Source organism: Streptomyces sp. NPDC046335, from assembly GCF_055587985.1.
In genome coordinates this window covers 59,028-174,370 of record NZ_JBVJFF010000013.1, presented here as the reverse complement: position 1 = coordinate 174,370, position 115,343 = coordinate 59,028, and the positions used below count along the sequence as shown (strand labels likewise).

The following is a 115,343-nucleotide window of genomic DNA, read 5'->3' as shown; positions in this document are numbered from 1 at the left end:
GGCGCACGCGGCTTCTCGCCGATGGAGGCGGGCCTGGCCGGTCTCCCGACCGCGCTGGGTGCCGTCCTGGGGGCGCCGCTCGGCGCGCGTCTGGTCCGCCGCTGGTCGCTGTTCGCCGTCGCCACACCGGCGCTCACGGTGGCGGCGCTGACCATGGGCGCTTACGGACTGTTCGGCCTGCACACCCCGCTCGCCCCGATCGAGATCCTGCTGTTGGTCCAGGGGCTCTCCATCGGCATGGTGCTCGGTCCGGTGACGGCGGCCCTGATCAGCTCCCTGCCGCTGGAACGGGCCGGTGCCGGGTCGGCCGTCACCAACACCGTGCGCCAGACCGGCAGCGTGATCGGGATCGCGGTGGGCGGCACGCTCATGTCGCTCGCGTACCGGCGCGCGATCGAACCCTCACTGGACACTGTCCCCCAGCCGGTGCGGGAGCAGGCGCGGGTCTCCGCCGAACAGGCCCGCCATGCCGCCGCCACGATCCACCGGCCCTCCCTCGCGCACGCCGCCGATGACGCGTTCATCCACGCCATGCGGGTCGGCGCGGTCTGGGTCATGCTCATCGCCCTCGTCGGAGCGGCTGTACTTGCGGTCGCCCTGCGCCCGGCCCGCCCGGTCGGCACACCCGAGCGGCCGGCGCCGGTACGGCAACCGCAAACCTAGGCAACGCCTACGCCGCCCCGGTCCGGCCGTCGCGCCAGTCGCTCGGGGACATGCCGTACGCCGCGCGGAAGCTGCGGCTGAAGTGCGGGGCGACGGTGCCACTCGCGGAAGGGCCCCGTCCGCTCAGGGCGCCGACCTGGTGGTCGATGAGTGCGCGGCGCGGTATCCGCACCAGGTGCAGTAGCACCCGCTCGCCCGATGAGGGTGGCGCGGCCGAGGGTGTGGAGGCCGAGCAGGACGTGCGGGGCGGTGCTCGCTCGCTCCGCGGGCTCGTACCGCAGGGACCCCGCCGCTCCCCGTTCCGTGCGCACGCGCAGAAACACGGCGCCTGCTGCGGGCAGGGGCAAGGGCCGTGCACGGTGGGGCATGGAGTCATGCGGACGGACACACTGCCGGGGCCGTGGTCGGGCGGCCCCGTCCCGCCCCGCTCGGCTCAGCGCTTCAGCACACCGTCCAGCCACGCGATGGCCTCGGGAGTCACCGGGTCGACCAGATCCGCGTACTCCTCGTGCTTCTTCAGGAACTTCGCCACGTAGGGGCAGATCGGCACGATGCGCCTGCCCGTACCGCGTACGTCGTCCAGGGCCTCCCGTACGAGGATGGAGGCGAGGCCCTGCCCCGCGTAGGCGTCGTCGATCTCGGTGTGGAAGAAGACGCGCCGGTCGTCGCGGTCACGGAACGCGGTGAAACCCGCGCTCTCACCCTCGACCAGGATCTCGTACCGGTGCCTGGCCTCCACGAGCCGGACGGTGGGGGTGACTGCGGGCTGGGTCATCGTCGTACTGCCTTTCTGCTGCCTGGCCATACCAGGCGTTCCGCTGCTTCGCGCAGGTCGGAGGGTGCGGGGTGGGCCGTGCAACGCCGAGGCGAGCAGGGCTCAGGCGGCGGACGGCTCGATCTCCCCCGCGAAGACGATGACCTGGTCGATGAGGCCGCGCCGCAGATGGACGACGTCCGTCCCCGCCAGCCGGGGGCCTCCGTTCGGGGTGGTGAAGGCCCACCGGTACCGGGCCCACTCGTCCGGCATGTCCACCGCCGAGCAGCGCACCATCGTGCCGGTCCCCGCCGGGTGGCGCCGGATGTCCAGTACGAACCGCTCGACCGCCGCGATCCCCTCACTGCGGCCCAACGGCCCCCAGAACACCACGTCCGAGGTCAGGGCCTGGGAGAGCAGCGCGGGCACATAGCTGTCGTCCGAGGCGTTGAACGCGGAGAGGAACGTGTCGATCGCGGACCGTACGGCTTCTTCATGCATGCACCAGTAATACCAGCCGCCTCGCGGAACGCGCCATCTCCCCCTCCCTTTCCGCGATTTGGGAGTCTCGCGCCGATATCCGCGTTACCGTCGTGAAGGGGATTCTCCATTCAGTGAGCGGCAAAAGAGAAGGGCGTTGCCTTCATGGCTGATCAGATCGAGTCCACCGACATTCTGCTTTCCTACGTCAGGGACGTGTCGCTCCGGGACGACGAGATCCTGAGAGGGCTGCGGGAGGAAACGGCGCAGCTCCCCGGAGGTACGACCATGCAGGTCATGGCGGAGGAGGGCCAGTTACTCGCCCTCCTCGTCCGGCTCACCGGAGCCCGGTCGGTGCTGGAGCTCGGTACCTTCACCGGTTACAGCACCCTGTGCATGGCCCGCGCCCTGCCGGCCGACGGCACGGTCGTGACGTGCGACGTCACCGGCCGGTGGCCCGACATCGGCGCCGCGTACTGGAAGCGGGACGGCGTCGACGACCGGATCGAGCTGCGCGTCGGGGCCGCGGCGGACACCCTGGACGAGCTGCTCACGGAGCGGGGCGCCGGAGCGTTCGACCTCGTATTCATCGACGCCGACAAAACCAACTACCGCACGTATTATGAAAAGTCGCTCGCCCTCACCAGGAACGGCGGCCTTCTCGTCATCGACAATACGCTCTTCTTCGGACGCGTCGCGGACCCGGAATTCGACGACGCGGACACCGTGGCCATTCGCGAGCTCAATTCGGCGCTCACCACGGACGAGCGCGTGGACATCTCCCTTCTTCCGATGGCGGACGGCATCACCCTGGCCCGCAAGCGCTGAGCGACGACGTCGCTCAGGCCAGGTCCACCGAGCTCACCCTGATCGTCGTCGACGCCGGGCGGGGCGCGGGCCGCAGATGCAGGCGCTGGAGGTCCTCCGGCGCCTGCGGGAGGGACGCGACGCAGGAACACGGGTCGCCGTCCACGAACCCCGCGAAGCGGTAGGCGATCTCCATCATGCGGTTGCGTTCGGTGGGCCTGAAGTCGGCCACCAGGTGGGTTCCCGCGCGGGCCGCCTCGTCGATGAGCCAGTTGAGGATGGTGGCGCCCGCGCCGAACGACACCACGCGGCAGGACGTGGCGAGGAGTTTGACGTGCCACGCCTCCCTGCCGCGCTCCAGGAGCAGTACGCCGACCGCGCCGTGTGGGCCGAAGCGGTCCGTGAGCGTGACCACCAGGACCTCGTGGGCGGGATCGGTGAGCAGTCGGCGCAGGTCGGCGTCGGAGTAGTGCACGCCGGTGGCGTTCATCTGGCTGGTGCGCAGGGTGAGTTCCTCGACGCGTGACAGTTCCTCGTCGGTGGCGCGGCCGATGCGCATGTCCAGCTCCAGCGAGCGCAGGAAGTCCTCGTCCGGCCCGGTCGCCTCGGCCCGGGCGGCCTCGCGCCGGAAGCCCGCCTGGTACATCTGGCGCCGCCGCCCGGAGTCCACCGTCCGCATGGGCGGTGTGAACTCGGGGCGGCCGGGCAGGAGCTGGGCGGCCTCGGCCTCGTAGCAGCGGACCTCGGGCAGGTGGTAGGTGACCTCTGCGCGTTCGGCGGGCTGGTCGTCGATGAAGCCGACGGCGCTCAGGGCGAAGCCCAGGGTGTCGGCGATCCGGCGTACGGACTCCGACTTGGGGCCCCAGCCGATCCGCGGCAGCACGAAGTACTCGGCGACGCCGAGCTTCTCCAGGCGGGCCCACGCCGTCTCGTGGTCGTTCTTGCTGGCGACGGACTGGAGGATGCCGCGGGAGTCCAGCTCCACGACGACATCGCGGATCGCGTCCGGCAGCGTCACCTCACCGTCCTCCAGGAGGGTCCCCTGCCACAGGGTGTTGTCGAGGTCCCAGACCAGGCATTTCAGTACGGGGGCGGGGTGCGCGGCCGGCGCGTCGTGCGTCCCCGTGGCCGCTGCGGGCGTGTTCGCTCCGGTTGTCGTCACTCCGATTCCCTTCACACACTGCTGTCGAGGACGTGCCGGGCCAGCATCAACTGGCACATCTCATTGCTGCCTTCGATGATTTCCATCAGCTTGGCGTCGCGGTGGGCGCGGGCCACCACGTGCCCGTCCCGGGCTCCGGCGGACGCCAGGACCTGGACGGCGGTGGCCGCGCCACGGGCCGCGTTGCCCGCGCTGACGTGCTTGGCCAGGACGGTGGCCACGACCTGCTCCGGTGAGCCCTCGTCCCAGCAGCGCGAGGCGTGCTCGCAGGCCCGGGTCGCGGTCTGCTCGGCGACGAAGAGCTCGGCGAGATGGCGGGCCACGAGCTGGTGCTCCCCCAGGACCACGCCGAACTGCTCGCGCGTGGCGGCGTGCCGGGCGGCGGCCGTCAGACAGCCGCGCAGGATGCCGACGCACCCCCAGGCCACGGACATGCGGCCGTGGGCGAGGGCGGTGGTGACCAGCAGCGGCAGAGGCAGCGCCGAGCCGCCGAGCACGTGCTTGGCCGGGACCCGCACCGCGTCGAGGGCGATGTCGGCGTGGCCGGCGGCGCGGCAGCCGAGTGGGTCGGCGATGCGCGTGACGCGTACGCCGGGCGCGTCCGCGGGGACGACGACGGCCACCGCCTCGCCACCGCCCTCCGCGCCCGCGCCGCCGCCTCCGTCGCCGCTTCCCGCACCGTCCTCGTACTTGCCGAACACGACGAGCAGGTCGGCGTAGTGCGCGGCGGTCACCCAGACCTTGTGTCCGTCGAGGACGACCTCGTCACCGTCGCGGCGCACCCTGGTCGTCATGGCGGACAGGTCGCTTCCGGCGCCGCGTTCGCTGAACCCGGCCGCCGCGAGCTCGCCGCCGGTGAGCCGGGGCAGGAACGCCGTACGCTGCTCGGCGGTGCCGAGGCGCTCGATCGTCCAGGCGGCCATGCCCTGCGAGGTCAGCACGGACCGCACCGAACTGCACAGGCTGCCGACGTGCGCGGTGAACTCGCCGCCGGCCGCGCTGGACAGGCCCCACCCGCCGTACGCGGCCGGCACCTGGGGGCACAGCCGCCCGGCGGCGCCGAGCTTCCGCAGCAGGGCTACGGGCAGCAGTCCCTCGCGGTCCCAGGCGTCGGCCTCGCCGGCCACCAGGGCGGTGACGGCGGCGGTCGCCTCGTCCAGGGACTTCGCCTCGTCCAGGGACTTCGCCTCGTCCAGGGCGGGTGAGTCGGTCAGTGGCCGGTCACTCACCGGGGCCTCCGGCCGCCGCCTTCTGGAGCCGCTCCACGAGCCCCGTCATCGACGTGACCGTACGGAAGTTGTCCAGCCGCAGATCGGCGCCGCGGACGGAGACGCCGAAGGACTTCTCCAGGTGCACGACGAGTTCCATCGCGAACAGCGAGGAGAGCCCGCCGGAGGCGAACAGGTCCGCGTCGGTCTCCCAGGAACGCTTGGTGCGCGCCTCCAGGAAGCGCAGGATCTCCTTCTCGGTGGCCGCGGTGGCCGCGGCGCCATCGCCGTCCTGGGTGTCCCGGGTGCCCTGGGTGCCCTGGGTGTCTCCGGTATTGAAGCCGCTCATCAGTTCTCCTCCTGGTACGCGTAGAATCCGCGGCCGGTCTTGCGGCCGAGGTCGCCCTGCCTGACCTTGTCGAGCAGCAGGTCGCAGGGGCGGCAGCCCTCGTCCCCGGTGCGCTGGTGCAGAACGCGCAGCGAGTCGACCAAGTTGTCGATGCCGATCAGGTCTGCGGTGCGCAACGGGCCTGTGGGGTGACCGAGGCAGCCCTCCATGAGGGCGTCGACGGCCTCGACCGTCGCTGTGCCCTCCTGTACGACCCGGGCCGCGTCGTTGATCATCGGGTGCAGGACGCGGCTGGTGACGAAGCCGGGGGCGTCCCGCACGACGACTTGGTCGCGGGCCAGGGCGGTCAGCAGAGCGCTGACGGCGGTCATGGTCCCCGTGCCGGTACGGGCGCCTCGGATCACCTCGACGGTCGGGATCAGGTAGGGCGGGTTCATGAAGTGCGTGCCGACGACGTCCTCGGCGCGTTCCGCGTGTCCGGCGAGCTCGTCGATGGGGATGGACGAGGTGTTCGAGATCAGCGGCGTGCCGGGGCGCACACGGGCCGAGACGTCCGCGAGCGCCTTGGCCTTCAGCTCGGCGACCTCGGTGATGGCCTCGACGACGGCGGTGACGTCGCCGACGCCGCCGGTGGTGGTGGCCAGTTCCAGGGCTCCGGCGTCGGCGGCGGCCGGGAGGCGGCCCATCAGCTGCGCCATGCGCAGCTCTCGGTCGATGTCGTCCCGGGCGTGGTCGAGCCGCTCCTCGTCGACGTCGACGAGCAGGACCGGCACGCCGTGCCCGAGGGCGAGCGCGGTGATGCCCACCCCCATGACCCCGGCGCCGAGGACGGCTATCCGGTGGGGACCGGCGGCGGACAAAGGATCGGGGGCTTCGTTCGGATCAGGGGCGGTATGCGGCGCTCGTGTCATGCGCCTCTCCTAGGGCTGGTGGGACGGCATGGGGTGGTGGTCGAGGGGGTGAGGACGGTGTCGAGCCAGTCGGTGACGGCCTGGGCCGTGGTGCCGACGTGCTCCTCCATGAGGGAGAAGTGGTCGCCGGGTACGTCGACGACGCTCTGGGCCGTCGGCCAGGTGGCGCGCCAGTCGCCCGCGCCGGGGTCCGGTGCGCCGAGCGGTTCCCGGGCGCGGACGAGGAGGGTGGGTGCCCGCACCGCGGGCGGCGTCCAGGTGTCGAGGAGGCGGAAGTAGCGGCCCATGGCGGTGAGCCGGGTGCCGTCCATGGGGGCGGCGCGTTCCTCCCGGGCGAACATTCCGCCGATCAGTACGTCGTTGAACTGGGTCATCCCTTCGTTGTCCGAGAGGTAGGTGTCGAGCAGCACGACCGCGGCCGGGCCCGCGCCCAGTTCCTCCAGGCGGGCCGCGACGCCGTGCGCGAGGGTGCCGCCGGAAGACGATCCCGTCAGGACGAGGGGCCGCTCGCCGAGTTCCTCGCGCAGGGTCCGCGCCTGGAAGTCGAGGAGTGCGGACATCGCGGCCGGGACCGGTTCGCCCGGCAGGAACCCGGGAGCCGCGAGGGCGCTGACGCCGTAGCGGTCCCGGAAGCGGGCGGCGAAGCGCGCGTACTGGTGTGCGCCGCCCAGCGCGACGACGGAGCCGAAGCAGACGAGCTGCGGGGCGCTGTCGTCGCGGCACAGGCGCAGCAGCTCTGGTCTGGCCTCGGCGGTCAGGAGTTCGCCGCCGGTGCGGAAGTCGGGGCGCAGGGCGGCGGCGTGCTTCAGGAGCGCGATGCCGTCGTCGACCCGGCCCAGTTCGCAGGCCTGCCGGAACAGGGTGCCGACGGGATCGGCGGTGGCCGTGGCCCGCTCGTCCGCGGGCTCGTCCTCGTCCACGGCCGCCGTCGCCAGTTCGGTGCGCAGCAGCTCGGCGAGGCGGGCCGGGGTGCCGCTGTCGAGGACCGTGGTGGGGCGCAGACGCAGGCCGGTGCGGGCGGCGAGCCGGTTGCGCAGCTCGACGGCGGTCAGCGAGTCGAAGCCTACGGAGAGGAACGCGTCGTCCGCGCCCAGGGCTTCGGGCGTGGCGTGTCCGAGCACGTCGGCGGCCTGGCCCAGGACGAGGTCGAGGAGGATCCGCCCGCGCTCGGCCTCGCCGGCGGTCGCGAGGCGTCGGCGCAGTGGCTCGCTGTCGGTGACGGTACGGGGTCCGGCCGACGCCTTGACGAGGGAACGCAGGAGCGGCGGCACGGCCTGGCCCCGGTAGGCGGCGAGGTCGAGGTGGACGGGGACGAGAACGGGCCCGTCCCGCTCGTCCCGGGCGAGCGCGCCGTCGAACAGCGCCATGCCCTCCGCCGCCGAGAGGCCGCGCACGCCGCCGCGCCGCATGCGCCGCAGGTCGGTGTCGGACAGCTCGGCGGTCAGGCCGCTGCGCCGCTCCCACAGCCCCCAGGCCAGTGAGGTGGCGGGCAGGCCGATGCGGTGGCGCTCGGTCATGAGGGCGTCGAGCGCGGTGTTGGCGGCGGCGTACGTGGACTGGCCGGGGCTGCCGAAGACTCCGGCGGCCGACGAGTAGACGACGAACGCCGTCAGGTCCGCGTCCCGGGTGAGGGTGTGCAGATGGTGCGCCCCGTCCACCTTGGGCCGCAGCACGGCGCGCAGCCGTTCGGCGGTCTGCGCCTCCAGCAGGCCGTCGTCGAGGACGCCCGCGGTGTGGACGACGGCGCGCAGCGGGTGCTTCGCCGGAATCCCTTCCAGGGCGCGGGCGACGGCTTCGCGGTCGGCGACGTCGCAGGCCGCGACCGTCACTTCGGCGCCGGACTCCCGTAGCTCTTCGGTCAGTTCGGCCGTGCCGGGGCTCTCGGCTCCCCTGCGGGCGAGCAGCAGCAGGTGGCGTACGCCGTGCCGGGTGACGAGGTGGCGGGCGAGGATGCCCGCGAGGACGCCGCCTCCGCCGGTGAGCAGGACGGTGCCGTCCGGGTCGAACGTCCCGTCGCCGCTTCCGGCGGGCTGCGCGGCACGTACGAGCCTGGGCGCGTACAACGCGCCGCCTCGCAGGGCGAGTTGGGGTTCTCCGGTGGCGAGTGCGGCGGGCAGGGCCTCGGCCGTCGCGACCGGGTCGTCGGTGTCCAGCAGGACGAACCGGCCGGGGTGTTCGAGCTGGGCCGAGCGCAGCAGCCCCCAGACGGCGGCGGACGCGGCGTCCACGGGCTCCACGCCGGGCCCGGCCGCGCCCCGGGTGAGGACGACCAGGGGGACGTCGGCGGACACGGCATCCGCGAGCCAGACACGCAGACGCTCCAGAACGGCCGCGGTGACGGCGTACACCGCCTCGGGAATGCCGGGCGCCGCCTCGGACGTGTCCGGCACCGCATCGGACGTGCCGGGCACCACCCCCGATGCGTCGGGCACCGCCCCAGACGCGTCAGACACCGCCCCAGACGTCCCGGGCCCCGTCTGCGGCGGGCAGGACACCGCCCCGAACGTGCCGCGCACCGCCCCCGATGCGTCGGGCACCACCCCGGACGCGTCGGACACCACCCCGGATATGTCGGGCCCGGTCTGCGGAGGGCAGGGCAGCACGGCCGCGGCCGCGCCGTCGATCGCGGTGGCCGTGGCGGTCGTGGTCGCGAATCCGGGCGGCAGCAGCCGGGCGTCGCACTCTCCGAGCACCGCCCAGCGGCCGCGGGCGGGTGGCTCGGGCGGCTGCTCCGCGCGGACCCAGTCCACGCGGTACAGCGAGCGGTCGGGGGTGCGCAGGCCGTCGTACGAGGCCATGCGCAGCGTCAGCGACCCGATGTCCGCCACGAGTCGGCCGTCCTCGCCGGTGATGCGTACGCTCACCGCGTCGGTGCCGTCGGTGCCGTCGGTGCGCAGGGACACCCGCAGCGTCCGCCCCGCTCCCTGGCCGAGGACCACGCGGCTCCACGAGAACGGCAGGGGGACGCCCGACGCCGGCGCGTCCCCACCGTCTCCTTCGCTGCCGGCGACGCCGGTGCGCAGTCCGGCCGTCTGGAGGGCCGCGTCGAGCAGCGCGGGGTGCACGGCGAAGGCGTCCGTCACGCCGTCGGGCAGGGTCACTTCGGCGAAGACCTCGTCGCCGCGGCCCCAGGCGGCACGCAGCCCCTGGAAGGCGGGGCCGTACTCGACGCCCTGGGCCTCCATGGCGTCGTACAGGTCCTCGACGCTCAGCTTCCGGGCGCCCTCCGGCGGCCAGACCGTGGGCCCGGCGGACGCCGGGTGCTCCGCCGCACCGGGTGCGAGGTGGCCGCTCGCGTGCTGGGTCCAGTCCTGGCCCGGCGCGTCCTCGCGCCGCGAGTGGAACGCCACCGGGCGCCGCCCGTGCTCGTCCACGGGGCCCACGGTGAGCCGGAGCTGGACGCCCGTGGCGTCGTCGGCGGCGGGCAGGGTCAGCGGGGCGGCGAGGGTCAGCTCGTCGACCTGTGGGCGGTCGAGAAGGCTACCGGCGTGGGCGGCCATCTCCAGGAAGGCCACGCCGGGCAGCAGGGCGGTACCGGAGACGGCGTGGTCGGCGAGCCACGGGTGGGCGGCCGTCGAGAGCCGCCCGGTGAACAGGGTGCCGCCGCCCGGCAGGTCGACCGCGGCGCCGAGCAGGGGGTGGCCGGGGTCGCTCTGGCCGGCCGTGGCCGGGTCGCCGCCGCGGGCGGGCGCGTCGAGCCAGTAGCGCCGCCGCTGGAAGGCGTACGTGGGCAGGTCGACGCGGCGGGCGCCGGTTCCCTCGTACGCGGGCCGCCAGTCGACCGGGAGGCCGGCCGCGTACGCCTCGCCCAGGGCGAGCAGCAGCCGTCGGGGGCCGCCCTCGTCGCGGCGCAGGGTACCGATCACCTCCACGTCGTGGTGGTCGGCGTCGGCCGCCGTGTCCGCGATGCCGTAGGTGAGCGTGGGGTGCGGGCTGACCTCGACGAAGGTGCGATGGCCCGCGTCGAGCAGCCGGCGCACGGCCGCGTGGAAGCGGACGGGCTCGCGCAGGTTGCGGTACCAGTACCCGGCGGTGATGCCGTCGGCGGTCAGCCAGTCGGCGTCGACGGCGGAGAGCAGCGGCACGTCGGGCGTGCGCGGGACGATGCCGTCGAGCGCGGTGTGCAGTCCGTCCCGTACGGCGTCGACGGCGCCGGAGTGCGAGGCGTAGTCGACGGGGATGTTCCAGGCCATGACGCCCTGCTCCGAGAGGTCCGCGACGAGGTCGCGGACGTCCGCGGAGGGTCCCGCGACGACCACGACGCGGGGGCCGTTGACGGCCGCGACCGCCACCTCTCCGCCGCGCTCAGCCAGGAGCCGCTCGGCCTCCTGCCCGGACATCATCAGGGTGGCCATGCCGCCCCCACCGGTGACTCCGGCCAGTGCGCGGCTGCGCAGGGCCGCGACACGGGCGGCGTCCTGAAGGGTGAGGGCTCCGGCGACGCACGCCGCGGCGACTTCGCCCTGGCTGTGGCCCACGACCGCCGCGGGCTCGACGCCATGGGCGCGCCACAGGGCCGCGAGGGACACCATCACGGCGAACAGCGCGGGCTGGAGGACCTCCACACGGTCCAGGGGCGGCGCGCCGGGGTCGCCGCGCAGCGCCGCGGTCAGCGACCAGTCGAGGTACGGGGCGAAGGCGCGCTCGCAGTCGGCCATGCGGGCGGCGAACACCGGTGACGTGTCGAGGAGCCCGGTCGCCATGCCGGGCCACTGCGCGCCGAGCCCGGGAAAGACGAACACCGCCTTGCGGCCGCCGCGCGGGGCTGAGCCGGTGGCGCCGTCGGTGAGCGGCTCGCCGCGCGCCAGTGCGCCGAGGCCGTCGAGGAGTTCGGCGCGGTCGTTGCCCACGACGACGGCGCGGTCGGTGAACCGGGAGCGGCCGGTGGCCAGGGAGAGGCCGATGTCGGCGGGGCGCAGCGCCGGGTCGGCCAGGACGTGGGCGTGCAGGGCGGCGGCCTGTCCGCGCAGCGCCGCCACCCCCTTGGCGGACAGCGGCCAGGCGACGGGCCCTTCGTGCACCCGCCGCGCGTCCCGCTCCGGCTGTTGTTCCTCGATGGGTTCCTCGGCGGGTTCCTCAGGTGCCTGCTCCAGGATGACGTGGGCGTTGGTGCCGCTCGCCCCGAAGGAGGAGACTGCCGCGCGGCGCGGGCGGCCCGTGGCGGGCCACGGCGTCGCGGCGGTGAGCAGGGAGACCGCGCCCTCCGTCCAGTCGACCTGCGGGGTGGGCCGGTCGATGTGCAGGGTGCGCGGCAGCAGGCCGTGGCGGATCGCGAGAACCGTCTTGATGACGCCGCCGACTCCGGCGGCCGCCTGGGTGTGGGTGAGGTTCGACTTCAGGGAACCGACCCACAACGGCCTTCCCTCGGGCCGTCGCTGCCCGTACGTGGCGAGCAGCGCCTGTGCCTCGATGGGGTCGCCGAGGACGGTTCCTGTGCCGTGCGCCTCGACGGTGTCGACCTCGGCCGGGGTGAGTCCGGCGCTGTCCAGGGCCTGCCGGATGACGCGTTCCTGGGCGGGGCCGTTGGGTGCGGTCAGGCCGTTGCTCGCGCCGTCCTGGTTGACGGCGGAGCCGCGGATGACGGCGAGGACCGGGTGGCCGTTGCGACGGGCGTCCGACAGGCGCTCCAGGAGGACCATGCCCGCGCCTTCGCCGAAGCCCGCGCCGTCGGCCGCGGCGGAGAACGACTTGCAGCGGCCGTCCGGTGCGAGGCCGCGCTGTCTGCTGAACCCCACGTAGAAGCCGGGCGTCGCCATCACGGTCACGCCGCCCGCGAGGGCAAGGGTGGCGTCGCCCGCCCGCAAGGCCTGGCAGGCCAGGTGGAGGGCGACGAGCGAGGAGGAGCAGGCGGTGTCCAGGGTGACCGCGGGCCCCTGTAGGCCCAGGGTGTAGGCGACGCGGCCGGACGCGACGCTGGCGATGGAACCGGTGCCGAGGAAGCCCTCCAGTTCCTCGGGCACCTGGGCGAGGCGGGAGCCGTACTCGCTGTAGATGACGCCCGCGTAGACGCCGGTGCGGCTGCCCTTGAGAGTGAGGGGGTCGATGCCCGCGCGCTCGACCGCCTCCCAGGAGGTCTCCAGGAGGAGGCGCTGCTGCGGGTCCATCGCGAGCGCCTCGCGGGGCGAGATCCCGAAGAAGCCGGGGTCGAAGGCGCAGGCGTCGTGGAGGAACCCGCCTGCGCGTGTGTACGAGGTTCCCGGCGCGTCCGGGTCGTCGTCGAAGACGCCTTCGAGGTCCCAGCCCCGGTCGGCGGGGAAGCCGGTGACGGCGTCCCGCTCCTTGACGAGCAGTTCCCACAGATCCTCTGGGGAGTCGACGCCGCCGGGGAAGCGGCAGCTCATCGCCACCACGGCGACCGGCTCGCGGGCGCCGTCGGCCTCTTCGGCGAGCCTGCTGTTCTGCCGGCGCAGGCGCTGGTTGTCGAGGAGCGAGGCCCTCAGGGCCTCGACCACTTGGTCCGTGGACATGTTCTTCCCTTCTTCCCGCGCCGGATCAGGCACGCTCGCCGCCGCCCAGTGCCATCCGCACGAGTGCGTCCACTTCCATGTCGTTGATCGCGCCGGGGTCGTCCGCGAGGTCCGTCCCTCCGCCGTCCGCTCCCCCGGTGTCCGCTCCCCCGCCGTCCGTTCCCCCGGCTTCGGTCTCGGTGAGGCGGAGCACCGCGTCCAGGAGTCCGGCCTCGCGCAGCCGCGCCACCGGGACAGCGGCGAGCCGCCGTCGCAGCTCCCGGTCGTCGTCCGGGTCGGCGGGGGCCGCGGGTTCGGTGGCCGGTGCGAGGCGCGCGCTCATGTACGCGGCCGCGGCGGCCGGGGTCGGGTGGTCGAAGACGAGGGTGGCGGGAAGGCGCAGGCCGGTGGCCGCGTTGAGGCGGTTGCGGAGGTCGACGGCGGTCAGGGAGTCGAATCCGAGGTCCTTGAACGCCTGCTCCGGGTCGATCGCTTCGGGACCCCCGTGTCCGAGGACGTCGGCGACGCGGGCCCGTACGAGATCCTCGATCCTGTCCCTGCGCTCCTCAGGACCCAGGAGCGCCAACCGCTCGTGCAGCGACGCCGCTTGAGCGGCGTCGGACCTGGCAGCGGTGGGCCGGACGCCGCGCACGAGGCCACGCAGCAGCGGCGGTACCGAGCCGCGCGCGGCGCCTGCCCGGAGCCGGGCCGTGTCGAGACGTACGGGCACGAGCAGCGCGTCGTCGAGGCGCAGCGCGGCGTCGAACAGCGCGAGGCCCTGGGTGTCGGAGAGCGCGGCGACGCCGCCGCGTGCCATGCGCCGCAGTCCCGCTCCCTCCAGCGTGCCGGTCATGTCGCTGCGCTGTTCCCACAGGCCCCAGGCGAGGGACTGAGCGGGCAGCCCCTCGGCACTGCGGTGCTCGGCCAGGGCGTCCAGGTAGGCGTTGGCGGCCGCGTAGTTGGCCTGGCCCGCGTTGCCGATGACACCCGCCGCCGAGGAGAAGAGGACGAACGCGGACAGCGGCAGATGGCGTGTCGCCTCATGGAGGGTGAGGGCCGCGTCAGCCTTGGGCCGCAGGACGCGGTCGAGACGTTCGGGGGTGAGCGAGGTGAGGACGCCGTCGTCGAGGACGCCGGCGGCGTGCACGACACCCGTCAGGGGGTGCTCGTCCTGCACCCTCGCGAGCAGCTCCGCTACGGCGGCGGGGTCGGCGACGTCGCACGCCGCGAACTCCACCTCGCAGCCGAGGCCCTGGAGGTCCGCGAGCAGCGCGGCGGCCCCCGGCGCGTCCGCTCCGCGCCGCCCGGCCAGGAGCAGGTGTTTCACCCCGTGCGCGGCCGCGAGATGCCGGGCCACGAGCCCGCCGAGCACGCCGCCGGCGCCGGTGACGAGGACGGTGCCGTCGGGGTCCAGCGGTGCGGGGAGCTCGTCGGCTTCCTCCGGCGCCGGTACCCGGACGAGGCGGGCGGCCAGCAGTCGCGCGCCTCGCAGGGCGAGTTGGGGTTCGTCCAGGTTCAGGGCGTCCGGCAGCAGGGCGGGGAGGTCGTCGCCGTCCGGCGCGTCGACGAGGACGAGACGGCCGGGGTGCTCGGACTGGGCCGAGCGCACCAGGCCGCGTGCCGCCGCGGCCGCGAGGTCACTCAGGCCCTCGTCCGGTCCCGTGCGTACGGCGCCGCGCGTGAGGAACACCAGGCGCGTGTCGGCGAGCCGGTCGTCGGCGAGCCATGCCTGGAGCAGTTCGAGGGTGGCGCGGACGACGCCCGCCACGGCGTGCGCGTCGTCCCCTTCGGCCTCCGGGCAGGGCGCGAGGATGACGTCGGGGACGGCTGCCCCTTGACCGACGGATTCGGCGAGGGCCTTGAGGTCCGGGTAGGCCGGGCAGATGTCGGGCGGCAGTACGGCGCGGCCGACGGCGGCCCAGCGGGCAGGCCGGGCGCGGGCCCCGGCCGGGGCGGACACGGGTGTCCACTCCAGGCGGTACAGGGAGTCGTCCGCCGCCGGAGCGGTGGCGGCGCGCAGGGTGTCGACGTCGACGGGCCGGACGCCGAGTCCGTCCACCGTGACCACCGGGCGGCCGGAGAGGTCGTGCGCGGTGAGGGTCACGGTCCCTTCGGTGTTCGGGGAGATGCGGACGCGCAGTGCGGTGGCGCCGGAGGCGTGCAGGGTCACGCCGGTCCACGCGAACGGCAGCCGTGCGGTGCCCGGCGCGAGGTCCGCGCCCCCGGCGCCACCGGGGGCCAGCCACAGCCCCTGGAGCGCCGCGTCGAGCAGCGCGGGGTGGATGCCGAAGCGGGCGGCCGCCGCCTGCTGCCCCTCGTCCAGGCTCACCTCGGTGTACAGGTCGTCCCCTTGGCGCCAGGCGGCACGCAGCCCCTGGAAGGCGGGGCCGTATCCGTACCCGGCCGCGGCGAAGCGCTCGTAGAGGCCGTCGACGTCGACAGGATCGGCACCGGCCGGAGGCCGGCCCGCCCCGTCCACCGGCGGCCCTTCTGCGGCCGCTTCGGCCAGGAATCCGGCGGCGTGCGGCGTCCACGGCGCGTCGGCCGCGGCGTCCGGCCTGCCGTGTACGTCCACGGTGCGGCGGCCGGAGCCGTCCGGGGCACCGACGCGTACCTGGAGCTGCACGCCGCCGGTCGCGGGCAGCACCAGGGGCGCCTGGAGGGTGAGTTCCTCCAGGACGGGGCAGCCGGCCTCGTCCCCGGCGCGGACGGCGTGGTCCACGAACGCGGCGCCGGGCAGCAGCACGACGTCCGATACGGCGTGGTCCGCGAGCCAGGAGTGGGTACGCACCGAGATCCGCCCGCTGAGCAGCGTCTCGCCGGTGTCGGCGAGTTCGACGGCCGCGCCGAGGAGCGGGTGCCCGGTCGCGCCGAGACCCGCCGCCGTGACGTCGCCGCCGGTGTCCGGGCCCGGCACGGCCCAGTAGGGCTGGTGCTGGAAGGCGTACGTGGGCAGGTCGACCCGGCGGGCGTCGGTGCCCGCGAAGAGCGGCGTCCAGTCGACGGGGACGCCGTGCGCCCACGCTGCGCCGAGGGACAGCAGCATGCGCTCCATGCCGCCCTCCTCGCGCCGCAGCGTGCCGAGCACGGCCGCAGCGGCGCCCGCCGACTCCAGGGTCTCCTCCACGGCCGGGGTGAGGACGGGGTGCGGGCTCACCTCGATGTACGTGCGGTGGCCCGCCGCGGCGAGGGCGCGGACGGCGGACTCGAAGCCCACGGTGCGGCGGAGGTTGGCGTACCAGTAGCGGGCGTCCATGGTCGCCGTGTCCAGCCAGCGGTCCGTCACCGTGGAGTACAGCGGGATGTCGGACGCGGTGGGCTCGATGTCCTTGAGCGCGGTGGCCAGTTCGGCTTCGAGGGCTTCCATGTGGGCCGAGTGGGAGGCGTAGTCGACGTCGAGGCGCCGGGCGCGCACCCCGTCCGCCGCGCATGCCGCCGCGAGCTCGTCCAGAGCGTCCACGTCACCGGAGACCACCACCGCCGACGGCCCGTTGACCGCCGCCAGGGACAGCCGTCCGTCCCAGGCCGTGATCCGCTCGGCGGCCTGTCGCGAGGGCAGCGCGAGCGCCACCATGCCGCCGCGCCCCGCGAGCCGGGCGATCGCGCGGCTGCGCAGGGCGACGACCTTCGCCCCGTCGTCCAGGGACAGCGCGCCGGCCACCACGGCAGCGGCGATCTCGCCCTGGGAGTGCCCGACGACGGCGTCGGGGACGACGCCGTACGCCCGCCACAGGCGCGCGAGGGACACCATCACGGCGAAGAGGACGGGCTGCACCACGTCGACGTGCTCCAGGCCGCTGCCGTCGCGCACGACGTCGAGCAGCGACCAGTCGACGTGCGGGGCGAGCGCGTCCGCGCAGGCCCGCATGCCGGTGGCGAACTCCGGTGACTCGTCGAGCAGTTGACGGGCCATGCCGGTCCACTGCGAGCCCTGCCCCGGGAACATCAGGACGGTGCGGGCCTCGGGGTCGGCGGTACCGCTCGCCGCGGGGTCACCGCCGGCCGCCCACTCCTTCAGGGCGGGCAGCAGGCTGTCCTGGCCGCCGACGAGGACGGCGCGGTGGGCGAAGGCGGTCCGTCCGGCGAGGGACAGGGCCACGTCCGCCACGGGGGGCGCGTCCGGCCGTGTCAGGTGCCGGAGGAGCCGGTCGCCCTGGGCGCGCAGGGCGTCGGCGGAACGGGCCGACAGGAGCCAGGGCACGACCGGAGCGGCCGGGGGCGGCTCGGGCGTCGGGGCGGTCGGCTCGGCGGCCTGCCCGGTCTCCGCGGGTTCGGGAAGCTCCGGGGCCTGCTCCAGGACGACGTGGGCGTTGGTGCCGCTGAGACCGAAGGAGGAGACGCCCGCGCGGCGCGGCCTGCCCGTCTCGGGCCACCGGACAGCCTCGGTCGCCAGCGTGACATCGCCCTCGGTCCAGTCGACGTGGGTGGTGGGCCGGTCGGCGTGGAGCGTGGCCGGGACGGTGGCGTGGCGCAGGGCAAGGACCGTCTTCATGACGCCCGCGACGCCCGAAAGCGCCTGCGTGTGGCCGATGTTGGACTTGAGGGAGCCGATGAGGAGGGGCCGCTCGGCGGGCCGGTCCTGGCCGTACGTGGCGAGCAGCGCCTGCGCCTCGATGGGGTCGCCCAGGGTGGTTCCGGTGCCGTGGGCCTCCACCACGTCGACGTCCGCGCCGGACAGGCCCGCGTCGGCGAGGGCGGCGCGGATGACGCGCTGCTGGCTGGGCCCGTTGGGGGCCGAGAGGCCGTTGCTCGCGCCGTCCTGGTTGACGGCGGAGCCCCGCAGCACCGCGAGGACGGGGTGGCCGTGTCGGCGGGCCTCGCTCAGCCGCTCGACGAGCAGCACGCCGGCTCCTTCGCCCATGCCCATGCCGTCGGCGTCGTCCGCGAACGCCTTGCACCTGCCGTCGGCCGCGAGGCCGCGCTGCCGCGAGAAGCTGATGAGCGCGCCGGGTGTCGCCATCACCGCGACGCCGCCGACCAGGGCCAGCGAGCAGTCCCCCGCGCGCAGTGCGCGGGCGGCCAGGTGCAGGGCGACCAGGGACGACGAGCAGGCGGTGTCGACGGTGACCGCCGGGCCCTCAAGGCCGAGGGTGTACGCGACGCGTCCGGAGACGACGCTGGGGGCACTGCCGGTCAGCAGATGGCCCTCGCCTTCGGCTGAGCGGGCGACCGCGGCACCGTAGTCGCTGTAGTTGACGCCGGTGAAGACACCGGTACGGCTGCCGCGCAGCGTCTCCGGGTCCAGGTTCGCGCGTTCCAGTGCCTCCCAGGAGGTCTCCAGGAGGAGCCGCTGCTGCGGGTCCATGGCGAGGGCCTCGCGGGGCGATATGCCGAAGAAGGCGGCGTCGAAGTCGGCGGCGTCGTGCAGGAATCCGCCGTGCCGGGTGGTCGAGGTGCCCGGGTTCTCCGGGTCGGGGTCGTAGAGCGTGTCGAGGTCCCAGCCGCGCCCGGCGGGGAATCCGGTGACGGCGTCGCCCCGGTCGGCGAGCAGCCGCCAGAGTTCCTCGGGTGACGTGACGCCGCCGGGCAGGCGGCAGCCCATGGAGACGATGGCGATCGGCTCGTCGGCCGCTTCGGGGCGGGTGTCCGCCACCGCTGCCGCCGCTGTCTCGTCCGCGCCGAGCAGGCAGGACTTCAGGTGGGCGGCGAGTGCGGCGGCCGACGGGTGGTCGAAGACGAGGGTCGACGGCAGCCGCAGGCCGGTGGCCTTGTTGAGGCGGTTGCGGAGTTCGACGGCGGTGAGGGACGCGAAGCCCAGCTCCTGGAATGCCTTGCCGGGCGGTACGGCGTCGGCGCGGTCGTGGCCGAGGACGGCTGCGGCGTGGCCGCGGACGAGGTCGAGCAGCAGCCGGTCCCGCTCCACGGGCTGTCGCAGCGCGGTGAGGCGCCGCCGCAGGCCGGAGGCGGCGGGGGCGTCGCCTTCGCCGTGCCCCTCCAGGGCGCGGCGGGCTTCGGGGACGGTGCTCAGAAGCGGGCTGGGGCGGCTGGAGGTGAACACCGGGGCGAACTGCTCCCAGTTGACGTCGGCGACGGTCACGAGCGTCTCGTCGTCGTCGAGGACCTGCTGGAGCGCGCCGAGCGCCCGCTCGGCGTCGATCCGCGGCAGGCCGTGCTCCTCCAGGTTGAAGAGGCCGGCGTCCTCGGTGGCCGGCGTGCCGTCCTCGGCCACGGGCGCCGCCCGCCAGATGCCCCAGTCGACGGTGGTCGCGCTCAGGCCGCGGCCGCGCCGGTACTGGGCGAGGGCGTCGAGGTGGGCGTTGGCCGCGGAGTACGCGCCGTGGTCGCCGCTTCCCCAGACGCCGGCGATCGAGGAGAACAGCACGAACGCGTCGAGTTCGCGGTCGAGCAGGGCGTCGAGGTGCGCCGCGCCCGCCGCCTTGGCGGCGACGACACGCTCGTACGCCGATACGGGGATGGTGTCGAGCGGGGCGAGTGCGATGTACGCGGCGGCGTGCACGACGGCGGTGACGGGTGTGCCGTCCGCTTCGAGCCCGGCGATGAGCCGTTCGACCTGGCTGCGGTCGGCCAGGTCGCAGGCGGGCATCGCGAGTGTCGTGCCGGACGCGGCCAGCTCCGCGCGCAGCTCGTCCGCTCCGGGGACGTCATGACCGCGCCGCCCGGGCAGCACCAGGTGCGCGGCGCCGCCGCGGGCCAGCCAGCGCGCCAGGTGCGGGCCGAGGGCGCCGGTGCCGCCGGTGAGCAGGACGGTGCCCCGTGGCTTCCAGGCGCGCGTGGGGCGGCCGGGGCGGGGAGCGCGCACGAGTCGGCGGACGTAGAGGCCGGTGGGGCGCACCGCGAGCTGGTCCTCGCCGTCCGCGCCGCCGAGCGCGGCGCACAGCCGTTCTCCGGCCCGGGCGTCGACCGTGTCGGGCAGGTCGATCAGTCCGCCCCAGCGCTCCGGGTGTTCGAGGGCGGCGACCATGCCGGTGCCCCAGACCTGCGCCTGCGCGGGCGCGGTCAGCGGATCGCCCGCACTCGTGGAGACGGCACCGCGGGTGGCGCACCACAGGGGCGCGGTGACACCGAGGTCCCCGAGCGCCTGAACGAGCGCGAGCGTCAGGCCCGTGCCGACGGGCAGACCCGGATGGTCGGGCGCCGGACGATCGGCCAGACCGAGAAGAGAGAGAACCCCAGCGAGCGGACGGTCACCGACAGCGGCGGTGACGGTGGCAGCGAGGCGGACGCGACCGGCGGTAGGGCGGGCGTCGCGGTCGGGGTGGGAGTCGCCGTCAGGGCAGACACCGCCGTCCCCGCAGGCGTCACCGTCCCGGCGGGCATCGCCATCCCGGGGCCGGTCGTCCCCGGCGGTCACGTCGGTTGTCACGTCCGCCGTGAGCACCGCTGCCCCGTGTGCCCGAAGAGCCCGTACGGTGTCCCGTACCGTTTCGCTCTTCTCGTGGCCCTCGGGTACCAGGACCAGCCACGTTCCGCCGAGCGCGGGGGCCGCCGGGTCGGGGGCGGGGTGCCAGGCCACGCGGTAGCGCCAGGCGTCGGAGGCGGCCGGGGCGTTCCTGCGGCGCCAGTGGTCCAGGGCGGGCAGAACCTCGCGGAGCGGCTCGGTGTCGACGGCGAGGGCGGTGGCCGCTTCCGTGACGTCGCCGCGTTCCACCAGGTCCCAGAAGCCCGTGTCGCCATCGACGGGCGGCGGCGGCGATGCGGGCGTCAGCCAGTGGCGGCGCTGCTGGAACGGGTACGTGGGCAGGTCGACGCGGAGCGCGTCCCAGCCCCCGTACACCTTCCGCCAGTCCACCGGCACGCCGCGCGTCCACAGTTCGGTCAGGGAGGTGAGGGCGCGGCGGAGGTCGCCCTCGTCGCGGCGCAGGGTGCCGGTGACGACGGCGTCGGGGACGCCCGCGGACTCGGCGGTGTCCTGGACCGGCACCGTCAGGACGGGGTGCGGGGACACTTCGAGGAAGACGCCGTGGCCCAGCTCGGCGAGCGCGCGGACGGCGGTGTCGAAGCGGACGGTGCGGCGCAGGTTCCGGTACCAGTACCCGGCGTCCATGGCCGTGGTGTCCAGCCGGCCCCCGGTGACGGTGGAGAAGAGCGGGATGCGGGAGGCGGCCGGGGTAATGCCGGAGAGGGCCGCGAGGACCTCCTGCTCGATGCCCTCGACGTGCGCGGAGTGCGAGGCGTAGTCGACGGGGACCGTACGGGCCCGGACGCCGCTCGCCTCACATGCCCCGGTCAGTTCGGCGAGGGCCGCCGCGTCGCCGGATACCACCACGGACGCGGGGCCGTTGACGGCGGCGACCGAGAGCCGCTCGGCCCAGGGGGCGATCACCTCCTCGGCCCGCTCGTACGGCACCGCGAGCGAGACCATGCCGCCGTCGCCCGTGAGCCCGGCGATGGCCCGGCTGCGCAGGGCGACGACCTTCGCCCCGTCCTCCAGGGACAGCGCCCCGGCGACCACGGCCGCGGCGATCTCCCCCTGGGAGTGCCCCACCACCGCGTCCGGTTCGACACCCCAGGACCGCCACAGGGCGGCCAGCGACACCATCGTCGCGAAGAGCGCGGGCTGCACCACGTCCACCCGGTCCAGCGGGGCCGCGCCGGGCCCGCCTCGTACGACGTGGTGCAGCGACCAGTCCACGTAGGGGGTCAGCGCGTCATCGCAGGCGGCCATGGAGCGGGCGAACTCCGGTGCCGTGTCGAGGAGTTCGCGGCCCATGCCGGGCCACTGTGCGCCCTGCCCCGGGAAGACCATGGCGACCCGGCCGGGCCCTGGCTCCGCGAGGCCGGTGACGGCGGCCGTGGCGCTCTCCGGGGCGCGGGCCACCTCGTCGAGCGCCGCGAGGAGTTCACCGCGCCCGGCGGCCGTCACGGCGGCGCGGTGCGCGAACGCGGTCCGCGTGGTGGCGAGCGAGTAGCCGATGTCGGCGAGGCGCGCCTCCGGGTCGGCGGCGAGGCGCGCCCTGAGGCGTACGGCCTGGTCACGCAGGGCGGCAGCGGTGCGCCCGGAGAGCACGCACGGCACGACGTCCGGGGCGGTGCCCGTGGGCCCGGGCGGCTGCTCGGGCTCCGGGGCCTGTTCGAGGATGACGTGGGCGTTGGTGCCGCTCATGCCGAAGGAGGAGACGCCCGCGCGGCGCGGCCCGCCGGCCTCGGGCCACTCCCTGGCCTCGGTCAGGAGCGCGACGCCGCCCACGCTCCAGTCCACGTGCGGTGTCGGCTCGGTGATGTGCAGGGTCCGGGGCAGCAGCCCGTGGCGCAACGCGAGGACCGTCCTGATGACGCCCGCGACCCCGGCGGCGGCTTGGGTGTGACCGATGTTGGACTTCAGCGAGCCGAGCCACAGGGGCTGTTCGGCGCGCCGGTCCCTGCCGTACGTGGCCAGCAGCGCGTCGGCCTCGATGGGGTCGCCGAGGGTGGTGCCGGTGCCGTGGGCCTCGACGGCGTCGACGTCGGCGGCGGACAGTCCCGCGTCGGCGAGGGCGTCCTGGATGACGCGCTGCTGGCTGGGCCCGTTCGGCGCGGTGAGACCGTTGCTGGCGCCGTCCTGGTTAACGGCGGAGCCGCGCAGCACGGCGAGGACGGGGTGGCCGTTCCTGCGGGCGTCCGACAGGCGCTCCAGGAGGAGCATGCCGACGCCCTCGCCCCAGCCTGTGCCGTCGGCGGCGGCCGAGAACGGCTTGCAGCGGCCGTCGGCGGCCATCGCCCCCTGCCGGCTGAACTCGGTGAACACCGACGGCCGCGACATCACGGTCACGCCGCCCGCCAGGGCGAGCGAGCACTCCTCCGCGCGCAACGCCCGCGCCGCCTGGTGCAGGGCGACGAGCGACGCAGAGCAGGCGGTGTCGACGGTGACCGCAGGGCCCTCCAGACCGAGCGCGTAGGCGATGCGGCCGGACATGACGCTCATCGAGTTGCCGGTCATCAGGAAGCCCTGGACGATCTCGGCGGCTCCGGTGCCGAGCTGGGCGTAGCCCTGGTCGATGGCGGCGGCGAACACGCCGGTGCGGGTGGCGCGCAGTGCCGCCGGGTCGATGCCCGCGCGTTCGACGGCTTCCCACGCGGCCTGGAGCAGCAGCCGCTGCTGCGGGTCCATCGCGAGGGCCTCGTGCGGCGACACGGCGAAGAACTCGGCGTCGAAGTCGGCGGCGCCGTCGATGAACGCGCCCCGGCAGGGCACGCCGCCCGCGGTGAGCCGGGCGGTGTCCCAGCCGCGGTCGCCGGGCACACCGGTGACGGTGTCGCGGCCCGCGGCCAGGATGTCCCACAGCTCCTCGGGGGTACGGACGCCGCCGGGGAAGCGGCAGCTCATCGAGACCACGGCGATCGGCTCACGGCCGCGGGCCTCGGCCTCGCGCAGCCTTCGGCGGGTGTCCCGCAGGTCGATGGTGACGCGGTTGAGGTAGTCGCGCAGCTTCTGCTCGTTCTGTTCGCTCACCGGGACCCTCCGTGGGCGCGTCGGGACGGCGTGGTCGGGACGGGACTCACGAGATGCCCAGCTCCTTGTCGATCAGGTCGAAGATCTCTTCGTTGGTGGCGGACTCGACGGCTTCGGCGGAGTCCGCGCCGCCGTCGGCCCCTGCGGCGGCCGTCGCCGGTTCGAGGCGGGCGAGGGCGCCGCGCAGCCGCCGGGCCAGGTCGGCGCGGAGCCGCGTCCCTTCGGTGCCCGCGTCGGCGAGTTCGGCCGCGAGCGCGTCGAGCCGGTCGAGTTCGGCGGTGCCCGGCGGAGCTGCCGGTGCGGAACCGGTGAGGAGCCGGGCCGCGAGGTGGCGGGCGAGCGCTTCGGGGGTGGGGTGGTCGAAGACCAGCGCGGCCGGCAGCCGTGTCCCGGTCACCGCCATGAGCCGGTTGCGCAGCTCAACGCCGGTGAGGGAGTCGAAGCCGAGCTCCTTGAACGGCCGTTCCGCGCCGATCAGGTCGGTGGATGCGTGGCCGAGGACGGCTGCCGCGTTGCCGCGCACCAGGTCGACCAGGACCCGGTGCGCCTCGGCGGGCGACAGGCCCGCCAACTGTTCGGCGAGCGAGGACGCGGCGGGCCCGGCCGTCGCCGCGGGTGCGGCGTCCCTGCGCGCACCACGCACGAGACCGCTGAGCAGTGGCGGCAGCGGGGTGCCCGTGGCGACCGTCGCGCGCAGCCTGGCCGTGTCGACGGCGGCGGCCAGTACGTGCGGCTGCGCCGCGGTCAGGGCCACGTCGAGGAGCGCGAGGGCCGCTTCGGTGGACAGGGCGCCGATGCCGCCGCGCGCCATCTTCCGTACGTCGGCGTCGGTGAGGTGCCCGGTCAGGGCGCTGCGCTCCTCCCACATGCCCCACGCGACGGACACGGCGGGCAGCCCTTCCACGCGGCGGTGTGCGGCCAGGGCGTCGAGCGCGGCGTTGGCGGCGGCGTAGTTGGCCTGCCCCGCGCCGCCGAGGAGGGCGGCACCCGACGAGAACAGGACGAAGGCTGCCAGGTCGTGCTCCCGGGTCAGCTCGTGCAGGGCGAGCGCGGCGTCCGCCTTGGGCCGCAGGACACGTGCGAGCCGGTCGGGCGTGAGCGCGGTGACGGTGGCGTCGTCGAGGACTCCGGCGGCGTGCACGACGCCGGTGAGCGGGTGCGCCTTCGGTACGCCCGCGAGGAGTCCGGCGAGCGCGGCGCGGTCGGTCACGTCGCACGCCGCGACGGTCACGTCGGCGCCCGCATCGCCGAGTTCCCGCACGAGCCGTTCGGCCCCCGGGGCGCCCATGCCGAGGCGCCCCGTCAGCAGCAGTCGGCGAACGCCGTGGGCGGTGACCAGGTGGCGGGCGACGAGTCCGCCGAGGGTGCCGGTGCCGCCGGTGATCAGGACGGTGCCCTCCGGGTCGAGGGGCGCGGGCAGGGTGAGGACGTTCTTGCCGATGTGCCGGGACTGGCTCAGGTGGCGGAAGGCCTGCGGGGCCTGCCGCAGGTCCCAGCAGGTGAGGGGCAGCGGCGTCAGGACTCCCCGCTCGAACAGGGACAGGACCTCGGCGAGCATGGCGCCGATCCGCTCCGCTCCGGCCTCCATCAGGTCGAACGCCCGGTAGTGGACGCCGGGGTGGTCGCGTGCCACCTCGTCGGCGTCGCGTACGTCGGTCTTGCCCATCTCCACGAACCGGCCGCCGCGCGGCAGCAGCGCCAGCGACGCGTCGACGAACTCCCGGGCCAGGCAGTCGAGTACGACGTCCACGCCCCGGCCGTCACTGGCTTCAAGGAAGCGGTCGGCGAAGTCGAGGGTGCGCGTGGAGGCGATGTGGCCGTCGGCCAGGCCGCAGGCCCGCAGCACGTCCTGCTTGGCGGGGCTCGCCGTCCCGTACACCTCGGCTCCGGCGTGCCGGGCGAGCTGGACGGCGGCCATGCCGACGCCGCCCGCCGCCGCGTGCACCAGGACCGACTGGTCGCGCCGCAGCCCGCCGAGGTCGAACAGCCCGTAGTACGCGGTGAGGAAGACGATCGGCACCGACGCGGCCTGCGCGAAGGACCAGCCGGCCGGAATCGGGGCGAGGGTGCGCCGGTCGGCGACTGCGGTCGGACCGAAGGCGCCGCCGAAGACACCCATCACCCGGTCCCCTGGCGTGAGGTCACCGACGCCCTCGCCGACCTCCAGGACGACCCCGGCGCCCTCACTGCCGAGCGCCGCCTGGTCGGGGTCGAGCCCGAGGGAGACCACCACGTCGTGGAAGTTGAGACCCGCGGCCCGTACGGCGACACGCACTTGGCCCGCGCCGAGCGGGGCGAGCGCCTCGGGCGCGGGCACGGTCGTGAGCCCGTCGACCGTGCCGTCCCCGGTCAGGGCGATCTGCCAGCCGTCCGCACTGTCCGGGGGTGGCACCAGGGTGTCCCGGCCGGGCCCTGCGGTCAGGCGCGGCACGAGCACCTCGCCGGCGCGCACGGCTGCCTGGGGTTCGCCCGAGGCGAGCGCGGCGGGCAGGGCGGCACGCGATTCCGGCCGCCCGTCCAGGTCCACGAGCCGGAACCGGCCGGGGTGTTCGCTCTGCGCCGTCCGCACCAGCCCCCACACGCCGGACCGCGTCCAGTCCGCCGCCGTCCGGTCGCCGGGCCCGGTGGACACCGCGCCCTGTGTGACGACGGCGAGGACGGAGCCGTCGAACCTCTCGTCGGACAGCCACTCCTGCACCAGGGCGAGGCACTCGGCACTGACGGCGTGGAACGCGGCGCACTCGTCCTGGCCGCCGTGCGCGGTCTCCGGCCGTGGGCAGTCCGCTACGACCAGGGCGGGTACGGGGCTGTCCGGCTCGGCACGCAGGATGGCCAGGTCGCCCCAACTGACCTCTTCGGTAGTGCTCTTGGCTTCCGGCGCGGGCACCCAGTCCACCCGGTGCAACCCGTCCCGGCCGCCTCCCGCGCGCCGCGCCGCTCCCGCCGCAGCGGGGCGCAGGGCGAGCGAACCGGCCGACAGGACCTCCTGCCCCGCGATGTCGTACACGGTCAGGGCGACGACTTCGGGTCCCTCGGCGGTGAGCCGGACCCGTACGGCGGTGGCCCCCGGAGTATGCGAGGTCACGTCGTTCCAGCTGAACGGCAGACGCGCGGTGTCGTCGCGGCCGGGCAGCAGGGCGGCAGTCTGTAGCGCGGCGTCGAGGAGCGCCGGGTGCAGACGGTACGCGGGGGCGTCGGCGTGCTGCCGCTCGTCCAGGACGAGTTCGGCGCAGATCTCGCCGTCCCGTGCCCAGGCGGCGCGGATGCCCCGGAACGTGGGCCCGTACGAGTATCCGGCGGCCGCGAACCGTTCGTAGAGGTCCTCGATGTCCACGGCCTCGGCCCCGGGCGGCGGCCAGGCGACGAAGGCGGGCCCGGCGGGCCGGGCCGCGGGTGCGACGGTTCCGGTGGCGTGGGCGGTCCACGCGGGCACGGCCCCGGACTCCGGCTCGCTCTCGCGCCCGGTCTCACGCTGGGTGTCAGGCTCAGCCTCGCGGTCGGTCTCACGGTCGGCCTCGCGGTCGGCCCGCGAGAAGAGGCCGAGCGGCCGTCGCCCATCCTCGTCCGGCGCCCCGAGCCGCACCTGAACGCGGACGGCACCTTCGTCGGGCAGCACGAGCGGTGCGGCCAGGGTGAGTTCCTCCACCGTGGCGCAGCCGGCTTCGGCGGCGGCGCGCAGCGCGAGCTCCAGGAAGGCGGTGCCGGGGAACAGGACGGTGCCCTGGACCGCGTGCTCGGCCAGCCACGGGTGGGTACGGCGTGAGAGGCGGCCGGTGCACAGGAGTTCACCGGTGTCGGCGATCTCCACGGCGGCGCCCAGGAGCGGGTGCCCTGTGGTCCCGAGCCCCGCGGAGGCGACATCCCAACTGGTGGTCGGGACGTCCAGCCAGAGACGGCGTTCCTGGAAGGGGTAGGTGGGCAGTTCGGTGGGGGTGGCCCCGGTGCCTTCGAAAGCAGCCGACCAGTCGACCGGAATACCGTACGCGTGGGCCTGCCCCGCGGCCAGCAGCATGCGCCGCAGACCACCCTCGTCCCGCCGCAGCGTGCCCACCACCACAGCATTTGCCCCGGCCGCCTCCAACGTCTCCTCGACCGCCATGGCCAGCACCGGATGCGGACTCACCTCAACGAACGCACCAAACCCCGCACCCGCCAAACCCCGCACAGCACCCTCAAAACCCACCGTCCCCCGCAGATTCGCATACCAATACCCCGCATCCATCACCGAGGTATCCAGCCACTCCCCCCTCACCGTCGACCACAACGGCACCCCGCCCTCGACGGGCGTAATCCCGCTCAGGGCGTCAGCCAACTCCTGCTCAATAGCCTCAACGTGCGCCGAGTGCGAGGCGTAGTCCACATCGATCCGGCGTGCCCGCACTTCCTGCCGCTCGCAGGACTCCAGCAACTCCTCCAACGCACCGCTGTCCCCGGAAACCACCACCGACGAGGGACCATTGACCGCCGCCACCCACAAACACCCCGGCCACCCCCCAACCAACTCGCCAGCCCGCTCCGCGGACACCGCCAACGACACCATCCCGCCCCGCCCGGCCAACCCCACAATCGCCCGGCTGCGCAACGCCACCACCCGCGCACCATCCGCCAGCGACAAACCCCCCGCCACCACCGCCGCCGCAATCTCACCCTGCGAATGCCCCACCACCGCAGCAGGCACCACCCCGAACGAACGCCACACCTCCGCCAACGACACCATCACCGCGAACAACACCGGCTGCACCACATCCACCCGCTCAAGCCCCACACCCGAGCGCACCACCTCCCACAACGACCACTCCACAAACGGACCAAGAGCCTCCGCACACTCCTGCATGCTTGCCGCAAAGACGGGAGACTCATCCAGCAGCTCCCGCGCCATACCCGCCCACTGCGCACCCTGCCCCGGGAACACGAACACCGTCCCCCCGGACACCGACGCCCGCCCCTCCACCACAAACGCAGACGGCTCACCCAACGCCAACGCCCGCAGCCCATCGCTTAGTTGCTGCCGGTCACCCACCACCACGGCCCGGCAGTCATGCACCGCCCGCGTCACCGCAAGCGACAACCCCACATCACCGACCCGCACACCCTCACCACACACCTCAAACAACCGCCCCGCCTGCTCCCGCAACGCCCCAGGCGACTTCCCCGACACCACCCACGGCACCGGCCCACACACATCAGCAACCTCAGCAGAAACCACCTCCGGCACCTGCTCCAGAATCACGTGCGCGTTCGTCCCGCTCACGCCGAACGACGACACCCCGGCGCGACGCGGAGCCCCGTCGGCCTTCCACTCGCGGGCCTCGGTGAGCAGCCGTACCTCACCTGCCGACCAGTCGACCTGAGGGGTCGGTTCATCGACGTGGAGGGTCTGGGGCAGCAGCCCGTGCCGCATCGCGAGGACCATCTTCATGACGCCGCCGATCCCGGCCGCCGCGGAGGTATGCCCGATGTTGGACTTCAGGGAGCCCAGCCACAGCGGCCGCCCCTCCGGGCGTTCCTGGCCATACGTCGCAAGCAGCGCCTGCGCCTCGATCGGATCCCCCAGCGTGGTCCCCGTGCCATGCGCCTCCACCGCATCCACATCCCCCGCCGACAACCCGGCATCAGCCAGCGCCGCACGAATCACCCGCTGCTGACTCGGCCCATTGGGCGCCGTCAGCCCATTGCTCGCACCGTCCTGATTCACCGCACTCCCCGCCACCACCGCCAACACCCGACGGCCATGACGACGGGCATCCGACAGACGCTCCAGGAGCAGGATTCCGGCTCCTTCGCCGAAGCTGGTGCCGTCCGCGCCCGCGGCGAAGGACTTGCAGCGGGCGTCGGCCGCCAGGCCGCCCTGGCGGCTGAACTCCACGAAGAGTTCGGGGCTGGACATCACGGTGACCCCGCCCGCGAGGGCGAGCGCGCACTCGCCGCGGCGCAGCGACTGCACCGCTGTGTGCAGGGCCACGAGCGAGGAGGAGCACGCCGTGTCGATGGTGAGGGCGGGGCCTTCGAGGCCGAAGGCGTAGGCGATGCGGCCCGACACGACGCTGCCGGAGTTGCCGGTGCCGAGGAAGCCCTCGACGTCCTCGGGGATGTGCGGAAGGAGCCGTACCGCGTAGTCCTGCTGCATCAGGCCGACGAAGACACCGGCAGGGGTGCCGCGCACCGCGGCAGGGTCGATGCCGGCGCGCTCGAACGCCTCCCAGGTGAGGGTGAGCAGGAGGCGCTGCTGCGGGTCCATGGCGATCGCCTCGCGGGGCGAGATGCCGAAGAAGTCGGGGTCGAAGTCGGCGGCACCGGTGAGGAAGCCGCCTTCGCGTACGTACGAGGTGCCGGTGTGCCCGGGGTCGGGATCGTAGAGCGCGTCGAGGTCCCAGCCCCGGTCGGCGGGGAAGGCGGAGATGCCGTCGCCGCCGGACGCGACGAGCCGCCACAGGTCGTCCGGGGTGCGGACCGCTCCGGGGAAGCGGCAGCCCATCGCGACGATCGCGATCGGTTCGTCCACGGCGGACGCGGCTGACGCGAGTGCGGGCACGGTGGACCTGGTGCCCGTCCCGGTGAGTTCGTCCCGCAGGTGCGCGGCGAGCGCCTCCGGTGACGGGTGGTCGAAGACCAGCGTGGCGGGCAGCCGCAGGCCGGTGGCGGTGTTCAGGCGGTTGCGCAACTCGACGGAGGCGAGGGAGTCGAAGCCGAGGTCACGGAAGGCGCGCGCCGGTACGACCGCGCCGTCGGAGGTGTGGCCGAGTACCGCGGCGGCCTGCGCACACACCAACTGGACGAGTGTGCGCAGGGCTTCGGCCTCGGACAGCGCGGCGAGACGCTCGGGCAGTGCGGTGCCGCTGCCTCCGTGGGGCGCGTCGGCGGCCGCGGCCCTGCGTACGGGCACGGGTACGCGTACCAGGGAGCGCAGGAGCGGTGGCATCGGCTCCCCCTCTGCGGCCCTGGCCCGCATAGCGCGCGGGTCGAGCCGGAGCGGCAGCAGCGCCGGGGCGGCGACGGTGAGGGCCGCGTCGAGGAGCGCGAGGCCCTCTTCGGTGGTGAGCGGCGGCATGCCCGAGCGGGCGAGGCGGCGCAGGTCGGCGGCGTCGAGGTGGCCGGTCAGGGCGGAGCGCTGCTCCCAGAGGGTCCAGGCGAGGGACTGCGCGGGCAGGCCGAGGGCGTGGCGCCGCTGGGCGAGGGCGTCCACGTAGGCGTTGGCGGCGGCGTAGTTGCCCTGTCCGGGGCCGCCGAAGGTGCCCGCGGCGGATGAGAAGAGGACGAAGGCCCGCAGCCCCTTGTCCCTGGTGAGTTCGTGCAGGTGCAGAGCGGCGTCGGCCTTGGGGCGCAGCACGGTGTCGACGCGGTCGGGCGTGAGGGAGGTGATGACACCGTCGTCGAGGGCGCCCGCGGCGTGCACGACGGCTGTCAGGGGGTGCCCGGCGGGGACCGTGTCGAGCAGTGCCGACAGCGCGTCCCGGTCGGCGGCGTCGCAGGCGGCGACGGTGACGTGGGCGCCGAGTGCGGTGAGTTCCGCGGTGATTTCCGTGGCGCCCGGTGCGTCCGGTCCGCGTCGCCCGGCGAGGAGGAGGTGGCGAACGCCGTGCCTGGTCACGAAGTGGCGGGCCACGCGGGAGCCGAGCAGTCCGGTGCCGCCGGTGACGAGGACGGTGCCGTCGGGGTCGAGGCCGACCGGGACCGGGTCGGTGGCGGGGACCTTGGCGAGGCGGGGGACGAGAACCGTGCCGCCGCGTACGGCGAGTTGCTGTTCCGCGGAGTGGAGCGCCGAGGTGAGCGTCGAGTCGGGGGCCGCGGTGACGGTCTCCTCTGCCGTGTCCTTGTCCGGGTCCGGGTCCGGGTCCAGGTCCAGGTCCACGAGGACGAAGCGGCCGGGGTGTTCGGACTGGGCCGAGCGCACCAGGCCCCACACGGCCGCGCGGGCCAGGTCGGCAGCGGGCGCGTCGCCGACGCCGCCCCCGGTGAAGACGGCCCCCCGGGTGACCAGGGCGAGCCGCGTGTCGGCGAGACGCTCGTCGGCGAGCCAGGTCTGGAGGGTTTCCAGAGCCCGGTGGACGGCGGCGTGCACTTCCTCCACGTCACCCGCATCACCCGCATCAGCCACGGGGGCGTCACCGCACGGGAGTTGGGGCAACACCACCAGCCCGGGCGCTGCCGTACCCGCGTCGAGGGCGGCGAGGAGGGCTGCGGTGTCGGCATAGGCGGTCGTCGTCGGCAGGCCGGTGTCGTCGGGGCCGATGACCGCCCAGTCGGCGCCCGCGGGGGCGGGCGGGCAGCTGACGGGAACCCACTCCACCTGGAACAGCGAGTCGTGGTGGGTGCGGGCCGCGGCGGCATCCGGTGCGGCCGGGCGCAGGGTCAGGGACTCCACGGAGGCGACGGGGCTTCCGGTGGCGTCGGCGACGTCGAGGGCGAGGGTGTCCGGCGCGGTCCGGGTCAGGCGGACGCGTAGCGCGGCGGCGCCCGACGCGTGCAGGGTCGCCCCCGACCAGACGAAGGGCATGCGGCCGCCGTCGCCCCCCGTCTCGTCGGCGGTGAGCCCGGTGGCGTGCAGAGCGGCGTCGAGCAGCGCCGGGTGCAAGGTGAACCGGCGGGCTTCCTGGTGGAGTTCGGGCGGCAGCGCTGTCTCGGCGTACAGGTCGTCGCCGAGCCGCCACGCGGCCGTGAGTCCCTGGAAGGCGGGCCCGTAGGCGAAGCCGCCCTCGGCGTAGCGCGCGTACATGCCGTCGAGGTCGACAGGGTCGGCGCCCGGCGGGGGCCAGGGTGCCGGGTCGGCGGCGGACGGGGCGGGGGCCGCCGGGGCGAGGATGCCGGTGGCGTGGCGGGTCCACTCCTCGTCGGTGTCCGGGTCGTCGGGCCGCGCGTGCAGGGCCAGGGTGCGGGTGCCGTCGGCGGCCGGCGCGCCGACGGACAGGCGCAGCACGACGCCTCCCTCCGGCGGCAGCGTCAGGGGTGCTTCGAGGGTGAGGTCGTCGACGCGGGGGCAGCCGGCGCGGTCGCCCGCGAGGACGGCGAGTTCCAGGAAGGCGGTGCCGGGCAGCAGGGCGTTCCCCTGGACGGCGTGGTCGGCGAGCCAGGGGTGGGCGCGCAGCGAGAGCCTGCCGGTGAAGAGCAGGCTCTCGCTGTCGGCGAGCGCGACGACGGCGCCGAGGAGCGGGTGCCCCGAGGGGTCGAGGCCGAGCGAGGAGGCGTCACCCTCGGGCGTACCGGTGTCCTCGAGCCAGTACCGTTCTCGCTGGAAGGCGTACGTGGGCAGGTCGACGCGGCGGGGGCGGTGCCGGGTGAGGGCGGCGTCCCAGTCGACGCGGACGCCGCGCACGTGCACTTCCGCGAGCGCGGTGAGCAGGCGGCACGGGCCGCCGTCGTCGCGGCGCAGCGTGCCGAGGGCGAGGGCGTCGGTGCCGACGGCGGCTGCGGTGTCCTGGAGCCCCGCGGTCAGCACGGGGTGCGGGCTGACTTCGACGAGCACGCGGTGGCCGTCGGCCAGCAGGGCGTGGGTGGCCTGCTCGAACTGCACGGTGTGGCGGAGGTTCTCGTACCAGTAGGCGGCGTCGAGACGCTCGGTGTCCAGGAGGCCGCCGGTGACGGTCGAGTAGATGGGCACGGCGGCCGGGCGGGGCGCGATGTCCGCGAGGGCCTCGGACAGCTCCGCGCGGATCGTCTCGACGTGCGGGCCGTGCGAGGCGTAGTCGACGGGGATGGCGCGGGCCCGTACGCCGTCGGCTTCCAGGGCGGCGAGGAGTTCGGCAAGGGCATCGGGGTCGCCGGAGACGGCGACCGACTCGGGGCCGTTCACGGCGGCGAGGGCGATCCGCCCGCTCCAGGGCGCGACGCGTTCGCGTACGCGGTCGGCGGGGAGCTGGACCGACGCCATGCCGCCGTGCCCGGCGAGGGACCGCAGCGCCCTCGCGCGCAGGGCGACGACCTTCGCGGCGTCGTCGAGGGTGAGGGCCCCGGCGACGCAGGCCGCGGCGATCTCCCCCTGGCTGTGGCCGACCACGGCCGCGGGCTCGACGCCGTGGGCGCGCCACACCTCCGCGAGGGAGACCATCATCGCGAACAGGGCGGGCTGCACGACGTCCACGCGGTCGAGGCCTGGGGCGCCGGGGGCGCCGCTGACCACGTCCAGGAGTGAGAAGTCGGTGTACGGGTCGAGGGCGTCGGCGCACTGCGCGATACGGGCGGCGAACGCCGGGGAGGCGTCGAGGAGTTCCCGTGCCATGCCGGGCCACTGGGAGCCCTGGCCGGGGAAGACGAAGGCGACGGCCTCGCCGGTGCGGGCCGTGCCGCGCACGATGCCCGGCGGCAGCGGGTCGGCGTCGCGGGCGAGCGCGTCCAACCCGGCGAGCAGTGTCTGCCGGTCCTCGGCGATGAGGGCGGCCCGGTACTCGTGCGCGGCCCGGCCGACCGCCAGGCTGTGGGCGATGTCCGGCAGGCGCAGGTCGGGGTGCTCGTCCAGGCGGGCGTGGAGTGCGGCCGCCTGGGCACGCAGGGCGTCGCCGTCGCGCGCGGAGACGACACAGGGCACGGGACCGGTGTGCTCATCGGCGAGGGGTGGTGTGTCGGCGGGCTCGGCCTGTTCGAGGACGACGTGGCCGTTGGTGCCGCTGACGCCGAAGGAGGACACGGCGGCGCGGCGCGGACGGCCTGTCTCGGGCCAGGGTGTGGTGTCCGTGACGAGCTTCAGCGCGCCCGTGGACCAGTCGACCTGCGGGGTGAGGTCAGTGCCGTGCAGGGACGGCGGGACCACGCCGTGCCGCATGGCGAGGACCATCTTGATGACGCCGCCCACGCCGGCGGCGGCCTGGGTGTGGCCGATGTTGGACTTCAGGGAGCCGATGAGCAGGGGCTGTTCTGTGGTGTGCTCGCGGCCGTACGTGGCGAGGAGTGCCTGGGCCTCGATGGGGTCGCCGAGCGGGGTGCCGGTGCCGTGGGCCTCGACGACGTCGACGTCCGCCGCCGCGAGGCGGGCGTGGGCGAGGGCCTGGCGGATGACGCGCTGCTGGGAGGGCCCGTTCGGCGCGGTGAGGCGGCTGCTGGCGCCGTCCTGGTTGACGGCGGAGCCGCGTACGAGCGCGAGTACGGGGTGGCCGTTCCTGCGGGCGTCGGACAGGCGCTCCAGGAGGAGCATGCCGACGCCCTCGCCCCATCCTGTGCCGTCGGCGGCGGCCGAGAAGGACTTGCAGCGCCCGTCGGCGGCGAGGCCGTTCTGCCGGCTCATCTCCACGAACGGCACCGGCGTGGACATCACCATGGCGCCGCCCGCGAGCGCGAGCGTGCAGTCGCCGTGCCGCAGCGCCTGGCAGGCCAGGTGGAGGGCGACCAGTGACGATGAGCAGGCGGTGTCGACGGAGACGGCGGGGCCTTCGAGGCCGAAGGTGTAGGCGATGCGGCCGGAGGCGACGCTGTCGGAGCTGCCGTTGCCGAGGTAGCCCTGGACGTCGTCGGGGACCTGGCGCAGGCGGACCGCGTAGTCCTGGTACATGACTCCGGCGAAGACGCCGGTGCGGCTGCCGCGCAGGGTGTGCGGGTCGATCCCGGCGCGTTCGAAGGTCTCCCAGGTGGTCTCCAGGAAGAGCCGCTGCTGCGGGTCCATGGCGAGGGCCTCGCGCGGGGAGATCCCGAAGAAGCCGGGGTCGAAGCCGGCGACGTCGTCGAGGAAGCCTCCCTCGGCGCTGTAGGTGGTGCCGGGGCGCTCCCCCGCCGGGTCGTGCAGGTCGGCCAGGTCCCAGCCGCGGTCGGCGGGGAAGGGCGTGATCGCGTCGGTGCCTGTCGACACGAGGTGCCACAGGGCCTCGGGGGTCCGCACACCGCCGGGGTAGCGGCAGCCCATCGCGACGACGGCGACCGGCTCCCGGTCCCTGGCCTCGGCCTCGCCGAGGCGCTGCTTGGTCCGGTGCAGGTCGGCGGCCACCCGCTTGAGATAGTCGCGCAGCTTGTCGTCATTCACCGTGCATCGTCACCTTTGGTACGCGGGGCGGACGGGGGGCGTGCGGGCAGCGGGAGGGGTTATGTCATGGCCTGCCGAGTTCGCTGTCGATGAAGTCGAAGAGCTCGTCGTCGGTGGAGCCCATGCGGTCCTCGACGGCGATGCGGTCCTCGGCGGCGGCCTGTGCGGGGCCGGTGCCCGGGCGCAGCGTGTCCAGGAGGTCCTGGAGCCGGGCCGTGAGCGCGGTGCGTGCCCCGTCGTCGTGCGCGGCGTCGCGCACCGCGCTCTCCAGGCGGTCGAGTTCGGCGAGGACCGCGGGGGCGGGCCCGCCGGTGGCGTCCTCTGGGGCGAACTCCTCGGCGAGCCTGCGGGCGACCGCGGCGGCCGTCGGATGGTCGAAGAGCAGCGTCGCGGGCAGGTTCAGGCCGGTGGCGGCCCGCAGCCGGTTGCGCAGCTCCACCGCGGTCAGTGAGTCGAAGCCGAGGTCGAGCAGGGGCAGTTCGGGGCCCAGGGCCACCGGGTCGGGGAAGCCCAGTACCAGCGCGGCGTGGGTACGGACCACGTCGACGAGGACCCGTTCGCGCTGTGCCGGGGGCAGTCCGGCCAGGCGCTGCCGCAGCGCGTCCGCGGCGTCGGGGCCGGGTCCCTCACCCGCCGCGGCGCGGCGTACGGAGGTGCGGACCAGTCCGCGCAGGAAGGCGGGGACCCCGCCCGCGGCGGCCTGCCCGGCGAGGGCGCCGGTGTCCAGGCGCAGCGGCATGAGAGCGGGCGCGTCCAGGCCGGTGGCCGTGTCGAAGAGGGCGATCCCGTCGGACGGCGTGAAGGCGACGATGCCGCCGCGGGCGATGCGGGCGAGGTCGCTCTCGCCGAGGTGCCCGGTCATGCCACCGCCGGTGGCCCACAGGCCCCAGGCCAGCGAGGTGCCGGGCAGGCCACGGGCGCGCCGCCGGTGGGCGAGGGCGTCCAGGAAGGCGTTGGCGGCCGCGTAGTTGGCCTGGCCCATGCCGCCGAAGACGCCGGCGATGGAGGAGAACACGACGAACGCGGAGAGGTCCTGGCCCGCGGTCAGTTCATGCAGGTTGACGGCGGCGTCGACTTTCGGGCGCAGCACGCCGTGGAGCCGCTCGGGCGTCATGTCGGCGATGACGCCGTCGTCGATGACGCCCGCGGCGTGCACGACGCCGCGCAGCGGATGCTCCAGACCGTCCAGGACCTTCGCCAGGGCTTCCCGGTCGGCGGCGTCGCAGGCGACGATCTCGACGTCGGCGCCCAGGGCGGCCAGGTCGTCGAGGAGTTCGCCCGCGCCTTCGGCGGTGGGGCCGCTGCGGCTGGTGAGCAGCAGGTGCCGTACGCCGTGCTCGCCCGCGAGGTGGCGGGCGACCAGGGCGCCGATGGAGCCTGTGCCGCCGGTGATCAGGACGGTGCCGTCGGGGTCCCAGTGGGCGTCTCCCGCGGGCAGGGAGCCGGGGACGCGGGCCAGGCGTGCGGCGTGGGGCCGGCCGGCGCGCAGGGCGAGTTGGGGTTCTCCCGTGGCGAGCGCCGCGGGCAGGGCCTCGGACGAGGCCGGGTCGCCGTCGGTGTCGACGAGCACGAACCGGTCGGGGTTCTCGGTCTGTGCTGAGCGGACCAGGCCCCATGCGGCGGCGTGCGCCGGGTCGGGCACGTCGTCGCCGGGGTCCACGGGGACGCCGCCCCGGGTGACGAGGGCGAGCCTCGCCCCTTCGAAGCGTTCGTCGGCGAGCCATGTCCGGACCAGCTCCAGGACCTGTCCGGTGAGTTCGTGCACGGCCCGGGCCGTACCGCCACTGTCCGTATCCGTGTCCGTGCCCGTGCCCGGCAGGGCCTTCAGTGCGAGGTCGGGCACCTCGGCGCCCGCGTCGATCGCCGCTCCCAGAGCGGTGAGGTCGGCGAAGTCGTCCCCGAGCACGGCCATGGACCCGGTCCCGCGCGCGGAGGACGCGGCGGCGACGGGCCATTCCAGGCGGAACATGTCTTCGTACGCGCCCGTGCGGGACTCCTGGAGCCGCTCGGCCGTCACCGGCCTGAGCACCAGGGAACGGGCGGAGGCGACCGGGGCTCCCGTGGGGTCGGCGATCGTCAGGGCGACGGCGTCGCCCTCCGTGGGCGTCATGCGCAGCCGCAGGGCCGCCGCGCCCGACGCGTGCAGCCGCACGCCGCTCCAGGCGAACGGCAGCCAGCCCTGGTCGCTGCCTTCGAGTACGCCGAAGGCCAGCGAGTGCAGCACGCTGTCGAGGAGGGCCGGGTGCAGGCCGTAGCTGCCCGCTTCCCTCTGCTGCTCCTCGGGCAGGCGCGCCTCCGCGTAGATGTCGGTGCCCAGGCGCCAGGCGGCGCGCAGGCCCTGGAAGGCGGGCCCGTAGGCGAAGCCGCCTTCGGCGAGGCGCTCGTACAGGTCGTCGACGTCGAGGGGTTCGGCTCCGGTGGGCGGCCATGCCGTGAGGTCGTCGGCCCGCGTCGGCGTGCCGTCGCCGAGGCGGCCGCTCGCGTGCCGGGTCCAGGGTTCGTCGGGGGCGGCGGGCTCGGGCCGCGCGTGCACGGCGAAGGCCCGCCCGCCGGTCGCGTCGGGTGCCTGGACGGTGAGCTGGAGGGTGACGGCGCCTCGCTCGGGCAGGGTCAGGGGCGCCTCCAGAGTGAGTTCGTCGACCTCCGCGCAGCCGGTCCGGTCGCCCGCGTGGACGGCGAGTTCGAGGAAGGCCGTGGCGGGGAACAGCGCGCCGCCGTGGACGGCGTGGTCGGCGAGCCAGGGGTGGGCGGCCACGGACAGCCGGCCGGTGAACAGGAAGCCGCCGGTGTCGGCGAGCGGGGAGCCCGCGCCGAGCAGCGGGTGCGCGGAGGGCAGGAGACCCGCCGCGGGCATGTCGCCCGCCGCCGGGGTGGGCGGGAGCCAGTAGCGGGAGCGCTGGAAGGCGTACGTGGGCAGCTCGACGTGCTGGTCCGGCACGTCGGCGAACAGCGGTGCCCAGTCGACGCGCACCCCGTGGACGTGCAGGCGGGCCAGGGCGGCGGTGACCGCGGCGGGCTCCGGCGTGTCCTTGCGCAGCAGCGGCACGGGGGAGACGCCGTCGGCGGCCTCGGTCAGGCAGTCCTGGGCGAGCGCGGCCAGGGCGCCGTCGGGTCCGAGGTCCACCAGGGCGGTGGCTCCCTCGGTCTCCAGGGTGCGTACGACGTCGTGGAAGCGGACGGTGCCGCGGACGTGGCGGACCCAGTGGTCCGGGTCGCACAGTTCGCCGGCGGTGGCGAGGCGGCCGGTCAGGTCGGAGACGACGGGGATCCGCGGCTCGTGGTAGGTGACCCGTTCGGCGACGGCCAGGAAGTCGGCCAGCATGCCGTCCATGTGCGGGGAGTGGAAGGCGTGGCTGACCGTGAGCCGCCGGGCCTTGGCACCCTTCGCCCGCCAGTGCGCGGCGATCTCCTCGACGGCCGCGGCGTCACCGGACAGGACGGTGGCGGCGGGCCCGTTGACGACGGCGACCGCCATCTCGTCTTCCCTGCCCTCCAGTTGGGGCAGCAGCTCCGCCTCCGGCACGGTGAGCGCGACCATCGCGCCGCCGTCGGGCATGGCCTGCATCAGCCGGCCCCGGGCGGCCACCAGGGTGGCGGCGTCGGGGAGCGAGAGCACTCCGGCGACGTGGGCGGCGGCCAGTTGACCCACGGAGTGCCCTGTGACCAGGTCGGGCCGCACCCCGTACGACTCGACGAGCCGGTGGAGGGCGACACCGATCGCGAACAGGGCGGGCTGGGTGTAGGCGGTGGTGTCGAGCAGCGCCGCGTCGTCGCTGCCCGCCTCGGCGTGGACGACGTCGCGCAGCGGCCGGTCCAGGAGCGGGTCGAGCTCCGCGCACACCGCGTCGAAGGCGTCGGCGAACACCGGGGAGTACGCGAGGAGTGCGGCGCCCATGCCGAGGCGTTGGCTGCCCTGTCCCGGGAACATGAAGGCGGTCCTGCCGCCCCGTCCCGCGATGCCCGCGACGACGTCGGCCGAGGCGGTGCCTTCGGCGAGCGCGGTCAGGGCGGCCTCAAGCCCGTCCCGGTCGGCGCCGATGAGGACGGCCCGGTGTTCGAAGACGCTGCGGCCGGTGGCCAGGGCCCTTGCGACGCTGTCGGGGTCGGGCGCCGGCTCTGCGGTGGCGTGGCCGAGGAGCCGGCGGGCCTGGGCGCGCAGGGCGTCCTCGCCGCGGGCGGACAGCAGCCAGGGCAGGCGGGGCCCGGACGGTGGCGCCGCGGCGGGCGCCGAGGGGGCGGGGACGTGCTCCAGGATGGTGTGGGCGTTGGTGCCGCTGACGCCGAAGGACGACACGGCGGCGCGCCGCGGGCGGTCGCCGTCGGGCCAGGCGGTGTTCTCGGTGGGCACCCGCAGGTGGCCCGCGGACCAGTCCACGTACGGTGTCGGCTCGTCGATGTGGAGGGTCGCGGGGAGCGTGCCGTGCCGCATGGCGAGGACCATCTTGATGATGCCCGCAATGCCCGCGGCGGCCTGGCTGTGCCCGATGTTGGACTTCAGCGACCCGACGAGCAGCGGCCGTTCGGCGGGGCGCTGCTGCCCGTACGTGGCGAGCAGTGCCTGCGCCTCGATGGGGTCGCCGAGTTTCGTGCCGGTGCCGTGCGCCTCCACGGCGTCGACGTCTCCGGGCGCCAGGCCCGCGCCGGCCAGGGCCTGGCGGATGACGCGCTGCTGGGAGGGCCCGTTCGGGGCGGTGAGGCCGTTGCTGGCGCCGTCCTGGTTGACGGCGGAGCCGCGTACGAGGGCGAGCACCGGGTGGCCGTTCCTGCGGGCGTCCGACAGGCGCTCCAGGAGCACCATGCCCGCGCCCTCGGCCCACGCGGTGCCGTCGGCGGCGGCCGCGAACGGCTTGCACCGGCCGTCGGCCGCGAGCCCGCGCTGGCGGCTGAACTCGACGAACGCGCCCGGCGTCGCCATCACGGTGACACCGCCCGCGAGTGCCAGGGAGCACTCGCCGCCGCGCAGCGCCTGCGCCGCCATGTGGACGGCGACCAGCGAGGACGAGCAGGCCGTGTCCACGGTCACCGCCGGGCCCTCAAGGCCGAAGGTGTAGGCGATGCGGCCGGAGGCGACGCTGCCGGCGCTGCCGATGCCGAGGTAGCCCTCGAACTCCTCGGACGGCTCGGTGACGCGTGAGCCGTAGTCGCGGTAGCTGGACCCGACGAAGACGCCGCCGTCGCTGCCCTTGACCGTCCGCGGGTCGATGCCCGCCCGCTCGAACGCCTCCCAGGCGGTCTCCAGCAGGAGGCGTTGCTGCGGGTCGACGGCGAGGGCCTCGCGGGGTGACATGCCGAAGAAGGCGGGGTCGAAGTGGTCGGCGTCGTAGAGGAATCCGCCCTCGCGGGCGTAGGTGCGGCCGACCTTCTCCGGGTCGGGGTCGTAGAGGCCCTCCAGGTCCCAGCCGCGGTCGGTGGGGAACCCGGAGACGGCGTCGGTGCCCTCGGCCAAGAGCTGCCAGAACTCCTCGGGGCTGGTGACGCCGCCGGGGAAGCGGCAGCTCATCGCGACGATCGCGACGGGATCGTCGTCAAGGACGGCGCGGGTCGCGGTGGCGGGCACGGGAGCGGGCTCGGCGGTGGGTCCCGACGCGCCGGGCAGCTCCGCGCTCAGGTGGTCGACGAGCGCGGTGGTGGTCGGGTGGTCGAAGACGAGTGTGACGGGCAGCCGCAGGCCGGTGGCCTCGGCCAGGCGGTTGCGGAGCTCGACGGCGGTCAGCGAGTCGAAGCCGAGGTCCTTGAACGCGCGCTCCGGTTCGATCGCGGCGGAGTCGTCGTGGCCGAGGACGTCGGCGGCCCGCGCCCGCACCACTGCGGCCAGTTCCTCGGTGCGTTCGGCGTCGGACAGTCCGGCGAGCCGGGCGGCGAGTCCGTCCTCTCCCCCGCCGGGTGCGGCGGCGTCGTCGGCGAGGGCGCGGCGCACCTCGGGGAGGTCGCCGAGCAGCGCGCTCGGCCGCAGCGCGGTGTAGGCACGGACGAAGCGGTCCCAGGCGAAGTCGGAGACGATCAGGCGGGTCTCGTCGTCGTCCAGGGCCTGCCACAGGGCGTCGACGGCGAGCTCCGGATCCATGGCGGGCAGGCCGTCCCTGACGAGGCGTTCGCTGGTGGCGCCCGCGGCCAGACTGTCGCCGCCCCACAGGCCCCAGGCCACGGAGGTGGCGGGCAGGCCGCGGTCGCGGCGGGCCTGTGCGAGGGCGTCGAGGAAGGCGTTGGCGGCGGCGTAGCTGCCCTGCCCGGTACCGCCGATGGTCCCGGCGAGGGAGGAGAACAGCACGAAGGCCGTCAGGTCCGTGTCCCGGGTGAGCTCATCGAGGTGGAGTGCGGCGTCCGTCTTGGGGCGCAGCACTCCGGCGGCGCGCTCGGGGGTGAGGGTGTCGATGACCCCGTCGTCCAGGACGCCCGCGGCGTGGAACACGGCGCGCAGCGGGCGGTCGGCCGGGATGCCGTCGAGGAGCCGTGCGAGGCCGTCGCGGTCGGCGGCGTCGCAGGCCGCGATGGTGAACTCCGCGCCGCATTCGGTGAGTTCGGCGGCGAGCGCTTCGGCGCCCGGAGCGTTCTGGCCGCCGCGGCTGGTGAGCAGCAGATGTGCGGTGCCGCTGTGGGCGAGCCTGCGGGCGATGCGGGCGCCGAGCCCGCCGGTGGCGCCGGTGACGAGGACGGTGCCGTCGGGCGTCCAGCCGGTGCCGTCCGGCTCGCGTCGCGGTTCGGCGTGGACGAGGCGCCGTCCGAAGACCCCGGAGGCGCGCACCGCGAGCTGGTCCTCGCCTTCCGGGTGTGCGAGGGCGGCGGCGAGCCTGCCGCGGGCCCGCTCGTCGAGGCGTTCGGGCAGGTCGACGAGGCCGCCCCAGCGCTCGGGGTACTCGACGGCCGCGACCCCGCCGAGGCCCCAGAGCAGCGCTTGGAGGGGTGCGCCGAGGCGGTCGGAGCGGCCCACGGCGACGGCGCCCCGGGTCGCGCACCACAGCGGCGCGCGCACGTCGGCGTCACCGAGCGTCCGGAGCAGCGCGGTGGTGAGGGCCAGGCCCGTGGGCAGGGTCGTCCCCTCGGTGTACGGGGTCTCGTCGAGGGCCAGCAGCGAGAGCACGCCGTCGGCCGGGGATTTCTCGGCGAGGGCGCGCAGTCGGCCGGCGAGCGGTCGCCGCCCGCTCTCTTCGGCGTCTTGGGCGCCGAGTTCCACCAGGACGGGGTGTGCGCCGTGCTCGCGCAGGGCCTGGGCGCAGGCGGCGACGGCCGGGGCCTCGGCGGCGGCTTCGGGGACCGCGAGCCACCAGGTTCCCGCGAGGCCCGGATTCTCCTTACGGGCGAGGGCCTTGAAGGTGACGCGGTGGCGCCAGGAGTTCAGCGTGGACCGGCCCCGGCTGTCGCGCAGCCAGTCGGAGAGGGCGGGCGCCACGGTGCTCATGGCCGCTCGTACGTCGTCGTCCTCGATGCGCAGATGGGCGGCGAGGGCGTCCGGGTCCTGTCCGGCCACGGCGTCCCAGAAGCCCTGGTCGACGGGGTCGGCGCCACTCTTCGCCTCTCCCCGGGGCGAGGGCTCCATCCAGTAGTGGCGGCGCTGGAAGGCGTACGTGGGCAGCTCGCAGCGGCGGGCCCCGGTGCCGTCGAAGACCGTGTCCCAGTCCACCGGATGGCCCAGGACGTGGAGTTCGGCGAGCGAGGTCAGCACGCGGGCACGGCCGCCCTCGCCCCGGTGCAGGGTGCCCACGACACCACCGGTGCCGCCGGCCGCCTCCAGGGCTTCCTGGATCCATACGGTGAGTGCCGGGTGGGTGCTGATCTCGACGAACAGGCGGTGCCCGTCGGCGATGAGGGTGTCCACGGCCCGGTGGAAGACGACGGGCTCGCGCAGATTGCGGTACCAGTACGCGGCGTCGAGGCAGGAGGTGTCGAGCACGGTGCCGGTCACGGTCGAGCAGAACGGCACGCGGGAGGGGCGCGGGGTGATCCCGGCGAGGAGGGTGCGCAGTTCGTCGTGGATCTCGTCGACCTGCGGCGAGTGCCCGGCGAAGTCGACGCCGGGGATGGGCCAGCACAGGACGCCGTCGTCGGCAAGGGCGCTGTGCAGCTCGCTCAGGGCGGCGGGGTCGCCCGAGACGGTCACCGTGGTGGGGCCGTTGACGGCGGCGACGCTCAACCGGCCCGACCAGGGCGCGAGCCGGGCCTCGACGTCCTCCACGGGCAGCGGGATGTACAGCATGCCGCCCCGGCCGGTCAGCGCCACCAGGGCCTTGCTGCGCAGGGCGACGACGCGGGCGGCGTCATCGAGGGACAGTGCCCCGGCGACACAGGCAGCGGCGATCTCCCCCTGGGAGTGACCCACCACCGCGGCGGGTTCAACTCCGTACGACCGCCACACCTCCGCCAACGACACCATCACCGCGAACAGCACCGGCTGCACCACATCCACCCGCTCAAGCCCCTCACCCGAGCGCACCACCTCCGACAACGACCACTCCACATACGGACCAAGAGCCTCCGCACACTCACCCAACCGAGCCGCGAACACCGGCGAAGACTCCAGCAACTCACGCGCCATCCCCGGCCACTGCGACCCCTGACCCGGAAAGACGAACACGGCGCGGTGATCCTGGGCGGCGGTGCCGCGCACGGCGCCGGGGCCGGTGCGTCGGTCGATGAGGGTGTCCAGCGCGGCGAGCAGGCCCTCCCGGTCGCGGCCGACGGCGGCGGCGCGGTGCTCGAAGGCGGTGCGTGTGGTGGCGAGGGAGTGCCCGACGTCGGCGGGGCACAGGCCTGGCCGCTCGGCGACGTGGTCGCGCAGCCGCACGGCCTGCTCGTGGAGCGCCTCGGGGGTGCGCGCGGAAAGCACCCACGGCACGTCCACGTCCGGCGTCTTCGGGTCCGCGAGACCCTCCTGCGCGGGCGGCTCTTCGAGGAGGCACGCGGGCGGCTCTTCGAGGATGACGTGGGCGTTGGTGCCGCTGAGCCCGAAGGAGGAGACACCGGCGCGCCGGGGGCGGCCGTCCGCGGGCCAGGGCGCGGGTTCGGTGAGCAGCCGGACCGCTCCGGCCGACCAGTCGACGTTCGGGGAGGGCGCGTCCACGTGCAAGGTCGCGGGCAGCACCTCGTGGCGCATGGCCAGGATCATCTTCATCATGCCCGCGACACCGGCGGCGGCCTGGCTGTGCCCGATGTTGGACTTCAGCGAGCCCAGGTGGAGGGGGACCGCACGGTCCTGCCCGTACGTGGCGAGGATGGCGTGCGCCTCGATGGGGTCGCCAAGGGTGGTACCGGTGCCGTGGGCCTCCACGGCGTCGACGTCGGCGGCGGTGAGGCCGGCGTCGGCGAGGGCTTCGCCGATCACGCGCTGCTGGGCGAGGCCGCTGGGGGCGGTCAGGCCGTTGCTCGCGCCGTCCTGGTTGACGGCGGAGCCGCGCAGGACGGCGAGCACGGGGTGGCCCTGGCGCCGGGCGTCGCTCAGTCGCTCCAGGAGCAGCAGCCCGACCCCCTCGGCCATGCCGAAGCCGTCGGCCGACGCCGCGAAGGACTTGCAGCGCCCGTCGGAGGCGAGCCCGCGCTGACGGCTGAAGCCGGTGAAGGTGAGCGGCGAGCCGATCACGGTGGCGCCGCCCGCGAGTGCGAGGGAGCAGTCGCCGTCGCGCAGCGCCTGCGCGGCCATGTGGACGGCGACGAGCGAGGACGAGCAGGCCGTGTCGATGGTCACGGCCGGGCCCTGGAGGCCGAGGGTGTACGCGACGCGGCCGGACAGGACGCTGGTGGAGATGCCCGCGACGAAGAGGCCTTCGAGCTCTTCGGGGACATCGTCCATGCTGCCGCCGTACCCCTGGTAGGCGGCGCCCGCGAAGACGCCGGTGCGGCTGCCGCGCAGGGTGTGCGGGTCGATGCCCGCCCGCTCCAGGGACTCCCAGGACGTCTCAAGGAGGAGGCGCTGCTGGGGGTCCATGGCGAGCGCCTCGCGGGGCGAGATCCCGAAGAAGTCCGCGTCGAAGCGGCCCGCGTCGTACACGAAGCCGCCCGCCGCCGCGTGGCTGGTGCCGGGGCGGTCGGGGTCGGTGTCGAAGAGCGCGTCCAGGTTCCAGCCCCGGTCGGCGGGGAGTTCGGCGACCGCGTCGCGGCCTTCGGCGACGAGCCGCCACAGCTCCTCGGGGGTGGTGACGCCGCCCGGATAGCGGCAGCTCATGGAGACGACGACGATCGGGTCGTCGTCGTCCGCGGTGGCGCGCGCCACCGGCGCGGTGGGCGCCGGGGCCTCCTGGCCGCCCATGAGTTCGGTGCGCAGGTGGCGGGCGAGGGCGCCGGGCGAGGAGTAGTCGAAGACGACGGTGACGGGCAGGCGCAGACCGGTCGCCGCGGTGAGCCGGTTGCGCATCTCCACCGCGGTCAGCGAGTCGAAGCCGATGTCGCGGAAGGCGCGCTCGGGCGCGATGGAGCCGGCGTCGTCGTGGCGGAGCACGGCCGCGGCCTCGCCGCGCACGAGTTCGGTCAGGACGCGTTCGCGCTCGGGTTCGGTCAGGGCGCGCAGCCGGTCGCGGAGGTTCCCTGCGGCCGGCGCCGCGTCGTCGTGGCCTGGGGCGGTGGCCGGCTCCAGGGCGGCACGGGCCTCGGGGACACCGTCGATGAGGGGGCTCGGCCTGCTGGTGGTGAAGACCGTGGCGAACCGGTCCCAGTCGATGTCGGCGACCAGGGTGAGGGTCTCGTCGTGGTCGAGGACCTGCTTGAGGGCGGTGACGCAGGTGGCGGGCGGCATGAACACCACGCCCTGGGCGCGTAGTTGTTCCTCGGCCAGGTTCGCCGCCATGCCGCCGCCGTCCTCGGGACTCCAGATGCCCCACACGACGGAGGTGGCGGCGATCCCCCGTGCCCTGCGGTTCTCGGCGAGCGCGTCGAGGTGGGCGTTGGCTGCGGCGTACGCGCCGTGGATCGCGCTGCCCCACACGCCGGAGATGGAGGAGAACAGCACGAAGGCGTCGAGGGTGTCCCGGTCGAACAGCTCGTCCAGGCGCGATGCGCCCAGCGCCTTGGCGTGCAGCGTGTCGGCGAACTCGTCCAGATCCGTCTCGTCGAGGGCCACGAGTGAGCCCCCTGCGGCGGCGTGCAGCACGGAGCGGATCTCGCAGCCGTCCGCCGCCAGGCCCGCGACGAGCGCGGCGAGTGCGTCGCGGTCGGTGATGTCGCAGGCGGCGACCGTGGCGCGGGCGCCCAGGTCCGTGAGGTCCCGTACGAGTGCGTCGGCCCCGGGTGCCTCGGGGCCTCGGCGGCTGACGAGGACGAGGTGCTCGGCGCCCTCCTCGGCGAGCCGGCGGGCGATGTACGCGCCGAGGCCGCCGGTGCCGCCGGTGATCAGCGTCGTGCCGCGCGGGGTCCAGGTGCGGCGCGGCGCGGCGTCGCCGAGCGGGGCGCGGACGAGCCGGCGGCCGTGCACGCCCGCGCCGCGCACGGCGAGCTGGTCCTCGGCGCCGGGCGCGGCGAGCACCGCGCACAGCCGGGCCGCGGCCCGCGCGTCCGGTTCCGGCGGCAGATCGACGAGCCCGCCCCAGCGGCGCGGGTGTTCCAGTGCCGCGCACCGGCCAAGACCCCAGCTCACGTGCTGGGCGGGGCGCACGGCCGCGTCGGCGGGGCCTACGGCGACGGCGCCGCGGGTGGCCCACCACAGGGGCGCGGCGATGCCGGCGTCACCCAGTGCCTGCACCAGGGCGAGGTTGAGGGCGGCGCCGACGGGCACCGCGGGCCTGCGCGAATGCGGTCGTTCGTCGGTGGCGAGAAGCGAAAGGACGCCCGTGGGCACGGCGCCCGCCAGGGCGTCGGCGAGCCGGGCGGCGAGCGGGCCGCGTTCGGTGTCGGGCTCGTCGAGGGCGACGGTGACCGCGGTGGCCCCTGCGTCCTCCAGTGCGCGCACCCAGGCGAGGGTCCACGCGTCGTCGGCGGCCGAGGCGGGCGGCAGCACGAGCCAGGTGCCGGACAGGCGCGCGGTGGCGGGCTCGGCCAACGGCTGCCAAGTGGGCCGGTAGCGCCAGGACTCGATGGTGGCGAGCTCGGCGCGCCGCTCCCGCCAGGCGGCGAGCGCGGGCAGGACGGCGCTGAGCGGTTCCTCGGGCCCGACGCCGAGGGTGGCGGTCAGCTCGGGCAGGTCGCCGGTGCGGACGGCCTCCCAGAAGCGGTCCTCCACGGGGTCGGGGGGCGCGCCCGCCACGGCCTGCGTGGGGGGTGACTCCAGCCAGTACGTGCGCCGCCGGAAGGCGTACGTGGGCAGTTCGGCGCCCGCGTCGTGGCCTTCGAACACGCGGGACCAGTCCGGGGACAGGCCGCGGGCGTGGGCCTCGCAGACGGCGAGCAGGAAGCGGTCCCGGCCGCCCTCGTCGCGGCGGAGCGTGCCGAGGACGGCGGCGGGCCGCTCAAGGCCCGCGCGGTCGGCGGTCTGCTCCACGCCCACGGTGAGCACCGGGTGGGCGCTGATCTCGACGAAGAAGCCGTGGCCCTGGTCGAGCAGGCCACGGACGGCTTCTTCGAAGCCCACGGTCTGCCGCAGGTTGCGGTACCAGTACGCGGGGCCGAGGACCGTCGTGTCGGGCACCCGCCCGGCGTCGACCGTCGAGTGGAACGGCACCTCGGCGGCCCGCGGCGTGATGCCCGCGAGCATGGTGTGCAGCCGCTCCTGGATCTCCTCGACGTGCGCGGAGTGCGAGGCGTAGTCGACGGGGATGACGCGGGCCCGCACGTCCTGCTCGACGAGGGCGGCGACGACGTCTTCGATCGCCTCGGGGTCCCCCGAGAGGACCGTGGCCGATGGCCCGTTGACCGCGGCGACGGACAGCCGCTCGGCCCACGGTTCCATGTGCGGGGCGAGGTCGGTGGCGGACAGCGGCACGGACGCCATGCCACCGCGCCCCGCGATGTCCCCAAGGGCCTGGCTGCGCAGCGCGACGACCTTGGCCGCGTCGTCCAGGGACAGCGCGCCCGCCACGCACGCGGCGGCGATCTCCCCCTGGGAGTGTCCTACCACCGCGTCCGGCTCGATCCCGTACGAGCGCCACAGCTCCGCAAGCGACACCATGACCGCGAACAGCGCGGGCTGCACCACGTCGACGCGCTCCAGGGACGGCGCGCCGTCCGCGCCGCGCAGCACGTCCTCCAGCGACCAGTCCACGTGCGGCGAGAGAGCCCGCTCGCACGCCGCCATCCGGTCCGCGAACACCGGCTCCGCGTCGAGGAGGCCGACCGCCATGCCCGGCCACTGCGAGCCCTGCCCGGGGAAGACGAACACGGTCTTCCCGACGGGCCCGGTCGTCCCCCGCACCAGGCGCGGCGACGGGGCGCCGGCGGCGAGCGCGGTCAGCCCCTCGACGAACCCGGCCCTGTCGTCCGCCACGACGGCCGCGCGGTGCTCGAAGGCGGACCGCGTGGTCGCGAGGGCCCGGCCGACGGCGCCGTCGGTGGCCGTGCCTTCGCCGGCCGGGGCGGCCCGGCCGGGCTCGACATGCGTGAGAAGGCGTGCGGCCTGGGCACGCAGGCCGTCCGTGTCGCGGGCGGAGAGCACCCACGGCAGTGGGCCCGCGGCGGGTGCGGGCTCCGGCGTCGCGGCCGTCTCCTCGGTGTCCTGCGCGATGTCCTCTTCGAGGACGAGGTGGGCGTTGGTGCCGCTCACGCCGAACGCGGAGACTGCGGCCCTGCGCGGGCGCTCCTCCCGTTGCCACGGACGGGACTCGGTCAGGACGCGGACGGCGCCCTGCGACCAGTCGACGAACGGGGTCGGCTCGTCGACGTGCAGGGTGCGGGGCAGCCGCCCGTGGCGCAGGGCCATGACCATCTTGATGACGCCGCCGACGCCGGCCGCGCCCGAGGTGTGGCCGATGTTCGACTTCAACGAGCCGATCCACAGGGGCCGTTCGGCGTCACGGTGCTGCCCGTACGCGGTCAGCAGGGCCTGCGCCTCGATGGGGTCGCCGAGGCGGGTGCCGGTGCCGTGCGCCTCGACGGCGTCGACGTCGCCGGGCGCGAGCCGGGCGTCGGCGAGGGCGTCGGCGATGACGCGTTCCTGGGCGGGCCCGTTGGGCGCGGTCAGGCCGTTGCTCGCGCCGTCCTGGTTGACGGCGGAGCCGCGGATGACGGCGAGCACACGGTGGCCGTTGCGTCGGGCGTCCGCGAGGCGCTCCAGGACGACGACGCCGGCGCCCTCGGACCAGCCGGTGCCGTCGGCGGAGGCCGCGAACGCCTTGCAGCGCCCGTCGGCGGACAGGGCCCGCTGGCGGCTGAAGGCGACGAACGCGTCCGGGGTGGCCATCACCGCGACGCCGCCCGCGAGGGCGAGGGAGCATTCGCCCGCGCGCAGCGAGCGGACCGCGAGGTGCAGGGCGACCAGGGACGACGAGCAGGCGGTGTCGACGCTGATCGCGGGGCCTTCGAGGCCGAGGGTGTAGGCGACGCGGCCCGAGACGACGCTGGCGGCCGTGCCGGTGTCGAGGAGGCCCTGGAGTTCGGGGACGTCACGCGAGGCGCTGCCGTAGTCGTTGCGCATCGCGCCGATGAACACGCCGGTCCTGGTGGAGCGCAGCGCGGCCGGGGCGATGGCCGCCCGCTCGACGGCCTCCCAGGCGGTCTCGAGGACGAGGCGCTGTTGCGGGTCCATGGCGAGGGCCTCGCGCGGCGAGATCCCGAAGAAGGCCGGATCGAAGTCGGCGGCGTCGTGCAGGAACCCTCCGCTGCGCGTGGAGGAGGTGCCGGGGTGGTCGGGGTCCGGGTGGTAGAGCGCCTCGGTGTCCCAGCCGCGGCCGGTGGGCCAGTCGGTGATGGCGTCGGTGCCGCTGTCGACGAGGTCCCACAGCCGCTCGGGGGTGTCGGCGCCGCCGGGGTAACGGCAGCTCATGGCGACGATCGCGACGGGCTCGTGGCGGGCGTCCTCCGCCTCGCGCAGGCGCCGCCTGGCGTCCCCCAGGTCCGCGGTGGCACGCCTGAGGTATTCGAGGAGCTTGTCGTTGTCCGGCATGGGTGTCTCGCTTCTCCCTCAGGCGCCGTAATTGTTGTCGAGCAGTTCGAAGAGTTCATCGGCGGTGGCGGTGGTCGTGTCGGCGCCCTCCGCCCCGTCGGCGCCGCCGTCCCGCGTCCTGCGGCCGTCCCAGGCGCGCAGCAGTTCCCGCAGGCGGGCGCCGATCTCGTCGGCGTCGGCCGTCTCCGTGCCCGCGGTGGCCAGGGCGTCGGCGAGCCGGTCCAGTTGGGCGAGTACGGGCCGCTCGGGTTCGGGTGGCGCGCCGAGCCGTTCGTGGAGGTGGGCGGCGAGCGCGGCGGGCGTGGGATGGTCGAAGACCGCGGTGGGCGGCACCGGGATCCCGGTCGCGGCGCTGAGGCGGTTTCTGAACGTCATGGCGAGCATCGAGTCGAACCCGGCGTCGGTGAAGGGCCGTTCGGGCTCGACGGCCGCGGCGCCGGAGTGTCCGAGCATGGCGGCGGCTTGCGTGAGGACCAGGTCGAGGACGGTGCGGCGGCGGTCGGCCTCGTCCAGCGGGGCGAGCCGCGCGGCGAGTTCGGCCGCGGGATCCGCTTCGGAGGGCCCGGCGGCGGGTCGCGGGGCGGTGGGCGCCGCCGCCGTCGCCGCGGTGGCGGACCGGCCCGGGGTGGGCAGCCAGTAGCGCTCGTGCTGGAAGGCGTAGGTGGGCAGGGGGACGTGGGCGCTGGTGGGCGGGGGCAGCACGGCGGCCCAGTCCACGGGGGCGCCGTGCGTCCATGCCTCGGCGAGCGAGCCGAGGAGGCGGTCGGTGCCGCCGTCGTCGCGGCGTACGGTGCCGACGACAGCCACGGGCAGCTCCGCCCGCTCGGCGGTGCCCGCGACCGCGGCGGTCAGCACCGGGTGCGGGCTCATCTCGATGAACAGGTCGTGCCCGGCGGTGAGCAGGGTCTCGGTGGCGCGCGCGAACTCGACCGGCTCGCGCAGGTTGCGGTACCAGTAGGCGGCGTCCAGGGTGGCGCCGTCGATGATGTCCCCGGTCACGGTGGAGTACAGCGGCACGTCGGGCGTCCGGGGCCGTACGGCGGCGAGGGCGGTGCGCAGCGCGTCGCCGACGTCGGTGACCTGGGCGGAGTGGGCGGCGTAGTCGACGGGCAGCCGCCGGGCCCGCACGGTCTCGCGTTCGCAGTCGGCGAGCAGCCCCTCCAGCGCGGCGGGTTCGCCCGCGACGACGACGGCCTGCGGACCGTTGACCGCGGCCACACCGATCCGCTCGTCGTACGGCAGCAGCATCTCCCGTACGCGTTCCTCGGGCGCGGCCAGTGAGACCATGCCGCCGCGGCCCGCGAGGCGCAGGAGTTCCCGGCTGCGCAGGGCGACGACGCGGGCGGCGTCATCGAGGGACAGTGCCCCGGCGACACAGGCAGCGGCGATCTCCCCCTGGGAGTGACCCACCACCGCGGCGGGCTCCACCCCGTACGACCGCCACACCTGCGCCAACGACACCATCACCGCGAACAGCACCGGCTGCACCACATCCACCCGCTCAAGCCCCTCACCCGAGCGCACCACCTCCGACAACGACCACTCCACATACGGACCAAGAGCCTCCGCACACTCACCCAACCGAGCCGCGAACACCGGAGAGGACTCCAGCAACTCACGCGCCATCCCCGGCCACTGCGACCCCTGACCCGGAAAGACGAACACGGCGCGTGCCTCGCCCGCGCGGCCCGTGACGGCGCCGGGTGCGGGCGCCCCGTCCCCCAGGGCCGTGAGCGCGCCGAGGATCTCCTGCCGGGTGCGGCCGGTCACCGCGGCGCGGTGGCGGAAGGCGGTGCGGGTGGTGGCGAGGGCGTGGGCGAGATCGGCGAGGGGCCGCTCGGGTTCGGCCTCGGTGTGTTCGCGCAGTCGGCGGGCCTGGGCGCGCAGGGCGGGCGCGGAGGCCGCGGACAGCGGCAGCGCCACGGTGTCCCCGGCGATCGGTTCCGGTGCCGCGGGCGCGGCGAGCGGTGCGGCCACCGGGGTGTCGTCCGGGGCCTGTTCGAGCACGGCGTGCGCGTTGGTGCCGCTCATGCCGAACGACGAGACCCCTGCGCGACGCGGGCGGCCGGTGTCGTCCCACGGCCGGGCCTCGGTCAGCAGCCGTACCGCCCCCTTGGACCAGTCGACGTTCGTGGAGGGCGTGTCGACGTGGAGGGTGCGGGGCAGCAGGCCGTGGCGCAGGGCCATGACCGTCTTGATGACGCCGGCGACGCCCGCGGCGGCCTGGGTGTGGCCGATGTTGGACTTCAGCGAGCCGAGCCACAGCGGCTGGTCCCCGGTCCTGTCCCGGCCGTAGACGGCGAGCAGGGCCTGTGCCTCGATGGGGTCGCCGAGGGTGGTTCCGGTGCCGTGTGCCTCGACGAGGTCGACGTCGCCCCCGGTCAGCCCGGCGGCGGCGAGCGCCCGGCGCAGGACGCGCTCCTGCGCGGGGCCGCTCGGGGCGGTGAGGCCGTTGCTGGCGCCGTCCTGGTTGACGGCGGAGCCCCGTACGACGGCGAGCACGGGGTGCCCCCGGCGGCGGGCCTCGGAGAGCCGTTCGACGACCACGACACCGACGCCCTCGCCCCAGCCGGTGCCGTCGGCGGCGTCCGCGAACGACCGGCAGCGGCCGTCGGGCGAGAGCCCGCGCTGGCGGCTGAACTCCACGAAGGCGTCGGGGGACGCCATGACGGCGGCGCCGCCGACGAGCGCGAAGGAGCACTCCCCGGCACGCAGCGCCTGCCCGGCCAGGTGGAGGGCGACCAGCGAGGAGGAGCAGGCGGTCTCGACGGTGACGGCGGGGCCCTCGGTGCCGAGGGTGTAGGCGATGCGTCCGGAGGCGACACTCGTGACCGTGCCGCTGAGCAGGTGGCCCTCCACGTCGGCGGCCGGGTCGTGCGGCCCGCTGCCGTACCCCTGCCCGGCGACGCCCAGGTAGACGCCGCCCTGGCTGCCGCGGAGCGACCTGGGGTCGAGGCCCGCGCGTTCCAGGGCCTCCCACGAGGTCTCCAGGAGGAGCCTCTGCTGCGGGTCCATGGCGAGGGCCTCGCGCGGCGAGATCCCGAAGAACTCGGCGTCGAAGTCGCCCGCGCCGTCGAGGAATCCGCCGCCGGTCGTGTAGAAGGTCCCCTCGCGCTCGGGGTCGGGGTCGTAGAGGGCGTCGAGCGGCCAGCCGCGGTCGTCGGGCAGCGGGCCGATCGTGTCCCGCTCGCCCACGACGAGGTTCCACAGGTCCTCGGGGCTCCGCACGCCGCCCGGGAAGCGGCAGGCCATCCCGATGACGGCCAGCGGCTCGTCGGCGGCGGAGGCGGTGAACGCATGTGGTGCGTCCTTCGGCTCGGAGGCGGCGCCGGTCAGTTCGCCGTGCAGGCGGTCGCCGAGCGCGGTGGCCGTCGGATGGTCGAAGACGGTGCTCGCGGGCAGGGTGAGGCCGGTGGCCGCGGCGAGGCGGTTGCGCAGTTCGACGGCGGTGAGCGAGTCGAAGCCGATGTCGTGGAAGGGCCGTCCGGTGTCGACGGCCGCCGTCGAGTCGTGCCCCAGGACGGCGGCGGCCTCGGTGCGCACGAACTCGGTGAGCACGCGGCGCCGCTCGGCGTCGGACAGGCCGGCGAGCCGCTCGCGCCAGCGGGCGGCGGCGTCGGACTCCGCGTCCCGGACCGGCTCGGCCGCCGCCTCGGGAAGGTCGCTGAACAGGGCGCTCTCACGGCCGGAGCGGAAGGCCGGGGCGAAGCGCGGCCAGTCCATGTCCGCGACGGCGATGCCGCTGTCGTTCCGCTCCAGGGCCCGCCACAGCGCGCCGAGCGCCGCCTCGGGCGCCATCGGGACCAGGCCGAGGCGGCGCAGCCCCGCGCCGGTCTCCCCCTGTGCCATGCCAGGACCGGCCCACGGCCCCCAGGCCACGCAGGTCGCGGGGCGCCCCTGTGCGCGCCGCCGTTGGGCGACGGCGTCGAGGAAGGCGTTGGCGGCCGCGTAAGTGGCCTGTCCCGCGCTGCCCCAGACGGCCGAGACCGACGAGAACAGCACGAAGGCGTCCAGGTCATCGCCGAGCAGGGCGTCGAGGTGGGCGGTTCCGCGCACCTTGGCCGCGGTCTCCTCGGTGAGCAGCTCGGTCGTGCAGTGCGCGATCCGGGTGCCGGAGGTGACACCGGCCGCGTGGAAGACGGCCCGTACGGTGTCGCCGTCGGCCGCGAGACGGGCGAGGAGGTCCGCGAGGGCCGACCGGTCGGCGACGTCACAGGCCGCGACGGTGGTACGCGTGCCCGACGCGTCGAGCTCCCCGACGAGTTCGGCGACGCCTGGCGCGAGCGGTCCTCGGCGGCCCGTCAGGACGAGGTGGTCGGCGCCGCTGCGGGCGAGGCGGCGGGCCACCTGAGCACCGAGGCCTCCGGTGCCGCCGGTGACGAGGACGGTGCCGCGTACGGTCCACTCGGGCGCGCCGTGGTCCGGCGCGTGGCGGTCCGGCGCGTGGCGGTCATCGGCGGCGGCAGGCTCCCGGACCAGGCGGCGGCCGTACGGGCCGTCGTCGCGGACGGCCACCTGGTCCTCGGCGCAGCCGCCGTCGTGGGTGCGCACGGCCCCGGCCAGCAGGGCGCACAGGCGCCGCAGGGCGGTGCCGTCGGGCTTCTCGGGCAGGTCCACGAGGCCGCCCCAGCGCTGCGGGTGTTCGAGTGCGGCGACCCTGCCGAGCCCCCACACCTGGGCCTGTTCGGGGTGGTCGGGGCCGGTGCCGTCCACGGTGACGGCGCCGGTGGTGACGCACCACAGCGGCGCGTCGGCGCCCGCGTCGCCGAGGGCCTGGACGAGGAGGAGGGTGGTCTCGGGCCCGGTGGAGGGGGCGAGCAGCGACAGCACGCCGTTCACACCGGACGGTACGTGTGCCGCGAGCCCGGACCGGTCGGTGCCCTCGGGGACGGCGAGGACGGACACGTCGGCGCCGTGCTCGGTGACCGCGCCCCGGCACGCCTCGGCGAGCGGCGCGCCGGCGGCCGCCCCGGGCACGACGAGCAGCCAGGTGCCGGAAAGCCGGACGGGGGCCGGGTCGGGCAGGGCGCGCCAGGTGACGCGGTAGGTCCAGGCGTCCGCCGCGTCGGCGGGGCCCGCGGTGCTCGCCGGGCTCGGCGCGGGCCAGTACCTGCGGTGCTGGAACGGATAGGTGGGCAGGTCGAGCGGGGGCGCGTGGTCCGGGAGGCCCGCGGTCCAGTCGACGGGCACACCTCGTACGTGCAGGGTGGCGACGGCTTTGGCCAGCGACTCGGCTTCGGCGTGCCCCTCACGCAGCAGCGGTACGGCGCGGCAGTCATCCTCGGCGGTGCGGCACTCCTCGACGAGGCCGGACAGGACGCCGGGGCCGAGTTCGAGGCAGCTCGTGGTGGACTCCGCCAGCAGGGTGCGGGCGCCGTCGAGGAAGCGGACGGTGCCGCGCACGTGCCGCACCCAGTACTCGGGGTCGCACAGTTCCTCGGCGGTGGCGCGCTCACCGGTGAGGTTGGATATGACGGGGATGCGCGGCGGCCCGTACGTCATCCGCCGTGCCACGGTGCGGAATTCGTCGAGCATCGCCGCCATGCGCGCCGAGTGGAAGGCGTGGCTGACGGCGAGTTCCTTGGTGCGGCGGCCCTGTGCCCGCATGGCCCCGGCGAGACGCAGGACAGGTGTGCGGTCACCGGACAGGACGGTGGAGCGGGGCCCGTTGACGGCGGCGATCGAGACGCCGTCCGCGTCGGCGCCGGCTTCGGCGAGCAGCGCCCGTACCTCCTCCTCGTCAGCTTCCACGGCCGCCATGGCGCCACCGCCGGGCAGCGCGTCCATGAGACGGCCGCGCGCGCCGACCAGGGCGCAGGCGTCCGGCAGGTCGAGGACCCCGGCCACGTGCGCGGCGGCGAGCTCGCCGATGGAGTGCCCGAGCAGTGCGTCCGGCCGTACGCCCCAGTGCTCCATCAGCCGGAACAGCGCCACCTGAAGGGCGAACAGCGCGGGCTGGGTGCAGCCGGTGCGGTCCAGGAGTACGGCGTTCTCGGTGCCGGGGGCGGCGAACATGACGTCGCGCAGCGGAAGTCCGAGGTCCGGGGAGAGATGCGGTGCCAGGTGGGTGAGGACGTCGTCGAGCGCGTCGGCGAAGGCCGGTTCGGTGCGGTACAGCTCGGTGCCCGCGCCCGGCCGCTGGCTGCCCTGGCCGGGGAAGAGGAAGGCCGTGCGGCCGTGCGTGCCCGCGTGACCGGTGACGAGCCGCCCGGAGGACGCCCCGTCGGCCAGGGCGTCCAGGGCGGCGAGGACCGCGTCGGGGTCGTGGCCGAGGACGGCGGCGCGGTGGTCGAGCGCGGCACGCCGGGTGGCGAGGGCGTGGGCCACGTCCGCGAGGTCACCGGTGGGGTGTTCGCCGAGATACGTGCGCAGTCGGGCGGCCTGTGCGCGCAGGGCGTCCGGGGTGCGGGCTGACAGCAGCAGCGGCACGGCGACATCCGTGCCGGGTGAGCCGTCCGCCACCGGGGCCGCGGCGTTTGTCACCGGGACCGCGGCGTCCGTCACCGGGGCCGCGGCGGGTGGCGCCTGTTCCACGACGATGTGGGCGTTGGTGCCGCTGATGCCGAACGAGGAGACCCCGGCCCGCCGCGGCTCTCGCGCCTCCGGCCAGGGCGTGGGCGCGGTGAGCAGCCGTACGTCGCCGCCGGACCAGTCGATGTGCGGGTTCGGTTCGTCGGCGTGGAGCGTGCCGGGCAGTTCTCCGGCGCCGAGGGCGAGCACCATCTTCATGAGCCCGGCGACTCCGGCCGCGGCCTGGGTGTGCCCGATGTTGGACTTGACCGAGCCGAGCCACAGCGGCCGTTCGGCGGGACGTCCCGCGTACACGGCCTGGAGCGCCTGCGCCTCGATGGGGTCGCCGAGCACGGTGCCGGTGCCATGCGCCTCGACGGCGTCGACCTGGTGCGGGCGCAGACCGGCGTCGGCGAGCGCGGCACGGATGACGGCCTGCTGGGAGGGCCCGTTCGGGGCGGTCAGGCCGTTGCTCGCACCGTCCTGGTTGACGGCCGAGCCACGGATGACGGCGAGCACCCGGTGACCCTCGCGCCGGGCGTCGCTCAGCCGCTCCAGGAGCAGCACTCCGGCGCCCTCACCCCACGCGGTGCCGTCCGCGCCCGCCCCGAAGGCCTTGCACCGGCCGTCGCGGGCCAGGCCGCGCTGGCGGCTGAACTCGACGAACAGGCGGGGCGTGCTCATCACCGTCACGCCGCCCGCGAACGCCTGGTCGCAGTCTCCGCGCCGCAGCGCCTGCGCGGCGAGGTGCACGGCCACCAGCGACGACGAGCAGGCCGTGTCCACGGTGAGGGCGGGCCCTTCGAGACCCAGGACGTAGGAGATGCGGCCCGACATCACGCTGGCCGTGTTGCCGGTGAGGAGGTGCCCTTCGGACACCTGGGGGTCGGCTCCGGCGATGCCCATGTAGTCCTGGCCGTTGGTGCCGACGAACACGCCGACACGGCGCCCGCGCAGCGCGGCCGGGTCCTGCCCGGCGTGCTCCGCGGCCTCCCAGGACGTTTCCAGGAGGAGCCGCTGCTGCGGGTCCATGGCGAGCGCCTCGCGCGGCGAGATCCCGAAGAACTCGGCGTCGAAGCCGGCGGCGTCCGTCAGGAACGCGCCCTGCGTGCAGTAGGTGGTGCCTGTCCGGTCGGGGTCCGGGTCGTAGAGCCCGGCCGTGTCCCAGCCCCGGTCCGATGGCCAGTCGGTGACCGTGTCCCGGCCCTCGGTGAGCAGCCGCCACAGCTCGGCGGGGCGCCGTACGCCGCCCGGGAACCGGCAGCCCATGCCCACGACGGCGATGGGCTCGCCGTCGTGGCCGGCCGGGACGGCGGACGTCGCGGACGTCTCGTACGAAGACCGGTCGCCGGCGGGTCCCTCTCCCGCACCCGGCCCACCGGGCGTCCCGAGTTCGCTCAGGAGGTGGTCGGCGAGGACGGCCGGTGTGGGACGGTCGAAGAGCACGGTGGCGGGCAGCCGTACGCCGGTCGCGGCGGCCAGCCGGTTGCGCAGCTCGACGGCCGTCAGCGAGTCGAAACCCATGTCGGTGAAGGCCCGTCCGGGGTGTACGGCGTCGGGGGCGGTGTGCCGCAGGACGGCCGCCGCGTGCGTACGGACGACGTCGGTGACGAACCGGGCCCGCTCGGCGGCGGGCACGGCGGCGACCCGCTCGCGGAACGCGCCTTCCGGCACATCGGGCCGGCTCTCGCCGCTGCCTTCGTCCCTGCCGGTCAGTCCGGCGAGCAGGGTGGCGGCCCGGGGTCCCGTCGTGTCGGCGAACCGCCGCCAGTCAGCGTCGGCGACGACCACCAGCTCGTCGTCCTCGGCGAGGGCACGCCCGATGGCGGTGACGGCCGCCGCGGGGTCCATGGAGGGCAGACCGCGGTCCCGCAGCCGCCCGGCGACCCCGTCGGCGAGCATGCCCTCACCGGCGGCCCAGGCACCCCAGGCGAGAGCCGTGCCGGGCAGGCCGTCGGCCCGCCGGGAGGCGACGAGGGACTCCAACGCGGCGTTGGCGGCCGCGTAGTTGGCCTGCCCCGCGTTGCCCACGACCCCCATCAGGGAGGTGAAGACGACGAAGGCCGAGAGGCCGAGGTGGGCGGTCGCCTCGTGCAGGACGTCGGCAGCGGTCACCTTGGCCCGCAGCGACACGGCGAGCCGCTCGGGGGTGAGGGCGTCCAGCATGCCGTCGTCGAGGACTCCCGCCGCGTGCACGACAGCGGTCAGCGGGCGGTCCCGCGGCAGCGTCCCGATCAGTTCGGCCACACGCTCCCGGTCGGCGACGTCGCAGGCCGCCACGGTCACGGCCGTACCCGCCTCCTCCAGCTCCGCCGACAGCGCGTCCGCACCCGGTGCCTCAGGCCCGCGCCGGCCGACGAGGAGCAGGTGCCCCGCGCCTTGCGCGGCCAGCCACCGCGCCACGTGGGCGCCGACGCCTCCGGTGCCACCGGTGACGAGGACCGTGCCGTGCCCGAACGCCTCGTCGGGGACGGGCAGGCCGTCGCGCACCGCGGCGGGCAGCAGCCTCCGGCCGTGGACCCCGGTCGACCGCACCGCCACGTGGTCCTCGTCGGTCACGGACGCCAGCACGGCGCACAGCCGCCGCAGAGTCCGCTCGTCCGGCTCGCGGGGCAGGTCGGCCAGCCCGCCCCAGCGGTCGGGGTGTTCCAGCGCGGCACAGCGGCCGAGCCCCGCGACGGCCGCGTACACGTGGGCCCCCGGCCGTTCCCCTGCCTCGACCACGGCCGCGCCGCGCGTCACGCACCACAGCGGCGCGTCGATGCCCGCGTCACCGAGCGCCTGCACGAGCGTGAGGGTGAGCGCGAGCCCGCCCGGCAGCTCCGCGTGCCCGGGGTGCGGCCGGCGTTCGTCCGCGAGCAGCGAGAGGACCCCGGCCACAGGTAACTCCCCGGCGGCGGATTCGAGTTGGGCGGCCAGCGCGGCACGGCTCGTCCCGGGCCCTTCGACGGGTACGACGGTGAGGTCGAGGCCGATGGCCATGAGCCCGCGTACGAGGGCCTCCGCGGCCCCCTCGTTCCCGGCCCCGTCGCCCGCGACCCCCTCGTCCGGACACACCGCGAGCCAGCGCCCGTCCGGCGCCGCGGCGGGCGGCAGGTCCAACGGCTGCCAGCCCACGCGGTGCCGCCAGGAGTCGACGCGCCGCTCCCGCGTCCGTTCGGCACGCCATGCGGCCAGCGCGGGGAGCACCTCGTCCAGGGCCGCGGGAGTCACCCGCAACGTCTCGGCGAGCCGCGCGGGCTCCGCGCCGACGAGCGCCTCCCACAGACCGTCCGTCTCACCGGTCCCATCGGCCGACGGCTCCGCGGTCTCCAGCCAGAACCGCTCGCGCTGGAAGGGGTAGGTGGGCAGTTCGGTGGGGGTGGCCCCGGTGCCTCCGAAAACGGCCGACCAGTCAACCGGAATGCCGTACGCGTGGGCCTGACCCGCGGCCAGCAGCATGCGCCGCAGACCACCCTCGTCCCGCCGCAGCGTGCCCACCACCACAGCATTTGCCCCGGCCGCCTCCAACGTCTCCTCAACCGCCATGGCCAGCACCGGATGCGGACTCACCTCGACGAACGCACCAAACCCCGCACCCGCCAAACCCCGCACAGCAGCCTCAAAACCCACCGTCCCCCGCAGATTCGCATACCAATACCCCGCATCCATCACCGAGGTATCCAGCCACTCCCCCCTCACCGTCGACCACAACGGCACCCCACCCCGAACCGGCGCAATCCCCTCCAGTGCGTCAGCCAACTCCTGCTCAATAGCCTCAACGTGCGCCGAATGCGAGGCATAGTCCACATCGATCCGGCGCGCCCGCACCCCCTGCCGCTCGCAGGACTCCAGCAACTCCTCCAACGCACCGCTGTCCCCGGAAACCACCACCGACGAGGGACCATTGACCGCCGCCACCCACAAACACCCCGGCCACCCCCCAACCAACTCGCCAGCCCGCTCCGCGGACACCGCCAACGACACCATCCCGCCCCGCCCGGCCAACCCCACAATCGCCCGGCTGCGCAACGCCACCACCCGCGCACCATCCGCCAGCGACAAACCCCCCGCCACCACCGCCGCCGCAATCTCACCCTGCGAATGCCCCACCACCGCGGCAGGCACCACCCCGTACGACCGCCACACCTCCGCCAACGACACCATCACCGCGAACAACACCGGCTGCACCACATCCACCCGCTCAAGCCCCACACCCGAGCGCACCACCTCCCACAACGACCACTCCACAAACGGACCAAGAGCCGCCGCACACTCCTGCATGCTTGCCGCAAAGACGGGAGACTCATCCAGCAGCTCACGCGCCATACCCGCCCACTGCGCACCCTGCCCCGGGAACACGAACACCGTCCCCCCGGACACCGACGCCCGCCCCTCCACCACAAACGGAGACGGCTCCCCCAACGCCAACGCCCGCACACCCTCCAGCAATTGCTGCCGGTCACCCACCACCACAGCCCGGCAGTCATGCACCGCCCGCGTCACCGCAAGCGACAACCCCACATCACCGACCCGCACACCCCCACCACACACCTCAAACAACCGCCCCGCCTGCTCCCGCAACGCCGCAGACGACTTCCCCGACACCACCCACGGCACCGGCCCACACACATCAGCAACCTCAGCAGAAACCACCTCCGGCACCTGCTCCAGAATCACGTGCGCGTTCGTCCCGCTGATCCCGAATCCGGAGACGCCGGCCCGCCGGGGGCGGTCACACTCCGGCCAGGGCCTCGGTTCGTCGAGCAGGCGTACGTCACCCGCGCTCCAATTCACGTACGGCGTCGGCTCGGTGATGTGCAGGGACCGAGGCAGCCTCCCGTGCCGCATCGCGAGGACCATCTTCATGACGCCGCCGACACCGGCGGCGGCCTGGGTGTGGCCGATGTTGGACTTCAGGGAGCCCAGCCACAGCGGCCGCCCCTCCGGACGTTCCTGGCCATACGTGGCAAGCAGCGCCTGCGCCTCGATCGGATCCCCCAGCGTGGTCCCGGTGCCATGCGCCTCCACCGCATCCACATCCCGCGCCGACAACCCCGCGTCAGCCAGCGCCGCACGAATCACCCGCTGCTGACTCGGCCCATTAGGCGCCGTCAGCCCATTGCTCGCACCGTCCTGATTCACCGCACTCCCCGCCACCACCGCCAACACCCGACGGCCATGACGACGGGCATCCGACAGACGCTCCAGGAGGAGCATCCCGACGCCCTCGGCGAGGCCGAAGCCGTCGGCCTGTGCGGAGAACGCCTTGCAGCGGCCGTCGGCAGCCAGGCCGCCCTGGCTGCTGAACTCCACGAACATGCCCGGCGTGGGCATCACTGTCGCGCCGCCCGCGAGCGCGAGGTCGCACTCGCCGCGGTGCAGCGCCTGTACCGCCAGGTGCAGGGCCACGAGCGAGGAGGAGCAGGCGGTGTCCACGGTCACCGCGGCGCCTTCGAGGCCGAGCGCGTAGGCGATGCGGCCGGAGGCGACGCTGCCGGTGTTGCCGGTGAGGAGGTGGCCGTTGCCGTCCTCCGCCTCGTGGAGGCGGGGGCCGTAGTCCATGGTCATCGCGCCTACGTAGACGCCGGTGCGGCTGCCGCGCAGGGTGTGCGGGTCGATCCCTGCGCGTTCGAGGGTTTCCCAGGACGTCTCAAGGAGGAGCCGCTGCTGCGGGTCCATGACGCGTGCCTCGCGGGGCGAGATGCCGAAGAACTCGGCGTCGAAGCGGTCGGCTTCGTGCAGGAACCCGGCCTCGCGCTGATAGTGGCGGCCGGAGGCGACGTCCTCGGGGGCGCAGGCGCCCTCGGTGCGCCAGCCGCGGTTGTCGGGGAACGGTGTCACGGCGTCGGTGCCGTCCGAAAGGAGCCGCCACAGGCGCTCCGGGCTGTCGGCGCCGCCGGGGTAGCGGCAGCCCATCGCGACGATCGCCACCGGGTCGTCGTTCGTGGCCGCGGCGGCCGCGCCGCGCGCCTCCGTGTCGTCTCGCCCGGCTTGTCGCTCGGTTCGCGGTCCCGCCTGGGACGGGCCGGGCAGCAGTTCGTCCCTGAGGGCCTCGGTGAGCGCCGTCGGCGTCGGGTGGTCGAAGACGGCCGTCACGGGCAACGCCTCGGCGCCGGTGGCCGCGGCGACGCGGTTGCGGATCTCCACCGCGGTCACGGAGTCGAGGCCGAGGCCGGTGAAGGTGGCGTGGGGGTCGATGGGCCCGGCGTCGCCGAGCACCGCGGCGACCTCCTGGCCGATGACACGCAGCAGCCGCTCGCGCTGTCCGGTGGCGGTGAGGCGGGACAGCTCGTCGCGGAGGGCGGCTCCGGGGTCCTCGGTGGTGGCGTCGTCGTCCGCTTCCCACAGGTCGTCGGGCAGTTCGGCGGGGCGGGCGCCGAGCCCCGCGAAGACGGCCGCGCGGTCCGGGGTGACACCGTGCGTGTACGCCTCGCCGAGCGCGGTGAGGAACTGCGTGCGGCCTCCGTGGCCGCGGCGCAGGGTCGCGCCGATGTGGGCGGTGACGTTCTGTTCGGCGGCGGTCGCCTGGAGGGCGGTGGTGAGGACCGGGTGCGGGCTGATCTCCAGGAGGGCGTGGTGGCCGTCCCGCAACAGGGCCTCGGTGGCTTCGTGGAAGCGGACCGTGCCGCGCAGGTTGCGCGCCCAGTAGCCGGCGTCCAGGACCGGTTCGGGGAGCCGGTCGCCGGTGAGGCCCGAGTAGTACGGCAGGTCGGCGGGGAGCGGCCGGACCGGGGCCAGGTCGGAGTGGAGACGCGGCACGATGGCGTCGATGTGCGGGGAGTGGGCGGCGAGCCCGACGGCGATACGGCGCGCGTGGACGCCTTCGGCGGTGAGCCGGGTGACGAGGTCCGTGGCGGCGGCGGTGTCGCCCGACACGATCACGGAGCTGGGACCGTTGACGGCGGCGACCCCCAACTGCCCGTGGTACTCCTCCAGTCGGGCCGCCACGTCGGCGGTGGGAGCCATCACGGAGACCATCTCGCCGCGCCCTGACAGGGTGGCCTGCGCCTGGCTCCACAGGGCGACGACGCGGGCGCTGTCGTCGAGGGAGAGCGCGCCGCTGACGGCCGCGGCGGAGATCTCGCCGCAACTGTGGCCGAGGACCGCGGACGGTTCCACGCCGTGCTCGCGCCAGAGTCCGGCCAGGCTGACGCCGACGGCGAACAGGGCGGGCTGCACGACATCGGGGCGCTCCAGGGCGGGCGCGCCGTCGGTGGCGCGCAGCACGTCCATGAGGGACCAGTCGACGAAGGGTTCGAGTGCCTGCGCGCAGGCGTCCATGCTCTTCCTGAACCCCGGTGCGGACACGAGCAGTTCGGTGGCCATGCGGGGCCACTGGGAGCCCTGCCCCGGGAAGATGAACGCGACGCCGGTGCCGGGCCCGCCGGGCCCCTCGATGAGGCCGAGGGTGCCGCGTCCGTGGGCGAGCGCGTCGAGGCGGTCCAGGAACTCCTCGCCTTCCCGGGCCACGAGGGCGGCGCGTCGCCCCTGGGTGGCCATGGCGCGGGCGAGGGCGAGCCCGACGTCCGCGGGGCTCCACTCGGGCAGGGTGCGCAGGTGGTCGCGCAGCCGTCGCGCCTGCGCCGCGAGGGCGCCCCTGCTGTCACCGGACAGGGCCCACAGGAGGGAGGTCCCGGCAGGGGAATCGGGCACGTTCACGCCATGGCTCCTCAGCACGCACAGGGGGCAACGGGACAGGGACTGCGGGGGGCCGCGGGCCGGTGTATGGGGCCGCGCGGGCGCGCCAGGACGCTGGGGCGCCCGGCTCGGGCCCCGCGTCGGCGTCGGCGCGGGTGGCTCTCGGGGGGTCTGTGGGGAGGCTACGGAAGGGTCCGCGGGGGTCTGCGGTTCTCGGCGGGCGCCTCTTCGCCGGCGGGTGTCCCGTCAGTACAGGCCCTCCGGCGCGCTGCCGGCGATCTGGAGGGGCCGGACGTCGGCGACGCCGTCGCACGTGCGCCGGCGAGGACCACGACGTGCTCGGGCGAGCGTCGGCACAGCGCCGCGAAGAGGGCGGGGGCGGTGTTGAGGCAGTCGATGCCGCGCTGGTCGAGGGCGTAGTCGATCTGGTCCAGGAGGTGGTCGGTGTAGCGCTCGACGTCGGCCGGGTGTGAACCCTTCGTGGACGAAGGACCAGCGGCGCCAGACGGCGCGGTGGTGGAGCATGACGCGGGTGCGGAAGACGCGGCAAGGGGTGCCCGTGAGCTCTTCGTACCGCGTGATGTCATACGGGTCGAAGTCGAACCGCTCGCGGCGGCTCAGCCAATAGGGGCTTCCGCCATCGGCGTCGAATGTGCGCCGCACGACTCTGCGGGTCCATTCGTCGATGTCGACGTCGAGCCTCTTCTTGACGAGTACGTCGGGGTCGGTCGTGTGGATTTCCCCCGGCTCTTTTTCGTGCTCGGCCCCCCACATGTCAGTGTCCCCGTGTTCCGGAGTTGCCTCCGGAGAAGCTGATTCCGAGATCGTAAGCGGTATTGACAGCGAGTTGTATATGCTCGGCGTTCTTGACGTGAACAACGGGGAACGGGAAAGCGATCATTCCTTCGGGGATTGCGGAACCCATGACGAGACCGAGGCGCACGTCGTGGCTCCGCATCCCCTCGTAGATGTCGACCAGACTGGTCGGGTCCGTGGGATTCCGCTCGAACATTTCACGTACATCGTCCGCCGTTTTCAGCTCTCCGCGCTCCAGGCAGGAAAGCAGCGGAATGCGGGGGTCGGCGAACGGCATCTTCGCCACGTGGGGCGCGATGAAGTCACGGAAGGGCTTGCGCAGCGGGGAGTGAACGGCGTTGGTGCGGCCGGGCAGCGGCACGATCGTGCCGGGAGCGGACTCGGCGGCCAGGCGGTCGAGTGCCGTGCGGTGACCGGCGAGCATGAGGATGCGCCGCGAACCATCCACGACGGGGCCGAAGTCAGCGGCGAGATGGACGTCGGGGCGGCCCTGCCAGGGCGGCGGGGACTGCGCTTCCTCGGCCCGCACATAGGCGAGGGCCATGCCCTCGTCGGCGTCCTCGGGCCGGGGACCTGGGGCGTCGGCCGTCCGGGCCAGCATGGTGAACAGCGACCGGCGGTCCAGGGCGCCGGCCAGACAACTGGCCGTCATCGCGCCCAGACTCAGCCCGCCGACCACGTCCGGCCTCAGGCCCGCCTCCGCCAGGAGGTCGTACACGGCGATGGCGAGCGCCGCTTCGCCTACCGTGCCCGCGCTGTGCCGCCGCTCCCGCCCCTCGGGCAGCTCGCCGCGCAGAATCTGTTCGGCCGTGAGGCCGGTCCAACCTGATATCTCTGCATAAAGCCGCCGTACGAGCGGTGACGTCTCATACAGTTCGATTCCGTACGGTTCGGTACCGACGCCACCGCCGAATAAGTACCCCAGGGGCATGCTTACTCCTGTTCACACTCCAAAAATCTCTTGCCGTACGAACTCAGCACCGATGGTGAAGACCTTCCCACGCCTCGACGAAGAAAATCAACAACACCTGTAAAAATTACATACGCCAGATCGCGACGCAGCACACCGTAAGACACGGGGAAGCCGAAAGGTACGGGAACGCGAAGGATTCAGGGGACGACGCGAAGGATGCAGGGACGCGAAAGACCCAGGGCACGAAATACCCAGGGAATGAGACATAGGCGAGCCTAACATCGGGACCGCCCCCACAGAACGGCACCTTCTCGATCCGGCCACTCCTTGCGCGCGCCACCTCTCCACGGGGGAAGGGCATGAACAAGCCAGCCCCAAACGCCCCGCTCGCCGTGGAGAGCGAATGCATTTCGCACACTTGGGCGGGTACTCGCCGGCGCCCGGAATTACATATTCCACGGCATCATCACGGCCCTCACCTCGGGACGGGAACACGGTTCTGGCACGTGCCACGCGTGATTGCCTCACGGGCAGGACGAAACATCCGTGCGATGCGCCCCTGCGCACCCGTCCGCACCCGGCTCACCAGAAGTGGCGCGAAGCCTTAGCCAACCGGTCGGCCAACGCCTCGCACATGAGCCCGCCCCCGAGCAGAAAACCGCTTCCGTTCGCCTTCATCGCCTCGCAGAGTTGGCGCGTCTGCGGCACATCCACCTGCGGCCGGTCGATGGCCGGCAGGCACGTGCAGGAGTCGGTGTCCGTGCCAGTGTGCGCCAGGAATCTATTCCCTCAGGCGTTCCGGGGGGTAGCTTGGAAGGAGAGTCCCCCTCAGGGAGGCCGATCCGATGCCGTGGTTCGTGTGGCTGCTTACCGCCGCGGCGCTTGGTGCCGTGGAGTTTTTTACCCTGACCTTGATCTTTGGCCTGCTGGCGGGTGCCGCGCTGGTCACCGCCGTAGTCGCCGGAGTGGGCGTCGGCATCCTCGGCCAGCTCGTGGCTCTGGCGGCGACAGGGGTCGCGGGCTTGGTGATCATCCGGCCCATTGCCCTGCGGCACATGACCGAGCCACCGCTCACACGTGAGGGCAGCGACGCGCTGATCGGCAAGCGTGCGGAGGTCCTGCAGGAGGTGACCGCCACTCACGGCCTGATCAAACTGTCCGGCGAAGAATGGTCCGCCCGCGCTCTCGACGAAAGCCATGTGATCCCGGTGGGCGGGCTGGTTGACGTGCTGGAGATCGAAGGCGCTACAGCCATCGTCTACCCCCGCGAACTTCTCCCGTAGAACGGCCGGCGCCCAGAGCGATGGAGGAAGCGTGGAACCGATTGTGATCGTGATTCTCGTGGCGGCGATATTCGTCGTCTTCCTCGTGGCCTCCACTGTGCGGATCGTCCCGCAGGCCCGCCGCTACAACGTGGAGCGGTTCGGCCGGTATCGCCGGACCCTTCAGCCCGGGCTGAACTTCGTCCTGCCGGTGGCGGACCGCATCAACACCAAACTCGACGTACGCGAGCAGGTGTACTCGTCCGACCCCAAGCCGGTGATCACCGAGGACAACCTCGTGGTGAACATCGACACCGTGCTCTACTACCAAGTCACTGATCCGCGGGCGGCTGCTTACGAGGTCGCTGACTACCTTCAGGCCATCGATCAGCTCACCGTGACCACGTTGCGGAACGTCATCGGCAGCATGGACCTGGAGGGGACGCTCACCTCCCGTGAGGTCATCAATGCCCAGCTTCGCGCGGTCCTCGACGACGCCACCGGCAAGTGGGGCATCCGGGTCAACCGCGTCGAGATCAAGGCCATCGACCCGCCCAACACGATCAAAGAGGCGATGGAGAAGCAGATGCGGGCCGAACGTGACAAGCGCGCGGCCATTCTGCACGCCGAGGGTGAGCGGCAGGCCAAGATCCTCACCGCGGAAGGCACGAGGCAGAAGGACATCCTCGAAGCACAGGGCACGCAACAAGCCATGATCTTGCGGGCCGACGGTGAGGCGAAGGCAGTGGAGCGCGTCTTCCAGGCCGTCCACCGCAACAACGCCGATCCCAAGATCCTGGCTTACAAGTACCTCGAGACACTTCCGCACCTGGCGAAGAGTGACAACAACACGTTCTGGGTGATTCCGGGAGAGCTGACGGAGGCGGTCCGCACCGTCACCAGCGCGTTCGGTGACCACGCGGCGGAGAGTCCCTCAAACCCCGCTCCCGCTGCTCCAGCCCTGGCGACAACCACCGCGGACACCCACGAAGCACCGGACGAGGGCGGGGCACCGGCCCGACAGCCCGACACGACGCTGCCACTGGACGCCGCCACGGCTGTCGACGAGGCCACGAAACAGGCCGCCGCCGCGGTGAGCGACGCCAAAGCCGAGGCGGAGGCTGCGAGCACTCCGACAGTGCCCGGCCGAGGCCAGGCGTCCGGCCGCTGAGGTCACGTCACCCTGGGTTGCGCCGCCCGCAGCGCCTCTCGTAAACAGAGGATTCGTACCCCTTCTCACCTGTGTGTTCTCACGGGACGAGAGGGCGGGCCGGTGTAGCGTCAGAACAGCTGTCATGGTTCCGAACCGAAGTACTGGGTCACCGGTGGGCAGGCGTTCACCGGCGGCCCTGTCGTTCAGAGTCTCTGAGGACCAGGGCGATCACCTCCGGTCCCCGCACGGTGCGGGGCCGACTTCGAGTCCCCTTGGAGGACAAATATGGCCACCGGAACCGTCAAGTGGTTCAACGCGGAAAAGGGCTTCGGCTTCATCGAGCAGGACGGCGGCGGACCCGACGTCTTCGCCCACTACTCCAACATCGCCGCCCAGGGCTTCCGTGAGCTCCAGGAAGGCCAGAAGGTGAACTTCGACATCACCCAGGGCCCCAAGGGCCCCCAGGCGGAGAACATCACCCCCGCCTGAACCGCACCCGCGACAAAGCCCGCCCGGCGAACGTTCGCCGGGCGGGCTCACGATGAGCCGGCTTCGTCTCACACCACACCGGCCGCCAGGGGCAGCGACGCGGCCTGTCCGATAGCGCCGCCTGATCATTTTCAGGCGGCTCGGCTGACGTCCAGCCGTTCGGACGACGGCTCGTATCCAGCCGCCCGGTAGGCGGCGACGGCGGCAGCGTTCGAGCTCGGGGTGCTGACGAGTGCGCTTGATGCCCCCAGTTCACGCAGCGCCGCCGCAGCGGCGACGCCGATCGCCGTCCCGTAGCCGCGACCGCGATGGTCGGCGTGCACGCCCACCGGCTCCAGCAGGCCGGGCTTGCCGGGCCCGGCCGACCAGACCGTCGCCGCGGCCACCGCGTTGTCCTGGTCGTCGTAGCCGATCAGGCAGCGGGCATCGGCGTAGACCGGCCCGGCCGCGAGGACATGCCAGATCTCCTCGGTGAACGCCGGGCTGCCGAACGCCGAGCGGTGCACCGCGGTCCGCACCCCCGCCGTCTCCGGACCGGCTACCTCGATCCGCAGGCCGGAGTCCTTCACCGGCTCGGCGAGGTCGTGGCGCAGCGGCGTCCACGGCTCGTCCAGATTCCAGCCCGCCTCCAGGAGGACGTCGCGGAGCAGGGCGCCGTCGGGGATTTCGAGGCCGACCTTCCCGGGCGGCAGGACCCCGCGCTCCGGATCATCGAGGTCCGCCAGCAACTGGCGCGCCAGATTCCCGTCCTGTCGCAGGTCCGGCGCGGTCGTCAGGCGCAGCACATCAGGGGCGTCCAGGTACCCGACCGCGATGATCCGTCCGTCCACGCTCCAGGTGCGGACGGCCGCGGCCAGCCTCTCCGCGCCCAGCGCCCAGGCCCAGCCGAGGTCTCCCGGATGGAGTTGCAGAGGCGTGCGGTCGTCCTGCCATGCGCGGAGGGCATCCACGGCCCCGGTCAACCCGTCGACACCGGGCTCGTTCAGAACGATCGTCATGTCCCGCATCCCACACCATCGGGGCGAACGGCCGCACCTGGATTTACTCGGCCCGTCAGTCCGACAGGACACGCCCTCAGCGGTCTCTCCGGCGGCGGCACGGCACGAGACACCGTTCCGGCGAACGGCCCCTCACGTCCGCTCACATCTCCTGCCTCCGCGGCGGAACCTCGCGGATCAGACCGGTCAGCGGGCCGAGGGTGCGCCACCCCAGGAACTCGTAGAGTGCCCGCCCCTCGACCGTCCCGCCCAGCACGGCGGACGAGGAGCCCGAGGCGACAGCGGCGTTCTCAAGCGTCCGCATGACGAGGCTGCCGAGTCCCTTGCGACGGTGGGCCGCCGAAGTCTCGATCTGGTCGAAGACGGCGGTGCGCCCAGGACCAGGTACGGCGACCTGACCACGGGCGGCGAACGCACCATCCTCCGTGATGACGAGCACCCGTGTGACGCCGCCCCGCGCCCAAGTACGCACCTGGTAGCCGTGGGGAGCCACTGCGGCCTGTGGCCGCAGCAGTGCCGACATCAGGAAACCGTCGTCATCGAGGCGCCAGCCGGGCGCTGCCCACGAGGCGACAGTCCGCGGCGGCAAGAAGAGCTTGAGCCAGGTGCCCGGGGCGGTGACCGTCTCCGTCAGCTTACGGACCAGTGACTCGTCGGCATCCGTCAGGACGTGCCGGGTGACATGACCGTCCAGCCCGACGTCGACGGTGAAGCCCCAGGGCTCGGACACCGGTGGCGCGGCTCCGCGCGAGACGACCCAGCCCTCCACCCATGAACGTACGACTGCGGCATCCACGCGACCCCCTCCGTAATGAGTGCAGAACGCTACTGAACATTACACGGGGAGGGGTCGGGCCCCAGCCGGTGGTGTCGGCCGGGGCCCGAGCGGTCACGGCTGGTTGGCGGTCAGACCTTCACCAGGTCGTAGGTGCCGGTGCCGTCCGGCCTGCCGCTGCTGTACTGGCGCAAGAACTCGCCGTCGGCGTAGCGGTCATGGCCGATCATGGAGCCGGTGTACTTGTTCTGCACGCCGATCTTCGAGCTGCCGGGTACGTCGCGGTAGATGTAGAACCGCTGGAGGTCGTCCTCGGTGCAGGTGACCGTCATCAGGGCCGCCCGTTCGGTGGCCGGGTTCTGCCCGCCGATGGTCGCGCACCCGCCGTTGCCCCAGTTCCACAGGGTCGCCTCAAGGACCCCATTGTTCTCCGTCACGTTGCACAGCCGCCAGTTGTCCAGATGGGCGCTGAAGATGCTGGAGGGCCGCAGGCGGACACCGTCGTCCGCCAGGAGCGGCGCGCCCCAGGACAGGGGCTTGCCGGGTACGGCGATCTTGTAGGCGTCGGTGCCACAGTTGAGAGCGGCCCGTGCGGTGGGCGTGGTGGGCGCGGCGGCCGGGGCGCTCTTCGCGCTCTTGGTGGCCTTGGTGGCCTTGGCGCTCTTGGTGGCCTTGGCGGCGCTCTCGGCCGCGTCCCGGGCCGCGGTGGCCTTCGCCGAGGGGACCGGGCCCGCCGCGTGCTTGGCCTTGGCGGTGGCGCTGCCGCAGTCCAGCAGGGTCTGTGCCTTGGCCATGATGCTGTTGGCGGGGACCTTGTCCTCGCAGCGCACCGCGCCTTCCTCGAGGGTGGTGTAGGTGGTGTAGCTGCCGCGGTCGGGGCCCTCGACCCACTTCAACGCGTGGCTGCCGTCGCCTTGTTGGACGCGGTTGCAGTTGAGGCTGCCGTAGGTGCCGGTGGCCTTCTTCGTGCCCTTGTAGAGCCCGTAGTAGCCGGGCTGGGAGAAGTTCCAGGTGATGGAGTCCGACACGCTGCTGGTGGAGGTGTAGTTGACCTGCACGTTCAGGCCCAGGGTCGCGCCGACCGTGCCGAGGGCCTCGACGGCGAAGCTGCCCTGCACGTTGCCGTTGAGGCCGAGGGTGACCGAGATGGTGGTCTGGGTGTTGGTGGAGACGGTCTGGCTGCCGGTCGTGCCCTCGGTGACGTACCAGCCCTTGAAGTGGGTGATCGTCGGTGTGACTTCGGTGGTCTTGATGATCGGGTGGCGCTTGCCGAGATCGGCTGCGGTACAGGTCTGGCCGGGCTCGGCCTTCTGCTGGGCCGCGGCGGGCGCGGCCGGTGCGGCGGCTGCCGGGGTGGCGGCCAGGCCCGCGGCGGCCGTCGCGGTGGCTATGAGCGCTCCGAGCCCTCTGCCCAGGCGGGTTCTTGTGCGGCGCATCGTTGTTTTCCCCCTGCTGTGCGTTGTCTGTGAGGTGAGCGTGAGTGAAAGTAGCGCCGCCGCGGGCGGCAGGGCGATACCACAACTGGCCAAACGCGATCAAGAACTGTCCCGTTCTCGGTTGGCATATAGGGGAGTTGCCCGGGTGCGTACCTGCGGCGTGCCCGCGAAGGGGCCACCGGAGGAAGGGCCCACCTTTGGAAACACGTCGGATGCGGCCTGGCGGCGGTAGCCTCGCTCGCCCTCACCGCAGCCCTGTCGTTCGACCGACGGATCCGCCCCCCTCTGCCTGCCCCGTCACTGATCCGGATGCGGCATACGGGGTAATTTGCCAAAATAATTGCATGGCCCGCTGATCTCGGAGCGTGCGGAGCAGCGGCGCTGTGCTGCTTGGCAGGGACTGCGTCGGCACCCCACGATCGATCAGGGTCGGCCGACGCGAGGAGAGGAGTGCCGGTGACCTCCGAGCTGCCGGAAGCAGGCTCCCCAACGGCAGATATCCGGGCGAGCGCACTGCCTCTGACCGGTCCGCAGTCGTTCGACCCGCTTATGGAACGGATCGGCGACGCCCAGTATGTACTGCTCGGTGAAGCCTCCCACGGCACGGCCGAGTTCTACCGGTGGCGGGCGGACCTGACCCGTCGGTTGATCAGTGAGAAGGACTTCTCCTTCGTCGCGGTCGAGGGTGACTGGCCGGACTGCCTGGCCGTCCACTGTTCGGTCACCGGAGCGGCGGGCGCACCCCAGGACCCCGCTGAGGTCTTGGAGGGATTCGGCCGCTGGCCGACGTGGATGCCGACACGGACGAGGAGGAAACCTGGCCCACCGGCCTGTGAATCCCGCGCCGGGCACGCCGGTGCGCAGCACGGACCCCGGAAGGAAGGCGGGCACCACACCATGCGATTCCGCGACCGCCGGCATGCCGGTCAGGAACTCGCCGCCAGGCTCCTGGAATGGGCCGCCGACGGTGATCTGAATGATCCAGTCGTCCTCGCGCTGCCCCGCGGCGGTGTCCCCGTGGCAGCAGAGGTCGCCCAAGCGCTCAAGGTCCCCTTGGACGTCCTGGTCGCCCGCAAGATCGGCCTTCCCGGCCAGCCGGAGACAGGCATCGGCGCGATCGCCGGTGAGGACCCACCGCTGTTCGACCAGCGGATCCTCGAAATGCTCGGCCTCAGTGAGGACCGTCTCGGCGCCGATGTAGCCCGGGAGCGGACGGAACTGCACCGCCGCGAGGACCTCTACCGGGAGGGCCGGCCCGCGCCCCGGGTCAAGGACAAGACCGTGATTCTCGTCGATGACGGACTCGCCACGGGCGTCACCGCACGTGCCGCGTTGCGTCACCTGGGCCGCCAGGCCCCGGCCCGACTGATCCTCGCCGTTCCTGTCTGCGCTGCCGGCACCGCCGACCTGATACGCGCAGATGCCGATGACCTGGTCTGCCTGCACCAGCCGTCGGACTTCCGCGCGGTGGGCGAGTGGTACGACGACTTCGACCAGATTGACGACGAGGAGGTCATCACCACGCTGCGCAGCCTCCGTGGGTGAGCCGGGACGTCGGATTGAGAGCGGCCCCGGGGACGGACCCAGGGACCGACGGGCGCGCGCGCCGCTGTTCTGCGGCTGCAATTCGATAACGGGACATGGACCCGGCTGCTGCGGCCGGATGAATCTTTCATAGGGTTTACCAGCAGAGTGGGCGCCGTGGGAGGCTGCTCGTCACCCAAGGAGCACACGGGAGCACTGCATGCCCGACCGCAAGGCGCCACACCTCGCTGTTCTGGCCGTCCTCCCCTTCGCCGTCATGGCGATCGTCGCCGCAGTGGATGTCGGTGCCGGTCCGGGTATCGGCTTCCTGCCTCTGGTGTCGCTCGGCCCCGCCTTCGCCGGCCTCGTCGGGGGCTGGCGGCGCACGGCTGTCATCGGCACCATGGCGCTGGCGCTGTGCACAGCACTCGGCATGTACAACGAGTCGTACTCCCAGCGCCGTCTCTACACCGCCATGGCCTCGGTGGCCGGGGTGACCGCGGCCGGCATCGCGGCGGCGGTGATGCGTCAGCGCCGAGAGGCGGAGCTGGCCAGCGTCCGGTCGATCGCGGAGGTGGCCCAGCGGGTGCTGCTGCGCCCGGTGCCACACAGCGCCGGATCTCTGCGGATCGCCTCGTCCTACACCTCAGCGGACGCCGAGGCCCGCATCGGCGGCGACCTCTACGAAGTTGTCGCCTCTCCGCACGGAGTGCGCGTCATCATGGGAGACGTGCAGGGCAAGGGGCTGGAGGCCGTGGAAACCGCCGCCCTCGTCCTTGGTGCCTTCCGCGAGGCCGCGCACGAAGAGCCGGACCTCACCAGCGTCGGCGCGCGGGTGGAACGAGTGGTCAACCGGGAACTTCAGGGCGAGAAGTTCGTGACGGCGATCCTCGCCGAGGTGTCCGACCGGCCCGTGATCACCCTGCTCAACTACGGTCACCCCGCACCCATGCTCGTACGAGCCGACGGCACGACCCATTTCCCCGAACCGCCCAAGTACGCGCTGCCACTAGGGGTCGGCATCCATGAGGTCCCCGGGCCGGAGCCGTACGAGACGGACTTCGGGCCGGGCGACCAAGTACTGCTCTACACCGACGGCGTCAGCGAGGCCCGTGACGGCACCGGCGCCTTCTACCCGCTGGCAGAGCACTCCGCCCTGATGAAGGAACGTGACCCGCAGGCGGCTCTCAACGCGATCCGGGCCGAGCTCGTGCGCCATGCGCGGGGGCCGTTGCATGACGACGCGGCCATGCTTTTCCTGCGCTGCGAGAGTTCCGGCTCGGACGACCTTGCGCTCTGACCGGTAACGGTGCACGGTGCACCCGCGAGCGAGTGGAGCGTGCCGGCGTGGCGGAGCCGCGCCCGCCCGCCGGTCAGGGCGTGCCATGCCGGTCAGGGCATGCCGTGCCCGGTGCCGCCCCGTGGGCCACCGTGGGAGGCCGTGGGCCGCCGTAGGACGCCGACCCAGACTTCCCGGCACACGCACACCCCGCGCTCAGTTCTTGTCCCGTCCCTTACGGGGCTCCCTCGACCTCGATCCGTGCTGTCTCATCCCTCCGCTTCTCCCCCGGCTCTGCGGGCTGTGTGGTCCGCCGGCGGTCCAGACGGGCCACCACCGGCCCGGCCGTGACACCGTGCAGCACGACCGACACCAGCACCGTGAAGGTCACCACCGCCCATAGCTCGCGCTCGGGGACCAGGAAGTCCTGCTGTCCCAGCGCGTAGGCGAGGTAGTACAGCGAGCCGATACCGCGGATCCCGTAGCCCGCCACGACCCAGCGCTCCCAGCCCCGCAAGCGGCCCCCCAGCAGCCCGGCCCACCCTGCCAGCGGCCGGAACACCAGCAGAAGCAGCAGACCGGTCGCGGCGCCCTGCCAGGTCAGCGGTCCCAGACCGCCCAGCGCGATGAACGCGCCCAGCAGGAACAGCAGCGACGCGGTCAGCAGCCGCTCGACCTGTTCCACGAAGTCGTGCAGCACGTTGTGGAAGCCGTGGGCACGCTCGGCCGCCCTGACCGCGCAGGCGGTGGTGAATACGGCGAGGAAGCCGTAGCCACCGGCGAGTTCGGTCACCCCGTACGCCAGGAAGGTGGCGCCCAGCGCGACGAAACCTTCCCGGTACTCGGCCAGCCGCAGCACCGAGGAGCGGGTCCTGAAGAACAGCCATCCCAGCAGCTTGCCGATCAGCAACCCGCACAGCACACCGACAACACACTTGAACGCGACGTCCTTCGCCGCCCACTCACCGATCCACTCCGCCGACGAGCCGCTGCCCGCGGCGGCGGCCAGCGCGATCGCCGCGTAGGTGACGGGGAAGGCCAGGCCGTCGTTGAGACCCGCCTCGCTGGTGAGGGCGAACCGCACCTCGTCCTCATCGTGCTTGTCCTCGGTGGGCTCCCCCACGCGCACCTCCGAGGCGAGCACAGGATCCGTCGGCGCGAGGACCGCCGCGAGCAGCAACGCGGCGGCCGGCGGCCAGTCCAGCAGCCACCACGCCACCGCGGCGGTCGCCACGACGGTCAACAGCATCGTGATGCCCAGCAGACGCCAGGTCGAGGCCCACAGACGCCGGCCCACCGGGCGGTTGAGCGCCAGCCCGGCGCCCATCAGGGCGATGATGACGCAGACCTCGGTGACGTGCTCCGTCACGAGCCGATGCTCCACCGGGTCGACCACCGGCAACGGCAGCGGGAGCGCATACACGACGACGCCGCTCACCAGGAACACCACCGGCAACGACACGGGCCGTCCCGCCACCACGCGGGGCAACACCGCCGCGACCAACGCTCCCACTCCCAGCCACGCGAACACCACATCGGCAATGGTCACTGTGTTGTGTCCGTTCTCTTCACGTGCCTGGGCGAGCGGGTGAACACCAGGCAGCGAGAGCCGTTCGAGGGGATGCCGCCGAACGAATCGAAGCCGGGACGTCGCCCGAGCTCAACCACTGGTCACTCACCCTCGCTGGTCACCAGAATCTGGTGAAGGGGGCGGCTCATCGGCACTCCTCGGCTTTCGTACGACTGCCATACGTCTAACCCCCAGGACCACACCGACACTCCGCGACGGACGATCATCGGCGTCAATGTCCTCCATCTGGCCGGGGTCCGGGCCCGCAGCCTGGGCCCGCAGCCTGGTGCGGGCCGCGCCGCCGCCACCTGGACGGACACCTCATGGGCTCGCGACAGCAGCCAAGTATGGCGGGCACGCGGAGCAGACCGTGGGACCTGGTACGTCAAGATCCACCAGAACGCTCGCTTCCACCACCGCGAGGTGGACGCGTACCGCAGTTGGGTACCACTCCTCGGAACAGGTGCCCCCACACTCGTGGCCCAGAGACCCGACCGCGCAGCAACCCCGGCCCGCCTTCCACGGGCCACAGCCCACAACGGACCGGCCGCTCACCGCTCACATCGATGGAGGCACAGATGCCTGACGACACCCAGCAGGCGATCACAGCCGTCCCGAGTCCGGCAACAGGAGACGAACCGCGAGAGCACCACATGCATTTGCTCCCGCGGTACTACCGCCAAGTGGAAGCAGGCCGCAAAACGATCGACGTAAGGGTGGCCATCCCGCAGAAACGCGCCGTCGCCGTCGGCGACACGGTCGTCTTCCACGACGAGGGCACCGGCAGGGAACTCGATGTCGTCATACAGCGGATCACCCGCTACTCCTCGTTCGAGGATCTGCTCGGCTCGGAGGACCCGGCGCGCATCGCCCCGGACGGGCACCTCGAAGCACTGCTCGCCGGCCTCCGGAGCATCCACCCGCCGGCCAGGGAAGCGCTCGGCGTCCTCGCCCTCGAATTCGACCACCGCCCCGCACGTCCGGGCCGCCCCATGCCGATGACACCCACGCAGTACGCGCGGACCGTGCCCCACCACACGGTATACGGGTGCCTCTACATCCGCGACGAACAAGACCAGCCCGTCCAGCTTCGCTCGGTCTACGGCTCGCGGCTCTGGCATTTCCCGGGCGGCAATCTGGACGCACAGGGCGAGGACCCGCTCCAGACCGCCCGGCGTGAAGCGGTCGAAGAGACCGGTCTTGAACTCGGCCAGGACGCGCCGAAGCTGCTCCTGACGCACTTCCTGCACGCCGGGCCCCGCCTGCCGCTGAACAAGGTGGGTCTCATCTTCGACGGAGGCCGGCTGACCGCGGACCGGCTCGACCGGATCCGGCTCGACCCCACGGAGCACGACATGTGGGCCGTCCACGACCTCGCCACCTGGCAGGAGCTGATGGCGCCGCTCGCCTTCGCCCGGCTCGACGCCACCGAACGAGCCCGACGCGGCGAAGGCCCCGCCTACCTCATCACACACACCTGAACCGCAGCCACACTCCACGGCCGCCGACGCCAACTGGCCCGCGCCTACAGCGTGGTCTGCGTTCCTGAGCGCTAAATTCCGGCGATGGGCCCAACTGGGCTCGGCGGGGCGGGACATCGGGCTACCTGGTGGTAGCAGTGAGCTGCGTCAGCGTCGGAACCGCTGAAAGTGGTGGTCCTCGTCGAGCGGGGTCATGCGTCGGCCTGCCGCCATGGGCCGTTGACTTCAGGACCACCACTCCAGGTATCACATCAGGGTCGGTCGATCAGCTCACCGCCCAGGCTGGTCACGGTGAGAAACGCCGGGTCACCGGTGCGGTCGTACGACTGGACAGCGGTGTCGGTGAACTTCAGGACGTGTTCGTCACCGTGCTCTGCTGCCCGGCAAAGCGCATCCTCGCGGGAGAGTTCGGGGAGATGCGCAAGAATTTCCGCTTCTGGTGCCGGCTGGGCCGGTGCGTAGGTCGCGGTGATCGCCGCTGTGGCGGTCCAGGCGACTGTCAGGCTCCGCTGCCACAGCTCTGTCGGCAGGACCGGGAGAACATGCAGCACGGCGTTGGGGGCGGTGGAGGCGTGGATGAGCAGGTCGGCAGACAGCTCGTAGCCCGCTTCCTCGATCGCCGCGCGTACGTTCGCGGTGTCGAGCGCTTCATCGCTCGTGATCACAACCCTGCCGCTGTCGACGTCCACGCCATGCCTCTGACGATGTAGACGCGCTCGGTCACGGTGTCACCGCCTGCTGCCTGCTGTTTCCGTCGGCCCGAAGCGTGCGGGTGGTCATGTGGGCCTGGCTCATACGCCCATCCGGCGTGAACCGGCCGAAGAAGTAGACCTCGGTGGCGAGGTCCTTGCCGCGCTGCGAGGAGTACATGGTGTACCGGGCGGCGAGCCGGTCGCCGTCGACGATGGCCTCGTGCACCTCCATACGCAGAGTGGGGCGGTTCTTGCGCACCGGGCGGCAATGCGCGATGAGCTTGTCGCGGTCCATCCGGTCAAGGAGGTGTAGAAGTCCGCGATGAACTGTCCGGGGTCGGTGCTGCCAAGTGGCCGCATGTTGCCCCCGCTGTTGCAGGGCCGCCATCCTGGATGCCGCAACTCAGGTCCTCAACGTTGAGCCCGACGCCGGCCTGGAGGCCATCGCCGCGGCCGCAGGCGTGACCCGACCGACGGTCTACGCCCACTTCTCCTCCCGGGAACAGCTCTTGCTGGCCGTGGTCGAGCGGATTACCGACGAGGCCGTCGCTGCCATGGACGCCATCGCCCATGACGTCGACACCGCAACGGAAACGCTGTTCCGCATGATCGATGCCAGCGCCCAAGTGGCCGAGCGCTACCCCGTACTGCTGAAGATGATCAGTGCCCAGCCCGTCAGCACAGAGGTCGACCGCGACCGGCACCTGCCCGTCGCGGAGCGAATTGGACGGGTGATCGAACGAGGCCAACGGGTCGGAGAATTCGACGACCGGCTCCCCGTCGACTGGCTCGTCGCCTCGACCATGGCGCTCGGGCACACAGCGAGCGCGGAGCAGGACGCCGGCCGACTACCCGCGGCGGTGGCGCAGGATGTGCTGCGTCTCAGCCTGCTCCGCCTGCTCGGCGCCGCCGAACCAGCGGATGCCCTGAGCTAGCGCACCGTCCGCGCCCGATACGAATGCCGGGGACTACTGCGGTTGCTGTTGCCGGCAGCAGTCGCAACCCTTGGCGCAGCCGCAGGTTGCTGCGGTACTCGCGGCAGAGCCGTGAGTGGTGGGCGCGCAGCATCCCTTCCCTTGCCAGGCGTCGCGGCCTTCCTTCACGGAGATCACGGCGATGACGAGGGCGGCGATCGGGTCGGCCCAGGACCAGCCGAGCAGCAGGTTGACCAGCAGGCCGACCAGGAGCACGGCGGAGAGGTAGGTGCACAGCAGGGTCTGCTTGGAGTCGGCGACCGCGGAGGCGGAGCCGAGCTCGCGGCCGGCCTTGCGTTGGGCTGCCGACAGGAAGGGCATGATCGCCAGCGAGAGAGCGGCGAGGACGATGCCGGGGATCGAATGGTCAGCGTCGCCGGTGCCGGTCAGCGCGCGGACGGCATCGACGGTGACGTAGGCCGCGAGCGCGAAGAACGACACGGCGATGATTCGCAAGGTGCGCTGCTCGCGGGCTTCGCGGACGGCGGGGTCGCGGGCGGAGAACTGCCAGGCGACGGCTGCGGCGGAGGAGACCTCGATGACGGAGTCGAGTCCGAAGCCCACCAGTGCGGTCGAGGAGGCCAGAGTGCCGGCAGTGATCGCGACCACGGCTTCGATGACGTTGTAGGCGATGGTCACAGTGACGAGCAAGCGTATGCGCCGGGTGAGCGTGCCACGGCGGGAGCTGGGGCTGAGGGGTATCGCGGTCATTCAGCAGCAGCCCTTCTTGTCCGCGTCCGGACAGGTCTTGTCTGCTTCGACGGCGACGACGGCTGACCGCAGGTCGTCGAGCGCGTGGCCGAGGCGTACGTCGGCGAGTTCGTAGCGTGTGCGTCGGCCGTCGGGGACGGTGACGACCAGGCCACAGTCGCGCAGGCAGGCCAGGTGGTTCGACAGCCGGGTGCGGGAGATGCCCAGGGAGTCGGCGAGGTCGGCCGGGTAGGCGGGGGCCTGGCGGAGGGCGAGCAGGATGCGGCAGCGGATGGGGTCGGCGAGGGCGCGGCCGAACCGCGCCAGCACCTCGATGTCAGCAGCGAGTGTCGGCACCTCCTGAGAGTACATCGAAGCCTGAATTCATCAGAACGTGGATTAAGCGCGGCTGGCGACTTCGGCGGCGTAGACGTTGTCCTGTCCGCCGATGTGCCTCCAGGAGTCGGCGGTGTTCCGATGAACGCCGAGCAGCCGGCTGACCATGACGGCGGGCAGCTCGGAGGCCATCTCGACAAGGGCAGTGTTACGGGCCATGCGCGGCCGGATGCCGAACGGGTGGAGGCGGCGGACGAGCTGGCTGCGGCTGAGGTGCTGGCCGGAAAACGGCCCGGGAGCAACCAGCGCTCTCCGGCCGTATCCGTGGCCATCGCCTGCGCGTGGAGCGTCCGGATGTAGTCGTCCGGAGGCGGGGGCATCTGGGCCGGAACCCGCCCGAGCCGGAGCAGCACCGTGCTCGGGGTGACCTCCACGTGTTCGATGGTGAGGGCGACGGTCCGCGACAAATCCTGGGCGAAGAGGAGAGCGAGGAGCCCGGCCACTTTGTCGGGCACCGGGATCTCGTCGTCGTGGATGAACCGGTTGACCACCTGCCAGCGGGTGTCCTGGGCGATGAGCTGGCCGGTGAACGAGGGCGCGGGAAGGCCGCTTGCGGGGCCGGGTGGTGGCGCCAGCAGGTTGGGCACAGTTCGTCGCCGTTCGGCGCGGAGCGGCACTCGACACAGCAGCGGAGCCCGTCACGCGTACGCGCCAGCGGCACGCTCCGGCCGCAGTAGGGACAGGCCGGGGCCACCAGGTTCACCGCTCCTCACTCCCGGAGGGCAGCGATGAGGTGCAGGACCTTGACCGGGCCGTGGGCGCCTTGGCCGGTCAGCAGGTCGGGGCGCTCCTCCAGGGCCCACAGCAGCTTGTGTTGTCGGGCTGTGACCGGCGCAACAGCTCGAATGGCTTCGGCAACCGTCTGCTCCTGCATGTTCGGGCAAATCTGCTGGATGACCCGGCACAGCCCTTCCACGGATCGGCGCCGTCGTCCGGGGGGGGGTGAGCACAGCAACGGGGCCGCCCTTCCCTATCCCGGGTACTGAACTCGTGGCGGCCGCAGAGGACGCAGGGGTTCACCTCGTGTCGGCGTCGCCCCTCGCAAGTGTTGCAGATGCGGGACGCACTGCCGGGAAGGACACCGACCAGGCGTCGCACCTGGCCACAAGTCCCACAGCCCGGCTGCTGTACGTGCACGGCGCCCCGCTCGCGAAGGGCCCGGATGAGCCGTTCGACGATGGTGCCGGACGCTCCACCACCAGCCGGTAGACCTGGCTGGCCGACAGATCGATTCCGCGCTCAGCCAACAAGGGCCGCAGATCAGTGGTGGAGAACATGCCGCGGGTGGGCCATGACCTCCCGCAGACGCCACCGGCGCCCGGAGACGATGACCGGGTTGCCTGCCGTGTGCAGCCGCAGCGCGAGGCCGAGGCCGATGCCGGAGGTCGCTCCGGCGATGGGGGTGGTGTTGCCTGTGGGATTCGTGGGGTTTATCCGGCTGTGGTCGGCGGCGAGGGTCAGCGGATGGAGGGGATGCCGGCCGGCCAGTCGGTGACCGTCGTGACGTAACCGGCCGGGTCGTGGCCGTGCATCGAGTGCGGCATGGCCGGGATAGCGCGGTAGGTGAAGGAGTTCCCGGTGCCCTCCACGAGGTGCCGGACGCGCTCGACCTGCTGGTCGGAGATCGCGCCCATGAGATTTCCGGTCTGTGGATCGATGTGGTGGAAGTGGTGGGTGAATAGGACCGGCACCTTGACGTGGCGAAGCATGGTCTCGTGGTCGCAGGTGAGCGTGGCCCGTCCGGAGGCGAAGGCGTCCCCCCATTCCGGGTCGTACTCCCGGAGATCCTGCGGAGGGCCCCCGGGTGTGTCGGCCGGGGTTTCGTCAGGATCGGCCGGGGCCGGCTGTCGCAGTGCTGCGAGCATTCCCCAGGGATTTCGCGGTCCATTGCTGCCTGCATTCCGGCGAAGTCGCCGATCGACCACTGGGGTCCCAGCCACTTGTGCCAGAGCCGGAACATCGGCCCAATGCCTTGGCTGATGGACTGCCCGACAGCGGGGTCGGCCTTGGAGGCGAACAGCGGGGCGTCCTCGTAGACCGCGGCCAGCACTTGCCCCGGGGCGGCGAACGCGGACAGCCACGCGGCAATGGTCCCGCCCCGCCCGAGGACAGCCCGCTGACGACGACCGGGCGGGCGATGACGCGGTCGATGAACCTGACGAGGTCGCCGCCGACGATGTCGAGGCTGTAGCGGCCGGGTGTCCAGGTCGAACGGCCCTGGCCGCGCAGGTCGACGGCGTAGACCTGGTAGCGGTCGGCGAGCAGCCGCATCGCGTCCTCGTAGCCCCACCACGATTCGGTCTGTGCGGGTACGAGGAGCAGTGGGGGGTTGGACACGTCGCCGGCCACGGCGTAGTTCATGCGGATTTCACCGAGGTCGACGGTCTGCTCGGCGAAGGCGTGCGGGACGAAGATGTCGGCGTGGTCGGCCGCTTCCAGGTAGTTCATCGGTCGGTTCCAGGTAGTTCATCGGTCGGTTCCCGTCAGCGCGAGGGTCGCCTGCCACAGGTCGCCGGCCTTCGTCTCGTCCAGGCCGGCTTTGCCCGGCTCGCGCACGGTGGGGTAGCCCTTGACGCTGCCGAAGCCGTCCGGGCCGACGTAGGCGTTGCCGGGCACGTTCTGCGTCGCGGCGTACAGGGTGGGCAGGGCTCCGTGTTCGGGGTCGTTGAGCAGGAACGTGAAGCGGTTGATGACGTTCGCCGACGAGTGGGCGGCCAGCGATGTCGTGGCGATGCCGGGGTGGGCGAGCACCGACCGGACCGGGCTGCCCGACGCTGTCAGGCGCCGCTGCAGTTCCAGGGAGAACAGCACGACCGCGAGCTTGGAGTCCCGGTAGGCGTTCATCGGGTGGTACCTGCGCGACCGCCAGTCGAAGTCGTCCACATTCAGGTTGGACTGCCGGTGCAGCTGGCTGGTCACGCTGACGACGCGGTCGGTCAGGTGCGGCATGAGCAGGTTGGTCAGGACGAACGGCCCGGTGTAGTTCGTCGCGGTCTGCACGTCGAAACCGTCCGCGGTCCGCGCCGCCGGGACGTCCATGACACCCGCGTTGTTGATGAGGAAGTCCAGGTCGCCGATCCACGCCTGCGCAAAGCTCCGTACCGATCCCAGGTCAGCGACGTCCAGACGCCGGACGTCGAAGTCGCCGGGCATCCCCGCGATCGCCCGGAGACCTTTCTCCGTGCTGCGCACCCCCAGCACGACACGGGCGCCGACGCGCCCGAACTCGCGGGCGGCGACCAGGCCGATGCCGCTGCCGGCTCCGGTGATGAGTACCGTCTTACCGGTCATTTCCGGCAGGTCGGCAGCTGTCCACTTGGCCATAGGGGCCCCTCTCGTCTCAGTCGCTGCGGTGCCGGTCGCTGCGCACCCCAGTCGTCGCGGAACGCGTTGCGTCGTTCCGCAACGACCAGTGGACGGCACCCGGCGGCGCGGATGAAGGACCCGCTCAACCACTGACTCGCAGTCAGTGGTTGAGGTCGCTCGCGACTGCGACGATGGTGGACGCACGGCGGCCTCGACCGACGTCCGGATTACACTTGACCTCTTGAGGGAGGCCCATGGAACGGACGGTGGACCAGGCGTCGTTGGGCGCCTTCCTGCGTGCCCGGCGGGAGGCGCTGCAACCGGAAGACGTGGGACTGCGCCGCGGATCGCGTCGGCGCACCCGCGGACTGCGACGGGAGGAAGTAGCCGAACTGTGCGACATGTCGGCCGACTACTTTGCCCGCCTGGAACGCGGTAGCGGGCCGCGGCCCTCGCAGCAGATGGCGGCAGCCATCGCCCGCGGGCTGCGCCTCAACCCGGACGAACGCGATCACCTCTTTCTCCTGTGCGGGCACCGCACACCGCGCCGGCGGCTGCGCAGCGAGCACGTCAACCCCGGACTGATGCGCATCCTGGACCGGCTGCAGGACACCCCGGCACAGGTCATGGGCCCCCTCGGCGAGACGTTGCTGCAAACGCCTCCCGCCGTAGCCCTACTCGGAGAACAGACCCACTACACCGGGGAAGCCCGCAGCGCCCCCTACCGCTGGTTCACCGATCCGGCCGCCCGCCAGCGGTACCTCCCTGACGACCACGGTCTCAACAGCCGTGTGAACGTCGCGCTCCTGCGGGCTGCGACCACAAGGGAAGGGCCCCGGTCGCAGGCCGCCCGTCTCGTGCCGAGCCTGCTGCGCCAAAGCACAGAGTTCGCGTCACTGTGGGACCGGCAGGAGGTCGGCCTGCACTGGAGCGACGCCAAACGGTTCGTTCACCCCCAGGTCGGGCGCATCGATCTGTTCTGCCAGAGCCTGCAGGACCCCGACCAGTCACAGGCCCTGCTCATCTTCACCGCGACGCCCGGCACCAACAGCTACGACAAGCTGGCTCTGTTGAACGTCCTGGGCGCGGACAGCTTTCCTACCGGCTGACGCCCGCGACGCCCCGGCGATCACCCCTCCGGAGGCCCTCCGCCGTTCAAGATCATTCACTGCCGACAGCCCGCCGCTTGATCCAGCTGTGCGACCGGTTCCAGCGGGAGCACGGCGCCAACTGCGAGACGCGATGGAGCGATGCGCGGCCCTCGACGGCCACGGAGACGCCAAAACAACCCCGATGCTCGACACCGTGCAGCGCGCCGAATCCGTGGGCGGCAATCCGGACATCGCACTGCCGCACGCACACGGTCGGGATGCTCACGCGTCGAACTTCCTCAGCCGGTTACTCCGCCTCCCAGGTCTCCCGGTACGAGCGGGGCCTCTCACCGCTGTCCGGCGTCGACGTCCTCAGACGCTACGCCGATGTGCTCGACATTCCGCCCAAGGAGTTCGGGCTCACGGCGGCTTCGCCCCCTGCACAGACTCGACACGGATACCCTGTTTGTCCTGGTCTCGCGTACCCGCGCCTTCCCGGCCCTGGGCTGGGACGAACTCAGCGGGAGGACGGTGACGACTCAGTGCGGCGACGGAAGAGTTCCTGTCTCTCTCGGCCGCGGCAACCGCCGGCGTCTCGCTTTCGGCAGCGGGGGGAAGCAGCGGCCCGGGACGTGCCGGTAGGACAGATCCTCGTCGGTCGCCTGCGCGACGCGATGCTCGGCATCGGCCAGGACAACGAACTGCCGCCCCCCCCCCGAGACGTTGCCCGTCGAACTCGCTCGCGTGCACGCCGACTTCCACACCTGCCACTGCGCGAACCTCGCCGTCCACCTGCCCCGCCTGATCCGTGCCGGACACGCGCTCGGCTCCGCCGACGAGGGAGAGCACCTCGACCTGATCGGACAGAGCTACCTGCTCGCGCCCCGCATGCTCATCAAGCTCGACGAGCAGCAGATCGGCTTAGAGCTGGACGGTGGCCGGGCTGAAGCCTCCGCCGTGATCGCGGAGGGCGGTGGTGCCCCGCCGAGGCCGGCGGCAGCTTCGTCCGTCAGCTCCCGCATCCCCTCCCTGTCTCCGCGCCTCTGGGCCTGCGCGTCTCCCGGAGTGGCGCCGCCGAACGTGGCTTGTTGATCCAGTCAACTGCGTACAGTGCCGCAGAGACCAGCTCCCGCCCCGCGGTGAGGTCCCTCATCTCCGGACTCCTGCTCGGGTGCTTGGTGTTCGGCGGCGAGCAGCGCGCGCACGCATTCGTCTGGCCGCACCACACCCGAACTCCGCGCCCTCGCCACCCGCGCCGACGCCCTCCCGTAACCGAGCTGCGGGCTGCTGATCCCACTGGGAACTAATCCGTCTGCATCACCGCATCCACCGACTGATCCAAGCTCGCCGGACCACGTGCCTAAACCCGCTAAAATGCCGCCGGGCGGCGGTAGTTCGACAGCGATGCAGTCCTGGGCGTTGATCACCGAAGAAGCTCACCGGGTACGCCGCGCGCTGCGCGACCTCACTCAAGACCGGCCCGCTGCTCGGCGGGCAGCAAGCGAGGGGCCGCGCCGAACTCGGCTCAGAGTCCAAAAACAGGGTCCGGCACGCTGCTGGCGTCGATGGCGACCGCAACTCTCACCACCCTTCCACAACAGACAACACACGCTCCTTGCGGGGCAACACCTAAAATGCCGTCCACAATCACGCAACGGCCCGGGAAAGGAAACTCGTGGTGCGGGAGTGCTGGTTCTGCCGGGAGGCCACACAGGCGTCATGGCACGACCACGTCCTGGGGTTGCACAAGGATGCCGAAACCACCATGACCCCATGGATCGTCGTCCTGCGCACCACCTGGCGTCAGGAAATCGTGTCCGTGCCACGCTGTGCCCGCTGCTACACCGGACACCAGATAGAGCAGACCACGGCGGTGCTCTCCATAGCCGCGTTGATCGCCTACGCCGCCAGCGGCCAGCTGGACCGGCTGCTCGGCATTCTGTCGGCTTCGGCCGGAGAGCGGACAGTCGCCGCGATCTGGGCGGCCGTCGCCTGCCTACCGGGGCTCGCATGGATCGCCATCCGGCAGGGCTGGCTGCCGTGGCGGCGCCTGGCACCCCGCCGCCTGGGCTACGCTCGCCACCACCCGGAGTATCTGCGGCTCCGGGAAGAGGACTGGAAGCCCAGGTCGGGCCCCCTGCACTATTGGCAAGGCCCGCCCAACCCCCATCACCCTCCGCCGCCGAGCCGTTCCCGGCGGCTGATCGGGGGCTTCATCGAGCTGGTCGGAGCAGCCTGCGCCATCGCCATCCCCATCACCTACTTCCAGGGCTACGAAGAACTGGCCGGAGGTTTCATCGCGGCAACGGCCGGGCTGTTCTTCGTGTCCTCGAAGATCAAGCCCGAGGACTGATCGCCGTGGTGGCGTCGCCCCCGTCCGGCGAGGTGGGTCAACCGCCGAGCTCGGCCTGGCCATGTGCCTAACATGCCAGAGACCGCTTGAGGCGCTTCACCTGGGATTTTTGGCGCCACCTAGTGATAACGACGGTGATATGAAGCCAGCGGTCTTCGACGAAGGTGATCGGGAAGCCCTGCAGCGCCGCACGGCTCCGGCTGTACGTTCGCATCTCCAAAGCCCCTTGGAGCGCTACCGATCTGCTGCTATTGGCCGTGTCTCAGTTGGGGACATTGGGATTTCGTCTCACGATCTTGGCCCTTGAGCCCGTACGTCTCTGTGTGCGCTGCGGACGGGTGCACCGCATCGGTCGACCCGCGCTTTTGGGATGGCGGTGGATCCGGGGTACGGATTGACCGTCTCGCAGTGGTGCCTCGACGAGTGGTTGCCGCGTCAGGCTTCGTTAGGCACGTTGAAGCCCATGCACGACCTTCACGTGCCATGACACGTGGATCACGTGACCTTGTTTGAGGGGTTGTTGTGCCAGATATGCGCGCCGGAACGGAACTGCGGCTGTCTGTCAAGGGGCCGGGGGAGCCGGGGGCTGAGGTGCACGTGATCGCGCTGCGCGACTGGCTGGTCTCCGAGGATGCCATGCGCGGTCGGGTGAAGCTCCTACGGCAGTCCCCCCTCCCTGGCCACATGGGCTCCACCGTGGAACTGCTGACGGTGGCGCTTGGCTCGGGCGGCGTCCTAGCAGTGCTCATCCAATCGGTGTGCACCTGGCTCACCTCTCGCGGCACCGACAGCAAGATCACGGTCAGCACTGAGGATGGGCACCGGATCGAGGTGGACGTAATGCGCACAGCCGATCCTCAGGCGCTCCTGCGGGAGGTAGCAGAACGGTTTCCGGCGCCGGGTGAGCAGCCCAGATGAGTGGCACACGCTTACCGGAAGGTGCGGCCAGCCGGGCGGTTCTCATCGGGACAGGTACGTTTCACGATCCTGAGTTGCATGATATTCCTGCTGTGCAGGCGAACCTGGACGCATTGCGGCGGACCCTCACCCACCCGGTTCATAGTGTGCTCGCGCCCGAGCACTGTGCGATGGTGGACGACCCCAAGGACCAGACCACCGTCGGCGCGGCGTTGTCTAGAGCGGTCCGTGAAGCCGAGGACCTGTTGCTGGTCTACTACTGGGGACACGGCCTGCTCGACGACGCCGGGCTGCTGCACCTCGCCCTCGCCGGAACCGACACCGAGCACGTGAGCTTCTCCGCCATCCATCTCGACCTGGTGAAGCGGATGGTCGGCGGGGCCCGCGCCACGGCCAGGGTGCTCGTGCTGGATTGCTGCTTTTCCGGCCAGGCCGTCTCCGCTTCTGTTTCTTGCCGCCCTCCTCGAACTGGTCATGGATGATGCCCCAGTTGTTGATTCAAGCGGTTTCGGCGTCGAGGCGGGCAGCGAGACGCAGGGGCCGGTCCACGTCGCTGCTCCACACGGACGCGGCGAGCCCGAACTCGGTGGCGTTGGACCGGCGCACGGCGTCGTCCTCGTCGTCGAAGACCTCGAAGGTGGTGGCCGGCCCGAACACCTCCCCCTGGACCAATGGTGCCGCCGGATCCTCGACCTCAACGACGGTGGGTGGCGGGAGCGGACCTTCGCCTGGCTCCACGGCTTCCGACGACTGTGGGTCCGCTGGGAACGCCGGGCCGACATTACGCACACCATCTTGCAGACCGGGCGCAGCAGTTTTGTCGTACGCGCCGCTCGTGACGAGACGCACGGTGACTGTGCCGCCGCTCCCGCGACGACAACGCACTGCTCCATGAACTCCTGCGCCGCCCGAGTGACGGCCACGTCGTCGACGACGGCGCCTCGATGCGCAGCGCCCTCTTGCAGGACCGCGGAGAAGAAGACGTGGAGGCAGGAGAAACGGATACCCCTACCGCAACTACGTCAGCTTCATGACGATGTCGGCACCCTCGGCGCTGTTGTAGAGGACGGGGTCCCCTGATTCCTTGCCGTAATAAAGCGTGGTGTCACACCCGTCCGAGAAGTCCAGCACTACCGAGGTCGACCCTGCCACATCCAGAGACTTCCAGGTGCCCTTCCCCGACTTGGTGTGCAGGCCACTGGGCGAGCACGAGAAGTACTGCGCCCTGAGGTTCTTGACGGTGAACTTGCCCTTGTCCCGCAGGTCGAGCGTCGCCCCCGTATCGCCGTTCTTCCATTCCCGCACCAGGGCCCGGGGCTTCGCGTCCCCCTTCTCCGGATAGGGGTCGCTCAACGGGGCGCAGGAGGTGCAGACCAGCATAGCGCCGACAAAGCATGGGGCGAGCAGGAAGATCCGGGCTGATCTACGCTTCCGCGGTGTGAACCGCGGGTAAGTCCCTGAACGCCCCATACCCATAGGTCACTCCGATGTCATTCGCTTACGCCGGTCTGCTGATTGTATTGACCCGTCATTGCACGGGGGGCCTCCCAGGACGCCGCCTCGGGCGGGAATGACAGCCCGGAACACGATCGTCATGTCCTGTTGGTGAGCGGCTCCACCGAAGGCGATGATTCCGTCGTTGTCCACCCACCTGGAAACGAACCGTTCGGCCGATGTTCCATACCCTGTCGCATAGTGCGTAAGCGACGAAGATGCGGGACACCAAAGGAAGGCTGGGAGTGGAAGGTCGGCGCCCGTCAAGCTGCTGGGCGACTGAAGTTGTTGAGTGTCTACAACCAGCCACGCCAGTTGGTACACCGGGTCAAAGCTGGCGGGGCCCTCTTGTGCACATTGTCCACCGCAGCCGCGAGAGGGGTCAGCATTGAGGCGCGCCTCTCCCGCCGACGGCGACACCCAGACACGCTGGACCTGGGAGCACAGGACCATCCGCTGGCCTGACGACCCCTCAGGTAGGTCAGCATTGGGTCAGCATTGGGTTTGCCAGACCCTGCCACACAAGATCACACCCTGGGCTCCAGAGACGCGCCCCGCAGCCTCGTTCATGGCAATCGTCTCAGCGGCGATCGACCGACTCCACCACCGAGTTCTCCGCCGCCCACGTGCTGCCGTCAACACGCATCCGCGCAGATCAGCGCACCCGACCCCGGGGTTTCAGGGGCACAGGCGGCAGTTCCGGAGCGGGCAGCGGGTCCCCGTCGTAGCCGGGGACCTCGCCGAAGCGGGTGCCGGCCATCCAGTCCGCACGTGCCTGTGCGATATCCTCATGCGACCGCCCTATGAAGTTCCACGATATAGAGAGTGGTTGGTGACTTCTCGCAGGTCAGAAGCACCTCGGTCCTCGGACAGTCAGCAAACCGTCAGCATGGACCTCGGGAGTCGGGCGACCGATGGCGAAGAAGAGCTTGCCCGCACGGCATGGGCACCTACTTCAAGGAGTGTGATCACGCCCGGTCGAGATGGCCGAAGTGCCCGCACCCATACAAGATCCAGTTCCGCGACGCCGCTGGCAAGCAGAAGGTTGAGTCCGGGTTCGGAACCGACACTGAGTATGCGGCGGAGTGGCGGGAGAGCCAGCGGCATCTGGAAGGCTCATCGTTGCGGCACCTGGACTCGCTGCTGGAGCACCACATCTTCCCGGCGCTGGGCAGTAGGCGGGTGGACGCCTTCGATCACAAGGTGGTGGACGGCTTCATCCGGGCGATGGAGCGCAACGGGGCCGGGCTGGCGACCCAGTCCAACGCGTTCGACGAGGTGAAGTCGATCCTGCTGGACGCTCACCGGCTGGGACTGTACGAGGCCAGTCCGCTGGAGGGCATCAAGCCCCCGCAGTACGGCCCGGCCAGAGCGGTCATCCCATCGGCCGCGCAGCTGGCCACGATCCGTACGGCTGGCGACGACGCCTTCCTGCTGATAGCCGATCTGATGAGCGGGTGCGGGCTGCATAACGCCGAGGCCGCCGCGGTCAACCTGCGCAATCTCGTGGCCAGTGACGTGTACCGGGTCACCGAGCAGGCCAACCAGACCAGCGGCCAGTACGCCCGCCTCGAGCACCGCAAGATCGGCGAGTATCGGGACGTGCCGCTGTCGGCCCGGACCCGGCAGACCATCGAGTGGTACGCCGACAGACACGGCACCACCGACGGCTACCTGCTGCGCCACCCCCTGCACCCGGACAAGCCGTTCCCGTACTACTACCTGGCCAACCAGTGGCCTCCAACTGCCTCCACCACAACGTCCCCATCACCGATGTCGCCGAATGGATGGGCCATAAGAGCGAGCATCGACATCACCTACAAGATCTACCGCCACCTCATGCCCGGCTCCATCAGCACCGCCGCCAAGGTCTTGGACATGGGGCTGACCTCATAGCTGGGCTTCGCAGCTTCTTCCAATGCCGCGAGATACGGGTCGCCGTCGTCGCCGACCTAGACGTCCTGCTCAACGCATTCGACAAGTTGGGCGCCAGCGTTGAGTGCTGGCAGCTACGGGAGAGGGTCGTCTCCAAAAGGAGCGGCCGTGCACGCTCGCTGTGAGAGCAGGCTCAACTCAAGAGGAAGGAGCACGCACAGGGGCTGTGTACTTTCGAGGAGTTGAACGCCGCAATCGACGCGTTCCTCGCCCGCTCCACCTCTGAAACGCCCCTGCGGATCCTGGCAAAGGCTGAGGCGGTCGCGATGTCAGGACGACGGCGCTGGGCGTCGATGCCTGCGATGTGATAGGCAGCAGGGATCTACGGTCGGCGGCTTGGCAACTGGCGCACTCGACTGCACTGGCTGACAAAGAGGCGAACGCGCGGCGGGTGTCCGAGGCGTTCACCGTTGTGCAGCCGATACGTCTAGCCCTGCTCGTGCCTCCAGTAGCAGGGATCACATCAACGGCACGCCGACCGCTCAGCCAGCCCATGACGGATTACGGCTAAGGGCTGTCCCGTATGGGGCTCGGCTCTGGCAAGATGCCCGGGGTGGTGAGTGCACAGGACTGGGAGACGACACGTCACCGACTGCATTTCGGGCAACGCTTCCCTGGAACCGTGGCCCGGGTGCCAAGTCCCGGCGTGATCGGCGTCTTCGTGGACATCGGGCTGCCCGTGAACGGCTTCGTTGACGTGCTGCTGCTACCAAGCGAAGCGGAGCGTTGGCCCACGGAGGGCACCGAGTCGGAGTTCGAAGTGTGGTGGGCCGATGAGCGACCCCAGATTCGGCTGAAGCCGACGGACCCTCGGTTCGTGCGCGAGGACTTCGCCGAGTGGCTCACCAGGTGGCGGCCGGGATGGCCGCAGGAGCACGGCATGCCGGTCACGGTCGCCGCCGCTGCACCTTCGCCATCCGAGACCGTCAGTGGAGATGCTCACGGATAGCCCAAGGCAAGGTTGTGCAGGCGGGCGATGCCGCGCATGGCGTGGTGCACACCCTCCCCCCTCAGTCGGCAGTCGTGCAGGATCTTCCAGGTCTTCATACGGGCGAAGCAGTGCTCAACACGGGCTCGGACCTGCTTGTGAGCCCTGCCGGCCTTCTTCCAGTCGGGTAGTTCCTCGCCGGGGCTGCGGCGGTGCGGCATCACCAGTCCTGTGCCCGGGTAGCCGCCATCGGCGATCACTACCGTGTTGCCCGATGGCGACCTTCGCGCCAGACTCAGCCCAGGCACGGCAGTCGTTGCGGTTGCCCGGCAGCGGCTTGCCGATCGCCACGACCAGGCGGGTGTCAGCGTCGATGACCGCCTGATGGTTCGTGGAGTAGCGATAGTTCTTCGACTGCTCGGCGACCTTGTGGTCGCGAGTGGGCCACCAGGGTTCCGTCCACGATCAGCACAGCGTCCCGAGCGAACCGCTGACGGGGCCGCAGGGCGGGTTTCGGCCCAAGGTCGTCGATGCCCCGGTCGGCCGTGGACGCCGATACCCCGAACATCAGGCCCAGTTGCCGCATCGTCAGATTGGTCCGCCAGTACGCGGCAACCAGCAGCGCCCGGCCCTCCAGGGGCAGCTTCCACGGCCGGCCCCGAACCGATACGTCCACGCCCTCACGGCGCAGTTGCGTCACCAACTTTCGGTGGTCGTACCCGAGGCGACCGCGATCCCGTGAAAAACACCGCCACGAGCCGCGCTTGTCACGGCCCTTCCCCCCACTCTCCACGACGCCTGATGACACAGCACTCCAGCCATCCCTTCCGCACGCCGCCTGCCGGCTGGTGGGAGCGTTGGCGGGCGGGGTGAACCACCTGAGCCGGCGCAGCGCTACGAGCTGCTGCACCGTCTGGGCGTTCCCAGCGTGGCCGGCGAGGACTTCGACGGCTGGGCCTGCGACATGGCCACACAGGCCGAATCCTTGTACAGGTTCGTCAACCCGTTCCTGGAGACGTACATCCGCAACGCGGTCGCCGACCACAACGTCCGTCCGCTGCCCGCCCAGTCCTGGGCGTGCCCCGAAGTCGATCAGGACTGGCTCTACCCGGAGTGCCGTCGCATGCGAAGTCAAGGGATGAAGTGCTTCAGGATGACCGGGTGCTTCCGCCGCGGATGATCGCGAGACGCCGCTCCACCTCACATTCCGCGTCCCGGTCGGGAGATGCGTCCGGGGCCCGCAGGAGGACTCTGACGATTTCCTGGCCGCTGAACTGCATGTCGTAGTCAACGGTCGTGATGGTGGGTGACGCGGCGTGCGCGACAGGAGAGTTGTCGATGCCAATGACGCCCAGGTCCTGGGGAACCTTCCTGCCCTGATACACGGCCGCCCCGAGGACGGCTACCGCGACCTCGTCGTTGTACGCGGCGACCCCTACGGACTCCATCGGCAGCTGGTGGACCGCGGCATTGGCGTCACTGTGTTCCATGGCGATACGCAGAGTGGGAAGCACATGAATGCCGTTCTCCACTGCCCACTGATGGACACCCTCCTCGCGAGGCGCCGCAAATGCCTGCTCACGCGCGTCCGCAGGCAGAACGGCGACGATGCTCTCGTAACCGACCGAAGCGAGGTGACGTGCCTGCAGCCGCCCGATCGCCCTGTCGATCGCGGCCTGCTTGGCGGTCGACTGCTCAATGAGGTGCACGCCGTCCGCCAGGAGCTTCTTGCGCTGCGCAGGGGGCACTGGCGCAAGACTGATCACGCCGAAGGGCCGTAGTCCGAGGATCGTGTCGTGGAGGGAGTCCTCGGAACCAGCGAAGCGGAGAAGATTGGTGAGGCCGGCGGAAGTGAGTCCTTCTGTGACGATGTCAATGAGTTCGCGCAGCCGCGGGTTGAAGGTGACATCCGGGATGATCGTGATCACGATGTCACTGGTTCCCCGCACCAAGGTGCGTCCGGCGACGGAAGGACGGTAGCCCAACTGCCGTGCCGAGGCGCGCACACGCTCGACCGTCGCCTCGGCGAAGAGGTGCTCGTGGCCGTTGAAGATCTGGCTCACCGTCGACCGGGACACTCTCGCGTGAACTGCGACCTGCGCACTCGTCGCCATCCACTCCGCCTCTCGACACTCTCCCGAACGACCCGATTTTAACACGTGACAACGAACCTTCTACCGTATGGATTGACGCGTGACAATCGGCGTGTTGTCCTATGAGCGATCTTGGTGAGCGTCTAGCGACGAAGCCCCCCGGAGGGACGAGGATGACCGCGACCTACGCCCCGATGGCTGTGCTCCCGCTGCTCTCGTGGGGATTCCCACGCGCGGGCGCCCATGCCCTCGCGACGGTTCGCCTGTCGCACGACAGCGTGATTCGCGTCCAACCCCCCCCCGGCCACTTCTGGTCGTGCCGAATCGGGTGACCCCATCGGCTGGAGAGCGAGGACAAAGACGTTGGCCTTCCTGCGATCGACAGACGAGGCCGGCGACGGCGCCGTAATCGCGCAGACGGAGTCGTCCGGCCGGACCGAGGTCCGGCTGCTCGCCCCCCCCGGGCGGCCAATAGGTCCCCGCTCGATCCGACACTCCGCCTCTCCACGCCCCCGCGCCGCCACCGGCCGCCGACCCTGATCACCTCCGATTTAAGGACGACATCAATGACCGACCTCCGCTCCCTCGTCTCCCGCCTCAATCTCGACCAGAAGATCGCACAGATCCAAGGCGTCATACCGATGGACCTCATCGACGCCGCCAAGTTCAGTGAGCCGGGCGTCGAAGCCGCCGACTTCGCCACGGGGTTCCCGTACGACATCGACCGGCTTCGGCTCGTGCGGCCCCACGGTGTCGGCCATCTCTCCCTGGGACAGCAGTTCAGCCCAGACCTGGACGGGCTCCGCCGTGACCTCGCACGCTTCCAGGACGTCTCACGCGAGCTGGCCCCGTTCGGCATTGGCGCGCTCGTGCACGCCGAGGGCATCAGCGGGTTCGTCCACCCGCAGGGACACCAGTTCACGACCCCGTGGGGGCAGGCTGCCAGCTGGGACCCCTCGGTCAGTGGCACGGTCGGACGGATCGCCGCGCAGCAGGCACGGTCGGTCGGCATCCACCTGTTCTTCTCCCCCGTGCTCGACCTCGCCCGCGACATCCGATGGGGCCGGGTCCACGAGACGTACGGTGAAGACGCGGAGCTCGTCACACGGATGGCGATCGGATTCATCCGCGGGGTTCAGGGTGACGACGCCGACAGCGGCATCTTCGCCACCGGGAAGCACTTCCTCGGGTACGCGCACTCCCTGGGTGCGCTCAATCAGGCGGCGACGCAGCTCGGCCGCCGCGAGCTGGTCGACGTGCACGCGGAGCCGTTCCGCCGGGCGATCGCCGAGGCCGGCCTGTCGGTGATCATGAACTCGTACAACGACATCGACGGGATCCCTGCCGCGGCCAACCGGTGGCTCCTGACCGATCTCCTTCGGGACCAACTGGGCTTCGATGGACTCGTGGTCAGCGATTACGACTCCCTCACCATGCTGCACAAGACCTACCGCATCGCTCCCACGCCCGGACACGCCGCAGGGCAGGCGCTCGATGCCGGCATCGACGTCGAACTGCCGGGCAATGCCACGACGAGCAGTCTGCGTCCGCTCATCGAGGACGGCACCTATCCGGAGGAGATTCTGGACCGCGCCGTCACCAACGTCCTTGAGCTGAAAGCGCGGCTGGGCCTGATCCCGGAGATCCGTCCTTCGCGCCCCGCCGCGGCACCGGTCGCCTTCGACCAGCCCACCGTTGACCGCCAGGCACGCGAGGTCGCGAACGCGAGCATCACCCTTCTCGCCAACGACGGCATCCTCCCCCTCGCTCCCGGTGCGTCGAAGGTAGCCGTCGTAGGGCCCGCCGCCGACGAGCTCCGCGTCCACTTCGGTGCCTACTCGACCGTCTCCGAGGCGGAGATGGTGAAGGCGATCTCCCTCCTCGCCACCGGCACGCTCCCCGGCGTGAGTGCCTCGCCCGAGGTTTTCCCCGACCTCTTCCAGATCCGGCTCCCCGGCATCGAGCCGATCTTCGAGCAAGGGGCCCGCACGCTCCACCCCGAGTCAGTGACCGCGGCCGAGGCCATCCGTGCCCTCGACCCCTCCGTGCGGTATCACGCGCTCGGCAGCCTCGACCAGGATGCCCAGACCCTGGACCCTGCATCCGTCGCCGAAGCCGTCGCCGAAGCCGATGTGGTGATCGCGATCGTCGGTGAGCGCACCGGTTGGGCCGGCAACAACACCGCCGGTGAAGGCCGCACGGCTGCGAACCCGACGCTGCCGGGCAACCAGAACGAACTGGTCAAGGCCCTCCATGACGCCGGGAAGCGGGTCGTCACGGTGGTGGTCTCGGGTCGGCCGCTCCTCCTGGAGCCGGTGCACGACGCATCCGCGGCGGTGCTCCTCGCCCCCTTGCTCGGTCCTGTCGCCGGTCCGGCGATCGCAGACGTCCTGTACGGCGTCGTCGAACCCGGGGGACGCACCCCCTCCACCTTCCCGCGCCACGGTGGGCAGATTCCCCTGTACCACGGGCACCCCATCGGCAGCGGCAACGACCATCCCTCGCTGCCGCGCCACGGTTATATCGACCTCACCGACAGCAGCCCGCTCTACCCGTTCGGCCACGGGCTTTCCTACACGACGTTCGATGTGGCGCTCGACGGTGTCACGGTCGAGGACGGCACCCTCCGAGTTGGGGCCGAAGTACACAACCCCGGAGAGCGGGTCGGCTCGGCCGTCCTGCAGCTCTACGTGCGCGACGAAGGTGCCACCGTGGTGCGCCCCGTCCGACAGCTTGTCGACTTCGCCCGTATTCCGCTCATCGGAGGCGCCACTGAGAAGGTCGAGTTCACCGTGCCGCTCAAGCGCCTCGCCTACACCTGGCCCGACGGACGCCGAGGCGTCGAAGCGGGCGAGGTGACCGTCCTGCTCGGACTCTCCAGCGCCGACATCCGCGACGAGGCGTCAGTAGAGGTCCCGGCGCTCGTCGTCCGCTGACCCCTGAAGACGCCGAGGGCAGGCAACGGAGTAGACACGAACGACCTCACGACGAGGCTCAGATCCCCGAGCTACCGCCGTTGGCCTGCCTCGGCTTGCGGACATCCCGGTCGAGCAGAAGACGCGGCTGCTTACCGGCCCCGACCTTCAAGGTCAGGAGCCTTCGGAGGCCGAGATCCGCTCGCGGCTGCTCGCGGACGGACTTACGGGCTGAGCCCCTTGGGCGGTGGCGCGTCATCGAGTGGTGTAACAGCGTTACCAAGAGGCGAGTCAGAGGTTTCTCGGCTGGCCGAGGTAGCCCTGGAAACCACCGACTGTCGGGCGGGGGTCCTTCTCCGTCGGGGGCAGTTCGCAGGGGCTCTCGATGCCGACGGCGAGGGCGGTCAGACCGCGCTGGACGTGAGCCAGGCTCTGGTCTCGGTAGCGGCGGCGGCCTCCCATGCCGTCGCCCACCGGATAGGCGGACCGTCCGCTGTCAGACCTCACGGGCGACCGAACCCGCGGGCCGCGAGTAGCGGCCTCACATCTGCCACCGCGGTCGAATGCCGACTTGCCCGACCGGTAGACGACTGCCAGGGCCTCGTGGGTGCGCCCGTTCCGCAGGTCACCAGCACGGCCGGCAGCCGATCGGTGAATGCGCACAGCACCAGGCGGACGACGCCAGTGGACATGTCCGGCGAACACCCCGGTCGTGGAACCACGGTCACTCGCGAGGAGAGTGTGCGCCACCGGAGGTCCGTCCGATCCCCAAGCGGCAGGGCCACCCGCCTTGGAGAAGGACTAATCGCGGGCCAGGGTAGGCGCACTCATGCGGCCCGGGTGAACCCAACAGGCCTGTCGAGCACGGCGGTTGGGCTTCGCCATGCCCGTGGCCGCATGCCAGATGTCTCTGGCGGCCATGCGCACGGCATCCTCGGCGGTACGTGTCGGCAGAGCACCGGTGGGACCACACAGGGAGATGGCTACGCGGAGACCGCTTTCCGACGGGCCAATCGGCGCGGCCACCGCAGTGACTCCCACGGCGCAGCCCTGGTCGTCCAGGGCTACGCCGCCACGGTCACGGACCCGGTTCAGCTCCTGGCACAGTTGACCCGGCGTCTGCACCCCGTCGGCGCCCGCAGGCGGCGGAAAGACCAACTGCGGCCAGTCGCAATCAGACAGACGTGCCAGCAGGGCCCGGCCCGCTGCCGCGTGCACGGCGGGCTGCCGGGCACCCAACTGCCACACCTTCTGCTGGTGCGGCCAGTCGCCGATCCGTTCCAGATGCAGAACATCCGAGGCGACGAGTGCACTCAGATGGACGGTCAGTCCGGTCGACCGGTGCAGAGCATGCATGAAGGGGAGAGACGCCTGATGGACACGGTCCCGACGCACGACCTGAGCACCCAGCTCGAACATCCGGATACCGAGGGCGTATTGGTTACCCTGCCGCTCCACCCAGCCCAGTTCCACCAGCCGCTGCAGTATCCGATGCGCGGATGATCGCGGGAGTTGCGCATCACGGGCGATCTGCACCAGTGTCAGTCGGGAACGCCCGTCGAACGCCTGCAACAGCGAAGCCACTCTGTCGATCATGGTGATGGGCGCGCTCGCGGTGTCCGGTGTCTCCATGGCCACCTCCTGGGCACTCCTGCGGCATTGCGAATCCAGCAGACATGTCAGAAACTGACAGGTATGAGTCTACGTCGCCATCGCCATCGTGTAAACGGATCGGATACAACAGACGCATACGATCGTGTTTGCTGTCGTGTGCGAGTGGCGGAAGGCGGGACTCGATGAGTCGGACGCGTCCTACGGCGACCGAACGGCGTGCCGAAGAGCTGAAAATGAAGATCTCGCGCAAGGCCGCCGAGATCTTCGTCGCCGACGGCAATACATCGGCGACGGTAGAGCGCATCGCCGACGCCGTCGGCATCGCACCGCGGACGTTCCACCGCCACTTCCCGGTGAAGGAGGACGTCGTCCGGCCCCTGTTCCTGGAAAACTCGCTGATCGTCGCCGACGCGCTGCGCGAGGCCCCGCAGGACGGTGACCTCCTGGACGCGCTCGTCTCAGTCTGGATGACAGGGCTGCAAGACGGCGACCTCACACCCTTCCACCGGCGCTTCCTGTCGCTGATGGCATCCAGCCCGCAGTACCGGCTGCGCTGGATGGAAGTGGACGCCCCCCTTTCTGAAGCCATGGCAGCGTTCCTCCGGCGCCGCCCCGAGACGGGCACTGCCGGGGTTGACCGGGCACTGCCGGCCTTCCTCATCGTGCAGGCCACTCGCCACATCGTCATCGAGTGGATTACGTCGGGCTCCGGGGAGATCGCCGGGTTGCTGCGGGACGGGCTGCGCACAGTCCTCTACGGGATCGCCACCCCGTACACCGGCGCCGTACGGGAGGGTGAGTGATCCGGCACCCGCGGACCAGCGCATCCGTGGCGGACCTCCCGCGGGTGTACTTCTCTCCGTGCGCGAGGCGCGACGGGCCGAACACAGATCAGTCAGCCGCCCCGTCGGCCTCGACGCATTGCCGTCCTCCTCATCACGCCTTCGGCGAGGAAGCGGTCAGGCCTGCGGCCAGGAATGCGATGACGGTCCCGGCGGCCGGGAAGGACGGCTCAGCGGCGACGGCGCGTCCCGCAGCCTGGGGCCGACCGTAGAGCTGCAAGAGCAGAGTGAACACCAGCCGCCAGCGGTCTGCGATCTCGTGCACGGTGAGATGGGGCAGCGCCCTGCCGAGCATCACCTCGAAGGGGGCGGTCCCGAACCAAGGGGCGTGCAGGCGTGGTGACTCGGCGCCGAGGCACGTCTGAGCGAGCAGGCTACAAAGTACGCGCCCCCGCGAGGAGCGGACCAGGGCGTCGAACGGCTCCACCAGGGCCGTGACCAGCGCCACGATGTCGACCCCGGCCGGGTCCGCGCCGTCCGACACCCTGGGGTCTGCCAGCTCCTCCAGGCGGTCGCGCCACCGAGGCTCCAGTTCCCGCTCCAAGAGCGCCACCACCAGGCCGTCGCGGGACCCGAAGTGGTAGTGAACGGCTCCGGGATTCAAGCCTGCCTCGGCGTTGATGGCACGGACGGACACCTGGTTCACGCCGTGGTCGAGGAAGAGCCTCTCCGCCGCGTCCAGCAGCCGGTCCCTGGTCGAGGACGATTCATCCGCCATGCGGCTCATTGGAACACACCGCCGAGGAGTAGCCTTCAATCACTGATTGATTTACGTTTGGACAGGGTCGGAAGTGCGATCGCGCGCCTGCCTCTCCGCTTCTTCGCCGACGTCAGAAGGACTCTTGCCATGGGTATTCACCTCGTCACCGGATCCGCCTCCGGAATGGGAGCCGCAACCGCCGACACGCTGCGCCGAGCAGGCCACACGGTCATCGGAATCGATCTGCGTGACGCCGACATCACGGCCGACCTCGGCACGGACGAGGGCCGCGCGGCGGCGATCTCCGAGGTGCTGGAGCTGTGCGCGGGCCGACTGGACGGAGTGGCGGCCGTCGCCGGTGTCGGCCCTTCGCTGCCTGACGCCGGCTCCGTGGTCTCGATCAACTATTTCAATCCGGTGCGTCTGCTGGAGGGACTCCGCCCCGCACTCGCCGCTTCCGGCGGGGGACGCGTCGTGGTGATCGGCTCCAACTCCTCCACAACCGTCCCGATGATCGATGAGAGGCTCGTCGAGCTGCTCCTCGCCGGTGATGAGGAGGCGGCCCGTGAGCACGCCCGTGGCGCGCAGTCCGCGACACCCGCCGAGGTCCGGACCGCTTCCCCGACCATCTCCGCATACGCGACGACCAAGTTCGCGCTGGCCCGCTGGGCCCGGCAGACCGCCGTCACTCCCGAGTGGGCCAGGGAAGGGATCCTGCTCAACGTGATTGCCCCCGGAGCCGTCGTCACCCCGTTGATGCTCGCCGGTGGCCGTGCCGAGGACCTGGACGCGGACGCCTTCCCCACGCCCATGCCCCTCGGCGAATTCGGCACCCCGGAGGACATCGCCTTCTGGGTGCACCAATTCCTGCGCCCGGAGGCCCGCTTCACCACCGGCGCCGTCCTCTGCGTCGACGGCGGCACCGACGCCGCCATGCGCCCCGACTCACAGCCCACGGCGATGACCGCCTGACTGTTTCCACGGAACGTTTCGCCCCTGTCGGCTCGCGCCCCTCAAGCCCGGTTCACCTCAGCCCGAGAGAAGACGAAGATGACGACTCCCGATGTTTTCCAGCCCGCCGAGCTGGGACCTGTCACGCTGCGCAACCGAATCCTCAAGGCTGCGACCTTCGAGGGCATGACCAAGGGTGCCCTGGTCACCGACGACCTGATCGAATTCCACCGCCGGCACGCGGCAGGCGGCGTCGGCATGAGCACCGTGGCCTACTGCGCGGTCGCCCCTGAGGGCCGCACCGAGTACGACCAGATATGGATGCGTCCGGAAGCTCTGCCGGGGCTGCGCCGCTTGGCCGAGGCAGTGCACGCCGAGGGCGCCGCCGTGTCCGCGCAGATCGGCCACGCCGGGCCGGTGGCCAACGGCAAGTCCAACAAGGTGCCGGCCCTCTCACCGTCGCGGACGTTCAGCGCTCAGGCACTCTCGGTCATCCGGGCCGCCTCCAAGGACGACATCCGCCGCATCACCCGCGCGCACGCGGACGCCGCGCAGTACGCCATCGAGGCCGGTTTCGACGCGGTCGAGATCCATCTCGGCCACAACTACTTCGCCAGCTCGTTCCTGAGCCCGAAAATCAACAAGCGCAAGGACGAGTACGGGGGGGCGCTCCAGGGGCGCGCCAGAGTTGCCCGCGATGTGTGCCGCGCGGTGCGGGACAAGGTCGGCGACCGCATCGCCGTCCTGGCGAAGTTCAACATGGACGACGGTGTGCCGGGGGGCTTCTGGCTCGACGAAAGCCTCCAGGTCGCCCAGTGGATCGAGAGCGACGGCACTGTCGACGCCCTCGAACTCACCGCGGGCAGCTCACTGCTCAACCCGATGTACTTGTTTCGCGGGGAGGCGCCGTTGCGGGAGTTCGCCGCTGCCATGCCCCAGCCGGTCAGACTCGGTATCCAGATGGTGGGCGGCAAGTTCCTGCACAGCTACCCGTACCAAGAGGCGTATCTCCTGGACAGCGCCCGCCAGTTCCGGGCCGCGCTCCGTCTGCCACTGGTACTGCTCGGCGGGATCAGCACCAAGGCGACCATGGACCGGGCGATGGCGGAGGGCTTCCAGTTCGTCGCCATGGCCCGCGCCCTGCTGCGCGAGCCTGACCTGCTCAACCGCCTGCAACAGGATCCGTCGACACCCTCCCTGTGCATCCACTGCAACAAGTGCATGCCGACCATCTTCAGCGGTACCCGTTGTGTCCTCGCCGAATCAGGCGCCTCGGGGCAGGCGGCCGGAGTCTGAGGTCGGTCCGACCGACTTGCTCTGGCATGCCGAGGGAACACTCTCCACTCCCGCTGTTCCCTCGGCCGCCTTCCGGGAGCCGGCCGTACACGCCCGGGAAGACATCGGCGCCGTTGACTGAGATGCACCTTCGGAGGGGGGCTGTGGGCACACTCCTCCGGCCGGTGCGAGCCAGGCGTGTGCCAACGGGCACCTGAATCGGCCGAGGACGGCGACGTTCGACCGCAGCATGGTGACGTACGCCCCCTGGTCGAAGGATGCCCAAGACCGGTGGAGAGGAGGCACGGAGGGAAGGCGTGCGAGCCTCCCGACCGGCCACCATCGGCAGCCACCCGGGGGGAGGCGTCGTATCGATCAGCCGAAGTCCCAGTGATGGCCCCAGTAGCTGTCGGCTGTGATCTCCTCCGCGGTGTAGGTCCGCTCGTCGACGAGCAGACCCCAGCAGCCGACCTCCAGGTCCCAGCCGCCCGGCGTGCGGACGTAGAAGGACACCATCTTGTCGTTGGTGTGCCGGCCCAGCGTCGAGGAGACGTGGTAGCCGGCGGAGGTGACACGGTCGAGGGCCCGGCCGACCTCGTCGAGGGTCTCGCACTCGACCATGATGTGAACCAGCGCGGGCGACTTGAGATCGGGTGTGGGCAGCAACGCCAGGCTGTGGTGGCGGGCGTTGACTCCCAGGAAGCGGATGTGCATCGGGTCCACGTCCGGCGGCGTGGGGAGCCGGAACCCGCCGCGGGCCAGGAAGCCGAGCGACTCGTAGAAGCGCCGGGCCGCCTCCATGTCGCCGACCGGCACCACCACGTGGCCGACGCCGAGACCACCGGTGATGAATCGGTTGCCGTAAGGGGTGTCGAGCGGGCTGTGGTCCAGGGCCGGGCCGTGGAAGACCTCGACCGGTGTGCCGCCGGGTGCCAGGAAGGAAATGGCCTCTTCCACGCGCCGTGCCGCAGTGTCCGCGACGGACAACGGCTTGACGGCGACACCGGTCTCCTCCACGGCGGCCTGCACGCGCCGCAGCGCCAGGTGGTCACGTACCTCCCAGCCCACGGCCTCGACCCGGTCCTCGTCGCCGGGAAGGATCACGATGCGTCCGGGGCGCTCGTCCATGCGCAGGTACAGCGCCTCCTGCTCCGGGCCGCTGCCCTCCGCGAAACCGATCGCCTCGTAGGCGAACGCCCGCCAGGGCATCATGTCGCGGCTGCGGATCCTCACATAGCCGAGCGAGCTGATGTCGGTCATCTTCTGCCTCTCTGAGGTAGCGGTGGTGAATGACGAGCTGGGTCAGATCAGGCCGCGCAGCATGCCCTCGGGCTCGACGCCCAGGCTGGTCAGTGCGCTGGCGTGGTTTACGGAGCCCGGCACGTGAATGGCGTGCTGGAGGCCGACGTGGACGTCCCGCCAGAAGCGCTGCATGGAGTTCTTCCGGCGGACGGCGTTGCCGCCGGACCGGGCGAAGATCTCGTCCACCGCGGACACCGCCCGCCAGGCGCACCGAATCTGGTTGCGGCGTACCACCGCGCGGTCTTCGAAGGACACTTGGCGTCCCGCGTCGACCACGTCGTACAGTCGGCTGATGCCGTCCAGGAGCTGAGTCCTGGACGCGGCGATCTCCGCCGCCGCCTCGGAGATGACGGTGAGTACATAGGGGTCGTCCTTGACACGCGTGCCCATCGCGGTGACCCGGTCACGCTGGTAGTCCAGGTGGGCCGCGAGCGCGCCCTCGGCCATCCCGACGACGGCCGCGGTGATGCCGAGCGGGAACATCGTCCAGAACGGCAGCTTGTACACGGTGTCGGCGCGTCCGGCGCGTTCCGCCGCAACCGTGCCTTCGGCCACCTCGGCCGAGTCGATGGTCCGGTACGACGGGACGAAGGCTCCGTCGACCACGACGTCCTTGCTGCCGGTGCCGCACAGACCGATGACGTCCCAGGAGTCCTCGACGATGGTGTAGTCGGCGCGCGGCAGGACCACGTGCAGGCCCTTCACCGGCTGCGCGGGCTTGCCGTCGGCGTCACCCACCAGCGCGCCGAGGAAGATCCAGTCGCAGTGGTCGGTGCCCGAGGAGAAGTTCCAGCGTCCGCGCAGGATGTAGCCGCCGTCGGTGGGCACGGCCACACCCTGCGGGGCGTAGGGAGAGGCGATCCAGGTGTCGGGGTTCTCACCCCACACCTCGGACTGGAGACGGCGGTCCATCAGCGCCATCTCCCAAGGGTGGACACCACCCACGCCACAGACCCAGCCGGTGGAGCCGCAGTTGCGGGCTACCGCCATGACGGCTTCGGCGAAGTCCCGGGGGTGGGCGGCATATCCTCCGAAGTCGGCCGGCTGGAGAAGGCGCATCACCCCGGCGTCGCGGATCAGTTTGACACTCGCGTCCGAGAGCCTGCCGAGCCGCTCGGTCTCCTCCGCGGTGGCCGTCAGTTGGGCGGCCGCCTCCTCTACCCGGCGAACGACCTCATGCGTCATCCGGAAACCTCCGATCGATGGGAAGTCCGTGGGCGGGTGGGCCGTCGCGAGCGGGCACGCCGACGTCCACGGTGGTCGAACCCGACGCTAGGCCTGCCGTTCCGACGCGACGACCAGGCATCCCACTGATCGGGACCCGGGCCCCGTGCAACGGCCGGTCACATCAGGGCGTCCTCGACAGGCAGGCCCAGGACGCCCCCGCCGTACAGCGCCAACGCGTGCTCTACGTCGTTGGCGAGATGGGTGCTGCCGGCGTGCACGTCACGCCAGACACGCTCCACGCGGTTGCCGGTCCGCAGGGCGGCCGCGCCCACATGACTGAAGAGGAGGTCGATCGCCCGGACCGCGCGCTCCGTGCCGCAGACCTGGTCGCGCCGGGTTCGCAGTCTCAGCAACAACGGGATCGGCTCGGACCGGGCGGCGCACGCGTACAGCTCCGCGATGTCGCGGTCGAGTGGGAGTGCCGCGGCGTCCACTTCGGAGGCGGCTCGCGCGAAGGCCGCCCGGGCGAACTGGTTGGCCCCGAAACGGGTGCCGGCCCGAGTGAGACCGTCGTCGTCGCGCAGCCCCTCCAGGTATGCCGTCAGACAGCCCTCGACGGCACCGACCAGCGGCACTGTGGTGGCGGTGGCAAACAATGCCCCGAAGGGCATGCGGTACAGCGGCCCGGGATTGATCCGCTGGCCGGGACCGCACATCCGGGCCCGCTCGTCGGTGCGCAGGACCCGGTGCCTCGGTACGAACAGCGACTGTGCCACGAGGTCGTTGCTGCCGGTACCCCGCAGCCCCACCGTGTCCCACACACGGTCGTCGACGCACTCGGAGCGCGGCACCAACGCGGTGATCAAGTCGACGGGCTCACCGTCGCCGGAGACGACGACCGCACCCAGCAGCGCCCACGCCGCGTGGTCGGAACCGGAGGAGAACCGCCAGCGTCCGGAGAGCCGGTACCCGCCGTCGACGGGGGTCAGCCGCCCCGCGGGCGCGTAGGAGGAGCAGACCAGGGTGTCGGGGCCGGTCGCCCAGACCTCTTGCTGGGCCCGTCGCGGGAGCAAGGCCACGTGCCAGGAGTTCACGCCGAACAGGGAAACGACCCAACCGGTTGACGCACAGGCGCCGGCCAGCGTGCGGACCACCTCGTAGAACACACGGGGATCGGCCTCGCTGCCGCCATACCGGTGCGGAACCAGCATCCGGAACACCCCAGCGGCCGTCATGTCGGTCACGTCGGCGGCGGACAGCCGTCGCTCGGCGTCTCGCGCGCGTATCCCCCGCTCGATCAGCGGAAGCAGCTCTCGCACCCTGTCGGAGACGGTGTCGCCCATGTGATCAGCATGAACCGAGCGGGCTCCCGGGCCGGTTGGAGGTTCCACTCAATGGGACGGACCGGAAGGCAGGCTCCCGGCTCCCGGCTCCCGGCTCCCGGGGAGAGGCATGCCCGGCCGGGCTGGTCGTCAGCCGTCGGCATCGGGCCGGGTCAGAAAGGCCAGCACGGCGCTCTCCCACGCTTCCTTCTGTTCGATCATCACCCAGTGCCCGCAGTCGGGCAGGACGTGCACCTCGGCCCGCGGCATGGTGCGCATGGGCAGCAGTGCCATGTCCACCGGGCTGACCCGGTCGTCCCGCCCCCAGGTGATCAGGGTCGGCGCGGTGATCCGGTGCAGCATGGCCCAGTACGGCGGCTGATCGGACTGCTGGGCCGACGCCATGGCTGCCGTGAGCGCCTTGCGTCCATACATGCGGCGCGCGGCCGCCAGGGTGTCCGGATCCGTGGCCTGGGCCCACCGTTCCTCGATCATCTCCTCGGTGACCACGTCCCGGTCGTGGACCATGGCGTGCATCCAGCGCACCAGGCCCTCTCGGGTCGGGTTTTCCGTGAAGTCCACCAGGAGGTTGATGCCCTCGCCGGGGGCGGGACTGAAGATGTTCCGGCCGATGCCGCCCACGGTCACGATGCGCCGGAACAATCCCGGGCGAGCGATCGCCAGGTTGGCAGCGACGATGCCGCCCATCGAGTTGCCCACCACGTCGACCCGGTCGAGACCGAGGCCTGTCAGGAACCGCTGGACGGCCTTCGGCGCGGCGGCCATGGGGTGCTCGTCGGTGGGATCGCTGACCCCGAAGCCGGGGAACTCAAGGACCAGGCAGCGGAAGTGGCGGGAGAAAGCCGCAAGGTTGCCACGATAGTTCCGCCAGCCCGTCACACCGGGTCCGGAACCGTGCAGCAGGAGCAGGGGCGGCCCCTCACCCACCTCGTGGTAACGCAGTACGCCCTCGTCGGTGGGCAGTTCCTTCAGGGTTCCGGACTGGCTGATACCGGGGGTGGCGTCCGTCATGGCAGGTGGGACCTCCTCGTCGGTGACTCCGGTGCGGACGACCTTACGGACGCCGGGGCTCTGAAGGGTTCGTGGTCCCGTACAGCGGGACTCGTGACTCCCGTTCGAGACCTGGAGCGCGTCCCGTCACCCGCTGCCGACGCGGCTGCTTCCGGTGAGCGGGATCGTGCCAACAGGCGGCAGGCACCGGCTCCCTACTGTCGGATCCGTGACGACAACCGATATGAGCATCAACGGCAAGCAGGATGTGGAACCGGATGAGTTCCGACGGGCCATGGCTGAGTTCGCGAGTGGAGTGACCGTGGTGACGGGCATGGAGGGGCGGGAACCGGTCGGATTCGTCTGCCAGTCCTTCGCGTCCGTCTCCCTGGCCCCGCCACTGGTCATGTTCTGCGCGGGCCACGGGAGCCGTTCCTGGCCCAGGATCCGTGCGGCCGGGCGTTTCACCGTGAACGTGCTCAGTGAGCTTCAGACGGCTCTGTGCGAGAGCTTCGGATCCCGGCAGGGCCGAAAGTTCGAGGAGACGGAGTGGGAACTCTCCGTGTGGGACACACCTTCGCTGGCAGGGGTCCTGATGCGGGTGCACGCGGACATCGTGCAGGTGATCACTGCGGGCGACCACGATGTGGTGGTGGGCAGGGTGCTGGCGACCGAGCGGGTCTCCGACACTCGCCCCATGATTTTCTTTCGTGGTGGCTTTACTGTGCCCACCCCTGTCACCACCAGCGCTCCCCCTGCCCGGCCTCGACGAACTTCGTCACCGGGTCGGCCGACCAGTTCCGGCTCCGAGGTGTGACGGTGTGCGGGGCAGTCCGCTCCGCGTCGGCGTCGGTGTGCAGTTCGGCCGCGACGTCCTTGGCCGCGGCGACCACCACGGGGGCGAGCCGTTCAAGCGGGCTCGAGGCCTCACCGACCAGTGAGAGGGCACCGGTCGGACCGTCGGAACCGGGTCCGGGGACCGCGGTCGCGATACAGCCGATCGACGGAACGTACTCGCCCCGTTCGACCGCGACGCCGCGACGCACGCGGATCGCGCCCAGCTCCCGGTGCAGATGGCCGATGCTGCTGATGCTGCGCCGGGTCAGACGGACCATCAGGCCGGCGTACTCCTGGTCGATACGTTCAGGTTCCAGGCGTGCGAGCATCGCCTTGCCCAGGGCGGTGCAGTGCGCGGGTGCGCGCCCGCCGACGCGTGAGGGGACCGCGACGGCGGATCTGCCGCCCAGCTTGTCGAGGTAGTACACCTCGGCCTCGTCGAGGACCGCCAGGTGGACGACCAGTCCCGTGCGCAGGGCCAGTTCGTGCAGGACGGGTGCGGCGGCCGCTCGGAGCGCGCCGTGGCCGGTCTCGCGCCCGCCCAGGCCGAGGGCGCGTCGGCCGAGCCGGTAACCGGACGATGTGTGGTCGAGCCAGCGCATGCGTACCAGCTGGTCGAGAATGCGATGGGCCGTGGAGCGCGGCAGTCCCGTGCTGTTGACCACGTCCTCCAGGGTGAGCAGATCGTAGGGCCTTTCGAACAGATCCATGATCAGGGTCATCCGCTCGATCATGGACTGGGGCAGCGGCGGCCTGGCCTCCAGCGTGGACCCGGCATCGTGACTCAGTGCTGAGTTCATGCCAGTACCTCTCGGTAAAATTGAAATTGCTTCTAACTCACGCTAGCTCCACGAGCAGATGCTTGGGAAGCACCCGGTAAGCACCTGATGCGTCCTCATCGCAAGCCACACGACAGCAGGCCAGAACCCGGGAAAGGGTTCTGGCCTGCTGTTCGGGTCGGCGCTGGGGCGGGGATTCGTGAGATGCCCTCGGGCGCCTGCGGTCAGGTCGTTCGCGCCTCGGCGGCGGTCATGTCCAGGGCGATGTCCACAATCATGTCTTCCTGGCCGCCCACCAGTCCGCGCCGTCCGACCTCCATGAGGATGGTCCGCGCGTCCAGTCCGTACCGCTCCGCAGCGGCCTCCGCGTGCCTCAGGAAGCTGGAGTACGCACCCGCGTAGCCGAGGGTGAGTGTCTCGCGGTCCACCCTTACCGGGCGGTCCTGGAGCGGCCGAACGAGGTCGTCCGCGGCGTCCTGCAGGGCGAACAGGTCGCAGCCGTGCTTCCAGTCGTGGATGTTCGCCACCGCGATGAACGCCTCGATGGGGCAGTTGCCGGCACCAGCGCCTTGCCCGGCGAGGGAGGCGTCCACCCTTACGGCACCCTCCTCAACGGCGACCACCGAGTTGGCCACCGACAGGGAGAGGTTCTCGTGGGCGTGGATGCCCAGCTGGGTCCCTTCGTCGAGTACGTCGCGGTAGGCGCGGAAGCGTTCACGTACCCCGTTCATCGTCAATCTGCCGCCGGAGTCGGTCACGTAGACGCAGTGGGCTCCGTAGGACTCCATCAGCTTGGCCTGCCGGGCGAGTTCGGCGGCGGGGGCCATGTGCGACATCATCAGGAAGCCGGAGACGTCCATGCCGAGCTCGCGGGCAGTGGTGATGTGCTGTGCGGAGACGTCCGCCTCGGTGCAGTGGGTGGCCACGCGCACCGACCGCACACCCATGGCGAAGGCACGTTTGAGGTCGGCGATGGTGCCGATGCCCGGCAGCAGCAGGGTGGTCAGGACGGCGCGGTCGATCACCGCGGCGGCGGCCTCGATCCACTCCCAGTCGGTGTTGCTGCCCGGTCCGTAGTTGAGGCTGCCGCCGGCCAGCCCGTCGCCGTGGGAGACCTCGATCGCGTCCACCCCGGCCGCCTCCAAGGCAACGACGATGCGGGTGACATCCTCGGGCGGGATGCGATGCCGTATGGCGTGCATGCCGTCCCGAAGGGTGACGTCCTGGATGTACAGCTGTGTCCCCGCGGTCACGCGGTCACCTCCGTGAAATGGCGCCGGGCGACGCGCTCCCCCACGCGCAGCGCGGCCGAGGTCATGATGTCGAGGTTGCCCGCGTAGGCCGGCAGGTAGTGGGCGGCGCCCTCCACCTCCAGGAACACGGTCACCTTGGTCGTCGCCGCCCGCACCCCGTCCGGCAGCAGCGTGTGCACGGGCTCGTCCGCGCCGACCGGCGTGAACTGGACCTCCTGCTTCAGTCGGTAGCCGGGTACGTACTCCGCGACCGAGGCCACCATCTCCAGCACGGACCTGCGGACGGCATCGTGGTCGGCGTCGCCGATCAGGCAGTAGACGGTGTCCCGCATGATGAGGGGCGGTTCCGCCGGGTTGAGGACGATGACCGCCTTGCCGCGGAGGGCGCCGCCGACGGACTCGATCGCGGCCGAGGTGGTCTCGGTGAACTCGTCGATGTTGGCCCGGGTTCCCGGCCCCGCGGACCGGGAGGAGATGGACGCCACGATCTCCGCGTAGGAGACCGGAGTGACCCTGCTGACCGCGTGGACCACGGGGATGGTGGCCTGTCCGCCGCAGGTCACCATGTTGAGGTTGTCGGCGTCCTTCGCCAGGTGCTCGTCCAGATTCACCGCCGGCACCACATAGGGGCCGAGCGCGGCCGGGGTGAGGTCGATGAGCCGCTTGTCGTGGGGCGCGAGCCGTTTGGCGTTCTCGATGTGCGCCTTGGCGGAGGTGGCGTCGAAGACGATGTCGATGTCCGCGAAGTGGTCCATCGCGATCAGGCCGTCCACACCGTCCGACGTCGTAGGGACTCCCATGCGCGCGGCCCGCGCCAGCCCGTCCGAATCCGGGTCGATGCCGACCATGGCGGCCATCTCCAGGACGGCGGACAGTCGCATCACCTTGATCATCAGGTCGGTGCCGATGTTGCCGGATCCGACCACGGCCACCTTGGTACGGGGCGTGCCGCTCGTCGTCGTGTCGCTCGTCATGTGGCCTCTCCAGGGGCTTCCGGGCGGGAGAACGTGGCGGACACCGCGCCGAGGGCCGAGAAGGAGGCTTCCACCCGGGCGCCCGGACCGACCGGTACCAACGGGCCCAGCGCACCGGACAGCACGACCTGGCCGGCCCGCAGGGGATCACCGAACTCCCGCGCGGTGCGGGCGAGCCACAGGAGCGCCGCCAGCGGGTCGCCGAGGCAGGACGCCCCGTCTCCCTGCGAGGCGACCTGCCCGTTCAGGTGGAGCGTCATGGCGACCTCCACCGGCTCGAAGTCCGCGAGTGACACCCGCGGGTCGCCGAGTACGAACAGCCCGGACGACGCGTTGTCGGCCACGGTGTCGGAGATGGCGATGTCCCAGTCGGTGATGCGGCTGTCCACGATCTCCAGTGCCGGCACTGCATGGTCGACGGCGGCCCGAACCCGCGTGAGGTCCAGGGCATCGCCGTCGAGGTCCTCGCCCAGCACGAAGGCGATCTCCGCCTCCACGCGCGGCTGCAGCAGCCGCTCGCTGGGTACGGCCGGCAGGCCGGAGACGTCCATGTCGTCGAAGAGCGCCCCGAAGTCCGGCTGTGCCACCCCCATCTGGCGTTGCACCGCCGGTGAGGTGAGGCCGATCTTCCGGCCGACCACACTCGCTCCGCGGGCCAGCCGGTGGCCGGTGATCCTCTGCTGCACCTCGTAGGCGGCGGCGATGTCGGCCGCGCCGAGCAGATCCCGTACCGGTGGGCACGGACGTCGCTCGGACTCGGCCCGTTCCAGTCTCCGGACCGCCGCGGCCACCGCGGCCTCCCGGTCGGCGTCGGCCGCCGATTCCCGTACCTCTGGCATCCCGCCCTCGTCTCGTGTCACGTCGTGTCGCCCTCACACTGATCGGCCGCGGAGGGCCACGACCACGCGGTGTACCGCTCAGTGGGATCACCGACCAGGACGGTTCCGGCCGCCTCCCGCTCAGCGGGACACGCGGCCACGACGCCGCCCATGTCGGGGTAGGCAGGGAACCGACCGCATCCGCGGGACGCGAGGCCCCTCCCCCGACAGCCGACGAGGGCCGCGGCCGGGCCGCACCCCCGGGTGACCACGCCACCACTCACCAGGAGACGACCACGCATGACCGGTACGGCGGCACCACCCGACTGGCACGAGGAATGCGACGTGCTGGTGGCCGGCTCCGGGGGTGGCGCGCTCACCGGCGCCCTCACCGCCGCCGACCAAGGACTTGACACCCTGGTCGCCGAAAAGACGGGCTTCTACGGCGGCACCACGGCCTATGCGGGTTCCTGCCTGTGGCTGCCGGGCAACCAGGCGCAGGAGCGGGCCGGTCTCGACGACTCCGCCGAGCTGGGCAGGACATATTTCCGGGCGGTGGTGGGCGACAGCGCCCCGCACGACCTGCAGGACGCCTACATCGACAACGCGGGCCCGCTGGTCACCTACCTCGAAGGCCACCCCGACCTGCGCTTCGAGCACCGGCCGTTCCCCGACTACTTCCCGGCGCCGGGCCGCTTCGAGCAGGGCCGCGGCATCTTCCCGGTGGAGTTTCCGGCGCCGGACGGCGAGGACGGCCTGCTGGACGCGGTGCGCCCGGCGGCGTGGCAGGAACGCCTCGGCATCCCCGCCGGACGGGAGCCCTTCACCGACGGCCGGGCGCTGGTCGCCCGGCTGCTGTCCGCGCTGCGCGCGACCGGGGGCGCCAGGTGCCGCCTGCACACCGCGCTCAACGGCCTGGTCACCGGTGCGGACGGCGCGGTGCTGGGCGCGGAGTTGCTGGTCTCGGTCCCGGGCGAGGAGCCCCGGCCGCTGCGGGTCCGGGCCCGGCGGGGCGTCCTGCTGGCGGCCGGCGGTTTCGAGGCCTCGGCGGAACTGCGCCGCTCCTGGCAGGGCATGCTCGGGGCCGACTGGACCATGGGGGCACCCAGCGGCAACACGGGGGACGCCATCCTGGCCGCCCGTGCAGTCGGCGCGGACACGGCATTGCTCGACCAGTCCTGGTGGTGTCCTTCGGTGCTCTTCCCGGACGGCTCCGCCAACTTCACGCTGGGGCTGCGCGGCGGTGTCTTCGTCGACGGCACCGGCCGCCGATTCGCCAACGAGAGCCTGCCGTACGACCGCATGGGCCGCGCGATGCTCGACGCCGGGGCGGGCACGGCGCCCGACCGGCCTGTGTGGTGGATCTTCGACGGCCGCTGGGGCGACGACCTTCCCGGCATCGTCACGGTCCCCGTGGCCCGGGCGGGCTTCACCGAGGCCGGCCTGTGGCGGACCGCCGGCACCCTCGATGAACTGGCCGCCGCGATCGACGTCGACGCGGCGAACCTCGTCGGGACCGTCCGGGACTTCAACACGGCTGCCGCCAAGGGCGTCGACCCCGACTTCCACCGCGGTGAGGACCCGTACGACCTCTTCTTCGCCGACGGCGGCGGGCCGAACCCCGCCCTGGTACCGCTGGAGAGCGGTCCTTTCCACGCCGTACGACTCGTGCTCGGCGACCTGGGAACCAAAGGCGGTCTGCGCACCGACACCTCGGCACGCGTGGTACGTGCGGACGGCTCGGTGATCCCCGGCCTGTTCGCCGCCGGCAACACGATGGCCTCCGCAGCCGGAACCGCTTATCCGGGGCCCGGCGCGCCCATCGGATCGGCGATGGTATTCGGCCGCCTCGCGGCCCTCGCCATGGCATCCGGCACTCGATGACCACGGACCGGTCCCGGGGCCGCGGGCCACGGGCGGAACAGGAGACAGGATGACCAGCGCCTCTGAGGCGTTCTCCGGCGGCACGGCCGTCATCACCGGCGCCGCCGCCGGAATCGGGGCTGGGCTCGCCCGCCATGCCGCCCTGGAACTGGGCATGAGGGTCGTCCTCGCCGACATCGACGAACAGGCCCTGGAGCAGACGTGCGCCGAACTGACGGATGGCGGCGGGAAGGCGACAGCGGCCCTGGTCGACGTTCGGGACGCGGCGGCACTGGAGCGGCTGGCGGAACAGGTCGCCGACGAGTTCGGTCCCGTACGACTGCTGGTGAACAACGCGGGGCTTGAGCAGTTCGGCTACCTCTGGGACACCCCGGTGGCGAACTGGGAGCGTCTGGTAGCGGTCAACATCAGCGGTGTGTTCCACGGCATCCGTGCGTTCCTGCCCCGGATGCTGAAGCAGACCGAACCCGCATGGGTGCTGAACCTCTCCTCCGTGGGCGCGGTGACGGCGATGCCGCTGCAGGCTCCCTACATCATGAGCAAGCATGCCGTGCTCGCCCTGACCGAATGCCTCCATCAAGAGGTCGCACTGGCCGGAGCCGGTCACCTCCATGTGGGCGCGGTTCTGCCGGGCGCCGTGGTCTCCCGCATCTTCGACGCCGCCGGTGGCGTCGAAGGCGGCGATCTGCGTGCCGCCGAAGCCGCCCGCGAGTCGATGTTCCAGGTCCGTGAACGGGCGATCAGCGCCGACAAGGCTGCCGAGGTCATCCTGCGGCAGGCCGCGGAGGACGAGTTCTACATCGTCACCCAGCCCGAGACGGTGCTCGGGATGATGCGGGAGCGGGGCGCCCCGCCTGTCGGGGGGCAAGCCCCCCAAACCCCCCACCACAAAAAAGTCTTGACAGACAACAGAAAAGTGGTCCCCCCCCCGAAAACAAA

At 72.1% G+C, this 115,343-nt stretch carries 64 protein-coding genes and 6 pseudogenes (1 of these 70 only partly in view); 26 read left to right on the top strand and 44 right to left on the bottom strand.

What is annotated here, in order from left to right; all coding sequences use genetic code 11:
- Positions 1-663, top strand: partial view of an MFS transporter gene (locus tag ACZ6JY_RS30710; RefSeq protein ID WP_469201032.1) — the final stretch only. The gene continues 894 nt to the left of window position 1, outside the view; 663 of the gene's 1,557 nt are visible here — the last part of the coding sequence; its start codon lies beyond the left edge, outside the window; its stop codon occupies positions 661-663.
- 7 nt (positions 664-670) lie between these two features.
- Here ACZ6JY_RS30710 and ACZ6JY_RS30705 read toward each other — a convergent pair whose 3' ends face one another.
- From ACZ6JY_RS30705 to ACZ6JY_RS30695, 3 genes are all read right to left on the bottom strand, one after another.
- Complete coding sequence (locus ACZ6JY_RS30705; RefSeq protein WP_469201031.1) at positions 671-835, bottom strand: helix-turn-helix transcriptional regulator; 165 nt, start codon at positions 833-835, stop codon at positions 671-673.
- A gap of 261 nt (positions 836-1,096) precedes the next feature.
- Positions 1,097-1,438, bottom strand: coding sequence for a GNAT family N-acetyltransferase (locus tag ACZ6JY_RS30700; protein WP_469201030.1), 342 nt, complete (start codon positions 1,436-1,438; stop codon positions 1,097-1,099).
- 102 nt (positions 1,439-1,540) lie between these two features.
- Entirely contained in the window at positions 1,541-1,918 is a 378-nt protein-coding gene (locus ACZ6JY_RS30695; RefSeq protein WP_469201028.1) for a nuclear transport factor 2 family protein, read from the bottom strand.
- A 144-nt stretch (positions 1,919-2,062) separates the two neighbouring features.
- Between ACZ6JY_RS30695 and ACZ6JY_RS30690 the strand changes: the two genes are divergently transcribed.
- A complete protein-coding gene (locus ACZ6JY_RS30690) occupies positions 2,063-2,725 on the top strand; it encodes an O-methyltransferase (protein ID WP_469201026.1) in 663 nt (220 codons plus the stop codon).
- A 13-nt stretch (positions 2,726-2,738) separates the two neighbouring features.
- Here the strand turns inward: ACZ6JY_RS30690 and ACZ6JY_RS30685 are convergent, their stop codons facing one another.
- From ACZ6JY_RS30685 to ACZ6JY_RS30640, 10 genes are all read right to left on the bottom strand, one after another.
- Complete coding sequence (locus ACZ6JY_RS30685; RefSeq protein WP_469201137.1) at positions 2,739-3,788, bottom strand: HAD-IIIC family phosphatase; 1,050 nt, start codon at positions 3,786-3,788, stop codon at positions 2,739-2,741.
- Between the two features lie 89 nt (positions 3,789-3,877).
- Positions 3,878-5,026: an acyl-CoA dehydrogenase family protein gene (locus ACZ6JY_RS30680; RefSeq protein ID WP_469201135.1), complete on the bottom strand. Its 1,149-nt coding sequence runs from the start codon at positions 5,024-5,026 to the stop codon at positions 3,878-3,880.
- A gap of 61 nt (positions 5,027-5,087) precedes the next feature.
- Complete coding sequence (locus ACZ6JY_RS30675; protein WP_469201025.1) at positions 5,088-5,423, bottom strand: acyl carrier protein; 336 nt, start codon at positions 5,421-5,423, stop codon at positions 5,088-5,090.
- Complete coding sequence (locus tag ACZ6JY_RS30670) at positions 5,423-6,334, bottom strand: 3-hydroxyacyl-CoA dehydrogenase family protein (protein ID WP_469201023.1); 912 nt, start codon at positions 6,332-6,334, stop codon at positions 5,423-5,425. The genes ACZ6JY_RS30675 and ACZ6JY_RS30670 overlap by 1 nt, the downstream gene beginning before the upstream one ends.
- A complete protein-coding gene (locus ACZ6JY_RS30665) occupies positions 6,331-12,801 on the bottom strand; it encodes a type I polyketide synthase (RefSeq protein ID WP_469201022.1) in 6,471 nt (2,156 codons plus the stop codon). Before ACZ6JY_RS30665 ends, ACZ6JY_RS30670 begins: the two co-directional genes overlap by 4 nt.
- Before the next feature lie 25 nt (positions 12,802-12,826).
- Positions 12,827-23,170 carry a type I polyketide synthase gene (locus ACZ6JY_RS30660; RefSeq protein WP_469201020.1) on the bottom strand — a complete coding sequence of 3,448 codons (10,344 nt, stop codon included), beginning with the start codon at positions 23,168-23,170 and terminating at the stop codon, positions 12,827-12,829.
- 46 nt (positions 23,171-23,216) lie between these two features.
- A complete protein-coding gene (locus ACZ6JY_RS30655; RefSeq protein WP_469201018.1) occupies positions 23,217-35,111 on the bottom strand; it encodes an SDR family NAD(P)-dependent oxidoreductase in 11,895 nt (3,964 codons plus the stop codon).
- Between the two features lie 64 nt (positions 35,112-35,175).
- Positions 35,176-50,064, bottom strand: coding sequence for a type I polyketide synthase (locus ACZ6JY_RS30650; protein WP_469201017.1), 14,889 nt, complete (start codon positions 50,062-50,064; stop codon positions 35,176-35,178).
- Positions 50,065-50,082: 18 nt separating this feature from the next.
- On the bottom strand, positions 50,083-64,215 hold the full coding sequence (locus ACZ6JY_RS30645; RefSeq protein WP_469201015.1) for a type I polyketide synthase: 14,133 nt from the start codon (positions 64,213-64,215) through the stop codon (positions 50,083-50,085).
- Between the two features lie 754 nt (positions 64,216-64,969).
- Positions 64,970-65,941 (bottom strand): ACP S-malonyltransferase, encoded by a 972-nt coding sequence (locus ACZ6JY_RS30640; protein WP_469201013.1) that lies wholly within the window; start codon positions 65,939-65,941, stop codon positions 64,970-64,972.
- A gap of 827 nt (positions 65,942-66,768) precedes the next feature.
- Between ACZ6JY_RS30640 and ACZ6JY_RS30635 the strand changes: the two genes are divergently transcribed.
- The 3 genes from ACZ6JY_RS30635 (at position 66,769) to ACZ6JY_RS30625 (ending at position 68,827) form a co-directional block, all read left to right on the top strand.
- Positions 66,769-67,206 (top strand): NfeD family protein, encoded by a 438-nt coding sequence (locus ACZ6JY_RS30635; protein ID WP_469201012.1) that lies wholly within the window; start codon positions 66,769-66,771, stop codon positions 67,204-67,206.
- 31 nt (positions 67,207-67,237) lie between these two features.
- Positions 67,238-68,356: an SPFH domain-containing protein gene (locus tag ACZ6JY_RS30630; RefSeq protein WP_469201011.1), complete on the top strand. Its 1,119-nt coding sequence runs from the start codon at positions 67,238-67,240 to the stop codon at positions 68,354-68,356.
- 267 nt (positions 68,357-68,623) lie between these two features.
- The gene (locus tag ACZ6JY_RS30625) at positions 68,624-68,827 is read left to right on the top strand and encodes a cold-shock protein (RefSeq protein ID WP_469201009.1); all 204 of its coding nucleotides are present in this window, start codon (positions 68,624-68,626) and stop codon (positions 68,825-68,827) included.
- A 131-nt stretch (positions 68,828-68,958) separates the two neighbouring features.
- Here the strand turns inward: ACZ6JY_RS30625 and ACZ6JY_RS30620 are convergent, their stop codons facing one another.
- The 3 genes from ACZ6JY_RS30620 to ACZ6JY_RS30610 form a co-directional block, all read right to left on the bottom strand.
- Positions 68,959-69,825 carry a GNAT family N-acetyltransferase gene (locus tag ACZ6JY_RS30620; RefSeq protein WP_469201007.1) on the bottom strand — a complete coding sequence of 289 codons (867 nt, stop codon included), beginning with the start codon at positions 69,823-69,825 and terminating at the stop codon, positions 68,959-68,961.
- 142 nt (positions 69,826-69,967) lie between these two features.
- The gene (locus tag ACZ6JY_RS30615; RefSeq protein ID WP_469201006.1) at positions 69,968-70,621 is read right to left on the bottom strand and encodes a GNAT family N-acetyltransferase; all 654 of its coding nucleotides are present in this window, start codon (positions 70,619-70,621) and stop codon (positions 69,968-69,970) included.
- A gap of 110 nt (positions 70,622-70,731) precedes the next feature.
- Positions 70,732-72,036, bottom strand: coding sequence for a hypothetical protein (locus tag ACZ6JY_RS30610; protein ID WP_469201004.1), 1,305 nt, complete (start codon positions 72,034-72,036; stop codon positions 70,732-70,734).
- A 549-nt stretch (positions 72,037-72,585) separates the two neighbouring features.
- Between ACZ6JY_RS30610 and ACZ6JY_RS30605 the strand changes: the two are divergent.
- From ACZ6JY_RS30605 to ACZ6JY_RS30595, 3 genes and pseudogenes are all read left to right on the top strand, one after another.
- A pseudogene (locus ACZ6JY_RS30605) lies at positions 72,586-72,819 on the top strand (erythromycin esterase family protein); the annotation flags it as partial.
- 114 nt (positions 72,820-72,933) lie between these two features.
- Entirely contained in the window at positions 72,934-73,581 is a 648-nt protein-coding gene (locus ACZ6JY_RS30600) for a phosphoribosyltransferase (protein WP_469201134.1), read from the top strand.
- 199 nt (positions 73,582-73,780) lie between these two features.
- A complete protein-coding gene (locus ACZ6JY_RS30595) occupies positions 73,781-74,860 on the top strand; it encodes a PP2C family protein-serine/threonine phosphatase (protein ID WP_469201003.1) in 1,080 nt (359 codons plus the stop codon).
- A 214-nt stretch (positions 74,861-75,074) separates the two neighbouring features.
- On the opposite strand, the gene ACZ6JY_RS30590 is transcribed toward ACZ6JY_RS30595, so the two are convergent.
- Entirely contained in the window at positions 75,075-76,388 is a 1,314-nt protein-coding gene (locus ACZ6JY_RS30590; RefSeq protein WP_469201002.1) for a cation:proton antiporter, read from the bottom strand.
- A gap of 674 nt (positions 76,389-77,062) precedes the next feature.
- On the opposite strand from ACZ6JY_RS30590, the gene ACZ6JY_RS30585 reads away from it, so the two are divergent.
- Positions 77,063-77,890, top strand: a complete 828-nt coding sequence (locus ACZ6JY_RS30585) for an NUDIX domain-containing protein (protein ID WP_469201000.1) — start codon at positions 77,063-77,065, stop codon at positions 77,888-77,890.
- A 251-nt stretch (positions 77,891-78,141) separates the two neighbouring features.
- Here ACZ6JY_RS30585 and ACZ6JY_RS30580 read toward each other — a convergent pair whose 3' ends face one another.
- A complete protein-coding gene (locus tag ACZ6JY_RS30580) occupies positions 78,142-78,579 on the bottom strand; it encodes a hypothetical protein (RefSeq protein WP_469200999.1) in 438 nt (145 codons plus the stop codon).
- A gap of 31 nt (positions 78,580-78,610) precedes the next feature.
- On the bottom strand, positions 78,611-78,877 hold the full coding sequence (locus tag ACZ6JY_RS30575; RefSeq protein WP_469200997.1) for a nuclear transport factor 2 family protein: 267 nt from the start codon (positions 78,875-78,877) through the stop codon (positions 78,611-78,613).
- A gap of 55 nt (positions 78,878-78,932) precedes the next feature.
- On the opposite strand from ACZ6JY_RS30575, the gene ACZ6JY_RS30570 reads away from it, so the two are divergent.
- On the top strand, positions 78,933-79,517 hold the full coding sequence (locus tag ACZ6JY_RS30570; RefSeq protein ID WP_469200996.1) for a TetR/AcrR family transcriptional regulator: 585 nt from the start codon (positions 78,933-78,935) through the stop codon (positions 79,515-79,517).
- 33 nt (positions 79,518-79,550) lie between these two features.
- On the opposite strand, the gene ACZ6JY_RS30565 is transcribed toward ACZ6JY_RS30570, so the two are convergent.
- The 8 genes and pseudogenes from ACZ6JY_RS30565 to ACZ6JY_RS30530 all read right to left on the bottom strand — a co-directional run bounded on the left by ACZ6JY_RS30565 (position 79,551) and on the right by ACZ6JY_RS30530 (position 83,966).
- On the bottom strand, positions 79,551-80,267 hold the full coding sequence (locus ACZ6JY_RS30565; protein WP_469200995.1) for a cation efflux transmembrane domain-containing protein: 717 nt from the start codon (positions 80,265-80,267) through the stop codon (positions 79,551-79,553).
- Positions 80,268-80,603 carry an ArsR/SmtB family transcription factor gene (locus tag ACZ6JY_RS30560; RefSeq protein WP_469200993.1) on the bottom strand — a complete coding sequence of 112 codons (336 nt, stop codon included), beginning with the start codon at positions 80,601-80,603 and terminating at the stop codon, positions 80,268-80,270.
- A 42-nt stretch (positions 80,604-80,645) separates the two neighbouring features.
- Entirely contained in the window at positions 80,646-80,801 is a 156-nt protein-coding gene (locus ACZ6JY_RS30555) for a hypothetical protein (RefSeq protein ID WP_469200992.1), read from the bottom strand.
- A gap of 550 nt (positions 80,802-81,351) precedes the next feature.
- Entirely contained in the window at positions 81,352-81,516 is a 165-nt protein-coding gene (locus ACZ6JY_RS30550; RefSeq protein WP_469200990.1) for a hypothetical protein, read from the bottom strand.
- Between the two features lie 310 nt (positions 81,517-81,826).
- Positions 81,827-81,935 (bottom strand): annotated as a pseudogene (locus ACZ6JY_RS30545) (helix-turn-helix domain-containing protein); the annotation flags it as partial.
- A 164-nt stretch (positions 81,936-82,099) separates the two neighbouring features.
- Positions 82,100-82,351: a hypothetical protein gene (locus ACZ6JY_RS30540; protein WP_469200989.1), complete on the bottom strand. Its 252-nt coding sequence runs from the start codon at positions 82,349-82,351 to the stop codon at positions 82,100-82,102.
- A 115-nt stretch (positions 82,352-82,466) separates the two neighbouring features.
- A complete protein-coding gene (locus ACZ6JY_RS30535; protein ID WP_469200987.1) occupies positions 82,467-83,090 on the bottom strand; it encodes an alpha/beta fold hydrolase in 624 nt (207 codons plus the stop codon).
- An 18-nt stretch (positions 83,091-83,108) separates the two neighbouring features.
- On the bottom strand, positions 83,109-83,966 hold the full coding sequence (locus ACZ6JY_RS30530) for an SDR family NAD(P)-dependent oxidoreductase (RefSeq protein ID WP_469200985.1): 858 nt from the start codon (positions 83,964-83,966) through the stop codon (positions 83,109-83,111).
- 236 nt (positions 83,967-84,202) lie between these two features.
- Here ACZ6JY_RS30530 and ACZ6JY_RS30525 point away from each other — a divergent pair, with 236 nt between their 5' ends.
- Positions 84,203-85,057: a helix-turn-helix transcriptional regulator gene (locus tag ACZ6JY_RS30525; RefSeq protein ID WP_469200984.1), complete on the top strand. Its 855-nt coding sequence runs from the start codon at positions 84,203-84,205 to the stop codon at positions 85,055-85,057.
- 52 nt (positions 85,058-85,109) lie between these two features.
- Here ACZ6JY_RS30525 and ACZ6JY_RS30520 read toward each other — a convergent pair whose 3' ends face one another.
- Positions 85,110-85,325, bottom strand: coding sequence for a hypothetical protein (locus ACZ6JY_RS30520; RefSeq protein WP_469200982.1), 216 nt, complete (start codon positions 85,323-85,325; stop codon positions 85,110-85,112).
- Positions 85,326-85,783: 458 nt separating this feature from the next.
- Between ACZ6JY_RS30520 and ACZ6JY_RS30515 the strand changes: the two genes are divergently transcribed.
- The 4 genes from ACZ6JY_RS30515 to ACZ6JY_RS30500 all read left to right on the top strand — a co-directional run bounded on the left by ACZ6JY_RS30515 (position 85,784) and on the right by ACZ6JY_RS30500 (position 88,792).
- Positions 85,784-86,131, top strand: a complete 348-nt coding sequence (locus tag ACZ6JY_RS30515; RefSeq protein ID WP_469200980.1) for a hypothetical protein — start codon at positions 85,784-85,786, stop codon at positions 86,129-86,131.
- A 673-nt stretch (positions 86,132-86,804) separates the two neighbouring features.
- A complete protein-coding gene (locus ACZ6JY_RS30510) occupies positions 86,805-87,392 on the top strand; it encodes a hypothetical protein (protein ID WP_469200978.1) in 588 nt (195 codons plus the stop codon).
- A gap of 597 nt (positions 87,393-87,989) precedes the next feature.
- Complete coding sequence (locus ACZ6JY_RS30505; protein WP_469200977.1) at positions 87,990-88,310, top strand: effector-associated constant component EACC1; 321 nt, start codon at positions 87,990-87,992, stop codon at positions 88,308-88,310.
- Positions 88,307-88,792 (top strand): caspase, EACC1-associated type, encoded by a 486-nt coding sequence (locus tag ACZ6JY_RS30500; RefSeq protein ID WP_469200975.1) that lies wholly within the window; start codon positions 88,307-88,309, stop codon positions 88,790-88,792. Before ACZ6JY_RS30505 ends, ACZ6JY_RS30500 begins: the two co-directional genes overlap by 4 nt.
- Before the next feature lie 16 nt (positions 88,793-88,808).
- Here the strand turns inward: ACZ6JY_RS30500 and ACZ6JY_RS30495 are convergent, their stop codons facing one another.
- On the bottom strand, positions 88,809-88,982 hold the full coding sequence (locus tag ACZ6JY_RS30495; protein WP_469200973.1) for an aldehyde dehydrogenase family protein: 174 nt from the start codon (positions 88,980-88,982) through the stop codon (positions 88,809-88,811).
- A 42-nt stretch (positions 88,983-89,024) separates the two neighbouring features.
- On the opposite strand from ACZ6JY_RS30495, the pseudogene ACZ6JY_RS30490 reads away from it, so the two are divergent.
- Positions 89,025-89,111: pseudogene (locus ACZ6JY_RS30490) on the top strand (IS5/IS1182 family transposase); the annotation flags it as partial.
- Between the two features lie 216 nt (positions 89,112-89,327).
- Here ACZ6JY_RS30490 and ACZ6JY_RS30485 read toward each other — a convergent pair.
- Together ACZ6JY_RS30485 and ACZ6JY_RS30480 are read right to left on the bottom strand one after the other, a co-directional pair.
- A complete protein-coding gene (locus tag ACZ6JY_RS30485) occupies positions 89,328-89,690 on the bottom strand; it encodes a hypothetical protein (protein WP_469200972.1) in 363 nt (120 codons plus the stop codon).
- 769 nt (positions 89,691-90,459) lie between these two features.
- Positions 90,460-90,618 (bottom strand): annotated as a pseudogene (locus tag ACZ6JY_RS30480) (pirin family protein); the annotation flags it as partial.
- 128 nt (positions 90,619-90,746) lie between these two features.
- Here ACZ6JY_RS30480 and ACZ6JY_RS30475 point away from each other — a divergent pair.
- Positions 90,747-91,700 (top strand): annotated as a pseudogene (locus ACZ6JY_RS30475) (tyrosine-type recombinase/integrase).
- 595 nt (positions 91,701-92,295) lie between these two features.
- Complete coding sequence (locus ACZ6JY_RS30470; RefSeq protein WP_469200970.1) at positions 92,296-92,688, top strand: hypothetical protein; 393 nt, start codon at positions 92,296-92,298, stop codon at positions 92,686-92,688.
- Here the strand turns inward: ACZ6JY_RS30470 and ACZ6JY_RS30465 are convergent.
- Positions 92,679-93,460 (bottom strand): annotated as a pseudogene (locus ACZ6JY_RS30465) (transposase). The gene ACZ6JY_RS30470 and the pseudogene ACZ6JY_RS30465 overlap by 10 nt on opposite strands.
- Positions 93,461-93,595: 135 nt before the next feature.
- Between ACZ6JY_RS30465 and ACZ6JY_RS30460 the strand changes: the two are divergent.
- On the top strand, positions 93,596-93,847 hold the full coding sequence (locus ACZ6JY_RS30460) for a hypothetical protein (RefSeq protein WP_469200968.1): 252 nt from the start codon (positions 93,596-93,598) through the stop codon (positions 93,845-93,847).
- Here the strand turns inward: ACZ6JY_RS30460 and ACZ6JY_RS30455 are convergent.
- Positions 93,816-94,781, bottom strand: a complete 966-nt coding sequence (locus tag ACZ6JY_RS30455; RefSeq protein ID WP_469200967.1) for a LacI family DNA-binding transcriptional regulator — start codon at positions 94,779-94,781, stop codon at positions 93,816-93,818. The genes ACZ6JY_RS30460 and ACZ6JY_RS30455 overlap by 32 nt on opposite strands.
- Before the next feature lie 545 nt (positions 94,782-95,326).
- Between ACZ6JY_RS30455 and ACZ6JY_RS30450 the strand changes: the two genes are divergently transcribed.
- Complete coding sequence (locus tag ACZ6JY_RS30450) at positions 95,327-97,696, top strand: glycoside hydrolase family 3 N-terminal domain-containing protein (RefSeq protein ID WP_469200965.1); 2,370 nt, start codon at positions 95,327-95,329, stop codon at positions 97,694-97,696.
- Positions 97,697-97,966: 270 nt separating this feature from the next.
- Here the strand turns inward: ACZ6JY_RS30450 and ACZ6JY_RS30445 are convergent, their stop codons facing one another.
- Both ACZ6JY_RS30445 and ACZ6JY_RS30440 read right to left on the bottom strand, forming a co-directional pair.
- Positions 97,967-98,182, bottom strand: coding sequence for a hypothetical protein (locus ACZ6JY_RS30445; protein ID WP_469200964.1), 216 nt, complete (start codon positions 98,180-98,182; stop codon positions 97,967-97,969).
- A gap of 294 nt (positions 98,183-98,476) precedes the next feature.
- Positions 98,477-99,307 (bottom strand): IclR family transcriptional regulator, encoded by an 831-nt coding sequence (locus ACZ6JY_RS30440; RefSeq protein WP_469200962.1) that lies wholly within the window; start codon positions 99,305-99,307, stop codon positions 98,477-98,479.
- A gap of 215 nt (positions 99,308-99,522) precedes the next feature.
- Between ACZ6JY_RS30440 and ACZ6JY_RS30435 the strand changes: the two genes are divergently transcribed.
- On the top strand, positions 99,523-100,092 hold the full coding sequence (locus ACZ6JY_RS30435) for a TetR/AcrR family transcriptional regulator (protein ID WP_469200961.1): 570 nt from the start codon (positions 99,523-99,525) through the stop codon (positions 100,090-100,092).
- A 133-nt stretch (positions 100,093-100,225) separates the two neighbouring features.
- Here ACZ6JY_RS30435 and ACZ6JY_RS30430 read toward each other — a convergent pair whose 3' ends face one another.
- Positions 100,226-100,849 carry a TetR/AcrR family transcriptional regulator gene (locus tag ACZ6JY_RS30430; RefSeq protein ID WP_469200960.1) on the bottom strand — a complete coding sequence of 208 codons (624 nt, stop codon included), beginning with the start codon at positions 100,847-100,849 and terminating at the stop codon, positions 100,226-100,228.
- 129 nt (positions 100,850-100,978) lie between these two features.
- Between ACZ6JY_RS30430 and ACZ6JY_RS30425 the strand changes: the two genes are divergently transcribed.
- Positions 100,979-101,803, top strand: a complete 825-nt coding sequence (locus ACZ6JY_RS30425; protein ID WP_469200958.1) for an SDR family oxidoreductase — start codon at positions 100,979-100,981, stop codon at positions 101,801-101,803.
- 78 nt (positions 101,804-101,881) lie between these two features.
- The gene (locus ACZ6JY_RS30420) at positions 101,882-103,078 is read left to right on the top strand and encodes an NADH:flavin oxidoreductase (protein ID WP_469200957.1); all 1,197 of its coding nucleotides are present in this window, start codon (positions 101,882-101,884) and stop codon (positions 103,076-103,078) included.
- Between the two features lie 354 nt (positions 103,079-103,432).
- Here ACZ6JY_RS30420 and ACZ6JY_RS30415 read toward each other — a convergent pair whose 3' ends face one another.
- The 4 genes from ACZ6JY_RS30415 to ACZ6JY_RS30400 form a co-directional block, all read right to left on the bottom strand.
- Positions 103,433-104,317 carry a VOC family protein gene (locus ACZ6JY_RS30415; RefSeq protein ID WP_469200956.1) on the bottom strand — a complete coding sequence of 295 codons (885 nt, stop codon included), beginning with the start codon at positions 104,315-104,317 and terminating at the stop codon, positions 103,433-103,435.
- 42 nt (positions 104,318-104,359) lie between these two features.
- A complete protein-coding gene (locus tag ACZ6JY_RS30410) occupies positions 104,360-105,544 on the bottom strand; it encodes an acyl-CoA dehydrogenase family protein (RefSeq protein WP_469200955.1) in 1,185 nt (394 codons plus the stop codon).
- 158 nt (positions 105,545-105,702) lie between these two features.
- Positions 105,703-106,869, bottom strand: coding sequence for a 3-hydroxy-9,10-secoandrosta-1,3,5(10)-triene-9,17-dione monooxygenase oxygenase subunit (hsaA, locus tag ACZ6JY_RS30405; RefSeq protein WP_469200953.1), 1,167 nt, complete (start codon positions 106,867-106,869; stop codon positions 105,703-105,705).
- Between the two features lie 129 nt (positions 106,870-106,998).
- Positions 106,999-107,880: an alpha/beta fold hydrolase gene (locus ACZ6JY_RS30400; protein WP_469200951.1), complete on the bottom strand. Its 882-nt coding sequence runs from the start codon at positions 107,878-107,880 to the stop codon at positions 106,999-107,001.
- 223 nt (positions 107,881-108,103) lie between these two features.
- On the opposite strand from ACZ6JY_RS30400, the gene ACZ6JY_RS30395 reads away from it, so the two are divergent.
- Positions 108,104-108,676 carry a flavin reductase family protein gene (locus ACZ6JY_RS30395; protein WP_469200949.1) on the top strand — a complete coding sequence of 191 codons (573 nt, stop codon included), beginning with the start codon at positions 108,104-108,106 and terminating at the stop codon, positions 108,674-108,676.
- Here the strand turns inward: ACZ6JY_RS30395 and ACZ6JY_RS30390 are convergent.
- The 4 genes from ACZ6JY_RS30390 to ACZ6JY_RS30375 all read right to left on the bottom strand — a co-directional run bounded on the left by ACZ6JY_RS30390 (position 108,597) and on the right by ACZ6JY_RS30375 (position 112,541).
- Positions 108,597-109,496, bottom strand: coding sequence for an IclR family transcriptional regulator (locus ACZ6JY_RS30390; protein WP_469200947.1), 900 nt, complete (start codon positions 109,494-109,496; stop codon positions 108,597-108,599). The two genes, ACZ6JY_RS30395 and ACZ6JY_RS30390, sit on opposite strands and share 80 nt — an antisense overlap.
- A gap of 203 nt (positions 109,497-109,699) precedes the next feature.
- Positions 109,700-110,728 carry a 4-hydroxy-2-oxovalerate aldolase gene (gene dmpG, locus ACZ6JY_RS30385; protein WP_469200945.1) on the bottom strand — a complete coding sequence of 343 codons (1,029 nt, stop codon included), beginning with the start codon at positions 110,726-110,728 and terminating at the stop codon, positions 109,700-109,702.
- On the bottom strand, positions 110,725-111,702 hold the full coding sequence (locus ACZ6JY_RS30380) for an acetaldehyde dehydrogenase (acetylating) (RefSeq protein WP_469200943.1): 978 nt from the start codon (positions 111,700-111,702) through the stop codon (positions 110,725-110,727). The genes dmpG and ACZ6JY_RS30380 overlap by 4 nt, the downstream gene beginning before the upstream one ends.
- A complete protein-coding gene (locus tag ACZ6JY_RS30375) occupies positions 111,699-112,541 on the bottom strand; it encodes a 2-keto-4-pentenoate hydratase (protein ID WP_469201132.1) in 843 nt (280 codons plus the stop codon). The genes ACZ6JY_RS30380 and ACZ6JY_RS30375 overlap by 4 nt, the downstream gene beginning before the upstream one ends.
- 279 nt (positions 112,542-112,820) lie before the next feature.
- Here ACZ6JY_RS30375 and ACZ6JY_RS30370 point away from each other — a divergent pair, with 279 nt between their 5' ends.
- Complete coding sequence (locus tag ACZ6JY_RS30370; RefSeq protein ID WP_469200941.1) at positions 112,821-114,404, top strand: FAD-binding protein; 1,584 nt, start codon at positions 112,821-112,823, stop codon at positions 114,402-114,404.
- Positions 114,405-114,453: 49 nt separating this feature from the next.
- Positions 114,454-115,343, top strand: an 890-nt coding sequence (locus ACZ6JY_RS30365; RefSeq protein ID WP_469200940.1) for an SDR family NAD(P)-dependent oxidoreductase, incomplete at its 3' end; no start/stop codon positions are given.

Excerpts from the sequence above, each read along its gene's own strand:
- ACZ6JY_RS30690 (WP_469201026.1), top strand. The coding sequence starts at position 2,063 with ATGGCTGATCAGATCGAGTCCACCGACATTCTGCTTTCCTACGTCAGG.
- ACZ6JY_RS30670 (WP_469201023.1), bottom strand. The coding sequence starts at position 6,334 with ATGACACGAGCGCCGCATACCGCCCCTGATCCGAACGAAGCCCCCGAT.
- ACZ6JY_RS30620 (WP_469201007.1), bottom strand. The coding sequence starts at position 69,825 with ATGACGATCGTTCTGAACGAGCCCGGTGTCGACGGGTTGACCGGGGCC.
- ACZ6JY_RS30535 (WP_469200987.1), bottom strand. The coding sequence starts at position 83,090 with ATGAACTACCTGGAAGCGGCCGACCACGCCGACATCTTCGTCCCGCAC.
- ACZ6JY_RS30430 (WP_469200960.1), bottom strand. The coding sequence starts at position 100,849 with ATGGCGGATGAATCGTCCTCGACCAGGGACCGGCTGCTGGACGCGGCG.
- ACZ6JY_RS30585 (WP_469201000.1), top strand. The coding sequence starts at position 77,063 with ATGCATTTGCTCCCGCGGTACTACCGCCAAGTGGAAGCAGGCCGCAAA.
- ACZ6JY_RS30665 (WP_469201022.1), bottom strand. The coding sequence starts at position 12,801 with ATGTCCACGGACCAAGTGGTCGAGGCCCTGAGGGCCTCGCTCCTCGAC.
- ACZ6JY_RS30640 (WP_469201013.1), bottom strand. The coding sequence starts at position 65,941 with ATGCCCCTGGGGTACTTATTCGGCGGTGGCGTCGGTACCGAACCGTAC.
- hsaA (WP_469200953.1), bottom strand. The coding sequence starts at position 106,869 with ATGGGCGACACCGTCTCCGACAGGGTGCGAGAGCTGCTTCCGCTGATC.
- ACZ6JY_RS30375 (WP_469201132.1), bottom strand. The coding sequence starts at position 112,541 with ATGCCAGAGGTACGGGAATCGGCGGCCGACGCCGACCGGGAGGCCGCG.
- ACZ6JY_RS30485 (WP_469200972.1), bottom strand. The coding sequence starts at position 89,690 with ATGCTGGTCTGCACCTCCTGCGCCCCGTTGAGCGACCCCTATCCGGAG.
- ACZ6JY_RS30450 (WP_469200965.1), top strand. The coding sequence starts at position 95,327 with ATGACCGACCTCCGCTCCCTCGTCTCCCGCCTCAATCTCGACCAGAAG.
- ACZ6JY_RS30625 (WP_469201009.1), top strand. The coding sequence starts at position 68,624 with ATGGCCACCGGAACCGTCAAGTGGTTCAACGCGGAAAAGGGCTTCGGC.
- ACZ6JY_RS30390 (WP_469200947.1), bottom strand. The coding sequence starts at position 109,496 with ATGAACTCAGCACTGAGTCACGATGCCGGGTCCACGCTGGAGGCCAGG.
- ACZ6JY_RS30530 (WP_469200985.1), bottom strand. The coding sequence starts at position 83,966 with ATGGCCAAGTGGACAGCTGCCGACCTGCCGGAAATGACCGGTAAGACG.
- ACZ6JY_RS30455 (WP_469200967.1), bottom strand. The coding sequence starts at position 94,781 with ATGGCGACGAGTGCGCAGGTCGCAGTTCACGCGAGAGTGTCCCGGTCG.
- ACZ6JY_RS30525 (WP_469200984.1), top strand. The coding sequence starts at position 84,203 with ATGGAACGGACGGTGGACCAGGCGTCGTTGGGCGCCTTCCTGCGTGCC.
- ACZ6JY_RS30595 (WP_469201003.1), top strand. The coding sequence starts at position 73,781 with ATGCCCGACCGCAAGGCGCCACACCTCGCTGTTCTGGCCGTCCTCCCC.
- ACZ6JY_RS30410 (WP_469200955.1), bottom strand. The coding sequence starts at position 105,544 with ATGACGCATGAGGTCGTTCGCCGGGTAGAGGAGGCGGCCGCCCAACTG.
- ACZ6JY_RS30420 (WP_469200957.1), top strand. The coding sequence starts at position 101,882 with ATGACGACTCCCGATGTTTTCCAGCCCGCCGAGCTGGGACCTGTCACG.
- ACZ6JY_RS30500 (WP_469200975.1), top strand. The coding sequence starts at position 88,307 with ATGAGTGGCACACGCTTACCGGAAGGTGCGGCCAGCCGGGCGGTTCTC.
- ACZ6JY_RS30510 (WP_469200978.1), top strand. The coding sequence starts at position 86,805 with ATGACCCCATGGATCGTCGTCCTGCGCACCACCTGGCGTCAGGAAATC.
- ACZ6JY_RS30540 (WP_469200989.1), bottom strand. The coding sequence starts at position 82,351 with ATGCTTCGCCACGTCAAGGTGCCGGTCCTATTCACCCACCACTTCCAC.
- ACZ6JY_RS30575 (WP_469200997.1), bottom strand. The coding sequence starts at position 78,877 with ATGGACCGCGACAAGCTCATCGCGCATTGCCGCCCGGTGCGCAAGAAC.
- ACZ6JY_RS30550 (WP_469200990.1), bottom strand. The coding sequence starts at position 81,516 with ATGCAGGAGCAGACGGTTGCCGAAGCCATTCGAGCTGTTGCGCCGGTC.
- ACZ6JY_RS30565 (WP_469200995.1), bottom strand. The coding sequence starts at position 80,267 with ATGACCGCGATACCCCTCAGCCCCAGCTCCCGCCGTGGCACGCTCACC.
- ACZ6JY_RS30700 (WP_469201030.1), bottom strand. The coding sequence starts at position 1,438 with ATGACCCAGCCCGCAGTCACCCCCACCGTCCGGCTCGTGGAGGCCAGG.
- ACZ6JY_RS30395 (WP_469200949.1), top strand. The coding sequence starts at position 108,104 with ATGAGCATCAACGGCAAGCAGGATGTGGAACCGGATGAGTTCCGACGG.
- ACZ6JY_RS30440 (WP_469200962.1), bottom strand. The coding sequence starts at position 99,307 with ATGGAGACACCGGACACCGCGAGCGCGCCCATCACCATGATCGACAGA.
- ACZ6JY_RS30675 (WP_469201025.1), bottom strand. The coding sequence starts at position 5,423 with ATGAGCGGCTTCAATACCGGAGACACCCAGGGCACCCAGGGCACCCGG.
- ACZ6JY_RS30555 (WP_469200992.1), bottom strand. The coding sequence starts at position 80,801 with ATGGCCCGTAACACTGCCCTTGTCGAGATGGCCTCCGAGCTGCCCGCC.
- ACZ6JY_RS30610 (WP_469201004.1), bottom strand. The coding sequence starts at position 72,036 with ATGCGCCGCACAAGAACCCGCCTGGGCAGAGGGCTCGGAGCGCTCATA.
- ACZ6JY_RS30380 (WP_469200943.1), bottom strand. The coding sequence starts at position 111,702 with ATGACGAGCGACACGACGACGAGCGGCACGCCCCGTACCAAGGTGGCC.
- ACZ6JY_RS30650 (WP_469201017.1), bottom strand. The coding sequence starts at position 50,064 with ATGCCGGACAACGACAAGCTCCTCGAATACCTCAGGCGTGCCACCGCG.
- ACZ6JY_RS30400 (WP_469200951.1), bottom strand. The coding sequence starts at position 107,880 with ATGACGGACGCCACCCCCGGTATCAGCCAGTCCGGAACCCTGAAGGAA.
- ACZ6JY_RS30600 (WP_469201134.1), top strand. The coding sequence starts at position 72,934 with ATGCGATTCCGCGACCGCCGGCATGCCGGTCAGGAACTCGCCGCCAGG.
- ACZ6JY_RS30415 (WP_469200956.1), bottom strand. The coding sequence starts at position 104,317 with ATGACCGACATCAGCTCGCTCGGCTATGTGAGGATCCGCAGCCGCGAC.
- ACZ6JY_RS30435 (WP_469200961.1), top strand. The coding sequence starts at position 99,523 with ATGAAGATCTCGCGCAAGGCCGCCGAGATCTTCGTCGCCGACGGCAAT.
- ACZ6JY_RS30425 (WP_469200958.1), top strand. The coding sequence starts at position 100,979 with ATGGGTATTCACCTCGTCACCGGATCCGCCTCCGGAATGGGAGCCGCA.
- ACZ6JY_RS30370 (WP_469200941.1), top strand. The coding sequence starts at position 112,821 with ATGACCGGTACGGCGGCACCACCCGACTGGCACGAGGAATGCGACGTG.
- ACZ6JY_RS30635 (WP_469201012.1), top strand. The coding sequence starts at position 66,769 with ATGCCGTGGTTCGTGTGGCTGCTTACCGCCGCGGCGCTTGGTGCCGTG.
- ACZ6JY_RS30695 (WP_469201028.1), bottom strand. The coding sequence starts at position 1,918 with ATGCATGAAGAAGCCGTACGGTCCGCGATCGACACGTTCCTCTCCGCG.